Origin of the sequence: Sphingobacterium sp. UT-1RO-CII-1, from assembly GCF_026711005.1 — a bacterium.
Taxonomy (GTDB): domain Bacteria; phylum Bacteroidota; class Bacteroidia; order Sphingobacteriales; family Sphingobacteriaceae; genus Sphingobacterium.
On record NZ_JAPPVJ010000009.1, the window covers coordinates 57,672 to 146,274 of the forward strand.

An 88,603-nucleotide genomic window follows, 5' to 3' on the forward strand; every position below is an offset into this window, starting at 1 on the left:
TGTTAGCATTGACCAATGCATAGATTGTCCAAGTTTCAGCATCATTTTTAGTTTTGTCATGCTCAATAGCTAGGTCAATAGCCTCCTTTGCACTTTCTAGGTTGTTTTTCCCTAGGGCAGCTGATCCTGCACCTTTCAACTCTTCGAATTTTTGTAAGCTGCTTTTTGCTTTTCTTAAGTTACTGGTTTGACCATAGCTTGATGCTCCTGCAGCAATAAATAAAGAAAATAGAATTGCTTGTTTAAAGTTCATTTCTAATTATTTGATAGTTGATTCAATAAAAGTTTAACACGGTCTAATTGTGCTAAATCCTCTGTCTTTTCATAGTACAATGAAAGAGACTTTAAAGTATTAACGTCGTAAGGACGGATTTCGTTTGCTTTTAATAACAAATTTTGCGCATAATACTCGGCTTCGATATCGTCTTCATCGTTTAGGAAGCTCTGTAGATAAAGCAGACCTAAAGCTAAGTTAGCTTCGTAATTATTCTGATTTAACTTTAATACTTGTTGATAATATGTTCTTGCAACTGCTGTATTACCAACGGCTTCGTGCGCATAGCCAGCTAAATAATTTAACTCAATATTTTCAGGTTCAAATTTAATAGCTTCATCAATAATTGGAGCTATTGCTGCATAATTTTGATCCTGAGCATATACCTGTATTAAATGCATCAAAATAGTTTTGTTCGTAGGAAATTTACTTCGCGCATTATTCAATGTATTAAGAACTTCTTGCGGATTATCTGTTTTCTTATAAACTTCGGCAAGTTCTAAATACTGATCTGCTGTAGCATTGGGCCTGCTTAAAAGTTGTCTGTAATATTCTATTGCAACACCATATTTTTCAGATTCTACAGCAAGAAGTGCCAAGTTATACACTACGTCATAATTATTTAACGCTAAGTTTTTGACTTTGGTATAATTATCATACGCTATACCATAGTCTTTTTTTTGCAAAGCTTTATTTGCTCGATATAGGTGAGCCGCTGCTAAGTTTTGTTTGACATATTTTACTTCTGCAGCATTGTTGCCTTGTTCTCTTGTGTTAAGTTTTCCTAGCGCTCTATACGTAGCATCTAAAGGTTCGACATCACTTTTAATAGTGTTTGTTGAGTCTGCATAAGCTATCGTACTGTAAATCATGGCGCGGAGTATATTTACTTTGCTGCTTGTAGAGTCACGACGCGTTTTATAAGACGCATCAATAAACTTTTTGGCATTCTCTAGTGACTTAAGATCACCCGTTTTAGAATACAGCGCAAAGTTATTGCTACTCTCTTTATAATTTGATTGCGCAAATGTCAAATGAGTAACAAACAACAGTATTCCTAAAAAAAGTATTCTCATATTGAAACAGATTAAATTTACTCTTCGTCTTTATCACTTTCGCTATCTTCTGAGTTCGAGTCGACAGCTTCTGTATCTATACCTTCTTCTTCCTCTTCCTCACGGTCTACCTTAGTGATGGAGGCTATTTCGTCACTATCATTTAACGTGATTAAGCGAACACCTTGTGTAGCACGACCCATTACTCGAAGTGTGTCGGCACCTATACGAATCACTATCCCTGATTTATTGATTATCATAAGATCATCATTGTCCGTAACTCCTTTGATGGATACTAGCTCGCCGGTTTTATCGGTTACGCTGATTGTTTTTACACCTTTTCCACCTCTATTGGTTACGCGGTAGTCTTCTATATCCGTACGTTTTCCATAACCTTTTTCTGAAACAACAAGAACTGTGGTGTCATTTGAGTCTACAGCAATCATACCTACCACTTCGTCTCGCTCATGTGCTAAAGTAATTCCTCTAACACCTGTTGCTGTTCTTCCCATAGGACGTACAGTAGATTCATTAAAACGAATAGCACGACCGGAACGTAATGCCATAACGATTTCACTACTTCCTGTTGTTAATGTTGCTTCTAATAGTTCATCACCTTCGTTAATGTTGATAGCATTAATACCGTTAGCTCGTGGTCTTGAATAAGCTTCAAGAGAAGTTTTCTTTATAGTACCTTTCTTAGTACACATAATAATGAAGTTGTTCTCTAAGTATTCTTGATCTTTTAGGTTAGTGACTTTAATGAAAGCTTTTATTTTTTCTTCTTTCGGAACATTTATAATATTCTGTAATGCTCGACCTCTAGAAGTGCGACTACCTTCAGGAATTTCAAATGCACGTAACCAGAAACATCTTCCCTTATCTGTAAATAATAATAAATAATTATGGGCAGATGCAGTTATAATATGCTCTGTAAAGTCTTCATCGCGCGTTGTAGAACCAATAGCTCCTTTACCCCCGCGACCTTGGCGTTTATATTCTGTTAACGGAGTGCGTTTAACGTAGCTATTATGAGATATGGTAATAACGATTTCTTCGTCATCGATAAAATCTTCCATGCGCATATCTTCAGCAGAATGGACTATAACTGATCGACGCTCGTCTCCGTATTTCTCTTTTACTTCTCCAAGCTCTGTTTTGATGATTTCCATTCGAAGGTTCTCATCTGCAAGAACTTGTTGTAAGTATTCGATGGTTTTCATTAGTTCGTCATACTCCTCTTTGATTTTATCACGTTCAAGACCTGTTAGACGACGAAGTGTCATGTCTAGAATGGCACGGGCCTGTAGGTCAGATAGTGCAAAACGTTCCATTAAGCCAATACGTGCATCTTCCGGAGTCTCTGAAGCCCTGATAAGTTTTATGACTTCATCTAAATGATCAAGAGCAATTAGATAGCCTTCAAGAATATGTGCTCTTTTTTCAGCTTCTGCTAATTCAAATTTAGTACGGCGAATAACTACATCGTGTCTGTGTTCAACAAACTCATGGATCATATCCTTTAAGTTCATGAGCATTGGGCGACCTTTGACGAGTGCAATGTTATTAACAGAGAATGAGGTTTGTAGCGCTGTGTATTTATAAAGGTTGTTTAAGACAACATTGGCATTTGCTTCTCTTTTAATATCGTATACAATCCTGAATCCATCACGGTCAGATTCGTCACGGATAGATGATATGCCTTCGATTTTTTTCTCATTGACTAATTCAGCCGTACGCTCAATCATGTTAGCTTTGTTTACCTGGTAAGGAATTTCGGTAACGATAATACATTCTCTACCATTTTTCAAGCTCTCAATTTCTGCTTTAGCACGCATGACAATTCGACCTCTACCTGTTTCAAAAGCGTCTTTTACGCCATTATACCCGTAGATAATAGCTCCTGTTGGGAAATCCGGTCCTTTTACATGTTGCATAAGTTCCGATATTTCGATATCACGGTTATCAATATAGGCGACTATTCCATCAACTACTTCAGATAGGTTATGTGGCGCCATGTTTGTCGCCATACCAACAGCAATCCCTGACGCTCCGTTTACCAATAGATTTGGTATGCGAGTTGGGAGTACAGTCGGCTCTTGCATAGAGTCATCAAAGTTGTTTTGAAAATCAACTGTGTCTTTATTGATATCTATTAATATGTCTTCTGCTATTTTTTTTAAGCGAGCTTCTGTATAACGCATCGCTGCTGGTGGGTCTCCGTCAATAGAACCGTAGTTACCTTGACCATCCACCAGAGGGTAACGCATGCTCCAATCTTGAGCTAAACGAACCATTGCATCGTAAACCGAGGTGTCACCGTGTGGGTGGTATTTACCTAATACGTCCCCCACAATACGAGCAGACTTCTTGTAAGGCTTTCCACTCGTAACTCCTAGGTCTAGCATACCATAAAGAACTCGTCTATGAACCGGCTTCATTCCGTCCCTAGCATCGGGAAGAGCTCGAGATACAATCACCGACATTGAATAATCAATGTACGCTGACTTCATTTGGTCCTCAATGTTAATAGGAATTATCCTGTCGTTAGCAGGTACTAGATTGTTTTCGTTTTCTGTTTCTTCAGCCATATTAAGTTGGTTTCGATAAAACTATCTTATACAGACATTCATCTGTATGTGTATAGCATGCGAAGTTACGATTTTTTTTGGTCAAATTTGTATTTTAAGCCAGTTAAAATTGTGCGAATTGACGACGTGTGTCTTTTCGTTTGCTGAGAATTGTAATAGTGTTTTTTTATTTTAATTCAATTGCCTATTTGTGTTTTTCGGAATTATCAGGGGTTTGTGTTGTATTTTATATTTTTATCAGAATAATGTTATGTTTTTATTTTTTGTAATAAAATGATGAATATTGTGATAAATTTGAAAAAAATATTACTTTTGTTTCTCATTTAGCTAGGACACGTTAAATGTTGATTTATACTTAATTTACAGATACTTTATATTATCATGAAACATAATTTTGGGGCAGGACCGTGCATTCTTCCAAAGGAGGTTTTTCAAGAAGCTTCTGAGGCAGTCATAGACTTTAACAACACAGGGTTATCTATTCTTGAAATATCGCACCGTTCCAAAGAATTTGAGGAGGTAGTAACTGAAGCTGAGGCTTTAGTGCGTGAGCTCTTAAATGTTCCCGAGGATTATTCAGTGTTGTTTTTACAAGGAGGAGCAAGTCAGCAGTTTGCAATGATTCCAATGAATCTTATGCCAGAGGGGGGGAAGGCTGCGTATCTTGATACCGGCGTATGGGCATCAAAAGCAGCGAAAGAAGCTGCTGTTTTAGGTCAGGTGGATATTGTGGCTTCATCTAAAGATAAAAATTACACATATATTCCAAAGAATTATAGGGTTCCTGAAGATGCTGCATATTTACACTATACTTCCAATAATACAATTTATGGAACGGAAGTGTTTGATACACCAAAAACAAATTTGCCTTTGGTAGTGGATATGTCTTCTGATATTTTTAGCCGAGTTATTAATGTCAGTGATTATGATTTGATTTATGCTGGTGCACAGAAGAATTTAGGGCCTGCAGGTCTAACGTTAGTGATAATTAAAAATTCCTTGTTAGGGAAGTCAGGGAGGGTTTTGCCTAGTATTTTTGATTTTGGTCAACATGCAAAAGCCGGATCTATGTATAACACTCCTCCAGTATATTCTATTTTTGTATCTATGCTTAATTTACGTTGGTTAAAAGCTAAGGGAGGAGTAGGTGTCATAGAACAAGAGAATATTATAAAAGCTAGGGCGTTGTATGATGAGATTGATAGGAATTCATTTTTCAGGGGAACTGCTGAATTAGAGGATCGTTCGCGCATGAACGTTACGTTTGTAATGGATACACCAGAGAAGGAAGCAGAGTTTTTGCAATTAGCTAAAGAGCGCGGTTTAATTGGCATAAAAGGGCATAGATCTGTTGGCGGGTTTAGAGCTTCTGTTTACAATGCCTTAACGATGATATCTATCAATGCGTTGATAGACGCTATGAAAGAGTTTGAAGAGAATAATAAGTAAATTTTGATGACGTATGTATATCCATGGTAATGAAATCATGCGGATTGTGAGTGGATATGGATCAAGAATTTAAAGGATAAATTTAGAGCTTGTAAGCTCGATAAATAATGATCGGATTGCGTATACAGTACTTATGTATAGCGAAGCACAATCGCTTATAAGTATTCTATATTCTAGATAAAATAGATTATATACATATGAAAATATTAGCGAATGACGGTATAGATGCAGTTGGAAAGAGAATGCTCGAAGAAGCGGGATTTGTAGTGGATACGGTTCACATACCGCAAGAAGATTTAGAACAAAAGTTGAAAGAATATGATGCGATAACAGTGCGTAGTGCAACAAAAGTTAGGCAGGCTTTAATAGATAGCTGTCCTAATTTGAAAGCTATAGGTAGGGGGGGAGTAGGAATGGATAATATCGATGTTGATTACGCAAGATCTAAAGGTGTAGCTGTTATTAATACACCTGCTGCCTCCTCACTTTCGGTAGCGGAACTGGTTTTCTCTCATCTTTTAAATGCTGTGCGTTTTGTTTATGATTCGAATCGAAAAATGCCAGTAGAAGGAGCATCTAACTTTGGAGGATTAAAGAAAAGTTATGCTAAGGGTATAGAGTTAAGAGGTAAAACTCTCGGTGTTATTGGTTTTGGAAGGATCGGTAGAGCCACTGCACAAGTCGCATTGGGTTTAGGCATGGACGTGATTTATACAGATCTGTTTGAAGGGCCTAAAACTTTAGAGGTGAGTTTTAGTGGAGGTGTTGTTGCTGAGTTGCCTGTCAAGCAACTTAGTTTTGAGGATGTTTTAAAGCAATCTGACTTTATTTCCTTGCATGTGCCATTTTTAGATAAACCAGCAATTGGTAAACGTGAGTTTGAGCTTTTAAAGGATGGTGTTGGGCTTGTTAATGCTTCTAGAGGTGGGGTTATTGATGAGCTGGAGTTGATAAAAGCTTTGGATAGTGGTAAAGTTGCTTTTGCGGGTCTAGATGTATTCGAAAATGAACCTACTCCACGACAAGAAATTCTACAGCATCCAAAGATATCATTGACACCTCATATCGGTGCTGCAACAGATGAGGCTCAGGAACGTATCGGTATTGAACTAGCCACTTTATTAATTGAAACGTTGAAGAAATAAATCTTCCGCATGATATAAATATGCGGCACAAAAGCTAGGAAAAGCTATTGTGCCGCATTTTTTATATAAAAGACCAATGTTTAAGGTGTGTTTTTTTTAGAATGACTAAGCAAATAATTACTTTTACAACATTCGACAGAGTTAGGTTACTTGTGTAATAAAATTTTGTACGAAACCTTTATCAACATTATTCATAGTATGAAAATTTTAAAATTTGGTGGCACTTCTGTTGGTAGTGCCCCACGTATCAAAGGACTACTGGATATAGTAGATCCAAAAGAACGTCAGATTGTTGTTTTATCTGCAGTGGCAGGAACGACAAATGTATTGGTGGAAATTGGTCAGGCGTTTACAGCAGGACTGAAAGATGAAGCTATTAAGTTGATAAAGGAGCATAAGGAAAAGTATGAGGGATTGATAGCAGAATTGTTTAGTACAGCTGATGGTCTGCAAAAGGGAAAAAATCTGATTGATTATCATTTTAATTACATCACATCATTAGGAAATGAGCTGTTTACTACGACGGAAGAACGAGCTGTTCTAGCACAAGGAGAATTGCTCTCTACAGCTTTATTTCATTATCATCTTGAAGAAATAGGTGTGCCTTCCGTGCTATTGCCGGCTTTGGACTTTATGAAAATCGATGAAGATAATGAACCTATCGTGAGTTATATAAAGGAGATGTTGTCGGAGCTGTTGGATGAATATCCAAATAATATGCTATTTATTACTCAAGGGTATATTTGTAGAAATTCTTTCGGAGAAATCGATAATTTGCGTCGGGGTGGATCTGATTACACGGCATCGTTAGTAGGTGCAGCTATTCAAGCTGAAGAGGTGCAAATATGGACTGATATTGATGGTATGCATAATAATGATCCGAGGATAGTTAATAATACAACGCCTATTGCAAATTTAAGTTTTGATGAAGCTGCCGAATTGGCTTATTTCGGAGCGAAAATATTACATCCTCAAAGCGTTTTTCCTGCTCAAAAATATAATGTGCCTGTACGCTTATTAAATACGCTAGACCCAAATGCGCATGGTACGTTAATCAGTAAAGAGGGAGGGGATAAGGGACAAATAAGAGCTATCGCTGCCAAAGATGGTATTACTGCTATACACATTCATTCTTCTAGAATGTTATTAGCTTATGGTTTCTTGAGAAAAATATTCGAAATCTTTGAGCGCTACAAAACGCCTATTGATATGATTACTACTTCTGAAGTAGCTGTATCGTTGACCGTAGATGATACTAAGCATTTAGAAGACATTATTAAAGAGGTGGAAGATTTTGGGAGAGTCAGTATAGATTATAATCAAACGATAGTTTGTGTAGTAGGGGATTTCAGTGCTAATATGCATGGTTATGCCGCACGTGTACTAGATGCTGTTAAACACTTGCCTTTACGCATGATTTCTTATGGAGGTTCTGATTATAACGTGTCCATCTTGGTTGATACAGATCATAAAGTAGAAGCTTTACGTTCTATACACAATAGATTATTTTAATTATATATTAGATGTTGTTTGATAATCAACAAATAAATAGCATAAAGGGGTTAGAGACACCTTTTTATTATTATGATATGGCTTTATTGGAAAAAACATTGGATAAAGCTAAAAATGCAGCAGATAAACATGGCTTTCATGTTCATTATGCTTTGAAAGCGAATTTTAATAAAAGAATACTCTCATTAATACAGAGCAAAGGTTTTGGTGCGGATTGTGTTAGCGGGAATGAGGTTTCAGAAGCAATTGCCACAGGGTTTCCAGCCTCTACCATTACTTTCGCTGGGGTGGGCAAGACAGATAAGGAAATAACAACAGCATTAGAATATCAAATTTTTGCTTTTAATGTAGAGTCTATCCAAGAGATGGAGGTTATTGATGAGCTTGCGGGGAGGCTTGGCCATACTGCACGGGTGTCATTAAGGATAAATCCAAATGTGGATGCGCAGACTCATCATTATATTACTACTGGTTTGGATGAGAATAAGTTTGGTGTTCCGACATCTGAATTGGAGAAGGCAGCTACAGCAATACGGGAGCTGAAAAACATTGAACTTGTTGGCTTGCATTTTCATATCGGTTCGCAGATTACAGATTTAAATGTGTTCAAGAGTTTGTGCGTTAAGGTGAACGAATGGAAAAACTGGTTTGAAGAACGTGGTACTGTTATTAAAGTATTGAATGTAGGAGGTGGTTTAGGGGTTGATTATCACAATCCAGATGTAAACTCAATACCTGATTTTGAGGCATATTTTGATGTTTTCGATCGCTTTTTAGAACGGACTCCAAGGCAAGAGGTGCATTTTGAATTGGGTAGATCCTTAGTCGCACAGTGTGGTAATTTAGTTAGTCGTGTTTTGTATACAAAAAGTGGTGTAAAGAAACATTTTCTAATTTTGGATGCTGGTATGACTGAATTAATGCGACCTGCTTTGTATCAAGCTTATCATAAGATAGAGCGTGTATCGGATGAGAATGAAGAAGGGGTGAAACTTAATTATGATGTTGTAGGACCTATTTGTGAGAGCTCGGATAGTTTTGGAAAAGAAGTTTCTTTACCTATTTCAAAACGTGGAGATTTAATAGCAATTCGTACTGCTGGAGCTTATGGTGAAGTGATGGCTTCTCGTTATAATTTACGGGAAGAGATTAGACACGTATATAGTGACTCTATATAGGATGTTGCTTTAGTATATTATCACTATTTTAATAAAGGGCGAGGACTATAAAATCCTCACCCTTTATTGTTTGTTATTAAAGCTTATTTCATATTTACTACTTGGTCAACAATATAGCGTGTATTTCCTCGCCAAGGTAAAGCCCCGTGGTATTCTTTGTAATGCAGGTCGAAAAACTTTCCACTATTTAGTTCTAACAATCTAAAGATAGAATCATTTTCTACAGAAAATTCAAACTGATTGCTAGAAAGTCCAGTCCCGATTTTTGTACTTCCGAATCCCTCCTGTATTAATTTGCCTTCATATGTTTTAAAAATATTTCCTTTTTTTACAGCGTAGTTAAGGTAGCCCGACTTTACACCTTCCCCAAATACAAAGTAATATTGATAATATACGTAACCAGTAGTTACTACGAGCAAAACAAGTACTAACCATGCAATTACTTTTTTTAGCTTTCCTTTTCTCGCTATCGTGTTTGCTGTTTTGTGTGTAGAAGTCATTTTATTTACGAAATTATAGTCAAAGTTATCCTCTTTTTATGAAAACAAAAAATAAGCCAAAGTTTAAATGTTATCTGCGAGTACTTTTTTGAAATTAATTTTTGTATTTAAACCATTTTATTAGCTCTTTTAAACTAGCTTTTTTTCCATACATTAATATGCCTACTCGGTATATTCTTGATGCTGCCCATGTGGTTAATAAGAAGCCTGCAATCAATAATACAACGGATATGACAATTTGCCAAGTTGGGACACCAAAAGGAATGCGAACAAGCATAGCAATGGGAGAGGTCAGTGGAATAAAGCTCAGCCATGTTGCAACAGCGCCATGTGGATCATTAACCAATACACCAAAAGAAAGTATATAGGCTAGGAGGAGGGGCATAGTGATGGGCATGGTGAATTGAGAGGCCTCGGTCTCACTATCTACCGCTGAACCTACAGCTGCAAATAATGCGCTGTAAAGAAAATATCCACCAAGGAAAAATATAAAAAAGCAGACAAGTAGTTTGGTGATCTCTATCGACTCTAAAAATTTTGTTGGGTTAATATCTGATGTAGAAGCTTTAATAGTTTCATCACCTAATGATTGTGAGTTTTGTGCTAGTTGAGAAGTGATCTCTTGCTGATCTACTAAAAAAGTTGTGGCAGCCGTAGTTAACACTAATGTTAGTGTTATCCAAAGTAGAAATTGCGTTAACCCAACTAACCCTATTCCAAGTATTTTACCCATCATTAACTGGAAAGGTTTTACAGATGAAATAATCACTTCGACAATTCTGCTTACTTTTTCTTCAATGATGCCACGCATAACTTGAGCGCCATATAAAAATAAAGATAGGTATATAAGTACAGCTAAGGCCATAGAAATGCCCATAGCAATTTCGGTGTGACTCTCTTTAGCCTCTCCTGTCTCTGATATCTCTTTTGCTGAGATATTTATTTTGTCATCAATTTCGCGAATGCTTTCAGCATTTAAACCAAGTCGTTCATATGCTTGGTTACGAATGAGTTCTGCCAATTGGTTTTTTATTTCTGATTGTGTGCTAATATTTGGTTTGCCGGCAGATAGTATTTCAATATCTTTAGAACTGTAAAAATCAGATGGAATAATTAATAGATAGCTGTTTTTTTCTCTTTTTTGTAAAGATTCTTTTTCTTTATCTAAAGAGCCTGTAGCCTGTTCGTAGGTGATGTTTTTATTACTGACTAGTTGTGAAATTATGCTACCTTCCTGATCAATGACATAAACGTGTGCAAAAGTGTCTTCAAAACTTTTTTTTGTTAAAAAAAAGACACCTGCATACATACCTATAAAGAATAGAGGGACAAGAAATGTGGTTAGAATAAACGATCTTTTTCGTACACGACTAAGATATTCTCGCTGGATAATTAGAAATATTTTGTTCATATATCTTAGTTTTTTTCGTTTTTAATTTGCGTTACTTTTTCAATGAAAATATCATGCATTGAAGGTATTATTTCAGAAACATGTGTAATTTTCGCTTGAGGAATAATTTCTAGTAATGCTTGATTTAATGTGCTGTCTTCTTTTAGCTTTATGATCAGTTCATAATCGTCCGTGAAGTTTGTGAATGAGCTAATGTCAAACTTTGAATTAGTTAGAATGGGGCTGGAAGACTTGTCAACTTGAGCAAGTTTTATTTTGTAGGATTGTGATTTGTAGGCGTTTTTAATTTCTCTTACTGATCCATCTAATATTTTTTTAGATTTATTTAATAGAGCAATGTGGTCGCACAGGGTTTCTACTGATTCCATACGGTGTGTTGAGTAAATAATTGTAGCTCCTTTTTTATTGAGCTCTAAAATTTCTTCCTGTATTATTTGTGCATTTACGGGGTCAAATCCTGAAAAAGGCTCGTCAAGTATAATCAGTTCAGGTTCATGTATAACTGTAGCTATGAACTGAACTTTCTGTTGCATTCCTTTGCTAAGGTCTTCTATTTTTTTATCCCACCAACTTTCAATCTGTAATTTTATAAACCAAGCTTTTATTTTCTGCAATGCATCTTGTTTTCTTAGCCCTTTCAATTGGGCTAAATACAGCATTTGTTCGCCTATCTTCATTTTCTTATAAAGACCACGTTCTTCGGGTAGGTATCCAATGTTTTCAATATGGTTGGAACGTAACGGTTCGCCCCCAAGGTAAATAACTCCGGTATCAGGAGCTGTTATTTGATTAATAATACGGATCAGGGAAGTCTTTCCTGCTCCATTTGGACCCAGTAATCCAAAAATACTGCCTCTAGGTATATGAAGTGATACATCATTTAGAGCGTAGTATTGTCCGTATTGTTTTGAAATATTTCGAATATCAAGCATGCAATAAGTTGGTATTAACGTTTTTAAAGTGTTGCTATATTAAATGTCAGTCTGTCGTTACTTGTGGTTTCTCATAAAATAAGTAAAACTCACACAAAGTTACTTTTTTAACCTTAAATCAATTACATTAGTATGCTCAAAATGTTTTTCGTTACATTATTTATTTTTTGTGTTGATACATAGATCTTAAGTTGCAAAAAAAACTAATGAAAAAGTTAATGGATTGGGTTGTTTGAGTAGAGAATAGTAAAGATGCTTGAGTAAAAAGAATTGCTTTAAGCTGACAGAATTATTTACCTTTGCGTATGATTATAAAATCAGCAGAATTTGTATGCAGTAATACTAAAGTAGATTTGCTTCCGGCAGCTACTCTTCCTGAATACGCTTTTATAGGACGTTCTAATGTCGGTAAATCATCGTTGATTAATGCAATGACGAATAAAAAGGGGCTAGCGAAAACTTCTCAAAAGCCAGGGAAAACACAGCTTATAAACCATTTTATAATTAATGATAATTGGTATTTGGTAGATTTGCCCGGTTATGGTTATGCGCAAACATCTAAGAAAAATAGGGGAGACTGGGCAAAATTTATTAAACAATATTTAACGAAACGTCATAATCTGCAATGTATCTTTGTTCTGATTGACAGTAGGCATGAACCTCAGAAAATAGATGTAGATTTTTGCTGTTGGTTAGGAGAACAGGGATTACCTTTCATATTGATTTTTACCAAATCAGATAAGCAATCGATAGTTAAGTCTGATCAAAATATGGCTAAATTTAGGAAAGCATTACTTAAATGGTTTGAAGAGGTTCCTCCAATGTATTTAACTTCTTCTGAACTTAAATCAGGGACAGATATGATTTTAGAAACTATTCATGAGATCAATACTGGTTTTGTTCGTCCAGTTTTAGAAAATTAGTAATGAAAAAATATATGTCTTTAGTGCTTTTTGCGCATAGCGTGTTTGCACTTCCTTTTGCATTTATTGGTTTTTTTCTAGCAGTTCAAACGACAGATCATACATTTTCTCTGACTAAGTTTTTACTGATGTTAGTTTGTATGGTAGCGGCAAGAAATGCGGCTATGGCTTTTAATAGGTACTTGGATAGGGATATTGATGCATTGAATCCTCGGACTGCTATTCGTGACATACCTGCAGGTAAAATATCTGCAAGACACGCTCTTTTATTTACAGTAGTCAATTGCTTTATATTTATACTGGCAACGTTCTTTATCAATAATTTGTGTTTCTATCTATCTCCTGTAGCACTTTTTGTGGTTCTTTTTTACAGTTATACAAAAAGATTTACACCTTTATGCCATTTGGTATTGGGTGTAGGATTGGGGCTAGCTCCTATAGGAGCTTATTTAGTGGTGACAAATAGTTTTCATATTGTCCCTGTGTTTTACGGTATAGCCGTAATGTGTTGGTCAGGTGGATTTGACATTATTTACGCTCTGCAAGATATGGACTTTGACCGGGAGCACGGGTTAAGTTCAATCCCTGCTTTTTTTGGAGGTAAGACAGCATTACATATATCGGAAGGTTTGCATGTCCTTTCTTTCCTGTTTATTTTGCTACCTGCCTTCTACATGACAGTTGGTTGGCTTTATTATATAGGTGTTATATTTTACGGTTTTTTACTTATCTATCAACACCGTATAGTTTCCCCTACAGATTTAAGTCGTGTTGATAGAGCTTTTATGACAACTAACGGTGTTGCATCGGTTATTTTCGCAGTATTCTATTTGTTGGATATTGCGTTTATTGTATAATATTTGAATAATTTTAGCTTTTTTTAAGGAGAAGTAATGATTTTAATTGCCATTCCATTTATAAATAGCTTTATTTGCAGAAATCAATCATTTTTAAATGGCGAAAAATTTACTAATAGTGGAGTCTCCTGCGAAGGCAAAGACGATAGAGGGTTATTTAGGTAAAGATTTTTTGGTTAAATCTAGTTATGGCCACATTCGAGACTTGGTCAAAACTGACGATGCTATTGATACTGAAAATAATTTTGAACAAAAATATGAAGTGCCTTCAGATAAGAAGGCAGTGGTGAGTGAATTGAAAAAATTAGCTAAAAATGCCGAGATGGTTTGGTTAGCTTCCGATGAGGATCGTGAAGGAGAAGCTATTTCGTGGCATTTGTATGAAACGTTGGGGTTAAAAGAGGATAAGACAAAACGTATTGTTTTTCACGAAATTACAAAGCCAGCTATATTAAAGGCTATTGAGGAACCTAGGAAAATAAATTATAACTTGGTAAATGCACAACAAGCTCGTCGTGTATTAGATAGATTGGTCGGCTTTGAATTATCTCCGGTTTTATGGCGCAAAGTTAAACCCTCGTTATCAGCAGGTAGGGTACAGTCAGTTGCTGTACGATTAATTGTTGAACGCGAGCGTGAATATAATAGGTTTGAGGCGGACGCTGCATTTAAAGTGGTGGCGCAGTTTATAACAGGTAAAGCTAAAGAGCAGTTTAAGGCGGAGCTTCCTCAAAGATTTGACAAAAAGGAAGACGCTGAGCAGTTTCTTAAAGATTGTATTGAAGCTGCATATCAGGTTAATTCATTAGAAAAACGACCTGCAAAGCGTACTCCAGCGGCACCATTTACAACATCAACTTTACAGCAAGAGGCAAGTCGTAAATTAGGTTTTTCTGTTGCTCGAACGATGCAGGTAGCGCAACGTTTATATGAAGCGGGGCTAATAACGTATATGCGTACAGACTCCGTGAACTTGAGTGACACCGCAATATTTGCTGCCCAAGAAGAAATAGAAAAAGCATATGGGGAAAAGTACCATAAACAAAGACGTTATAAAACAAAAGCTGCCGGAGCGCAAGAAGCACACGAAGCGATTAGACCAACATATTTCTCAGCACATAGTGTAGATGGAGATAACTCCGAAAGAAGACTATATGAACTGATATGGAAAAGAGCTATCGCTTCACAAATGAGCGAAGCTGAGTTTGAAAAAACAACTGCTAAGATAGGTATATCGACACGTGAAGAGCATTTAGTAGCGACAGGTGAAGTGATGAAGTTTGACGGCTTTTTGAAAGTTTATATGGAGTCTACAGATGAGGACGCAGATAGTAAGATTGACGATGATAGTGATAATGCCTTGTTACCCGCTTTAGAAAAAGAGCAAGCACTACAACTTAAATCAATGTCTGCAACAGAGCGTTTTTCACGACCTCCAGCCCGTTTCACTGAGGCATCTTTGGTTAAAAAGCTTGAGGAGTTGGGGATCGGACGGCCATCAACCTACGCTCCAACTATTTCAACAATACAAAATAGAGGCTACGTTGTTAAGGAGGATAGAGATGGAAAAGAGAGATTATATCGTGTGCTTCAAATTGAAAATGGACAGGTCATCGAGGGTCAAAAGACGGAAATAACAGGAGCTGAACGTTCAAAGATATTTCCTACAGACATTGGAGTATTGGTGAATGATTTTTTAGTTGAACATTTTAAAGATGTAATCGATTATCATTTTACGGCTAAAGTAGAAAAAGAATTTGACGATATCGCGCAAGGCGGCAAAGAGTGGACAACTATGTTGAAAGACTTTTATGGACCTTTTCATGATGTCATTCAAGATACTTTAGAAAATGCAGAACGTGCGACAAATGAACGTCAGTTGGGGACAGATCCTGTAACAGGAAAACCTGTAAGTGTACGTGTAGGTAGATTTGGTCCTCTGGTACAAATAGGCACTGCTGACGACGAAGAAAAACCTAGGTTTGCCTCTCTAAGGAAAGGGCAGATGATCGAAACTATTACATTTGAAGAAGCTATGGAGCTGTTTAAATTGCCAAAAAAAGTTGGTGATTTTGAAGAGAAAGAGATGACTGTAGCTATAGGACGTTTCGGACCATATATTCGCCACGCTAGTTCGTTTTATTCTATTCCAAAAGGGATGGACCCAATGGATGTGACTGAAGAACAGGCAATAGAGATTATAAAAGAAAAACGACAAAAAGATATAGAAAAGATCATCCGTGTATTTGAAGAAAATGAGGAAGCTCGGATTGAAAATGGACGTTGGGGACCTTTTGTACGCTTTGGTAAACAAAATCTGAAAATACCTAAAGGTACGGATATAGATTCAATAACATACGAAGATGTTTTAAAATGGGCTGAAGCAGATCCGAAGGCTAAACCTAAAGCTGCAACTAAAAAAGTAACTGTTAAAAAAAACGCAACTAAAAAAAGTTCCACAAAAGCAAAGAAATAACATGATTAAAGATTTGCCAGATAATACGGTTGAGGATGTGTCTATAGCTGTAGTTTTACAAGACGAAACCCCAGAGAGTAAATTATGGCATGTGTACTTAGTTAACGAGAAGGACTCTCCTTTAAAAACTGTCTTTATTTCATCAAAAGGATATGGTTATAAAGACGGTATAGAGGTGAAAACAACAACACTTAGACACTTTATAGGTGATGTGGACGCAAAAAAAGCTATTAAAATAGAAGCAATTGATACTGCGGTATTTGGTTTGACAAACGAATATTTGCTTAGTTATTATATTGAGGACGTTATTTATGATAAAAAATATATTTTTTTACCCGAAAGTATTGTTGATGATAATTTTGTAAAAGTTCCTTTGGTTGATAAACCTGGAGTTATTATTGGAGGTAATAAATAGTGAAAGAGTCTAATTATATAATTGCTATTGATGGTTTTTCCTCTTGTGGAAAAAGCACTGTTGCAAAGGCGCTGGCTAAAGAGTTAAACTTTGCATTTATAGATACAGGCGCAATGTATAGGGCCGTGACTTTGTACTTTTTGAGAAATAAGGTTGATTTTTTTGATGAGTCTGCCGTGAGAGAGGCTTTAACGCATATTAAAATTGATTTTGTCCCTAATGGAGAAACTACACATATCTTATTAAATGGAGAAGATGTATCTTTAGAAATTAGGAAAATGTATGTTTCTGATAAAGTTAGTGAGGTGAGTGCAATTAAGCAAGTCCGTGAGGTTATGGTTGCGCAACAACAGGAGCTTGGTAGGAGAAGGAATGTTGTTTTAGATGGGCGTGATGTCGGGACAACCGTTTTTCCTCATGCAGATCTGAAAATATTTATGACAGCGAGCCCTGAAGTTCGGGCTAAACGTAGGTTTAAAGAACTTCAATCTAAGGGTGATATAAGTACGATAGAGGAGATTAGAGCTAATCTTGCACATAGAGACCATATAGATACGACGAGAGAAGAAAGTCCTTTAAGGCAAGCCGCAGATGCTATTGTATTAGATAATACAAATCTGACACCGACAGAGCAGTTAAAGTTTATTCTAGATAGGTATAATAAAATATAATAAAAGGTTTCCAGTTGGAAACCTTTTATTTATTAAAATAAGCTCTTATTTCAGCTTCATCTAATTTTATTTGTTGTTGCATTGTTTCCAATGACTCAAACCACTGGTCATGTCTGATGAATTTTAGGAATTTTACTCGTAAAATTTTTCCGTATATATCGTCATCAAAATCAAATAAATTAATTTCTATTTTTCTATTCATTCCGTCTACAGTTGGTCTTGTCCCTATATAAGCCATGCCTCTAGCAGTCCTTTCTGGTAGAGGTGGGGTATAGTTTGATTTTTCGATCTGTGGGACACTGGAATGAATATCCGCTTCTATTGCATATATACCATAAGCGGGTATTAATTTATGAGATTCATGGACATTTAGATTTGCCGTTGGAAAACCTATCTCTCGTCCAATTTGGTCGCCTTTAACCACGGTACCTGTTAACTCAAAGGGATAGCCCAAGTATTTATTGGCTGTGTCAATATCTCCTTTTATTAGCGATTCTCTTATGCGGGTTGAGGAAACGGCTACATCTTCAATATCTTGTTCGGCAATTTCATTGACTGCATATTCGTAAATATTGGCATAGTGCAATAAATCTTTAATAGTTCCTTTCCTATCTTTTCCGAAGTGGTGATCGTAGCCTATTACTATCTGTTTGGTACCTAGTTTTCCCACCAAAACATTGCTTATATATTCTTCGGGTGTTTGGTTTGAAAAATCTCTCGTAAACGGTGTAATGATTAAATGATCTATACCCGACAGAGCGAGTTGACATGCTTTTTCTTCGATGTCGTTTATTAAACGTAAATTATCATCGTTTGGATTGATTATAAGTCTAGGGTGAGGAAAAAATGTCAAAAGTACAGTTTCTCCGTTTTGTTCAGCTGCACATTCTCTTAGTTTTGATAGTATTTTTTGATGACCGATATGAACACCATCAAATGTACCAATAGTAACTATAGCATTTGATAGCGGGGTGAATTCATCTAAGCTTCTATATATTTTCATTCCCTATGGAAGTTAATTATTATTAGCAGTGAGCTTTTGTAATCTTATTACCTCAATTAATTCTTCTAAATTCCAAGCATTATTTACGTGTAGGTCTCCGCTTTTGGTTCGGCGGAGTTTGCTTAAATGGCCGCCTACTCCTAATTCTTTTCCAAAATCATGGGCAATCGAACGGATGTAGGTTCCTTTTGAACAGCTTATTTTAAAATGAACTTCGGGTAAGTCTATTTTTTCTATCTCAAAACTGTTTATTTTTACCTTACGTGCTTTTAACTCTACTTCTTCGCCGCGGCGTGCTTTCTCATATACACGTTCACCTTTTACCTTAATAGCAGAGTGAGCAGGGGGATATTGTTCTATATCACCGACGAATTTATTTGTTGCTGCTTTAATGTCATTTTCTGTTAAATGAGCATAGTCCCAGGTTTCTTCTATAGGTGTTTCCAAGTCATAGGATGCTGTTGTTGCTCCTAAAGTAATAACTCCTGTGTATTCTTTGTCTTCAGCCTGGTAATTATCGATTTGTTTCGTGAATTTGCCGGTGCAAATAATTAGTAAACCTGTAGCCAAAGGGTCTAGAGTTCCGGCATGTCCCACTTTTAGCTTGAGGGGCTTCATACTGTTACGTAATTTACCCACGACATCAAAACTAGTCCACGTTAATGGTTTATCTACTAAAAGAACTTCTCCTTCAGCAAAATGAAATGAAGAGTTCTTTTTTTGTTCTAAATCTGTCATTTATATAATTTGCAGACTATGTCCGCTTAATAATAATCCAATTATAACCACTCCAAGTATGATCCTATACCAACCAAATGCTTTAAAACCATATTTTGAAAGCACGCCAATAAAAGTTTTTATTGCTACTATGGCGACTAAAAAGCCTATTACATTTCCTATAATAAGTAAGTTTATTTCCTCGCTTGAAAAAGTGTGTCCTTCTTTTAAGAATTTGAGTAATTTAACCCCCGAAGCACCTAGCATCATTGGTATTGCTAAAAAGAAAGAAAATTCTGCTGCTGCTTTACGGGTCAGGTTTTGAGTCATTCCTCCAACGATAGTGCTCGCTGATCTGGATGTGCCTGGTATTAAAGCTAGGCATTGATAAAGGCCTATAGTAAATGCTTGTTTATAGGATATTTGATCAGAGTCATCTGTAGTGGGCTTGTTAAACCATTTGTCAACATATAACAAAATTATACCTCCAATTACAAGCATGATTGCTACCATAAGTGGGCTTTCTAACAAGCCATCTATAACATCATTTAATAACAACCCTAGTATGGAAGCAGGTATTGCTGCGACCACCAATTTGTAATAAAAGTCTAGCGACTTAAAAAAACGCTTATAGTATAAAACAAGAACAGATAATATGGTTCCCAACTGAATGACTATTGTAAATAACTTTACAAATGCTGTAGGTTCAACCCCCATCAATGCGGTTCCTAGAATAAGGTGCCCAGTTGATGAAACGGGAAGAAATTCAGTTAAACCTTCAATAATAGCAAGGACGATTGCTTCAATATATGTCATTATTCTTACTGTTGTTTGCTTTTAGGTTTGTACAATATTGAAACAAAGCCTAATCCAAAGCCTAACAAAACCACGATTGGAGCTATTGTTATTTTAGTGAAACTATAGATGTCTTCTGTTCCCATCATTAAAATAAAACCTATGCAAACGATCAGTATGCTCGCTAAAAAAAGTTGATAGTTAATTTTATTAAAAACAAAGGATGTTTTTGAAGTAGAGTTTTGTTTTATTTTAGACATGTTTTTGTGTTAAAATGGTTCTTAATTTCAAGCTGTAAAATTGAATTGAGAACCCTTTATATTTTATTATTAATTATATAAGCTATGGGACTTTGCTTTTAAATACTTCGTCACTGCGAAGTAAGTGCTGAATCCCGATATTAAAATTCCTAAAAGTACCACTATGACAAAAATAGCACCAAACTCATACCAATTTCTTAAGAACACCAATTCGGGTATTTGTTTTTGAGCAAATTGTAAAGTGAAAATCAATAATAAAATTGCAATAAGCGCTCCTAATAAACCATGAAATATACCATAAAGTAGATAAGGCTTTCGTATAAAGTTCTTAGTAGCACCAATTAATTGCATGCTTTTAATAAGAAAACGTTGTGAATAAATAGCGAGTCGTATTGTGTTGTTAATTAAAGCAACGGCTATTATAAGCAATACGATGGTAAATGCTAGAATGACGATACCAATTATTCGTATGTTTTTATTAACCATATCAATCAATGTTTCTTGATATATAATCTCTTTTACCCTACTACTTTTGGCTGTCTTTTGAATAAAAGTCTGAATACTATCGCTATTTGCATATTGTTCTTTTAGATAAACATCAATAGACGGTAATAAGGGGTTATGTCCGAGATATTCTACAAAATCTTCGCCTAAATCTTCCTTTAAACTTTTTGCAGCTAACTCTTTACTTATATATTCTGTCCGTAATACATAACTATCCTTTTCAATGTCTTTTTGCATGGCAAGAACATCACCTTCATTAACATTGTCGTTGACAATAATATTGAGAACAATGTTTTCTTTGACATATTTTGATAGGTTTTTCGCATGAACTAGAATAAGCCCTAATAGCCCTGTCATTAGTAAAACCAACGCTATACTGATAACCGTTGAAATATAAACGGACTTCGTTTTTCTTCTTGGTGAACCTTCTTCGTATACAGACATATGTTTTATTGCTTATTATTTATGCGAAAGTAACTAATTATGCGCATTTAATAAACGTTTTCTGTGAATATATTCATTAAAAAACACATAATATATTACCTAGTATTAAACGTAATATGGGATTTTTATTATTCATATTAAAACTTTTGTGCTTTTATCTAATGTAAAATGGCTATTTTCGCATCTCTTTGAAAGTGATTAAGAGAGAGAATTGTGAAATTAATATTTCTTTAAGCAATAGCTTGTCTTTGTCTAGACTGGGGGGTTGATTCATAGATATAATTAGTCATGTTTTCTCTTTTTTAAAAGTAAGAAACGTTAGAGTATGGAATATAATCATCATTCTTTAGAAAAGAAGTGGCAGAAATTTTGGTCAGAAAATGGTACATTTAAGATAGGTGAGACTTCGGATAAACCTAAGTATTATGTACTGGATATGTTTCCTTATCCATCTGGTGCGGGGTTGCATGTAGGGCACCCGCTGGGCTATATAGCCTCTGATATTTTAGCACGCTATAAACGATTAAAAGGTTACAACGTATTACATCCGATGGGATATGATTCTTTTGGTCTACCAGCAGAGCAGTACGCTATTCAAACAGGGCAGCATCCTGCGATTACAACTGAAGAGAATATCACTCGGTATCGTGAGCAATTGGATAATATCGGTTTTTCATTTGATTGGTCTCGTGAAATACGTACTTCCGAACCTGAATATTATAAATGGACGCAATGGATTTTCATGCTTTCATTTAATGCTTGGTATAATGTTGAAGCTGATAAGGCAGAGCCAATAAAGACCTTAATTGAGCGATTTGAGAAGACCGGAACAGCAGCTGTTAAAGCTGTTTCAGATGATGATATTCGTGTTTTCACTGCTGATGAATGGAGAGGTTTTTCTACGAGCGAACAGCAAAGAGAATTGTTGAAATATAGGCTTGCTTACTTAAAAGAAAGTACAGTAAATTGGTGTGCTGATCTGGGAACAGTGTTAGCAAACGATGAGGTCATTAATGGACTTTCTGAAAGGGGCGGTTTTCCGGTCGAGCAGAAAAAAATGATGCAGTGGTCTATGCGGATCATTGCATATGCAGATCGATTATTGAAAGGATTAGAGCAAATTGATTGGCCTGAACCGTTGGTCGAAATGCAACGGAATTGGATAGGTCGGTCGGTCGGAGCTTCTGTTAAATTTCCGCTTCCTCAGTTAAATGATCATATTGAAGTTTTTACTACACGTCTGGATACTATTTATGGTGTCTCCTTTGTAGTTTTAGCACCTGAACATGATTTAGTTAAAACTTTAACTTCAGAAGCTCAACGAAAAGAGGTTGAAGCTTATATAGCGCGTACAGCCAAGAAGTCAGAGTTAGATAGAATGGCTGATACAAAAACGGTCTCAGGAGCTTTTACAGGATCTTATGCAAAACATCCTTTGACAGGTAAAGATGTTGAAGTTTGGATTGCAGACTATGTGTTAGCTAGTTATGGTACAGGCGCTGTGATGGCAGTACCTTCAGGTGATCAACGGGATTATCTCTTTGCAAAACATTTTGATCTGCCAATTATTGCTATCAGTGATACGCAAGATATTACTGAAGAGGCTGATCCTAATAAAGAAGGTAGATACATTAATTCTGAACTTATCAATGGAATGACATATGAGGATGCTATGTCTACTTTGGTCAAGGAACTTGAAAAACTTCAGCTTGGTAAGGCAAAGGTCAATTACCGTATGCGGGATGCTATTTTTGGTAGGCAGCGTTATTGGGGAGAACCTGTACCTGTTTATTTTAAGGATGGATTGCCTTATTTGATTGAAGAAAGTGAGTTGCCATTGTTGCTCCCCGAAGTTGATAAATATTTGCCAACAGAGACAGGAGAACCACCTTTGGGACGTGCTGAAAATTGGAGGTATCAAGATCAGTACGAATATGAGTTAAGTACAATGCCAGGATGGGCGGGTTCTTCGTGGTATTGGTTTAGATATATGGATCCTCAAAATGCAGAAGCATTTGCCTCTAAAGAATCTATAGATTACTGGAAATCGGTAGACTTGTATATTGGCGGATCAGAGCATGCAACCGGACACTTATTGTATTCTAGGTTCTGGAATAAAATTCTGAAGGACTTGGGTTACCATAATGAAGAAGAGCCGTTCAAAAAGCTGATTAACCAGGGGATGATTCAGGGAAGATCAAGCTTTGTTTACCGTGTATTGGATGTAGATGGTAAAGGTACAAATACTTATGTATCATTCGGCTTGAAAGATGACTACAATACTATGGCGCTACATGTGGATGTAAATATTGTTCATAATGATGTTCTGGACAGAGAAAAGTTTATTGCTTCACGTCCAGAGTATAGCGAGGCTGAATTTATTTTAGAAGATGGTAAGTATATATGTGGGACCGAGGTCGAAAAAATGTCGAAATCTAAGTTCAACGTTGTTAATCCAGATGATATTATTGCTGCATATGGAGCTGATACTTTACGGTTGTATGAAATGTTTTTGGGACCTCTAGAGCAAGCAAAACCCTGGAATACCAATGGTATAGAAGGTGTATATAAGTTCTTGCGTAAAGTGTGGAGGTTATTCCATGATGCCGAAGGGAATGTTGCTCTGTCAGATGAAACGCCTACAAAAGCAGAGTATAAGGCATTACATAAAATTATTAAAAAGGTCGAGGAAGATGTAGAACGTTTCTCTTTTAATACTTCTATATCAGCTTTTATGATTTGTGTAAATGAACTAACAGATTTGAAGTGTAATAAAAGAGAAATTCTTAAGGATTTAATTATTGTATTGAATTCTTATGCTCCTCATATTACCGAAGAGTTATGGATGCTAATGGGCAATGAGGTCGGTGCAATAAGTTATCAAAAGTACCCTGTCTTTAATCCAAGTTACTTAGTAGAGTCTGAGTTTGCTTATCCTGTATCGGTCAATGGAAAGATGAAAATGAACTTATCTTTAGCGCTAGATTTAGGGCAAAAAGAAGTTGAAGAAATTGTATTGAGTAATGCTGATGTGCAACGATATTTAGAAGGCAAAATTGTCAAAAAGATGATTTTTGTAAAGAATAAAATAATTAATCTTGTTGTGTAACATATGGTATTACACTATTATAAAAGGCACTTTGTTATTATAAAGTGCTTTTTTTTGTCTATTTCTATGTTAGTATCATTATATTTGATGATAAGTTGTAATATCACTGTATTTAATGATAAAGTATGGTAGCAGTTTTAACAGGAGATGTTATAGGATCTCGAAAAAAGGATCCTGCTATATGGCTTCCTGTCCTAGAGAAGGCTTTGCAGGTTTATTCCGTAAATTTTGATATTTATAGGGGAGATAGCTTCCAAGCCAAGGTCAATCTTTCCAGTGTTTTTGTAAGTGCTTTTTATATCAAAGCAGCTATGGTTAATATAGGGCTAGATGTGCGTATCGGTATAGGGGTGGGGGAAGAAGAAGTACCCGCATACCATATTAAGAACACCTTTGGTACAGCATTGATAAATTCTGGACAGGCATTTGATGGACTTAAAAAAGACAGTTTAGCAGTTGTCAGTACGAATAAAGATTTTGATGAATTGTGTAATGTAATATTGGGACTTTCAGCTGAATTGTGTTTACGTTGGACAGCTAATATTGCAGGTACGGTTAAAGCTGCACTTTTACATGAAGGTATTAATCAAAAAGAGTTGGCTAATTTGTTGAAAAAAAAGCATCAGAGTCAAGTCAGCACGGAGCTACAAAAAGCAAGCTTCTTTAAACTTAAAAGAGCTATAGACTATTGTACAGATAAACTTCTTGAATTATGATTTTGCTCTTTTTAAAATTATTTCTGGCTCATATATTAGGAGATTTTGTTTTTCAGAATGAAAAACTCAATAAGAAAAAAAATATAAATGCACTTTATCTTTTATTACATATTACGATACATGGTGTGTTGCTTTTCTTATTTTTTGCTAGTGAATGGCGAGAGATGTGGCAAACGATTTTGTTCATTCTTTCGGTTCATCTTTTAGTAGATAGTTTAAAATCATTAGCAAATAATAACTGGCCGAATCATTCTTTTTTGATCTTTTGTGTCGACCAGGCTTTTCACTGTCTTGCTTTATTATTGGTCGTTATTTATTGGCATGGTTTTCCAGAACAATGGTTTAATTTTTTATTATCAGTTGATTTTCTGTTATATGTAATATCTCTCGTTCTTATTGTTTTTGTCTGTCCAGTTACACTGAAAATATTGTTCGGTAGGTGGAATAAAGAACTTGAAATGAAAGCAAAGCTTAATGAATCTCTATTTGATGCAGGTTGGGTTATAGGAATAATAGAACGGATTTTAATTGTTTTATTTATTCAGGTTGGCTTTCTATCAGGCATTGGTTTTCTTTTAGCGGCTAAATCAATATTTAGATTTGGCGATTTGAACAATACTAAAGATACCAAGTTTACGGAGTATGTACTGATTGGTACTTTTTCTAGCTTTTTGTTTGCGATTATTATTGGCTATTTGCTAAAAGTGAGTCTGTTATATCTCATATGATACTGTCTATCTGAAAATATATTCTCAGATAGACAGTATCATATTTAAGGATTAAATAGTAATAAAATAAAAATAACAAATAATGCAAGGTGCATCAAACCTGTCAATGGCACTGTACGCTTACCCAAAAAATTCATCAAACTTAATAACAGTGTAATTACAAATAAAATGGTTTCACTAGAGCTAAGACCAAACATGACTGTTTTTCCTGAAATTAAGCCAATGATTAGGACTGCTGGAACTGTAAGCCCTACTGTTGAAACAAAAGCTCCATGGCATAGATTAATAACACGTTGGAACTCGTTATTCATTGCTGCTTTGACAGCTGTAATCGATTCGGGGGTAAATACAATGATTGCAATTAGCACTCCTCCTAGCGATAGAGGCAAGCCTAATGATTGAATGCCATGATCGACATACGTAGCTAGATTATGTGATAAAAGAACAATAGGTAGAATCATGGCCAGAAGAATTATAGTGCGCAACCAAATTTCTTTTATATTAACTTTCTTTTTGTCATTTCCATCTTTATTATAGCTTGCCTTCTCGGTATACAGTATTTCCATACTTCCAGTTTTTGGCTGTACGTACAGATGACTGTAACTTATCATTTGATAGCGTAGAAAAAATGTGTAAATAATTATAATTAGGGTCGTGATTGTCATTGCCTGTACAGTACTGAAAATGGCATTGCCTGCTCCCGTAATAAAATTAGGTAGTAACATGCTGATACCTGATAATAAAATTATCATTCCGTGATAGGAGATAGAGCCTTGTGCATTATATTCTTGTTCACCATATTTTAGTCCACCAACAAGTATACAGAGACCTATAACTAAATTCATGATAATCATCATAACTGAAAAAATAGAGTCTTTGCCAATGGTAGGGGTTTCTGTAGGCCCAAGCATGACAGCAGAAATTAAAACGACTTCAATAGATACAATAGATAAGGTTAGAATTAATGTTCCGTAGGGCTCTCCTAATTTATGTGCCAGCTCATCAGCTTGTTGAACAACACCAAAAGAGGCTATGATTATAGTGGTTAAGAGCGCTATAAAGGATAATAGTGCTACTGTACTAGAGCCTGATAGAATTTTAGAAGTATCCAGTATGAATAAAAATGCAATAACGACGGTCCAAATAAAGATTAAACGAATACATGTTTGTTTAGAAAAAATACGTTCCATAAAATTAAATTATTAATTCCTCATATTAAACCTACATAAAGGAATTTTGTTACACTAATGCTTTAATAAAGTAGTTTGTGGCAAATATCATAAAAAACCTATTTTTTCTATTTTACATTTGTTAAAAACAGAGTTGAGCATACAACATTGGTTTAAAACATGATGAGAGGGAAGTGTTTGTTTGTGTTAATTTTCTGTAGGTATATATGATATATTGGTATAGCTAAGTTCGTGTATTGTGCGAGTGTAACTCAAAGTGTGATAAGCTGATAAGCGATTACTTCTATGTCCGTGTGGTAGTAGAAGTAATCGCTTATATAATTGGGCTATTTAAGCCATTAGTGGGTCTGTGATACGTGCTTTTCCATTTTCTAAACGTCCAGCATACTGACGCTTAAAACTTAGTCCGCCATTGTTGCTAAATAAAATGTCATACCAGCCGTAATTTTTTCTAGTGGGCACTTTAATTTGTTTCATTTCCCCCTTTTTTACACTGATATTTATAATAGAGTTCTTTGTGGCATATTTGTTTTGCATTTTTAAATCGATTTTCTGTTCGCTTTGATTTAAAATGTTGAAGATAATTTCTTCAGTTTTAGGGTCGTATTTTTGTGCTATTTGTACACCTAATGCCTCTTTGTCTCCTGCATATAGACGGTAAAATCCGTTAGGGCCATGCAGAGCAAGTGTATATTCTGAGCCAGTAAAATTTGTTAAGTCCCAATTGTATACAATTTGCTTTCCTGCCGAAGTAGCAAAAGACCAGTTTGCTTTGTCTTTTTTAAAGCCATATGCATAAACATTAAAGGCTGCACCTAAAGCTCTGGTTTTAAATAAGCTATTTGCAGCTTCAAATTGTAAGAAAATACTGTCTTTTTCTAACTTTTCATGTATGTAAAGTTCGTATTTTAGAGCATTTGAAGGTTTATATCCTTTTTCCTGCTTTGGAAAGAAATCAGGTCTTTCTCCATTTTTAATGGCAGATATATCTGTAGCGGTAAGCTTTTTAAAACCATTTGGTGCTGGATTATTTTTTGTTTTGTTAATATGTGCTATTTGTTCATTTCGTTCTAGGAAAGTTGGTAAATGAAAATCATCTTTTTTGTATGGTCTAAACGCGGAAGTTAAGTCTCCTGTAATTGCTCTGCGCCAGCTACTAATATTTTCTTCAACTATATTTAGTTTATATTTTTTATTTAAGAACTGTTCTACAAATTGTATCGTAGATGTTATGTCGAATACCTCGGAATTAACCCAGCCTCCTTTGCTCCAGGGGGAAGCAATGATTAAAGGAACGCGGTAGCCTAATCCAACAGGACCTTCTGTTGCGCTACTTTCTGAAACTCCGTATGCTATTTCTTGTTCCTTAGTTACATATTCAGTGGTATAATCTAAATCTGGCGACGTTATGCCTGTTGACAGATCTCCAGGTTTTGGGGCAACAAATGGCGGTACATGATCAAAGTAACCATCATTTTCGTCATAATTTAATATGAATATTGTTTTTTTCCAAATATCTGGATTTTTCGTCAGTATATTTAAAACTTCAGAGACATACCATGCTCCATACATAGGTGCGCTTGGATGGTCTGAAAAATTTTGCGGTGCTACTAGCCATGAAATGGTTGGTAGTTTATCTTCGTTGACATCTTTCCTAAATTGGTGAAATATATCACCTTTCGGAACTGTGATCGTGTTTTCGTTGTATTCTATTTGTTCTATATTATGGTAATCTTCATCTCCTTCATTTGTTTGGAAGGCTTTTTCGTGTAGTGCTTTATTAAAGTCATCAAGCTTGGCATATTCAGCAGTATTATATTTATTATATTCTTTTTGAAAGCTAATAAATTGCTCTTTTTTTTGTTGTAGTGTTTGTTTTAACTTTTGATCATTTTTGCTTTCTAACTGTTGTTCTATATTTTTAATTTCCAGTGGAAGTTCTTTTAATCTTTTGCTAAAAAACTGTATATGACTTTTTTTGTAGCGTACTTGGTACTGCTCAAACCATTCCAAATTATTGTCTGTAAAGTTTCCTAAGAAGCTGTCCGCTTCACCGGTTAAGTCATTTTGTAAGCTTATTTCATTTTGATATACTTTCCAGCTGATGTTATTTTCTTCTAGTCGTTCAGGGAAAGTTTTCCAATTTGCCATCTTATTATAATAAACATCCGAATTTCTTACTAGAGGTTTATCACCTTTTTTAGGAACACATTTTCCTGTCCAAAAAAAGTGTCTATTTGTTGTTGTCCCTGTTATTGACGAGCAAAAATGTTGATCACATATTGTAAAGGCATCTGCAAAAGCGTAGTAAAAAGGAATATCATTTCTATTATAATGACCTAATGTTAGAGGCAGATCATGGTATGATTTATTGCCTGATCTTTTCCATTCTAACCAATTGTCAAACTTGCCATTGTTCCAAGAGCCAATCTGATTTTCCCAAGAATGGGGAAGATCTCTTGTCCAGGCAGCATTGGAGTTTTTAATATCTAGCTGAAAGGGTAGGTAGGTATCGCCATTCTTATAAGACTGTAGCCAAACAGGGTTTAAATTAGGAAGGAGAACTGCACGAGGGTCATTAAATCCCCTAACACCTTTTAATGCGCCAAAACTATGGTCAAAAGACCTGTTTTCTTGCATAAGCATGACGATATGTTCAGCATCTAAGTATGTTGAACCCTCTGTCGGATTAATCTTTAAGGCAGCTTGTATAGACTCTGGCAAAGTATTGAACATACCAAATGCACCAGCTAGAAGTCCTGCTTTTTTTATAAATTCTCTTCTGTTTTCCATCGTAGTTTTATTTTATGATGTTTAATATCGTGACACAGTTTTTATTAAGACTATGTGTTGAATTACGGTTTTAATAGATAGTTGATATGCACACTAGTTTTTATATAGGTTCATTTTAACTTTTAGTACCATGAGATGTTTTCTGTTTTTTTACATTAAGGAACTAGGACGTAATTGATTCTTTACTAGTCTTAATTTGTTAAAGCTAAAGGTAAAAATAATTGATAGTTATATGCTCCCGCAACGCTATTATCGCTAAATTATTACTTTAATGTTGCGCATACTATGTTAAAGAAAGTTATATTTGCTGACTTTTGACTATAAAAGTCAAATGTATAGTGGGTACTTAATTATTTATTTATGTTTAAAAAGATACACATTCTGTTATTAGTCCCTTTGCTTTTTCTGCAAGGTTGTATTAAAGATGAGCCATTGGAAATGGAGGCAGACATTGTTGCTGTACACGATGTGGAGGACAGTTTTTTGATGAATCCGGTATTGACTAACAATAAAGTTGTAGTATATGTAAAGCCAGGAGAAAGGGATTTGACAAACTATCAATTAAAATTTGACCTTACTAAAGGTGCTACAATTTCACCTAGTTCAGAATCTATTCAAGATTATAATAATGATGTGATTTTTACGGTCACTTCTGAAGATGGGCGTTTTTCAAAAAAATATACTGTAACGGTTATTGAAACTAATCAAAGTTCAGTTCCTAATGAGTTTTTATTTCAGGATTTTAGAGTTGAAGAGTCAGGAATAGGCACTTCATATTATCAATTTTTTGATGTCGTGTACGGTCAAAATTTTGATAATTGGGGATCAGGTAATTATGGATTTGGATTTAGTTTTCTAGGGCAAGAAGTTAATCCTGAACAGCATCCTACTGGCGTGATAAAAAACTCTATAACTGAAAAGACTAATTTGCTATTGGAGACAAAAAAGACAGGGCCTTGGGGTGTGATGTTTGGGGCTAAAGCACCAATGGCTGCGGGTAATTTATTTCTTGGAAGTTTTAACTTGAAAGATGTAATGAAACCATTAACGGCAACAGAATTTGGTCGTCCATTTAATCGAATGCCTGTTTCTTTAGAAGGTTCATTTAATTATAAAGCAGGAGATGAATTAGTAGAGCGTGATGCCTCAGGAACAGTGCTTATACCTGCGATTGGAGTAGATTCATGTGATATTTATGCTGTTTTTTATAATCGTAAGGAGTTGGTTGCTAGACAAGTTGATGTGAAAAATCCCGTTGATTATTTAGATGGATATACAATTCACAATGATGAAAGTATCGTTGCCGTAGCACGTTTAAATGATGGTAGCTCTACAGCTGGTGAAGGTTTTATAGATTTTAAAGTGCCTTTTGTATTTAGAAAAGAGGTGAATGAGAATGATCTATATGCGATGGATTATAATATTGCTATTGTGATCACTTCAAGCAAATATGGAGACCAGTTTAAAGGAGCTATTGGTAGTAAATTAATTGTAGACCGAATAAAAATCAATACAAAATAATGAGACTGAATTATTATATAATGGTTGCAATTTTTCTTTGCATAAGCACAGCAGGGGAAGCGCAACAGAGACACAATGTAGATGGAGCTTTTTTTGATAGAGTTAGCTATAAGGTGGCAATCGGTTCGAAAATAGGAGGTTCTGCTCCCTTGCCAATTCCTAAGGAAATTAGAAAGGTAAAAGGATATTCTCCTCATTATCCTTTCTTTATTGGAGCAAAAGCAACTCATGCTATAGATAGTAAATGGGGTGTGTCTTTAGGGCTTACGTTTGAAGGTAAAGGTATGAATACCAAAGCAGATGTGAAAAATTACAAAACATCCTTTAACGCTAATGAAGATCCTACAGCTAATGCAAAAGGTTATTTTACTGGACGCATAACAACCAAAGTGCAAAATTTATATCTGTCTATTCCTATACAGGCAACTTATCAAGTTGGTGAGCGTTGGAGTCTACAAGCAGGCCCCTATATTGCATTTGCTCTACAGAAACGTTTCTTTGGAGAGGCTACTGATGGGTATTTGAGAAACATTGAACCAACTGGAGAAAAGCTTAATATTACATTCGCTGAATATGATTTTAGGGAGAGTGTGCGCACAATAGATGTTGGAATGAGTTTAGGCACGAACTATGATTTTGGTCAGCGTTATTTTGCTTTAGCGCAGTTTGACTATGGTTTCAATAATATAATGAAAACTGGCTTTGAGAGTATTAGTTTCGGGTTACATAATATTTTTCTGAATGTTGGTGTCGGCATTAAAATATAATTCCATAGTAATTACGTAGCATAAAGAGTCCTGTTGCTCTATAATAAAATGCTCTTGTTGTGTACATGTTTTGTACTGGCAGGAGCATTTTTATTTGATAAAAGTCCAATTGTCTTCACCGATATTTTAAAATTTTGTGTTAGTAGCGTCTTGCTAAAAAAAGAAGCGCTAATCTTATGAAGAATAGCGCTTCTCTATAGTTATATATAAGTCTAGTCTCCTAAAAAATTATTAAGTACACCTTGCAAAGCACCTCCACCAGGTACTAGGCTCAATGCAGTTTGTGCGCCGATTTTTAATAAACCGCTACCCCAACCTTTTTTCTTCGGTTGGCCATCTACAGCTCCGAGAACAGCATTCATGGTCGCTTCCGCATTTGTTTTGTTTGCTTTATAATTGGAACCAACAAACTCGATACTTGCGGTCATTGTATTTAATTCTTCTTCTATTTCTTCATTAAATTCAAAAACAGAAATGTCAAACTCTATTTTATCTCCTGTTTCATAAGATTTTATATTGCTTAGAATATTATAATTGGTAACAAGTTCGTCATCAACACCTTCAATTGTTTCAAAAAAGCCTGCTAGTTCTCCCGAATATGTATCTCCGCTTATTCTTTTAGGCGGCACAGCTAATTTTAAAACCTTTTCTCCTTTTAGTCTTTCTTCAATAGGGTCCAGGCTATCCCATTTATGTAGCCAAACTAAGTAATCATCACTTTCAAGTTCAAACTCTTTTTTTGTTTGACTTGTGATTTTAAAATACTTTGGAACAAGAAATTTTACACCAGCTTCTTTCCAATAGACTTCTTTGTACTTTTTCGACTGCGCTGTAGCCATATTAGTATAAGCTAATAAGCAAAAAAGGACCACGAATACTTTTGATAAATTTTTCATATTTATAAATTAAAACTAAAATTTTACGATTAATAAAATCAAAGCAAAGGTGGATAAACTTACTATATCGGGCAAGTTATGCAGGTGTAGTTAGCGGGTAGTGGCTGTTTTTACTTATTTTTTTAGTCACTACCCGTCGGGTAGTTTGATGGCCTTATGTTATTTATAATCATCTTGTTATGTTGTTTTCTTCAGGATGGTTGTTTTAAAAAGATATTTTCTTGGAAGATACATTTAAAGTGTCTACGACGAGCCACTCGTTATGAAGCGTGGGCAAGCCAGTTATTATTTTTAAAGCCTCATGCGCCATCAGCGTACCTAATATACCTGGAGTACTAGCCATTACTCCGTGGAGTGAACAGTTAGGAATATCTTCAGGTTCTGGCGGATCTGGAAAAATGTTCCTAAGGTTTTTAGAGCCTCTATAGTTAAATACTGCCAATTGTACTTCAAAATTGAATATACTGCCGTAAACCAACGGTTTATTGAGTTTTACACAGATATCATTGACTAGGTATCGACTTTTGAAATTGTCGCTACCATCAATAACGAGATCATACTGGCTAATATATTGTTCTGCATTTTTGCTGTGTATACTATCAAAAATAGGAGTAAAGCTAATGTCTGCGTTTAGTTTTTCTATTTGAAGTTTTAAACTTGTTACTTTTGGTGTGTCTACACTTTCTTCTGTGTGTGCTATCTGCCGATGTAAATTATGTAATTCCACTTGGTCAAAATCTATGCAGGCTAGTTTGCCTACACCTGCTCCTGCGAGATATAAAAGAATAGGACAGCCAAGACCTCCTGCTCCAATAACTAAAGCTGAAGCATTTTTTAGTTTTTGTTGTCCCTTTATACCTATTTGAGGAACACTTATTTGTCGCTTGTAGCGTAAGGTCTCTTTTTCAGTTAAGCTCATCGTCTAGTACTATAGAATATTATTTAATCTTTTTCTTTTTCGCTGGTATATTCCGGGTGCCAATCTTTCCACACAGGTTGATAGCCCTGAGCTCTTATTTTGTCAACGATGATAGAAACGGGGCGCTCATCACTTATTTCAAACTGCTCTAAAGACTGCGGTTCTACTACGTAGCCCCCTGGGTTTGTCTTAGAGGCTGCACTCATCGAAGTTATGCCAAGATGAATCAAATTATCGCGGAAGAGCTCATGCTCACGAGTTGATAATGATATTTCCAGATCAGGATTCCATATACGATATGCGCATATAAGCTGCAATAAGTCTGCATCTTCCATATGGAAATTAGGTTTTTGCACTCCCTCAGCAGGTCGTAATCGAGGAAAAGAAACAGAGTATTTTGTCTTCCAATACGTTTTTTGTAAATAGTCAATATGAAGTGCATTGAAAAAAGAATCCACCCGCCAATCTTCCAGTCCTAATAAAACGCCAAGGCCTATTTTATGCATTCCTGATCTCCCCACACGGTCTGGCGTTTCTAAGCGATAGTTGAAATTTGACTTTTTACCTTTTGGATGGTAGTTTTTATAAACTTCTTTATGATATGTTTCTTGATAGACGAGTACAGCATTAACTTTTGATTGATGTAGCTGTCTGTAATCTTCTGTTTCTAATGGTTGTACCTCTATGGATATCTGAGGGAATATACTTTCTATTTGACGAACAGCTTCTAGGAAATAAGGAGTGCCTACGGTCTTGTTTGCTTCTCCTGCTACAAGAAGTACGTGTTGGAACCCCATCTTACGTACGGCTTGTGCTTCCAGTATAATTTCGGCTTTTGATAATGTGCGTCTAGGAATTTCATTATCCATACTAAAGCCACAGTATGTGCATATATTTTGACATTCATTACTGAGGTATAATGGTGCATATAGCTGAATGTTCTTACCAAAACGTTGTTGGGTTATCCTTTGTGAACGTTTTGCCATTTTTTCAATAAATGGTTTGGCTGCCTTGCTTATCAGTGTTATAAAATCTTTTATATCAAGTTTTTCTTTAGATAAAGCGCGTTCTACATCATGTTGTGTTACTGCTGCAATTTGTGTTTTTACGCTATCCCAATCGTATCCTTCAAAAATAGCTTTAAAGCTTTTCATTTTTTTAATTATATATCTGTTAAGAATGCTGTTAAAGGACTGCTGGCTTTTGCTGCTAGTTGCTCAGCTGGCAGTCCCGCTTCGTAGGCCATACGGCCCGCTTGAACTGCGATTTTAAAAGCATGCGCTGCTTTTGTTGGATTTGTAGACGTGGCTATGGCGGTATTCACCAGCACAGCGTCAGAACCTATCTCCATAGCTTTTGCCGCGTCAGACGGACTTCCTATCCCTGCATCAATGATAACGGGCACTTGACTTTGCTCAATAATTATTTTTAAAAAATCAATTGTTTTTAGTCCGGAGTTACTCCCTATAGGAGATCCTAGCGGCATAACCGCTGCTGTTCCTACATCTTCAAGGCGCTTACATAAAACCGGGTCTGCATGTATATAGGGTAATATAATAAAGCCTTTTTTTGCAAGTTGCTCGCAGGCTATAAGTGTTTCAATAGGATCTGGCATGAGGTAGCGAGGGTCGGGATGGATTTCTAACTTTAACCAATTTGTTTCCATAGCTTCCCTGGCAAGTTCTGCTGCGAGTACAGCTTCACTTGCTGTGCGTGCTCCTGAGGTATTCGGGAGCAATTGTATATGTGGTTGTCTGAGATGTACCAGTATTTCATCTGTATTTGTTTCTTGGTCTATACGCTTTAAAGCTACGGTGACCAGCTCACTTTCTGAGGCTATAATTGCATTTTTCATTTCTTCCCCTGAACCAAACTTGCCGGTTCCCATAAATAATCTGGAAGTGAAAGTGCGATCTGCTATTTTGAAGTTATTGTTCATTTAAAATGTTTTTTTAAATTATTAATGTGGTTCTTATGTTTGAAATTTTCTTCTATATGCTTGCTTAGTGCAACTCCATAGACCCCCGCTTCGATCAGTTTAGGTATATCATTTTCAACAATGCCTCCAATAGCATATATAGGAATGTTACTCTGTCTTTTTATTTGTTGACAGATATTTTTATACCCTTCATAGCCTAAAGTAGGGCTTATATGTTCTTTGCTAAGCGTAAATCGAAGTGGACCTAAACCTATATAGTTACAACCGTTATTTATATGTTGCACTACTTCATGTAAGGTATTCGCTGTTCCACCGATTATTTTGTTTTTTCCCAATAGAATCCTCGCTTCACTGATAGGCATATCTCCTCGACCTAAGTGTACGCCATCTGCATCCATTTTCTGTGCGATGTGGACTTTGTCATTTATAATTAATTTGAAACAATAAGTCTTCTTGAGTTTCTTAACGTCTTCTGCTAAATTTAAAAATGTGGCATCATCTGTTTTTTTAAAACGTATTTGTATCCACGATGTTCCATTTTTTAAGGCATTTTCTATATTTTCATATTGTTCTGCACTTGTGTTCCCAGATGAAATATATTGCAGTCGTTCATTTATCATGTTATTATACAAGATTAAGTTTTAAAGCTAACTGGTGACAGTCAAGAGCAATTTTTAAGGGGTTTTTGCTTTCCCATACCGCTCCACATACCGCAAAGGTATCGAAGTCGCTTTCAGCTATACTTTTTATGTTGCCACTGTATATCCCTCCTAAAGCGACAGCTTTTATGTTTTTATTGTTTCTTCCCATGAAATCCACTCGGTTACTGAGCCCATATCCTTTTTTTGATATGCTAGGATAGACTGGGCTAACAAAGGCTGTTTGGTATTTTTTTTCTAAACTATTAAATTCATTCCAACTGTGTGTTGATGTGCTTTTTAAGTTGTTAAACATAAATGGATCATTCAAGTGTTGTTCTCGGAGTCGCGTTGGGCTGTGAAAGTTTTTAAAGCCATGTTTTTCAGCAATTCTATAATGTTGATGAATAACGAAACCTTCTTTTGCAATGTTTTTGAATACAGTTATATATTTTATAAAGTCCATATCCGTCATGTTTGGTTTACGGATATGGACGGTTATACCTGTTTCATTCGCAAGATGAAGGAGTATTTTCTCTTCATCAGGGTAGGGTGTTGGCCAGGTAATCAGGTGCATGATTTAGAGGTATATTTCTTTTCCTTTCGCTATAAACTCTTGTGATTTTTCGTATAAGCCATCCTCCACACTATCTCGAATTTCTTGTGTTATTTTCATAGAACAAAACTTAGGACCACACATAGAACAAAAATGAGCTACTTTTGCAGCGTCTGCAGGCAATGTTTCATCATGAAATTCTCGGGCCGTATCTGGGTCTAATGAAAGATTAAATTGATCTTCCCAACGAAATTCAAAACGTGCCTTGCTAAGTACATTGTCTCGGTATTGTGCTCCAGGATGCCCTTTAGCTAAGTCTGCAGCGTGAGCTGCTATTTTGTAGGTAATTACCCCATCTTTTACATCTTTTTTATTAGGTAAACCTAAATGTTCTTTAGGCGTTACGTAGCACAGCATAGCGCAGCCGAACCAGCCTATCATTGCTGCACCGATTGCGGAAGTTATATGGTCATATCCAGGAGCAATATCTGTTGTTAATGGGCCAAGTGTGTAGAAAGGTGCTTCATCACACTCTTTTAGTTGTTTGTCCATATTTTCTTTAATCAGGTGCATCGGTACGTGGCCAGGTCCTTCAACCATTACCTGTACGTCGTGTTTCCAAGCTATTTTTGTAAGTTCCCCCAATGTTTCGAGTTCGGCAAACTGTGCTTCATCATTTGCATCCGCAATAGATCCTGGTCGCAACCCATCTCCTAAAGAAAAGGCGATATCATAACGCTTCATAATTTCACAGATCTCATCGAAGTGGGTGTACAAGAAATTTTCTTTATGATGAAACAAGCACCATTTTGCCATAATTGACCCCCCTCTTGATACAATTCCTGTTACCCTTTTAGCTGTCAGGTGTATGTATCGTAATAATACGCCCGCATGGATAGTAAAGTAAGAAACACCTTGTTCAGCCTGTTCAATTAGGGTGTCTCTGAATATTTCCCAAGTAAGGTCTTCTGCTATTCCATTTACTTTTTCCAAAGCTTGATAGATAGGCACTGTGCCAATTGGTACTGGAGAATTTCGTAAAATCCACTCTCTAGTCTCATGGATGTTTTTACCAGTAGATAAGTCCATGATCGTATCTGCTCCCCAGCGGCACGCCCATACTGCTTTTTCTACTTCTTCCTCAATAGTGGAAGTTACTGCGCTGTTTCCTATGTTCGCATTTATCTTAACCAAGAAATTACGACCTATTATCATTGGTTCGCTTTCCGGGTGATTGATATTGTTTGGTAGGATTGCACGACCTGCAGCGATTTCATCTCGGACAAATTCTGGTGTTATTTTCTTTTTCGGAGTATTTGCACCAAAGCTATGTCCTGCATGTTGATGTTCCATACCTTTTAGAGTTGTTTCTAATTGTTCTATCCGTTGGTTTTCACGTATGGCTACATATTCCATTTCTGCGGTTATGATTCCTTTTCTAGCGTAATGCAGTTGCGTTACATTGTGCCCATCTTTCGCTTGCTTAGGTCTGTGCTGATAATCAAATCGTAAGGCGTCCAGCTTGTTGTCTTTTAGTCGTTCTTGTCCGTAGCTTGAAGTTATGCCTTGTAAGGTATATGTATCATTCCGATCTAGTATCCACTGTTCACGCAAACGTTTTATACCTTTGCGTATATCAATCGTTTGATTAGGATCTGTGTACGGACCGGACGTGTCATAAACTGTTATGGGCGGATTTTCCTCTATATTTCCATTAGATAAACGTGTTGGGCTTAATGTGATTTCTCGCATAGCCACCTGAATAGGGAAAAGTTCACCTTTCACATAAATTTTTTTAGAGTTGGGTAATGCGGTTGTTGATAGCGTGTGTTCTTCTTTTTTCATAATATTTTATAAAAGTTATTTTAAATAAAGCATACTATATTGAGCCTCTTTTATTTACCCGCCTTGGGTTGCTTGAATAATAAGAATGTGGGCTTGGTTTTCTACAGTTGTATCGGGCCACTGCTGACGTGGAATAACTAGGTTGTTCAATGCTACGGCTATACCTTTCGCTTTTAGTTCTGGTATATATAAGTTGAGAATGCCAGCTAAATCTCTTGGGCAAGCATCTGTAAGATGATGAGTTTGATCGTTAATTTTTATTTGCATTTTCCTAAGTATTTACTTGTATGTATATACTTTAGGAATGTCGATAACAGGTCAAGACGATGACCGTGAAAGAAGATGTTATCTTACTTTTCCCTACGCTAGTATGAACTAGATCAGGTTCCGAGGGTAAAATCTCAGCCTGTTAATAACAGACACCCCTAAAGTATGTAGGGCAAGTATAGGAGATATTTTTCGGAAAACAAAATATAATTTGGTTTGCTGTTTTTTTACAGAGTTTGGCAGGAAGTAGTTTTGTTGATTCGGGAGGGAAGTATGCAATAAAAAATAACCCCTTAATATGTTAAGTTATTAAGGGGTTATCTTTTTTAGTTATTTTTTTTGCGGAACTTCTCGGTTCATTTCGATAATATCTACATCTTGATTTTTTGAGTTTCCGATTAAATGCTCGGCAAAATAATCGGCCATTCTCCAAAAGAAGTATTCGGTCATATCTCCAAATCCATGACGCTGTCCCGGAAGTAGCATAAAGTCAAAACGTTTATTAGCTTTAATCAAAGCTTCGACCATTCGTATAGAGTTTGCGGGGTGGACGTTGTTGTCAATATCTCCTGTCACAATCAATAATTTGCCTTTTAAGTTATTTGCTAAGTTGCTGTTTTTATCAATTTGATAAGCAAAAGTAGTATCTCCTTTTGAACTTATCTTTTCAGCAACACCGTGATGGCGTTCACTCCACCAACGGTTGTAAATATTGTTTTCATGGTTTCCTGCGCCAGAAACGGCTACTTTAAAAAAGTCAGGGTACACCAGCATTGCCGCTGTTGACATAAAACCACCTCCTGAGTGACCGGTGATGCCTACGCGGTTAATGTCTATGAAAGAATGTCTATCGGCGAGCTGTTCTGCGGCCACTTTTTTATCTTCAAGTCCATAATCGCGTAAATTTCCATATCCGTATGTGTGGTACCATTTTGAACGAGCCGGGTGTCCTCCACGGTTGCCTATCGTAATTACGATGAAGCCTGTTTGTGCCAAACGATCTATTCGATCCATGCTTCGTCCGAATGATTTATTCACAGCTTCAGTTTGTGGTCCAGGGTATACATACTCAACGATTGGGTATACACGGGTAGAGTCAAAATCAAAAGGTTTATACATCACCCCGTACAAATCCGTAATACCATCACCTGCTTTAACCGTAAAAGGCTCTGGAAATTTGTAGCCCGCAGCAAATAATTGAGATAAATCTGCTTCCTCCAATTTCATTACCAATTTGCCGTTTGCATCATACAAATCAGATGCAGGTATTGTATTTACCCTTGAATAGTTATTTACGAAATATCGTCCGCTTTCGCTAACATGCACTTGGTGGTCAAAATCACCTTTATTTAATAAGGTTGGCTCTCCTCCCGCAGTACTCAGTGTATAATGGTGTAAATAATATGGATCTTCGTTCTTCTCTTTGCCATTTGCAGTGAAAGTAAAGCGTTGGGTAGAGGGGTCGTATCCCGTAATATCTTCCGTATTGTATTCTCCTGAAGTTAATTGACGTAGTAGTTTACCGTCTTTGTTGTAGAGGTAGAAGTGTCCCCATCCATCACGTTGTGACCAATGTATAAATTCGCTGCCATTTTTAACAAAATACGGTTTTTTGACATCTAGGTACAAATTAGAACGTTCTTCTACTAATGTGCGTGTGTTGCCATCAACGGTTACTTCGACTAGGTCAATTCGTTTCAGGTCGCGGCTAGCACGTTGTATATAAAATGTTTCATTGCTTCCTAGCCAGTAGTTAATATAATGTTTGCCTTGGTAGCTTTCTTTACCGTGGTCACGGTTGTAAATCCCAATCGTTTGGTTTTTGAAACTGGTCAACTGTACCTGATTTGAAGCGAATGTCGAAGCATTGAAAATGTACAGTTCAACTTCTGTTGAGTCAGTTTCTCCAGGCATTAGGTATTTGTAGGTCTCTAGGGTCGGCCGTTTTTGTCCTACATTATTGATAACCCACAGTGGGTTTAAGTGTCTATTGTCTTTTCGGGTTAATGCAAAATGTTTACCATCGGGCGACCAACTTAGCCATACCGGTTTACGTTTTTTGCTTTCATCTTCTTCTTTATCAGCACCGGTTGTTGTACTATACTGATCACCTCCCCATGCATAATACTGTATACCATCAGTTGTTATTTGGTGTTCGATAATAGTAGAGTCCTTATCATCTTTACGTGCTTTTTCGTAGTTTTCTCTGTCCATCCAGTATAAATTGAAATCCTTTGCAAAGAATATACGTGTTGTATCTGGTGAAAAACTTGCCCAAGTAGTTCTCGGTTTTTCTTTTAAAGTGTCTGAAACTTCTTTAAGTTGTTTGGAGGTTATATTATACTCTAAGTAATACACCTTCTTCTTTATACTGTCTGCTTTATTCGTTAGTTTGTCACGTTCTTCTTTACTTTTTACAGTGTCTTTTGTGCTACGAATTTCAAAGCGTATGTTTTTCTCATCGTCTGTAAACCGCAGACCCTCTATAGGTAAGTGTTGTGCGTCAAACGGGTTTTGTACAATCTTAGTTACTTTGGCAGCTAAATCGGCGTTATCAAAAAGAAGTTTTTTTGATTTTGCTTGTGGATCAACGAGATACCATTTTTTTCCATTCGATGTACCATATTCATACCAGAATTTATCAGAATGATTAATCCACCTTGGTGTAACTTCTGTGGAGAAGATCATTTTTTGTAGTTTTTTAGGCGAGAATTTACTCGCTAATTGGTAATTCGCTACAGCGGGTTTTTCATTCTCTTGGGCTATGCCAATAAAAGAGCAACTCGTTAATAGAACGATTAAAAGTTTACGCATAATAAAATTTTTATACAATAATGAGGGCTAAAGTACATAAAACTGTAGTATCTTGATGTTTTGTGGGATGTAAAATTTTCAGGACAATGACATCAGTAAATGTGTAAACACTATCGAAAATTCGGTCTACTTGTTAAAGGAGAGAATGACCAAGGTATAGAGCTTAGAATTATTAAATAGATAATAAGGTAGCGCTTCCATAGGTAGGTAAACACCTCTTTTTGGTTTCGTTTTCGATAGGCTAGGATAGTATAAATATTGCTCAATATAATACCCAATGACATCATGCTTACGTGTTCCAGTCCGAAAAATCGCATTTGACGATTCTTTATATTCTGAGAGATGTTTTCCCAAAACCCATGGGCTATAGTGCTTTGTGTGAAAAGTAGCCAACCTATAAGGAGCTGTATGTTAAATATTAACGTAAATAATAGTAGAATTCTAAAATGATAAATCGTAAAAATAGATTTTCTTTTATGTTCGATGAAGATCCAGCCTATTTGGAGCAACATCGCAGATAAAACAATCCATCTGTAGTAAGAATGGTAAACAATAAGTGTAGAGAAATCCATCTTAAGCTTTGTCTTTTGTAGATTCTGTTAAAGCTTTATAGTCTGTAATGAATTGATCGACAGTTTTTTCGTCTGTAGCCCAAGAAGTTATTAAGCGTATAGCTTCTTGGTTTGAGCCCATTTCTCTCCAGGTAAAAAATGAATAATTGGTACTAAGCTTTTTACTTACCTCTTTTGAGATAATCGGGAATAATTGGTTGGTCGAAGAGTCGGCAAGGAATAAGCAGCCCATTTCTTTTAAAGCTTGGGCGATTTTTCCTGCCATTTTGTTAGCATGATCTGCAAGTTGAAGGTAAAGATCATCTGTGAAAAGTTCGAGAAATTGGATACCTAATAAGCGTCCTTTTGCTAAGAGCGCTCCCTTTTGCTTCAGCGAATAATCAAATTCGTAAGCCGTTTTCTTATCTGAAAAAACAATAGCCTCTCCCAGTAACCCTCCATTTTTTGTAGCCCCTATGTAAAATACATCTGTCAGGCTACTAATATCGGCTAAAGTTAAATTGCTGTTTTTTGCACATATTGCATGAGCCAATCGGGCTCCATCTAAAAATAAGTATAATGAGTTTTCTTTGCAAGCTTTACTTAAATCGGCAAGTTCTTTTTGTGTATAGATATTGCCTAATTCGGTAGGGTTTGATATATAAACCATTTTAGGTTTTACAACGTGTGGGCGCATTGCAAATTGTTTTAAAACAGTTGTTACATCTTCTGCATTGAGTTTTCCGTCTGTTTTATCAACGGGTATAATACGGTGTCCGGTAGCTTCAATAGCACCAGCCTCATTTGCATATATATGCCCTGTATTTGCACTAATTACCGCTTCATGTGGGCGGAGAAGGTGGGATATGACCAATAAATTTGCCTGTGTACCTCCCGATACAAAAAATATTGCAGCATTTGGGTTCTGCATTTTTTCCTGCATCACGTTTTTTGCTTTTGCAGTATATGGGTCGTCGCCATATCCATCATGTTGTTCAAAATTTGAACGGTATAGCCTCTCCAAGATATTAGGATGCGCCCCTTCTGCGTAGTCATTTTTAAAGTTATACATATAGGCTATTGAATCATGATAAACTCAAAAATACATGCTTTAACATAAATAACGAAAGAACTACAGCCTTATATTTTAGTGACTTTAAGAAAGTGTTCCTTTATGACATTTCTTTGGTTTTTTATTTCTAAAAACAATAGTTTATATCGAGTTTAACTTAGATTTTGCCCAAGGAATATTTCATTTTTTTGTTCTGCCGAGAGAGATATGAATCTTTCATAATGTTTCAAAACATCACTTATTAATTCATTTTTAGTAAAATATTGCACATCATAGCCTGAGCGGTTGTCTCCAAAGTAAGTCATTGGTATATATGTTGTATTGTCGGCAATTTCTGGTGCATTCTCTTCACTCATGAGGTAGTCCGATACGTTGTGCGATTTGATACGCACACCGTAGAGAAAATCGGCCATTTCTGCATGTTGAATTTTTACTTCAACATAGTTTTTAGCACCTTCCAGCTGTGTCTCCAGTGTAGCTGTAATTCCTTTGCTTTGAAATTCAGCAACTAATTCGCTGAATGCGGGCAGTACCATTTTTTCTAAAAATTGGTTAACATCTTTTTTTTCACTGTATGATACTATTTTTTCCAATCTATCTTTCCAATTCGTCCCTGACCAACTATTGGTTGCATGTGCTAATGGACGTTTATAATAATCTGTATCAATCGCTAAGCCTTTTAATAGACTGTAGCAAAACAAAATCATAATAATAGAGAAGGGTAAAGCTGTAATCAGCGTCATGGTCTGTAACGTTTCTAAACCTCCTGCATTGATAAGTACCAACGAAGTGAAGGCCAATAAGCAACCCCAGAACACGACCTGCCATTTCGGAGAAGTCAGTGCGTTTTTTGAAGAAATATTATTCATAACATAAATGCCCGAATCGGCTGATGTTACAAAAAATATGAAAATAATAATAATTGCGACGACACTCAGTAGATATTGTAAGGGGAAATTTTCTAAAAATTTAAACAACATTAGGTCTGCATTTCCCGTCATACTGCTTAGTGCGCCATGCAATTCATTAGTGTCTATCCATAGTGCACTGCTTCCAAAAACAGTCATCCATAAAAAATTAAAGAGAGTTGGTAGAATAAGTACTGCACCTATAAACTCACGAATGGTACGGCCTTTAGATATTTTAGCAATAAATAAGCCTACATAAGGTGACCAAGAAATCCACCATGCCCAATAGAGTATTGTCCAGTTAAAAAACCATTCTTGCCGGTTTGGCTCATATGCATGTGTATTAAAAGTTAAGCTAAAAAATTCATTAATATAGTAGCCTAGCCCTTCTGAGAAAGTTCCCAGAATAAATGTAGTTGGCCCAAATGCAAGAATAATGAGCATCAATATTATAGCACTAACAATATTTAGTATACTTAAGAATTTTAAGCCTTTGGTTAATCCACTCGTTGCGGACAGAATAGATAAAGTCATCACAAAAATGACGATAAGTACTTGGTAAGTGAAACTTATTTCGGGAATAATGCCTAGGTGTGCCAGGCCCGCAGTAAGCTGCATTACCCCAAAACCTAAAGTAGTTGTAATTCCGAAGAACGTGCTACATAGTGCAAACATATCGACAATGTCTCCAGCACGGCCTTCAATTTTATCTTTAAAAATAGGGTAGAAGCAACTTCTTAATGATAGTGGAAGGCGGTATCTATAGGAGAAATATGCTAACGATAAACCTACAACTGCATAGATAGACCAGGCGTGAATACCCCAGTGAAAAAAAGTATATAGTTGTGCGTCTTTAGCTCTTCTTACTAAAGGCAAGTCTGCGACTGAGTGATCCGTAAAATGTGCTAGAGGTTCAGCTACACTAAAGTACATTAAGCCAATACCCATACCCGCTGCAAACAACATACACACCCATGAGAAGAATGAAAATTCAGGTTTAGAGTCGTTGGCTCCCAATTTGATATTTCCGTATTTACTTAATACTAAGAAAAGCAAGAAAAAAACGAAAACTGTCACCACCATTACATACAGCCAGTTTAAGTTTTCGAAAAGTAGGTTTTTAACGATCGATAGGTAATGATTTGTCCCTTGAGGGAAGAATACAGAGAGTATAGTTGTACCTAGAATAAATATTAAACTGGGAATTATGATACCTGGAGTGAAGGTGCTTTTGGATTTTAGTTGCTTTAAGAATTGCATATATATTGCTTTGGTAACTACATTTTAGTAGTATTAAACATTTCATAAGTGCGCTAGGGAAGATTACTATATGAACCTACTATTTGTATATCCATCAATAAAAACCCAAACAGTTTGGGGGCGCACGACATACAAAAATTAAATATAAAAACTCTAATTTTTGTTTTGAGATCACAAATATACAAAAATATTTCCCTTTGTGAAATAATATTTCATAATAGGGGTGATCATTGCTTCTCTTCAGTGTTTACATTTCTCTTGATCTGTTTACAAATACTTAACAAATGTTTAGCGATTAGGTAATCTTTGAATTTTACTTTTGGATGCATAATTATTGTGCAGTAATACTAGAATTCAAATATATGTTAGTATCAGGTTTTTTAAGTAAGAGAATTTCACACTGGAGTAATAGTCAGATCACTCTTTTGATTGCCATTGCTGCATTTTGTTGTTATACGAGTATGTATGCTTTTAGGAAATCATTTACAGCAGGAGACTATGATGGTGAAATGTTGTTGGGTATGAGTTACAAAGTGTGTATGGTCATTACACAGATGTTTGGCTATTTGTTAAGCAAGTTTTATGGTATCCGTTATATTGCTGAAAGTACAAATAATAAACGTGGGCGTTCTTTATTGCTTTTGGTTGGTTTATCTTGGTTGGGGTTACTTGGTTTTGCTTTAGCTCCGAAACCCTGGAATATTATTTTTTTATTTCTCAATGGTCTGCCTTTAGGTATGATTTGGGGACTTGTTTTTAGCTATCTTGAAGGTCGCCGTCATACCGAAATTATGGGCGCTATTATGGCCGTAAGTTTGGTGTTTGCTTCGGGACTAGTAAAGACTGTAGGACGAATTTTAATGGATACTCTTTCCATCAATGAATATTGGATGCCTTTTTGTACTGGCCTTGTGTTCTTTCTCCCTTTTTTATTAACTGTTTGGCTTTTAGAACAGGTGCCGGCTCCATCTACAGAAGATAAAGCCTGTCGCACAGAACGTGTACCGATGGATAAGAGTATGAGAAGTAAGTTCTTAAAAACTTATTTACCAGGTATTGTTCTTACTGTAATTATTTATACCATGCTCACTATGCTTAGAGATGTTCGTGATAATTTTGAAATAGAAATATGGCATATGCTCGAAGTGAAAGATAATGGTATTTACGCTAAAGTTGACGGACTTATTGCGGTTGTTGTATTGGTCAGTTTAGGGTTACTTATCTTGGTTAAGAACAATTTAAAAGCATTTCAACTTATTCATGGTCAGATATTAATTGGTTTTGCTATCGCTGGGTTATCAACCTATCTCTTTACACAGAAATCTTTAGACGGTACGCTTTGGATGATCTTAGTTGGGCTAGGTCTTTACATGGCTTATATACCTTATAATGTTATCTTTTTCGAACGAATGATAGCTACATTTCGTGAGCGTGGTAATATAGGTTTCGTTATGTATATTGCAGACTCTATCGGATATTTAGGGAGCTTTAGTATTCTTCTCAATAAAGAGTTTATGCCGTCTCCAGTAGGTTGGGGTAGTTACTTTATCCAATTGGTGCTGATAGCATCTGTATTAGGGGTAACTTTGACTATAATTTCTTTTATCTATTTTACGCAAAAGAAAAAACAACATACTCTAGTTAGCTCTGAGGAAGTAAAGGCATGGTCCGTTTCAAATAATAAAGTGGAAATACAAATGAATATTAAATAAAAATAAGAGCTAAATAATGGCAGATAAAAAATATGATTTAATAGTAGTTGGTGCCGGCATTTTAGGTACATTTCAAGCATATCATGCATTGAAAAAGGGGCTTCATGTTTTACATCTTGAGAAAGATATTTATCCGGTAGGGTCTACGGTACAGAATTTTGGTCAGGTTGTTCCTTCGGGCATGGCCGACCGTTGGTTTGATTATGGTGTGCGCGGTTTAGACTTATATAGCTCTATTCAGAGTAAGTGCGACATTTCTATCCGCAATAATGGTAGTTATTATATTGCTTCTGATGCTGATGAGTTGAAAATAATCCATGAATTATCAGATCATTATACTACGAAAGGGTATGCACATGCTATGTATTCTAAAAAGCAGCTTCTAGATAAATTTCCTGATTTAAAGGCTGAATATGTTCAGGGAGCTATCGTATTTGAGCAGGAGCTAAGTGCCGAGCCTGATAAATTGATAACTCGTTTACATAGCTTTATGAAGCAAGAGTTTAAAAATTATGAACTGCATTATGATCATAGTGTAATAGATTGTGAATCTACAGGTGATACGGTAAAGGTACGAACCAATCAAGGAACGGATTTTATTTCTGCAAAGCTTATTATTTGTAACGGTTATGACTTTAAAACCTTATATAAAAAAGATTTTGAGAATAGCGGTTTAAAAATCAGTAAGCTTCAGATGATGCGTACTGTTCCTCTACAGAATATTAAATTGCCAGGCAATATTTTAACGGGGTTAACAATACGCCGTTACGAAAGTTTTGAAGCCTACTGTCCTTCTTTCCATACGGTAGAAGTTCCAGAGCATTATCGTGAGCTTCGGGAGCACGGCATTCATATTCTTTTCAAACAGGCTATAGATGGAAGTATTATTGTTGGGGATTCGCATGAATATGCTGATGTAAATAATTTTGCAGATTTGGGTTATGCCATTAAAGAAAATATTAACACTTTAATGATTAATGAAGCCAATCGTATTTTGCCTATAGATGCTTCGCAAATAACTACATCATGGGCTGGTTTTTACTCGCAGCATAGCGATCATATATTTGAGTTGGATAAAGATTCCAATATACATATAAGGACAGGAATAGGAGGGAAAGGAATGACTGCAAGTGCTGGTTATGCAGAATATTGTATAGATAGCTTGTTTTAAGGCAAGCTATAGTAGTTAAATTTAAAAAGGTCGAATAAACATTCGGCCTTTTTAAGTTTGTTTCGGATTAGAAATGTAGATTAACTTTTGTAAAGCCTAAGCCTTCTAATATAGGTTTGAATACATGTATGGCGTTTGCTTTCGTTTGATCTAGTATATCCGATTTGCGCACTTCGCGCTCTACTTCTTTTTCCGCAGCTTTAAAAGCTTCATCTACTAAAGTAGCTTCTCTAAAGAACGCCATTTTAGTATCATACACTTTCGATGCGCTATGGTCTATTTTTACATAGCAAATTTCGGGTTGTGGTAGTTGTATACTTACCGAATCGTTTTCAACAACAATATCTTCAGCCTTAAGTTTGGTTAAATCAATACAACCTACAGCGTCTGCTTTTACAATTAATAAGACGCTTGCATCAGGTAAAAACTGACTAATATTTTTGTGTTCCAATACATCGCTAAATCTATATTTTACAAGCTCCAGTTTACCCATTGATTCAATCCGTTCCAATAATATTTGATGCTTCGTCTCTGAACTTGGTTTGGCAGGCGTTCTAAAGAAAAGCGCCCACACTGCTACAGCAGTTATAGCTAGAAATAATATTACTTTTAAAAATCTCATCATAAAAATAGTAATTCAAATAATAGACCATTTTTACTAAAGTTATTGATTTTTATAATAAATATATATTATTCTAATTTATAGAATTTATAAAAAGAGTGTAAATAGTAGTTTAAGGTAAGAAAGCTGTTGTGTTTTCATTAAAAAGCAAAGTGCTTCATTATAAAATGAAGCACTTTGCTTTTTGCCAATCTGTCAGTGTTTTATCTGCTCAATTATTTTCTTCCGTACATTACTTCTCTTTGCTCTTGTACAGCTTCCGAGTTAATGTATTCGTCATATGTCATTAATTTATCAATAATGCCATTTGGTGTTAATTCAATGATTCTGTTGGCTACTGTGCCCGTCAATTCGTGGTCACGCGATGTAAATAGCATAGAACCTTTAAAATCGAGCATGCCGTTATTTAATGCCGTAATCGACTCTAGATCTAAGTGGTTGGTCGGTTCGTCAAAAATCAAGAAGTTTGCACCTTGTAACATCATTTTTGAGAACATACAGCGCATTTTTTCTCCTCCAGACAAAACAGATACCTTTTTCATGACCTCTTCACCCGAGAACAACATTTTACCTAAGAATCCTCTAATGAATTGTTCGTCTGCATCTGGCTTGGTAGTATAATTTCTTAACCAGTCGACCAAATTGTCATTATTGCCTTCAAAATATGCTGCGTTTTCAATAGGCATGTCGGTAGGGGTGATGGTTATTCCCCATTTAAACTCTCCACCGAAGTCGGTATCTCTGCCTGTTAAAATATCGTAAAAGGCTGTTGTAACAAGCGAGTTTTCTGAAAGTACAGCTACTTTATCGCCTTTATTTAACATTAGGCTGATATCTTTAAAGTAGACTTCTCCGTTTACTGTTTTACTTAAGCCTTCCAATTGCAAGATCTGGTCTCCAGGTTCACGATCCATTTGATTGAACATGATAGCTGGGTACTTTCTGTTGGATGGCTTAATATCTTCTACATTTAGCTTATCAAGTGCTTTCTTCCGGGAAGTAGCTTGTTTAGACTTGGAAGCGTTTGCAGAGAAACGACGTATAAACTCCTGTAATTCTTTAATTTTATCTTCTGTCTTTTTATTTTGATCACTTCGTTGTTTTAGTGCAAGTTGTGAAGATTCATACCAAAACGAGTAGTTTCCGGAGTAGATATTCATTTTTCCAAAATCAATATCTACGATATGGGTACAAACATGGTCTAAGAAGTGACGGTCGTGAGATACCACCAATACCGTGGCTTCATATCCGGCTAAAAAGTCCTCTAACCAAGCAATCGTGTTAATATCCAGGTCGTTCGTAGGCTCATCCAGAATTAAAATATCTGGATTTCCAAATAAAGCTTGGGCTAATAATACGCGGACTTTCTCATTACCATCTAGCTCGTTTAGAAGCTTAAAGTGTAATTCTTCTTTAATACCCAAGTTGCTCAGTAGGGTAGCTGCATTACTTTCGGCATTCCAGCCGTCCATTTCTGCAAATAAGCTTTCTAGCTCTCCTGCACGTTCTCCATCGGCATCTGAGAAATCTTCCTTCATATAGATGGCATCTTTCTCTTTCATTACCTTATATAGCTCTTGGTCACCCATCATCACTGTTTCGATGACAGAAAACTCATCAAAAGCATAGTGGTTCTGGTTAAGTACCGACATGCGTTCGCCAGGTGTAAAACTTACCGACCCTGTCGAAGGATCTACTTCACCTGATATAATTTTAAGAAATGTAGATTTACCTGCACCATTGGCTCCAATGATACCGTAACAGTTTCCAGAAGTAAACTTTAGGTTTACATCTTCGAATAGGACACGTTTGCCGAAGCGCAGCGATAGGTTGGATACATTTATCATCTATACCTGTTTTTTTTGTGATATTTTTATTTAAAATTATGATTATCAGTGCTCTTAACTTTATATTACTGATGTTTTGTTTTATTTCTTGTCTCAATTAAGCAGCCTTTATTGCTTATCTTTGCTGAAATTAATTTACAAATAATTTACAAGTATGGCTACCATTTCTGCTGTTATCCTGAAGCATCACAAGAAACAAGACGGAACTTATAATGTTAAGATAAGGATCACACATAGGGGCTCAACTGTTTACATCGACACCTCTATATATGCAACCCGTTCCGATTTGGACACAAAGGTACGATTAAAAAAAGTATTTATTGACTCATTTCTTACGAGCACTGTGAATGAATATAGGTCAAAAGTAAATTTGCTGGGAGCTAAGGTCGAATACATGACAGCTTCAGATATAAAAAATATTCTCAACGAGGATATTGGAATTATCGATATTATTAAATTTTGGGAAAAACATATAGAAGATTTGCACTCGGAAAAAAGAACTAATACAGCTGTTGGTAGAAATACTACATTGAATAGATTTAAAGAGTTTTGTGGTAGAAGTGTGTTTCCCATTGAATTGCTTACATCGAAAAAGATACGAGAGTATATAGATCATTTAACGAAAAAGCAGTATGCACCTTTAACTCTTATAAATTCTTTGTCCGATCTTAGGTTGGTATTTAATTTAGCGAAAGATCATTATAATGACGAGGAGCTAGGTTTGATTAGAATACCAACGTCTCCATTTTCAAAAATTAAAATGCCAGTAAAGAATGAGCCGGTAAAGAAAAACTTATCTATAGACACAATCAAAAAGATCAGAGATTTAGAATTGGTCAATGAAGGTGACATTCTTTCTCGTGATTTATTTATGCTATCCTTTTATCTGTGTGGAATTAATGCTAATGATTTACATGAATATCTTAATGATCCACATATCGAAAGGTTGGGCTATACCAGAAATAAAACGAAAGGTAGGCGTGTTGACAAGGCGTTTATCAGCATTAAAATTATTGAAGAGGCCAAGCCATTAGTTGAGAAGTATGCAGGGGTATTAGCTAAAAGATATGCGCGTTGCGCTGGTTTAAATAATAGATTGTACTTATCATACTCAAAAGTTATAGGCCCAGCGGTGGGTGTTCCGGATCTCACATATTATCATGCCCGTCATTCATTTGCTACCTTAGCCAGGAATGAATGTCGTTTTTCAATGGATGACGTGGGGATAGCGTTAAATCATAAGTCTTCAACAATAACAGATATTTACGTAGCTAAGGATTGGGATATCGTTGATGAAGTTCAGGAGGCGGTTGTCAGTTTGTTGCGATAACAAATAGAGCTTATATTTATTTTGCCTTAGCTACAGATTGCCCTGTTAATATGTAGTTGATATCCATATTGTAGTATTTAGCCATATATATTAAGATTTCTGTGCTAGGGAAACGGTGTCCATTCTCAATTCTTGATATTTGTACCGCAGTAGTGGGGATCCCATTTTCTAAATCAGTTTGTAAGATGTTATGTGATTTTCTAAAATCTTTAAATCTGATTCCAATCTCTCTTCTATCTGCTGCTTCTATTGTTTTCTTTTCTTCCATCTTTAATTCTAGTTTTGTTATTGAATACATTGTGTTGGATAACCATAAATATTTTGATGTTTTGAATATTTGATTACCCATTTGCTTAAAAAGATATTCTTCTACAATTGCATCACCCATGATGTCCTTTAAAACTTGATGTCTTGCTTCAACTACATCAAGGTCGTCATGTTGGTAATTTATATTTAATAGACCTAAATCTCCAGATGCTTTCCTGTTTATTAGACCCGGGGTATTAATCTCAATTATGTCAAGTCTTGCACTTTTTGGTTTAGGTTTTAAGTAAATGCCACCTAAAACTTTTGACTCTTTAGGAAGATGCTTTTCAATATGTGCTTTAATGATTTCAAAAACACGTAACTTAATGTTTTTATTCTTACTGAATTTAGAGTTCATTATTTAAGTTCTCTTTTAACAACATTATAGATTTGCATGATGTCATCGATGTGAACATCAAAATCAGGATAAGTTTCCTTATTAGGATTTAAAGAGCGCAATGTAATACAACCAGTTTCTAAACACTGTTTTGCAATCTGCTTTGCAACTATGCCCTCAGTCCTGTGTACGAAGATCCAGTTAGGCCATTGGTGATTATGTAATTTCGCTTGCCATAAATCCCTTTTTACTTCTCTACCGGTCGCAATAGTGCCATCAGGCATTGCTTCTTTTATATCTCCATTATCCATACTATCTCCGGATATTTCAAAAGCTCTGTATTTTCCTCTCACGTAACGATCTACAGTAATATAATGTTTAGGTAATTCATCAACATACTCTTTGTCTGCATAGCCGGTTAAATATCCTGCCTGTGCATAAACTGGGACTAATTCAACTCCCATTCTGTAGCGGCCTGGTGATATCTCTATGAACTTGTTATCACCATCTTCTTCATATATATCGGCAGGGCCAAGTTCTCTTGCATTTTGATTAATCCGTTTTATAGGGGCTGGATCATCACCAGTACCGAACACCTCCTGTTCATTTGTGTCGAATTTTGACAATATGTTGCTTACAGTTTCGCGTTCTAAAGAGTTAGATTTGAAATACTGATATACCGTTTGACGCGAAACACCTAGTATTTCAGCAGCTTTTGAAGCACCAATCTTACGAGAGCTTAAAAAATCTTTAAATTTTTCACCTTGATAATCAATCATTTATAAATAGTAAGTAAAATACTTATTGACAGTGTAAGTATTATGTTTACATTTGTACCATACGAACAAAACAAAGGTAATACAATAGTTTAAAATCAACAATCGCATAATAGTACCAATATGAACAAACAAAGGATATACGGCGGTATGATAGATAAGGGGATTGAGATTTGGGAGGATGAAGACACCAAAATACTATGGTGCTCCCATAATCGAAGACAGCACAGCTGGCCATTCTTTCCTCCAAACGTCGTAAATAAGATTAAGCAAGATATGCTCAATAACCCTGATAAGGTTGATTGTCTAAACAAATGGCCTAACCTAAGAAAAGAGGATAGAATGCATAGATATATGCTATGCAACTTCGGGGGGCTTGACGATAAGCCTGATTTCGATAAACATGGTAAAGTAAATCGTTCAGAATATTACGAGTGTGGATTAAGAGGTAAGTGTCAGTTTGAAGGAAAACTTTGTTCATCTATTAAAGTCGCTAATGGCTTTTTGAGTAGGTCTGAAATTGAAGTTCTAAAATTCATTCGATTGCCAGATAAATTGATAGCTGCGAAGTTAAATAGGAGCCCTGAAACAATTTCTAGTCACCTCCAAAATATTCGAATTAAAACAGGAGAGACAGATAAAGTGAATCTGGCATTATTCGCGCTAAGTATAGGAATAACATTATTTAAACCCGAAAAGTCAATCAAAAATGGAGATTATAAAATTAGATAAGCAGCCAACTATAACGGAGCACATTGATCAGATGAGCCCGAGTGGTGAATCAGTAAAACGTTTTCATTTACAACATATAAAAGCAGTGAGAGAGGCGGCAGGTCGTAAAATGAAACTTGAAAAACCTCAGTATAAGTATGAAACCAAAATTAATGCATCTGAAGGCTACGGTTATATCGAAGTAGTTGTGTCTTTAAAGAAGAAAGGAGCTGCAAATGAACAAGTTCAAAACAATTAATACTGTCGAGCCTGAGTTAGTTTCTTTAATGAATGAGGCAGCAGAGCTAGGGGCCATGAGGGCCTTGATGAATACGGGTAATGTAACTCAGTATATAACGAAGAGTGCTGCTTATAAGAGAATTGGTAGCCGCACAAAGGTTGATAAATGGATCGAAGCGGGGGTATTGAAAGTTTGCGCTGCCGGTATTGATCTGTCTGAATTATTAGCGATTGCCGCCAGTGCAAACTTAGCTACCTATATGCATAATAAAGTCTTGAAGTGATGTCAGTTTTTAAAGAAAAGCACCTGATAAATCTGGGATTTGTAAGGCATGAATGGAATGATGATGAATTTGGAAAGATAGTCGACCATAAGTTTGAGAATGCAGACGTCACTATTGAGATTACCAACCTTAGTACTGTAGAGTTAACGACTAGAGGGCAGTACGTTTCATTAAGTATGATAAATAGCAGCAAGAAGCTAAAACAATTAATAAATCTATTAACAAACTAAATAAATATTAAAATGAATATCCTAATCAAAAAACTTACAATGATTAACTTCAAAGGGGTTAAGAACTTTACAGTTGATTTCAATTTTATCACCAATATTTATGGTGCTAATGCATCTGGCAAAACAACCATTTTCGATGCTTTCACCTGGTTGTTGTTTGGTAAAGACTCTAGTGATCGCAAAGATTTTAATGTTAAGCCTTTAAATAGTTCTGGGTTAACTAAAAATCGAACTGAAAACGAAGTTTCAGCTTTGTTAGAAGTTAATGGTGAAGAAATAAGTATTCGTCACATTCAAAAGGAGAAGTGGACGAAAAAGAGAGGTGAAGAAGTAGCAGAGTTTACAGGAAATGAACACATGTACTTTTGGAATGATGTTCCTGTAAATGCAGGAGAGTTTCAAGCGAAAGTACATAGTATACTCCCTGAGAATGTTTTTAAATTAATTACTAATCCACTTTACTTTAATAGCCAAAAATGGCAAGATCAACGGGCTGTTTTATCTGAAATTGCTGGAGAGATAACCGACAGCTTCTTAATAGGTAAATATCCTGAATTAGCAGAGTTGTTAAATTCATTAGATGGTAAAACACTGAAAGAGTTCAAGGCAAAAGTGGCTTTGGAAAAGAAGAATTTGAAAGATTCTTTAGAGAGTATTCCAGCCCGAATAGACGAGGCTGAACGTGGAAAACCTGAGGCAATTGATGAGGCCACAATCCAGTCTCGCATCAAGGAGTTGGAGCATGAATACGAAACTCTAGAACAAGCAATTTTCGATAAAAACGCCGCGAATGAAAGTGAAAACACCCGTATTCAGGGCGTTCAAAGGGAAATACACCGATTGAAATTGGAAATTCAGAATATTGAAGCAAGCCACCGCTCTACTTATAATGCTGATGTTATTCAGGCAAGTTCAGGTATAAATGAAGATAAAGCAAAAGCATCTAGCCTTGAATATCAATTACGCGTGCAGGAGGGGCAGATTAAACAGTTGCAAACTTCGCATACTGATCAGATAGCTCGAATAGAACGTGATAAACAGGATATCAACGATCGGATGGCAAGTCTTAGAGTCTTGTTTGCTTCGGTAAATGGTCGCGAACTTAACCCTGAAGACAAAGTTTGTAAGGAATGTGGGCGCGAACATGAAGTGCATAATATCATCGAGTTACAAGCTAAGTTTGACGAAATCAAACGTAAAGAGCTTGAAGGGATAAATACACAAGGTGTAGGTCTTAAAAAGGATTTAGCTAATCGTGAAGCTGATATCGTGCAGGCTAAAGAGCAATTTGAAATTACTCAGAAGGCATTAGACAAAACTATCAATGACTTGAAGGTTGCGCTGGATGAGGTGAATGCACGTATAGCTCACGCGTCTACTAATACGGTTGAGGTTAAGTCGTATGAAGAGCGTGTAATGGAGGATGATCTTATCGCCCAAAAAACAGCTGAAATAACTCAGTTACAAGGACAATTGGAGTCTACTGAAATAGACTATGGAGATCTTAAAGTGAAGAAGGCAACTGTAAATGCTGAGTTAGATTCCGAAAAACGAAAACTTAATAATGCTGAGAGTATTGCCAAAGCTGATAGGCGCATCCAGGAATTGAAAGATCAAGAAAAAAACATGTCTCATGAATTGGCAACCTTGGAAAAACAGGAATTTGTGGCTGATAAATATGAGAAAGCTAAATCTGAGGAGCTTGAGAATCGTGTTAATGCAATGTTCAAGTATGCTAAATTCAAATTGTTCAAGCCATTAATAAATGGCGGAGAGGAGCCAACATGTCAAACAACTTATAGTGGGGTGCCGTTCTCAGATTTAAATACTGCAGCTAAAATTCTTGTTGGAATCGATATCATTAATACGTTGTCGGCTCATTATGGTGTAGTAGCCCCAGTATTCTTAGACAATCGAGAGTCTGTATCTGTGATACCTGATACTGCAGCTCAAACTATTAATCTAATTGTATCAGCTCAAGATGAAAAATTAAGGGTGGCGTAATGGCTAAGAAAATTATGACACCGCTTCCAAAAATACAGGCGGTGTCATGTTATAGTTGCAAATATATGCAACCGGGCGATCATCCAGCGATAATGTGGTGTGATAAAATTAAAATGCCGAGACCATCGGCAACACTTAAAAATTGTATTCATAAAACTTTAAAATAAAATCAAAATGTCTCAACAAGTAACAACAACTAATAATCAAGTAACAACAACTCAACTTTCACAGTCAGAAAGATTTACGGTGGCTGTGATGAAAGAATTTACTGCTAACGCAGGAGATGTTCAACTTACTAACTTCCAAAAGAAGCTAATCCAGAATTACTTCATCAAACTGGATATGACTTTGAAGGAAAATGAAGTAAAACGTCTTGCTAAATCGGATCAATATCGCGACCCTCTTGAGTTTATTTGGAAAAACGTAAATATGGCGCAATTGGCCTTGGATGTAGTTGCTTATTCTAGTATTGGCTTAGATCCTCTTCAAGACAATCATATTAATTTGATCCCTTACAAAAATAAGCGTTCTAATCAATTTGATATAGGTTTCATTATTGGTTATGAGGGAATGAAAATTAAAGCGGTGAAGTACGGCTTTGAAGTTCCGGATGATGTAATTGTAGAGCTAGTATACTCTAATGACATCTTTAAGTCCCATAAAAAAAATAAAGATAACCAAGTTGAATCATACGAGTTTGATATTGTGAATGATTTTGACCGAGGGGAAGTTATAGGAGGCTTCTATTATCATGTTTTCAGAAGTAACCCTGAGAAAAATCGTCTTAAAGTTATGACGATGAAAGATATTAATAAGCGTATTCCGAAGAATGCATCGCCTGAATTTTGGGGAGGTGAGAAGAAAAAGTGGAACTCTGAAGAAATGGAGCATATTGACGGCTGGTATGAAGAAATGATTGAGAAGATGCTTAAACGCGCTGCTTATAACTCCATCACTATCGATAGCGAAAAAATTGACGAACATCTTGTTAAGATGATGCAAGCCGAGTCAATTTCATTAGCTGGGAGCGATCAAACATTATTACAAGTAAAGTCTGATATCAGTACTAATGCTAACAAAATTGAATTGCAAGGTTTTGATGATGTACAAATAATTGAAGAGTCTAAAACCAAGTACCCTGAGCCTATGGCGGAAAATGCTCAAGATAGTGCGATGCAGCCAAATGAAAAGGCGTTTGAAGAAGAAAATGCTAATAGTCAAACTCTTGCTTTCTAAAAATGCGTCTTCACATTATAAATAGCAATAGTGATGGTAACTGCTACCTTTTCACCGACAATGAGGGGAATACCCTTATTGTCGAGTGCGGGGTACGTTTTGAGAAGATAAAGCAAGCAATGAACTTTGATTGTTCAAAGGTTGTAGGGTGTCTAGTTACGCATGAGCATGGTGATCATTGTAAAGGTGTCAAAGACGCTGTCAAGGCTGGACTCGATATCTATGCATCAGCCGGAACTATCAAAGGAATGAAAATGGATAGCCATCGATTGAATACGATTGAAAAAGGCGCTAAGTTCTCTCTAGGTCCATTTGATATTATTGGCTTTGATGTCCATCATGACGTTAATGAGCCTTTGGGGTTCTTGATTAGGCATGAGGAGATGGGAACTACATTGTTCCTTACGGATACTATTTACTGTGATTATACCTTTCCTGGTCTAACTAATGTGTTAATCGAAGCAAACTATAGTCAAGATATCATTGATGATAAATTATCTGACAATCGGTTTTTACGTAATCGAGTTATTCAGTCACATATGAGTGTAGAGACAGCTATCAAGACTTTAAAAGCTAATGATCTAAGTAAGGTTAATAATATCGTCCTCATCCATTTATCTGACAGGAACTCGGACGCTAAAGTCTTCAAAAAACGTATCGAAGATGCTACTTTAAAAACTGTCACTGTTGCTACTGCAGGATTGACAATTGACAATTTTAATATTTATCCATTTTAATCTTAAAACTATGTTTTTCCCACAAGACGCAATTATAAAGCATATTTCTGTGCACAGAGTAGGAAATAAGGCAAATGATGAATTTTATGTACTATCTGAAACACCACTAACTCTTAATGAGAAGTTAGAGGATTTATTTTCTAAATATCTCCTTGTACCTTTTATGAAAACAAACGAGGTATATAATTTCTATCACCTTTCATGTGAATTGAATTTAAATGAAGTATTCAATTTTGTGAATCGTTTCTTAGATGGTCCTGAGGAAATTTGTAATGAACCTGAATTTCATGAATTATCAAAAAATATTGCTAAGCATTTGTATGAATGCACTGATCATCCAAAACTAAAAGGGGGCGAACTGTATGTCGCTTATATCGAAGGGGTACAATTTGAGGGTGAGATACGCAATGCTATAGGCGTCTTCAAGTCTGAAAATAAGCAATCATTTTTAAAGGTATCTCCGGTTGTTGATGGGTTTAGCGTTGATTTTGAGTCTGAGGCTATTAATATTGATAAGCTGGATAAAGGTGTCATTATCCTAGATACAGATTCATGTAAAGGATATGATGTTCTTGTAATAGACGGAACATCTATTTCTGAATCTATTATTTGGAAGGATGATTTTTTGAAGGTAGTTGCTCGAAATGATAGCTATCAACAAACTTCAAATGTATTGAAGGTATATAAGAATTTCGTAGTTGATAAAATTGATGAAGTGTTTGACTTGGAGACAGCTGATAAAATCGACTTGTTAAACCGATCAATGCATTATTTTAAGAACAAAGAAACCTTTGATAGTACAGAGTTTGAAGAAGAGGTGATTCAAAGCGACAAGGCGATAGAGCTATTCCAAGAGTACAAAAAGGAGTTTGTGGAGGATTTTGAGGTTTCTATAGATGAAAGCTTCCCAATTTCTAATTCTGCGGTAAAGAAAATGCAAACTACATATAAGTCTGTTATCAAACTTGATAAAAACTTCCTTATCCAAGTTAATGGCAAGCGCGAATATCTAGAGAAAGGATATGACGAAGTAAAGGATATGAATTATTATAAACTTTATTACGATAACGAATCTTAATTTTTTCATTATGAATAGAACAGTTATTCCTAAACCAAGAGCAAAAGTTAAACTGACGAAAGCTCGTGAATATGCGATATTAAAAGATGTACAGTTTATTGGTACAGTTATACAAGTTGTGCAGAATAAATGGAGAGAAAACCTATTTGACACCGAGTTAAGGGGGCAAACATTAAAGAACTTTAGTAATCAAATCTATAAAGGAGCTCATGGGATGGAGCGCGAATTAAGAACTAAGTTTAATTTAAATGATCCAGAAGAATTAGAATATGAATTAGCAACCTCTATGGACCGTGTAATTTCTTTCTTTTGCTTGATGCCATCGGGCTTAATTAATTCTATAATGGACAGACTAGAAGCTGAAAAGAGAGCTATTGAGCTTGAGCACAATGGGGTTGTCCCTATGGAGGTGCAGCCAGATGTCTATGACATTGCACCAGAAAGAGAGGAAGTGCAAATATAGGGGTGAACATCTTGTAAAATAATACTCTTAAAAATAACTAAACCATTTGGTTAAGTTTGGGTTTTATTTTACATTTGACTATTCAATTGTATCGTCTCACATTTATACAATTTTAAAGACATTTTAGCCCTTATTAGGATGAACCGGAAGTGAGACGCTGGGGATTCCTGATAAGGGTTTTTTATTCATAATAGTTATGATAGTAGAACTTAAAAAGGTGAAAATTACCAAATCAATATTTAATCAATTATTGAGCCCTCAACTACATGCATTATGTAGAAATACAGATTATAAAATTCTTGGTTGGATATATGAGAAAGGCAAGAAATATATATTACTCTATAGAACTGATGATAATAGCCTCCACAAGTTACTTCCTATAACGAATATGGTAGTTGATCAACGTAAGCCGAATGTCGTGAACTTTAGTAAAGGTGGATATAGTATGTTGATTGAACTCTCTTCCATGAGTGAGGCAGTGAAGTGGATAGCTAGAATTAATGAAATTCTATATGAAGCACGGACAAAAGGGCAATTATATTTATAGATAGTGATGTTATGGAAAAGACAATAGAACAGATAAAGGAAGAAGTATCTAAAGAGCTTCTACACCCTTACAGAACTTGGACAGAAAATGCCCGTTTTTCAAGTGATGATAATATCAGTGTGCTTGAAGATTCGGGGGCGATTGACGAAGTAATGATCCGATACGCTTCGCAGTTTCAGAAGCAAAACGAGCTGTTAAGAGAGAGGGTAGCGGAGTTGGAGGATGATTTGAAGAAGTGTAAAAAGTTTAATAAAGCATTAAGGGGCAATAGTGATTGGGAATAATTTTTTTTTAATAAAGGTAAATAAAAATAGGGTGCTTGAGATTATTAAAAAACTAGAAAGGATAAATAGATGAAACTATTAAAATTATTAACGTACCTATACATCCCAATTTTCCTGCTAGGTGCCTTTCTTGCGGGGTTGGCAATAGTTATCATGACTATTGGCCAGCTGCTAATGTTAGAGACTGAAAGAGCTAAAAAAGGGTATAAATTTATGATGAGAAGTACATTTAGAGGAAGGTAAAAAATGGCAAAAGAATCATTCTATTTTAGTCACGATTATGGATCGAGAAACGATCCTAAATTAATGAAGGTTCTAATGAAATTAGGGCAAGAAGGTAAAGGTGTTTATTGGGATTTAATAGAAATGCTATACGAGCAAGGTGGTTATCTTATGCTATCGGACTGCGATAGCTATGCGTTCGCATTGCGCACTAGTGAGGAGTGCATTACTAGTCTTATAAATGACTTTGGGCTATTTGAAAATGATGGTGAAAAGTTCTGGTCAAATAGTGTTATGACAAGGCTTAATAAGAGAGAGGCTAAGTCACAAAAGGCAAAGGAGAGTGCGTTTAAAAGGTGGAATAAGACAGATTCTAATGCGAACGCATCAAATAATAATGCGAACGCATTGCAAACGAAAAGCGCACCCAATGCTATAAAGGAAAGTAAAGTAAAGGAAAGTAAAGTAAAGGAAATAGTAGAAGAAGAAGATAAAGAAGAAAATCTCGTCACCGACACCGACTATCCTTCGGATGATGCTATTATTCCTAAACCAAATGCTTGGGGAGCATATTCGTCAATGGATGATTTAGAAAAAGTTTTATTATCTCATTCTGCATGGCAAGCAGACTTTGGAAAGTCATTAGGTATTGAAAGTACGAATGATGTGCCAAAGTGGATAAAGAAGTTTTTCTCTTTTTGCAATGGATCTGGAAAGATTCACGAAAAAGAATCAGATGCAAAGTCTCATTGTCACTCTTGGACAAGGCGCCAAATTGAATTGGGAAAAACATTAGATACTTCAAACCTGGCTATTCCCCAAGAGACAATGAATGGCGATAAACCGAGTATTCCAGGGACTAAATCAGGGGAATTGATTGGTAAATGGATTTGGCTAAACAACGGGTGGAGAAATACAACAACTTTCACAGATCATCAAAAGCGCCGAAACGGATTGGTATGAAAAAAAGAGAATACAACAATTTAGGGAAATTGCCTCCAATGGCTTTGGATTTGGAAGAAGCTGTTTTAGGATCAATTTTGATTGAGTCTACTGCAATGATGTTTGTCGCAGATGTTCTTCGTCCTGAAATGTTTTACAAAGAATCTCATCAGTTGATTTACAAGGCTGCTCAGGAGGTTTCAATGTCAGGAGACCCTTTGGACCTGATGACTGTGATGCAGCAATTGCGCAGAAACGGTGATTTTGAAACGGTAGGGGGAGCTTTTTATTTAACTGGCCTAAGCGATCGGGTTGTTAGTTCTGTAAACATTGAATATCATTCTCGGATTATTGCTCAAAAATTTATGCAAAGAGAGCTAATCAGATTGTCTAGTACTACAATAAATGATTGCTATGATGAGACAAAAGACATTTTTGATATTTTATCAACTTATGAAACTGAACGAGATAATGTCGTCAATAACGTATCGTCTAGAAAGGAAGTGTCTCAGAAGAAAGCTGTTCGAGAAGTTTTAGAAGATATGGCTAGAAAAGCCGAAATGGGGGTTAAAGATGTGACAGGAGTAGACACAGGAGATAGTACTTTGAATTCATTGACAGGTGGTTGGCAACAGTCGGATTTGATTATTCTAGCAGCACGTCCAGCTATGGGTAAAACTGCATTCGCACTTAAAAAAGCGGTTAATGCAGCTAGAGCAGGAAATCCTGTTGCAGTATTTTCTCTTGAAATGTCGTATCAGCAACTTATTCAGCGGGTGCTCTCATTCGAGTCTGGAATTGCATTAGAAAAGATAAAAAAATTAAAACTTCAAGATCATGATTGGCATAAACTAAGCATGATGCAGGGTGAAATTGAAGATTTACCAATCCATTGGGATGATACTCCTGGATTATCACTCATTGAGCTTTCGGCAAAGGCAAAGAGGCTCAAAAGACAGCACGGGGTTAAAATGATTATCATTGATTATCTACAGCTCATAACGACTCAATCTAAGGATCGATATAACGCAGTTAGTGACATATCCCGCGCTTTAAAGGTGTTAGCAAAAGAATTGGATATTCCGGTTATTGCATTATCACAATTGAGTCGTGCTGTTGAATCAAGACCTGGTAATGGTAAGCGCCCAATGTTATCAGATTTGCGTGAGTCTGGTTCTATTGAACAGGATGCCGACATGGTAATGTTTCTATATCGACCAGAGTATTACGGTAATGTTGAAGATGAAGAGGGGCGATCAACTGCCGGTATGGCGGAGGCAATAGTTGCTAAGCACCGTAATGGCTCTACGGACACCGTTTTGTATAATTTCCAAGGAGCAACAACAAACTTCACTTCTTGGGATGACGATGGGTTCATAAGTCCAGAGATGATTACGGATTTTTCATTTATTAAGCAACCAATGGAGTTGCCGTCTAATAACGTGAATAAACATGCTAAATGGAATTTTCCAGAAGATAATGTTTTTTAATAAACCAAAACTTAATCATTTGGTTAAGTTGAGTTAAGTTTATAGCTTTGCTTTATGATGCATAAAAACATTCTAAAGCTAGCTATGAAAGATAATCCAAGTATTGATTTTGATGCTTATAAGGATATGTTGACTGCACTTCCTTTGGATGACAGCCTCATTGATAGGCTTCATAAAGCATCCTTTTCAGATCGGAGTATCAAAGATTCTGATTTAAGATTTGTGGCGGCTATGTTGATACTATTCTCCCCTAAATCAATTTATTTAGAAGAGAAGACAGTTTACGGTGTCGCAAAAGCCATATTAAAGAAACTTGATCTTAGTGATAGATTCAAGGCTATGTATCGGATTAAAGTAGCTCGGGAAGTATATGAGGTTGATTCTGTGTTCAAGGGTCATGTTGATAAAATAGTTGAGGAGGTGAGGGTATGAGTGATGAGATAGTTGAAAAGGCAAGGTTAACAGCTAAGCAGCAGTTGTTTCTCGATGATTATTTAATTCACTTCAATGCTACGAGAGCTGCTAAAAATGCGGGATATTCTGAAAAGACAGCATACTCGCAAGGTCAGCGATTGTTGAAGCATGTTGAAATTTCGTCTCATATCGAGGCTCGTTTGAAAGAATCACGCATGAACTCAGATGAGGTCATGAAGATGATGAAGGACATTGCTGGGTCGAACATGAACGAATACATGACCGTTGTCCAGCGTGAGCGACGGAAGTTCGTCCCAAAATCATTGAACGTTTTGATTGAGAGGAAGAATCTCGAAATCAAAAAACATGTGATGTACATTGAGCGAAAAGGACTCGATGGGGAAGTTTACGACGGATATGTCGAAAAGAATATATTTCCGTTGGAGGATGCGATTCTCCGTGCGGAGATAGATTTGGAACTAGACCCACTAGCTACCTTTGAAGACAGTGAAGTTGAGTCGTATGAATCCATTGAACTTGATCTTGTTAAACTAGCTAAAGACAAAGAGGCTGGAAAGGTGAAATCATTTGAGTTGACAAAATTTGGCCCTAAAGTGGAGCTGTATCCTGTTGATGGTATGCTGGATAAGCTCGCACGAGTAAATGGTATGTATAGCGATACACTCATCGTTGATGACAAAAATAAGATCGACCCAGATAAATTGGATGACGATACATTACGTAAACTTTTAGGGGCGGTTAAACGAGAAGAGTAGTGAATGAGGTAGTAGACATATTGGCAAACTTTGATGTTAGAGAGCTTCAAGGGATATCCTTCAAGAGAGGGATATTTGACTTTATAGTCGAAACACCTAAAGGTACCCATTTAAAGCAAGAGGAGGCTTTACGGATTTTAACTGATAACGTTACAGAAGAATTTCTTTACGGTGGAGCTGCAGGCGGCGCAAAGTCGTGGACTGGGTGTTGCTGGCTAATGTTTCAATGTTGGAATTATCCTGGTACCAGATGGTTTATAGGCCGAGAGGAACTAAAGCGAATTACCGAATCTACTCTGATTACATTCTTTAAAGTTGCTTCTGCTTATGGAATGAGAAATGGAATAGATTTTAAATATAACGGACAAAAGAACTTTATTCAGTTTAAAAATGGAAGCCGAATTGATTTACTTGAATTGAAATTTCTTCCTAGAGATCCAGTGTATGAGCGTTTCGGATCTACTGAATATACTGGTGGTTGGATAGAGGAGGGCGGTGAGATTGATTTTGGAGCATATGATGTTTTAAAAACTCGTATTGGTAGACAGTACAATGAGAAATATAACCTTATTGGAAAACTGTTCATTACATGCAATCCGAAAAAGAATTGGATGTATACGACCTTTTATCTACCTAATAAAAGAGGGGAGCTCCCTGAGATTATGAAGTATCTAGCTGCATTCGTTCAAGATAATCCTCACATAGATAACGGTTATGTTGAAAGACTTCGTAGAACCAAGGATAAGGCAAAAAAAGAACGTCTTTTGAATGGTAATTGGGAGTATGATGATGATCCAAATGCTATGTGCAAATACGATGATATTATGGCAATGTTCTCTAATACACATTTGTGGGATAAGTATAACAACATGGTTGAAAAACCAAAATGGTACATCACTGCGGATATCGCTCGTTTTGGCTCGGATAAAGCTCGTATAGGTGTTTGGTGGGGTTGGATTCTTATGGAGTGTCATTCATTCGATAAGTCATCCACAACAGATATTCAAGCTTGTATAAACGCTATGCGTTCGAAATGGAGCATTCCAGCCCATCACTGCATTGCGGATGAGGATGGTGTTGGCGGAGGTGTAGTTGATATTTGTGGAATACTTGGTTTTGTAAATAACGCTAAAGCAATAATCACAGAAGAATCTAAGGAGAATGATAACCGTTATTATGGCGAGAGTAAAAAGGATTTGCCACATAAAGAGAATTATCAAAATCTCCAAACTCAATGTGCTTATCTATTAGCTGATGAAATTTCAGGTCATAATATCTTGCTGAAATGCATTGAAGCAGACTCCGAGCAACAAGAAATCCAAGAAGAGTTCTCTTGGTTAAAGACTTATAAATCTGACGATGATAACAAGCTTCGAATATTACCCAAAAAGGAGGTTAAAAAAGAAATTGGACGTTCTCCGGATTGGCGTGATTTAATCCTTATGAGAAAGTATTTTGACCTGGTTATTGAAACCGAAGAAATAGACGATTCAATATTTGATATGTTTCACTAAACCCTAACCGCAAATAATAATAAGTAATGGCTAAAAAAGAAGAAAAAAAAGATATTCAGCTACCTACTCCAGCTCTCCCGGCTATTGTACAAGCAGTTGGGGTATCTGTTGCCCCAGTCTATGCAACAGCTCAAAAAGAATATGATGTAACACAACATGACGTTTTTAATCAAGCGGTAGGTTTTAGACCTAAGAAGAAGGTAAGGACATTACGTAAGGATGCGGAAGGAAAACCAATTTTGGATAAAAATGGGAAAAATATATACGACACTAAACGTATTGAAGTAAATCGTATCGGTGTACCGCTCCAAGAGTTAATTGTAAAGCGTCGGGTTTCCTTCATGAATGTATCTAAGATTCAGCTTGAAGCTAATCCTCAAACAGAACATGAGAAAAGGCTTTATCAGATGATAAAGAAAATGCGCGATGATAATAAGATTGCTTTTATCGAAAAGGAAGTTGCACGTCGTATGCTTAGTGAACTTCAGGTTGCCAAATTGTGGTATTCTGAATCTGTTGAACCTGGTTATTGGGGAGATATTTCATCTCAAGGGAAATTCAAAATGCGCTGTAAAGTGCTCTCACCTGAATTAGGAGATACGCTATTGCCAGTATTTGACGACTTTGGCAAGATGATTTATTTCGGAAGGATTTATCAATCATCTAGAAGCTTTGCTGACTTAATTGCAGACCCTAATTTCTCAGGATTGACAGCTGATAAAGAAGATAAATTTGATGTCTATTCAGCTACCCACATTTACAAATTTCGTAAAGCCAAGTCAGGAGAAGATGTATTATCAACAGCCAATAATAATGGTTGGATAGTTGATAGCATAACCACTCATAGCTATGGTAAAATACCAGTAACCTATTATTCAAAGCCTATGCCTCCATGGGCGCCTGTTCAAGCTGCTATTGCTCGTATAGAAACTTTAATATCGAATGTTGGTGATACTAATGACTATCACGCGTCGCCAGTATTCGCAATGTTCGGTAAGGTAGGAGCTAAAGTTCTTGAAAAAGGTGAGCAAGGTAAGTCTTTACAAATTGAAGGGGAAGGTGCTGATGCACGTTATGTTACTTGGGAGCAGGCAATCGATGCAGTAGAGTTTGAATTGAACACTCTTATGAATTACATATTCACTTGTACGCAGACGCCGCAGATGGCTATGGAGGACTTGAAAGGCTTGGGGGCTTTGTCAGGTGTCGCATTTGATCGTGTTTTTCAAGATGCTCATTTAGCTGCTCGTGATGAAATTGACGGTGAATACGGGATGAGTACACAGCGTGATATTAATCTACAGATTGCTTTTTGTGGTGCTATTGATACAACTTTGAAAGCGGCAACTAAAACTTTGAGTATAGGTTTTGATATACCAATCTATCGTATTAATGATGATTCGGAAACCGTTGATCTACTGCAAAAGGCTGCAGGAGGATCAAAGGTGATTTCTCAAAAAACAGCGATCGAATATTCTCCTTTGACCAAAAATGCGGATGAAGAACTTAAGCAGATTCAGAAGGAAGAGGCGTTAATTGTCGAAAAAGAAAAGAAAGAGGAGGTGCCAGATACTCAATAAAAAAGTCCCCCAGCATATTTAAACAGTTTCTCACGCTCATTTAAATAAAACCCACAAGAGGTTCGCTAGAGGACTAAAGTCTTCGTTACCCTGTGAGTTTTAAATAAGCGTGAGAAACGCAAATATCGATAATATGAATAAGTATCACAATATGCTGGGCAAAATAGTTGCCAAAGGAAAATTACAAGAGAATAAGAAAGGATATATTAAATACCTTTTAAATCAAAAGCTAGAATTAAAACCAGGAGATCTTTTAGAAATTTTTGAAGGTCACAGTATAGCTAGGAGAAAGTTAAATGCAGAACTAGATCTGTTTCAAAAGGGGGAACGTCTGACAGAGAAGTATAGGGAAATTGGAGTTACGTGGTGGGACTATTGTGGGCCTATCTTGGTAAACTCTTATCCTACGTACTTTGAACAACTGCCCGATCTAATAAAAAGAATAAATAAAGAAAAAAGGTCATCTAAAAATTATGTCTTATTTCTTGGGAGGACAGATGTTGAAAGTAATCAACAACCATGCTTGAGTTTAATACAATTTCAAATAGATAAGGGGAGGTTGGTGATTTCCGCTTACCAACGGTCTTCCGACGCTTCACTTGGTTTGCCCGCAGATTTGTATCATCTCTATTTAATCAGTACTCAGATACACTGCAAGCTTAAATCAATAACTCTCTTTATAGGGAATGTCCATATCTACGAAAACAACTTAGAAAATACCACTAAGTTGTTAGAGGGAGAGCCTGTAAGATTTCAACTTAATGTTTAAGAATGATTTATGAATTAGAAGTTGTTTACTATGGCCCTGACTTGTACAATCAGTCAGTGATATCTTCGTTGACTGGCTTAAATTTTGATGAAGCCGATCAGGCTGTAAAAAGTGTAAGACGTAAAAGTTGGAGCGGTCAGGCGTATGTTAAATTGTTTCAGAACCTCGGATTTAATACGAATCCGAGGTTTGTTAAATTTGAGCCTAATACTCCTTATCCTTGCATCATGCGTTGTCGTAATGATAAAAAAGGATATTGGTATTTATTTCTTTATCATGATGGGGTTATTTACGACATGCACGGTAACTCATTCCGCTTAGATGATCCTTTTAATATTGTTTTTTGTAATGGCTCTTATTTTCTTAAGCTATACGGTATGAAGGTGACTAGTATGTTGCAGGTATGGATATAAGTTGTTTCATCAAACTGAGCAAAATTTGTTTACATCCTTCGTGATTTTCCCCTCATAATCAAACACCCATTCCTTTATTTTATTAGAATAATAGAATAATGTGTATCATATTGATGTCTCTAATTGTCGTAAACTAAATATAGAATTTCTTTTGCACATGTGGTGTATATGTGCAAATATCATAATCGCAAAGCGTAACCGTTCGGTTAATTTTGTGTTTAAAGTAATTAACTGAGGATAGCACGGATTAGCTACTCCGGATTAGACTCTACAAACACAAAAAAACATGTCACTAAAAGCAAAAATCATTTCTAAACTGAAAGCGAAGGCAACTACATTAGGTGTCAACCTTTCAAACGTTCGGATCAACGGACTAGCGGACAAGTTAGATGCAGTTATCACTAACGAGGACGATATCGACGGTGAAGTAGACAAACTAGACCAAGTATTAGGTTTTAAAGAATTGGCAGCATTGGATGATGCTAAGCGTAATGCTGATAAAAAGGCGGCAGAGGAGGAGGATAAAAAAGATCCTGAAAAGAAAGATACTGTTGACCCAGAAAAGAAAGATCCGGAGGGGAAGGATGAAGCACCTTCTTGGTTTAAAGCGCATGTTGAGAGCCAAAATAAGGTGATCGAAACCTTAGCTGCTACAGTTACCAACCTTCAGAAAGGCAATACGGCGCAGTCAAGACGCCAACAACTTGAAGCTAAATTAGAAAACGCTCCTGAAAAATTCAAAGCAAGAACTCTTCGTGATTTTGATCGATTAAAGATAGATAGTGATGATGACTTCACTAACTACTTAGCCGATGTTGAACAAGATGTTGCGGATGAAATACAGGCGCAAAGTGATGCTGGCTTAGGAAATGATTCTCCTCCAAGAGGCGGAGGTGGTGGTAGATTGAAGGATGACGAGGTGTCTCCTGAAATGAAAGCAATTGTTGAACAGCGTAAGGCCGATGCAGTAGCTAAGGCAGGCGCTTAACATTTTATTAAATGGGATTAATAGGAATTAAAAGAACAGGTACACAAGGTTTTCAAAAAGTAGTTTTTGAGAATGTTGTTGATACCCTTCCAGGGGGATTGATCCTCGATGTGAAGAAAGCGGATTATCCCGATGGGTATGTGCCTGCTGGCACTTTAGTTGGTCGTGATGCGAACGGAGTGGGGAAAGTTGTAAAAACTATCCCTGGTGATAGTGAGGCAGAACCACCTACAAAAGCTACTACAGACATTAAGCCGATCGGTAGAACTTACCGTGATTCGGAAGTATGTGAGGGTGGTAACACCTATGCTAATGGCGTGGTGATTAGTGGTACAGCTCGAATAAAAGCATTGCCTGATTCCGCTACTGCAGCGGAAATCGAGGGATTGACCCCACGTATCACATTGGTTTAATTAACAGAATAGAAAACAAAACATAATCATAGATAATGATAAATGTACAAGAATTAGTGCCTGAATTCCGTAGAGCAGATGCACAAGTGTATGTGGAGACGTACCCATTCGATACGCTTCAATATCAAAGTGCGTTCCCTCTGCAGTATCAGCCTACTTTAAAATGGTCAGCAATTGAGGCTCAATTTGGCGCTAAAGTAATGGCGTCGGTTGTTGATTTCAATAGCCGTGCACCAAGATTTGGACGTAACCTTCCAACCAAACTCGAGGGTGATATTCCTAAGTTGGAAATTGCACGTGACAAAGTTGAAACAGACTTTATCACTTTGATGGACCTGCAAGATGCAGTTCGAAGATTACCTGCTGGCAATACTCGAAGAGAAGCTGCTGAGCGTGTATTGGACTGGCATTATGAGGATCAAGTATTTGCTCGTAATGGTGTAGAAGCTCGTTTGGAGTGGTTGTCGAAGCGTATTGCCTCAACTGGGGGGTACAAATTGACTCAAATTAATAATGAGCAAGGTATTAAATCGATAGTGGATATTGACTTTGCCATCCCTTCTGCAAACAAAGTAAATGCTGAAAAGAATTGGAGTGAACCTAATGCTGACATCATTGGTGATATCAAAAAAATCAGACGCATGGCGAAACTTGCTAATCTACCTGAACCAAAAATCATGTGGTGTGAGCAAGAGACTATTGAGCAGGTGGCTCAAAACGCAGGTGTTCAGAAATTCGCTGCTACTTACGTAGCTAATGCTTTAGGTTTGCAACAAGAACCGGGCTTGGAAGAAATCAATAGAGCATTGCGTTCTAAAGGGTATCCTGTTTTCAAAGTTTGGGAATCGGCTATGATTCAAGAATCAAAAAGCGGTGACCAAACTGTTGTAAGTGGTTGGGAGCCTGGAGTTGTTACTTTCTCAGTTACTGAACAATTGGGTAATACACAGCATACAACGTCTGCAGATGAATTTGTAACCGCTGGTGTAGCTCAAAAAACTAAATCGGGTATTGTATTAATCAAAACTTGGGGAGTAGAAGATCCTATCACTGTAGTGACCAAAGGAACTGCATACACTACTCCAGTATTGAATAATGCAAAATCAATTTTCATCTTAAAAACAATCTTACCTGGAGGATAATCAATGTCTACAGAAACAAATAAAGAGAAGGCTGGGGCTAAAGCCCCTGCAACTTCTTCTAAAGTAGAAGAAACTCAAAATGACAATCAAGGCGCGTTGGACTTATCATCTAAAGGTGATGCTCCTAATGTTGATTCGCTAACTGCACAAGTTTCTACACTTACAGCAGAATTAGATTCCAAAAATTCGGAAATCGAGAACCTTAAAAAAGAGCACGAAGCTTTTAAAGCTAAGCTTAAGCCTGAGATTGAGAAGATTCAGGCAGAGAATAATTCTCTTAAAGATCAAGTTGCTTCATTGCAAGCTGAGGGATCTAAGTCAACAGGAAAGTCAAAGGGGCAGAAGTCAGCGCCAAAATTCATTGTTGTAAGTGCTTTTCGAGGTATACAAGAGAATGATAAGGTATTTGATGTAGATGCTGATGTTTCTCATTTTGACTCAGAGCGATTAGCGACTTTGATCGCAAAAGGCCTTGTAAAGGAGGTGAAGTAATATGACGAATAGGGGAGCTCTACAAGCTAAAATAGGTCAGCGTATCAAGGCCGCAAGTATTGATTTGGTATTGTTAGAAAATGGTCTTGATCCAGCAACAGAATATTGCCCTACAAAAGAGGAAAATCGCAGGTCTATTGAACTAGCTCAGGCAGAGCTTCTCTTTTTGTTGTGTACCAACCCTAAGTCAGTAAAAGAATTGGATTACCAAATCACACAGCATGAGATTGATCAATTGTTAAAGTTGAGAGGGATTATTCTCGCCAAATGGGGTGTGGACGATGGCTCTGATGATGATGGTCCTAGAATAACAAGCGTATCAGACTTATGGTAGATCAATATCCTGATAAATTGGTTTATGAAAACCCAGAAGGGGTTAAAGTTGAATTAGAATGTCGTTTCCGACCAACTAAAGGTGCAACTTTTCGAAAAAATCAAGATGGTACAGATGTTCAGGTCTCCTTTGATATAGCGTTTCCTGATGGTACGCCATCTATATTATTGGGGACTGTTTTCGATGCGGTAAATGAGCGAGGAGAGATTTTTATTTATCAACAGGAGTTGTTGACATTTCATGTCGGTGCACTTCATTGCTTAGGGAGCTGTTAGTATGAAAATTGCACTTACTATTACTACTGATATGAAAGCTCTTTCTAAAGAGATTGAAAAAAACATAGAGTTAGAAACGATAAAACATTTGTCAAAAGTTTTGAATCGTGCGGTTGAACTGGTAAGAACAAAGATGCTTAATGAGGCTTATCAGGATCATACAGGTAATTTAAATAGCTCTACAGGTTTTTTGATTTATAAGGATGGCAAAGTTGTTCATGAGGACTTTCGATTAAGTGATAAAGGGACAGATAGGGAGTCAGGGTTAAAAAAAGGCAGATCTGTCGCTTTTTCTGTGTTAAGGGAAAATAGCGGTTGGGGAGTGGTATTGGTATCAGGGGAGGAGTATGCAAGTTGGGTTCAAAGTAGAGGTTACGAGGTCGTATTAGGGGCCACAACAGGGTTAGATAGCAAGCTTAAACAGGCTTTTAATGAAATTGGTGTTATAAAGTAAGTATGGTATTGAAAACAGCATTACAGGCGCTGAATGATGTAGTTGAAGTAATGGAATTAGCTGATTTGAAAAGTAATGTAGGGCTTACTGGTTCGTATCATGTCGTATCTAGAGGTCTTTCAACTAAAGAGGATATTGTTGTGAATTCAGTTAAGTCCGGTGCTGATCAGGTATCAGAAACTATAATTAACATCAATATCCATGTTCCAAATCTTAAATCTCAATCGGCCGAAAACCCTAGTGCCATAGATAATACAAAGCCAAATACTCAGCGAATGGAAGAGATTGGTAAGATGGTTATGGAGGTGTTTAAGGACTATAGAGGCTATGATTTCTTTACAAGATTATTTAACAGTGGTGAGGTGATCCCTAATGGTTCGGGATTCTATTACAACATTGTGGTTTGGTATACATATCTACAAAAGGATTATTAATAAAAAGTATAACAGTCATTTGACTAAAGAAATTAAAATATTATGGCAGCAGTAACAGGTGTAGAGAGCATTGAGCTTGCTCTCGTTGCAGCAAATGGTGGAATGCCAACAACTGGTTGGATAACTATTAAGGATATTGAAATGGGGAGTGTTAATTTAGCAGTTCCACCATTGGAGAAAATCAGAATACGAGTTGAAGATAAAGCAGGGGTTCGTTGGGTATTACCCGGAGAAACAGATCCTGCATCTTTGGTTTTAAACTCATTGGATCTTAACATAGATGCGGCAAACTTACTTTTTAAGGGAAAAGTTACAACCGGAGCTACTGAGTTTGATGCACCTGCAGACAATGAGCAGATTTATTATTTGGCTTGTCGATTGACTTCTAAGCCTATTGAAGGAAAGAAGATGGTTTGGTCTGCGCCAGCTCTTGCTGGGAGCGCAGGTTTTGCAAACGCTTTGACCAAGGGTGGTTTTATGGCAATAAGTTTTTCGGGTGATACTACAACCCCAGTTGACGCAGATGGTAAAGCCGTTTCTCCTTGGGGGTATAAATTTATCGATACCACTTTACCCGAAGGATAGTTTATTTAGATATAGCCCGAAAGCCGAGGTTAGGCGGTGAGTAGGGCTTTTTTACTCCTAGCCCAATGAATACTAAAACAAATCAAGTAGCAAAAGAATTAGCGGAGGTGATCTCCGACAAAACAACCTTCTTCAAAAAGGTTAAAATTATATATCCTCACAAATGGCAACGTGTGTTATCATTTTTAAGAATCATCCCGAGAACAAATGATATTATTCTTACAGAATTATATCCAGGTACTGTTTTCCTCTTACTTTCTATATTGATCGATTTGAGGGTAAAGGGTGATGAGGGAGATACAGAGGAATTGTCATTCTATAAAATTATTAAGTCCAATATCCCGTTGATAAATAAGTTTATAGCTGTGGCAATAAATAATAAGGTCACAGAGCCGCCAAAATGGCTTTATGATGCGATAAATTATCAATTGACTAAAAATGATTTAGAATTTCTTGTTAATGACATCTACCGGAGGTTAGATGTAGAGATTTTTTTCGGCATCATGGCATCACTTCGAAAAATACAGGAAATAGGAGTTACCCTGGATCCAGAGGACCACACGCATTCATAGGTAATACATGTAAATATTATGGTTGGGAAGAACCAATCGTGAAATGGAAGATATCGTGGAGGAATCTGCTAATGTATAGTGCAGTAATTCCTGATATAGATTCGGATGACTCAAGTAGCGGAACAGGCTCATCAATAGGGAAAGGATCTGTTACTGGGGCAATTTCATTATTTGATATAGGAAAGCGTTTATCTGAAGGAAAAGGGGTATAGTTTTAAAAGTATATAATATGTCACAAATTAATGAATTGGCTATTAGCCACGCAAAAAGTGTTCTAGGGGAAGAACAGTATAAAGAGAATAAGTCAGCTACCAGATCTATAAAAGAAGATTTTACGGCTGGATTTAATGCTGCAAAAGGAATCTATGAGCCTTTGTTTGATGATACTCGTAAAAAGTACGAAGGTGTTTTGGATGAGTTTTCTGGTGTTTATTCTAAGTGGGAGACCCCTTTAGATATTGCTAAAACGGCTATACGAGAGCAACAATCTGAATCTTATTATTCTATAGTAAAGGATGATGTTAATGATATTATCAAAAGTGGTGATGGCCTTGATGAAGTTATGAAATATATCAATGGTTTAGTTAAAGAGTAAATGAAAGGTTGGGGTACAGCATTGATTAAAGATGTCCGTTTGCGCGGTTACGTGGAGGTTGAGGGAGTGCTGTATCCACCTAATTCCATTCAGGCCATATCTGTTAGCGCTAAACCTAAGAAACGAACTAAAGTTATAAAAACTGGCGATATCTATGATACTCGTAACATTCGAAACAAAGAAAAGTATAATGATCCCTTTATCAGGTTTATTAAACAAGAATTAGGGATAGATTTGTGGCCCGAATTTTACTTTTGTGTAGAGCGTCAGTTTAGAATAGACTACGCTATCCCAGATCTTAAAATAGCAATCGAACAAGAGGGAGGGATTTGGATGAAAGGAAATAGTGGGCATTCTTCTGGTACTGGAATTTCCCGTGATATGGAAAAGAATAATTTATTAGTTCAGAAAGGGTGGAGGTTGATTAGAAAGCAACCATCTGAGATGTTGACCTTGGAAACTTTAAAGTTGATTAAAGAGATGTTGTAATAGTAAAATAGTCAAAGGCTCTTACTTTGACTATTTTCATGCTATAGATCTTCAGTTGCTCTTTTCGATTCACTATCTCTGAAATCACTTTCTTCATTAACTACTTCTTTTGACGAAAATATCATTGAACCTTTGTCTGACCTGTTATCGTAATCTAATGTCAACCTTACCTTAGGTGATGACCACTCGAATTTATCCATGAATCGATTTGGCTTGTCAGTATATAACCCATAAGCTTTGTTAAGGATGTCTTTTATTTTATACCCATCAGCGGGATCAAAGAATACAATAATTCGGCTTATGCGTTCTCGGAATGTAGCAATAGCAATAGATTTGAGAGAGACATCCCCTATATTAAGGCCGACGGAGCTCCCTTCATAGAATTCTGAATCCTGTTCTCCTGGTCCAATAAGTTTAAAATCTTTATAATTTGAAACGGAATCTCCAAGTACTATTGTTTTGAATCCATTTTTTATATCAAGTTCACTTATTTTTCCGTAGTCCTGACCGAAAGAGCAGAGACTTGTAATCGTAATAATTATTATTGTTAAAATGTTTTTTCTCATTATGAATGATCTTGCTTATCCTTTCCATCTTCCAAAGCTTCTAGTCTCCTTAAAATAGCTTTTTGAACCTGCGTTTGTTCTTCAATGTTTTTGGCAATTATATCAAGTTTGTAGTACCAAAGAACAATGTTTCTAAATACTATAAATAATAGAACGATAAACCCGATCATTAGCAGAGTTCCAATGAGGTCTCCGAAAGATCCTTCGGATGCTGCGGACTGTAGTAATACTTTTCCCATTTTTAGATTATTTTTAAGTTATGATACCGTGAATATACAACAAAGTACCATATAAAGACTAAAAAGAAAAATGCCTAATTCGGTATAAACAAACGCACAGTCCTCGTTTATTTGTTACTTTTTATTACAATTGATGATATATTATTAATATTATGACTAAATTATGACACTTTGGCTGATCGGCTAAATTTTTGTTTTAAAGAATTATTTGTTTGTGACGTACAAACTTATGATGTAGGCGCTAAAGATCCGTTTAACGGTCTAAAAGATGCGTCTATTGCTGTTGGAGGTAGCGGTATTAGAGGAATGGTCAGCGATATTGGTGGTATTACCGGTAATACTGTTAATCTTGTTTATATTATTAATACTGTTTATAATTGTACTAGTATATCAGGGAACGTTGAGTAAACGTTGTGTGTTTGGCGGGATAGTTGGGAAGGTATACAGTTGTCTTTGAATTGTTTTTTTTAAGATTAAAATATACTAATTAAAATAGAAACGCACTTAAATCAACGTAAAATGATGCAGTCAGTGAAAAGCAAGAAACGAACCTCCAAAGGAGATCGTCTTAATTGGACTTCAATATCTGAGTTGAAAGAAATTACAATCAAAAAATTAGATGTAAAAGGAGCTAAAGTTTTTTCATCTAAAATGAATGAAACAAGAATTAATGGAAATTGCAATAGCAACTTACTTGTTCCTTAAAATTGAACTTTGATTACGAAGGATATGAACTGGAGTTCATACAAAAACAAAACATAAAAGATGATTCTGATCATCTTTTTTCATATATATATAGATTCACTTCGCCAATTACTAAGTTACATTATGTTTTAAAGGCGGACTTCCATAACAATTGTTTTTTATCAGTAAAGTTTTATCCGAAGCGCTACAGGAAGTCAGATATGAAATATTCGTTGATAACGAATAGGGGAGATATTGGCAATATATTAATAACATGCCTTAATATTATACCTATTTTGTTAAACATCCACCCGACTGCGTCTTTCGGGTTTGCAGCAGCTAGAACTTTTGACAAGAAGTCTAAGAAAGTGGAGCCTCTGAGAAAAAACCAAAGGTTTAAGGTTTACGCATATATAGCCCAAAGAAAAATTGGAGATCGTACTTTTCAGCATTTCGAATATCCAGAGGTTAGTGGTTATCTGTTAATTAATAGGTCTGCCAATCATAATGTAGAGTCTACTGAAATCATGATTAAATCTATGCTTAGCGAAACTTATAATGATTTGCCAATGCCTTAATTAAATATTTCCTACTCTTAACGATTGTGGTTTCATATCTCAAATATAGCTAATCTCTTTCACGCCAAATCACATGTCGAACCAAAAGATTTTCCATTGTTACTTTAAGCTTCCTGGATATTAAATAAATAGTCTCAATGCTCGGGATTGCTCTTTCCTCTTCATACGCACCTATTGAGCAGCGTTTTAACCCTAATAGCTCCGCAAGTTGCACCTGTGTGAGTTTTTTTGCTTTACGATAGCCTTTTAGATTGTCTGCAAATGTTTTCTTTATGTTTGGTTTGTTATCCATGGTTATTAGCTACTGATTTATAGTTGAACATTTATTTTTAATTCCCCTGATTCAGTTAACAAAAAAAACCGTGAGTGAAACGGGGAGGATCACCCACGGCGAATAAACCAATTATTAACCTAAATTATGAATTATGAGCATGTTAAAGTTAGCAGCTTACCTGCCAGCATAGAGTTTACCTGCTGACGCTAATCTATTCTCTCAAGTCGATTAGCACCCTTTAGTTGTGGAGAAGAAAGGATTCGAACCTTTGTTTGCTACCCGTTGTGAGCCTTTATAGCTTTTATCTCACCGCTTCTACGTAAGTGCCCAGCACTAACACTTCCCCAGTTATCGGTCTTTCCCGATTGTCACGATTGTATTTGCATCCTCCTGAGAATATTGTTTATTCCCGCGATAACCTCGAGATGTTTAGGGGTTGCTCTATCCGCTTACAACAACCATCACAAATTGCGGAGTGATATATTTTTAAGCAAGGGCAGGGCTTGATACCTGCACTAGATTATACCAAGTGTTAGCCAGCACCTTCAAAAGGGACACACGTTATGATTTTCACTTAGCTTATTGGACAGTCCTGTCTTCATAGCTGTTTACCTGACTTCGATTCCAACACAGGGTTTTGCACGATCCATCTATTTTACGTAATTATTGCGTCTCTATTCCGCCACCTTGCTTATATTTTTAAACAACAACGCAACCACTTTATGCAACAGGTGTCGGGTGTCATTCTTCATTCCCTCATGAATTACGCAAACTATCGCTAAGACTTTAAAGCTACCTTATGGTTTCAAGTTCTCGTTGTTGTTTATGTTTTTAAAGCAATACACCAGTCTCCTGCGCACGGTACTTGAAATGAACTAGTATATACGGATGCGTCCTTACTATACTATTATTGCTTTATGTTTTCAAAGAACTATTTTAGTTTATTTAACATTTTAACAAATGGTCTTTCAATCTCAAGTTGCAACCTTATAAGCGCCACTCTTAATGTTTTCCTTTTAAAGTAAAATGTGTTTTTAATATTAAACTTCATACCTAATCTTTCTGTACACTATACGAGAATCGAACTCGTGTTTCTAGGCTGAAAACCTAGCGTCCTAACCTCTAGACGAATAGTGTGTGTGCATTTACGTTTCAAATGCTAAGCAGGTTTCGTTAAGAACTTTCCTTTCAGGTAGGACATATAGTTTTTGCAAGTAACTACGGTGCGCTCTCCGCTTGCGTGGCCGACTAACTACCTCTTTCCATGAAATGCCAAATCATGTTGCCTTTGTTGCGTGGGGCTGGACTCGAACCAGCGATCTCTAGCTTATGAGACTAGCGAGCTAACCAACTGCTCCACCCCGCAAAATTTGGCATACAATTACAGATTTCAAAGCCGAATACCTCAAGGGAATTATTTCGGAACATTCTTCACGTTGTGGTATGCCAGCACTTTAGTTTTACCAACCGACTACGTGTCGTTAATCTTCTCGAAAATTGGGTGTTTTTTTTTATTTCAATGAACTATTGTACTGCAAGTATATAAATAATTCGAAACTTAACCAAATGGTTTTGTTTTTATTTTACATATGGCTGATATGTAGATTCTTGTATTTTATGAGGAATCTGACTCAAAGTACCTTTGAACCTATATGGCAGAGGTTAAATTTAAGTTCATTGGTGATGATAGTGACTTGCGTAAAAGGCTTGCAAACCTTGCTCGCCTGCAGGCTGAAATGACTGAAAAGTTCAATGTCAACTTAAATAAAAGTGTAAGTAATGGTATTGCTAAATCAATGCGTGACACTGCCAAAGAAGCTGTAAATGCTGCGAGAGAGGTTGATATACTGAATAAGACCGCTTCTGATAAGGCTATTACAGCTGCGAAGTTAGATCAAATGGAAGCTTTTAAACAGGCCAGACTTGCGATTGAAGCTGAAAGAAGAGAGAGTCAACGTTTAAAGAATGAATATGATGCTGGGAGGATATCCCTACAGAAGTTCAAAGAAGAACAGTATAAATTAAATGCTGAGCGCAAGGAGCAGGCAAGAATTGAGCGAGAGCTTAAGAAATATTTAGCCGAAAATAGCGAGTACGGCAAATTAGCTAAAGCCCTTAACACGGTGAGGAAAGAAGCTAAAGAGGTCCTTGCTGAAATGTTTCGTCTTGAACGTGCTGGATACAAGAATAGTGTGGGATATGCTGCTTTAGAGCAGAAATCAAAAGATCTTGTTAAGCAAACAAATATCCTCGATACAGGAATTAAGAAGATCGATGCCTCTCTAGGTCAGCATCAAAGAAATGTCGGTAATTACTCAGATGCTCTTGAGCTTATTAGCCCTCAGATTAGCCAAATAAATCAACGGTTAGCAATTTTTGGAACGTCGCTAGATCAACTATCTAGTAAGTCCGGTGGTATAAAGGAGCTAGGTTCTGCGTTTTTATCAGTAGGTAAGAATATTGTAAGCTTCGCTCTTTCTCCGATTGGGCTGTTGGTTACTGCCTTGGTTGGCTTGTTTATGCTATTCAAGAACAATAGGCAGACTGTCGCAAATTTCAATAGTGGGCTTCGTGATATATCTAAAACAACAGATATTGTAGGTAAAGACTTGCGCTCATTAGGCGGATCTATAGTGGATTTGTCTATGAAACTTAAAGTTGTTGATGCGACAAAGCTAACCGAATACGCCGCAATCGCTGGTCAATTAGGTGTGAAAGGCCGGGCTGATATATTAGCCTTCACAGAAGCTTTAGCGATGCTTGAAACTGCTTCTGATATCCGTGGGGAGGATGGGGGAAAAGAAATTGCTCGTATGCTTACCCTTGTTGATGGTGGCGTTCAGAACGTAAAGGCTTTTGGCGATGAGATCGTTAACCTAGGAAATAACTTCGCTGCATCTGAAAAAGAAATACTTGGTAATGCTGAGGCTATATCGCAAAACGTTGGACTGTATAGAATCGGTAGGCAAGAGGTTCTTGGATACGCTACTGCTACGAAATCTCTAGGTATAGAGGCCGAGGTTGTAGGTTCTACATTTCAAAAAACGTTAGGGCTCTTTGAAAAGTCAATTCGCTCTGGTAAAGGTGTTGCGGATATTCTTAAAGTTGTTGGTGGCTCGGCTGCTGATTTACAGGCTAGGTTTAAAACTGACGCTAGTGGAGTTTTCCAAGATTATATTAAAGGGCTGAATGATATACATAAGGCTGGCGGTAGTGTTCAAGCTCAGATGGAGCGTAACGGCATTATGGATATTCGTCAACGACGGGTTATTGGTACACTTGCGGCAGGATATGACACGCTATCTCGTGCTATGGACACTGTTAAAAATGCGAACGGTGCGATGCAGGAAGAGTTTGAAAATGGGGCGGGTAAGCTTGTAGAGCAGTCTAAGCGAATGGGTATTGCGTGGGATAATTTTGTTTTAAGTATAGAGGATGGGGAGGGCGTAATTGGACGTTCTGTAGTAGCTATAATAGGCTTCTTCGCTGATTTACTTGATCAAATAAATAAAACATTTAACCCTACATCTTCTCAAGAGTTTTGGACAAGAATGAATCCTTTTGGAAATCAAACTGCAGATAAAATTCGTGAGATCAACAAAGCCATGACGGAGGCTGAAAGTGTTGTTAAACGTGTGTCTGATTTTGATTTTAATAATTCTTCTCAACATGAACTAAACGACGTTTTTAGTGAGACAACATCTATAATCGAGAACTTATCAGAAACTTACAAGCGGTACAAAAAAGATGTAAATGAGGGTGTTTTAACCGATGCAGGGAAGAATAATTTAAAAGATTTTGAAGATACTTTAAATTTTCTACGAATTAAGCAGGCTAACTTTTTAAGATTTGGAGCTAAAGCAGTAGGTGGTAATACTATTACGAATGTAAAAACAGAGGAAGACGAAGAGCTAGACGAAAAAGCAAAAAGAGCAGCTGAAAGAGCCGCAGAACAAGCAAGGCAAGCTGTTGAGCGTCAAAGAGCTTTGCAGCTATCTATAGATCAAATAAATGAACAGGTTACTCGTAGCAACTTAAGTCGTGATGAACAGGAATTAGTTAGCGTAAAAGATAAGTATAAGAAAATTCGTGAAGAGGTGCGGAAGTTTTATGCTGACCCTAAAAACAAAGGCCTAAGAGTTGATGAGGGAGGGTTGTCTGCAAGTGAGAAGTTTGAGACTTCAGAAGCTGAGCGGAGAATATTAAATAAGGCGATACTCGCAGATATAGAAGAAAAAAGAAGCCTTTATGCGCAATTTGAGCAATATAAGTTAGAGTTAGGTTTAGCAAAAGCGGAAGAACTTATGCGGGGCCAACTAGATATAACAAAGAGCTATCTACAAGTGATTGAGGAAGAGTTCGGGAAATCAATTGTTGTTGACCCTACTGAAATGACAGCTGCTCAAAGAGAGCTATATGAAGCGGTAGCTAAGTTGGATTTAGAAGCAAAACAAGACGCAAAGAAGAAAGAGGAACGGCAATACGCTGATATATTAAAACTAATGGAGACTTATGCTGATAAGCGTTTAAGACTCATTAGTGATTTTGAAGAAAAGCGTAATAAAATTGTCGATTCTGCTACTGCCGAACAATTAAAAGCATTTGATGAAAAACATGTAGAAGAGCTTAATGCTCTTGATGATGCGAATATCCAAAAGCTTCAAGTTTATAAAAACTTATTTGAGGGTATTGAAAAGCTTTCAGACGCATCTTCTCGAAAGGTTATTGCTGACGCTAAAGCAAGACTACTGTCTGAAAAAGATATGTCTCCTGAGCTTCGCAAACAAATCATAGAAGCATTACGGAGTGCTGAAGAATCCCTGGATAATAGACTTTACGATAGAACTTCTAAAGTAGCGGAAGAGTTCAGCAGGATGGCCGGTTACATTAATAATGTTAATCAGGAGCTTGGGGATATGTTGAGTTTAGTTTCCAACGTATTAAAAGCTAGTGTTGACGTGGGAACAGGCTTTAAGGAGCTAACCAAGAACTTGAACAATTACCAAAAGAACAAAACGGATGGCGGAGGTGGTATACTTGGAGAAATATCCGCTATTGCTGGCGTGGCAGGATCTGCAGGGAAAATAGTCAGTGCAGTAACTTCTGTTGTTAGTGGGGTTCTTACAATAGGTAAGCGCACAAAAGAAATGAACCGTCAAGCTAGAGCTGAGGTACAGAAGTTTTACGATGAAGCGATTCGCGGAGAAATGGAATACCAAGCATTACTTCGTCAGCGTGAAATTGATACAGTAGCACGTGGTAAATCTTCTTACAATGCAATTATAGCGCAGCTTGATGCTCTTAAAAAACAGTCTCCTGAAATTGAAAAATCTTACAACAAGATATTTTCTGCATTGCAGAGTGAGGAGTATATCGATGATAAAGGGTATAAGCACGGGACGTGGTTTAGAAAAGCCAAGACGTGGGATATCATGGCATCTCTTCAAGGTGCTGATTACGATAGACTCGAAAAGCTATACAGTGAAGGTAGACTGAAAGATAAGGCTAAGGCAGATTTTGAAGCGTTGCGGGCATTGCGTGATGAGCTTGAAAAGCTTGGATTATCCTTAGAAGACTTGCAAGCGGATATGAACCGTTTGTTGACGGGCACGGATGCCGCTGCTTTAGCTTCGGGGTTACACGATCTATTAGAAAATGGTGTGACAAACGCCGCTCTTAATGCGGGGAAAAGCTTTCAAGATATTATGCGCAACGCTATTAAAGCAACCTTTCAAGCGAAATATTTACAAGACGCTATGACGCCTTTCTATAACGAACTCGCCGCTATGATGGAGGCGGGCACTCCTACTGAAAAGCAAATTGACGCACTACGTGAAAAATATGAATCAATTGCTGAAAAAGCTGCTAAAGAGTGGGAGAACATCGAAAAGATCACAGGGCAAGACTTATCTGATAAAACGAGCAAACAAGGAGAGTTGGCAAAAGGGATTGCAGGGATAACCGAATCGGCACCTGGTCGAATTGAAGCTGAATTTGGAGGATTACGCTTGGCACAGTTGGAACTACTGCAAGTTAGCAAAATTAATCATGCTGACTATCTGCGAATCTCTAGCGACAAATTAGGGCAATTAATAGCTATCCAAAACAACACATTCAGGACAGCTAACAATACCGATAGACTGGAAAATATTGAAACTGCTATCGTGCAATTAAACAATAAGATTACTAATACAGATGCTATAAGGAGGGGCGCAGGGTTTTAAATGAGCGCATATAGAATAAATGGGATAGATCCTGAATTACAATACGGATTGATTGTTGAAAAAGGCGTTGATGCCGAAATTTTGGCGATGCCTGCACTAAAAGACAGTGGCTTAGATATCGATTTTGTTGAGGAAAACGGAACAGACCGCTACCATGGTTCACGAAAATTTGAAAGTAAGAGGTATCAGGTGCAATGTTGTATAAAAGCAGAAAGTGCAGCTGCGTTGATGGTTAAATACAATGCGCTGGAGCAGTTTTTACTAAATACAGCTGTATTCAATTTTGATGATGTGATAAAGAACAGGCGATGGAAAGTCTTTTACAAGCGTATGGAGATTATTGATAAGGGAATTTCGTGGATTCGTTTTCGATTAGAATTGATTGATGACTATCCAACCGATTTATTCACAATTAGCTAGGAGGCCAAAGGGATGATATACGAGATTAAAAGAGGTAATACAGTTGTATGGAGGGGTAAGGCGATTGGTGCACAGTATAGAAAGATAATGCAAGAAGATCGTGTTGAAGTAGAAATTAATTCACCCTCAACACTTGCCTTTAAAAAAGGGGACTCTATTGTCGTTTATGGCCGTACTTATAAAATAAACAGGCCTACTAATATTACAAGGAAGAATACTCAGGTTGGATATGCTTATAATATCGAATTTGAAGCTTTGTATTACGATCTAGGTAAATGGGGCTTATTCACTTTAGACAAAAATAATAACCTCACTGAACGCAATGTGTACTTAATGAGCGACGCTAAGACTTTACTTGGTCTTGCTTTACAGAATGCAAACAGGGCTTCCAGCGGCTGGAGTCTAGGAGTAATTGACGATACAGAAGTATTTCAATGGTCTTTTAGTTCTGCGAAAATTCTTAGTGCATTGCAAGAGGTCGCAGACAAGACAGGACTTGAATTATGGTTTGATGACAAAACCATAAATCTTACCCGTAGGCAGCCGAATACAGGATTAAAGCTTGAATACGGCAAAGGTAATGAGCTTTATGAGTTGTATCGCACACGTCGTGAAAATCCTGTAGTAACACATCTTTACATTACTGGTGGTTCTAGAAATATTCCTAATAATTATGGATATTCTAACATACAGCCAACAGGCGGCAACCCTCTTGTAAATCCTAATTATTCTAATGGGGATGATATAGTAGAAGATTTTCATGTTTATGATAATATCTACCCTCGTCTGCACGCTTCAGTAACATCTGTTGTTTCGGAGAATGTTATTCGATCGTCCGATATTGATTTTGATTTAAATGATCATTTGCTTGATAATGGCCTTCCTGCTCAAATTGTTTTCACAAGCGGACAGCTTGTAGGCTTCACTTTTACCATCTCTGAAAACGGTTATAATCACGCCACAAGGCAAGTGACATTTAATAAAATAGTCGATGATCCCGCTTATCCTGACGGTGTACCTTCGAATTTATTAAAGCCTGCTGTTGGCGATAGTTTTGTTTTCTTACAAATTGATATGCCTCAGGTATATGTTACAGGGTCTGAAAATAAAGTGCTTGATATTGGTAATTCTTACTTTGCTGATAATGGAATAGAGCAATATAACTGGTCATGCAAGCCAATTCCTAGATTCTTGTTAGAACAGGAGGTTGAACTTATACTGGGTGGTATTGTCAACTTAAAAGCTACCGATATTGGCTATAACGGTAACATCCGGATCGATAGTTATGTTCGAGACCTACAAAAGGCACATCGTTATGAGTTCACCCTAAGCAATATTATCGGAATATCAGAATTTGCAAGAGAGCGCAACAAAAGCGATAAACTTGCTGATACGGTTACTAGAAATTTAGGCGACGGTGGTCTTCAAATAAATACAACATACGCCGAAAAAGCAGGTTATGCCGAAAGAGCCGGCCGTGCTGATATCGCTACTCATGCTGCAACAGCTGATACGGCTGGACATGCGAATACTGCAGACTTAGCTACTCACTCCCTTACAGCAAATCACGCAAATACTTCTGACTTAGCGACACGTGCTTTAAGAGCAGATCTATCGGATAATTCTATTTTGTGGAACGGGTTAGCGCAACCTAATTATTTAACGCAGCCTGTCCGTCCTTTGGATAGCCCAAAATTTGAAGGCATAGGTTCACAAAGTTATGTGAGCGGATGGGCAGGTCATGGGTATGCTCTAAAAAAGGATGCTAATGGAAACTATGTATTAGAAATTGACGATCTCTTTGTAAGAGGTGAAGCGAACTTTTACTCTTTAGTTGTTAATGAATTAAAGGGGACAAACGGTGCTGTAGTTGTTTCGGACGGTATTAAAATAACAGGGGCTACAAAAACTGGCGCTAATTACAATTGCACTATTGATACTGATGGAGGTAAGATAGTAGTGCCTTTCAAAGTTGGCGATGTTTTAAAGTGTCAAGTTTGGAATGGTAAAGGTGTTAAATATTTGGTCGCTAGGGTATTGACTGTTGTTACAGGGAGTTTTACGATTTCTATTTTAGACGGGTCTAGCATTCCTGCTGAGGGTGACGAATTAGTGCGCATAGATAGCTTTACAGATAATAATCGTAAAGGGGTGATTTACATTACTGCAAGTGATTCAGGTGCGCCTTTTATCGATACAGTTTATGGCATGTGGACGGACAGAGCGAACAGCGTACGCACCCGTATGGGTAATCTTGCAGGGATTGTAAGCCCTATTTTCGGTACACTAGCAGATTTCGGTTTTTATGGAAAACGAGCATACTTAGAAGAAGCGCATGTACACGGTACTCTTATAGCAACATCGGGTAGCAATGTCTATAACAAATCCGAAACACAAGCAGAAATTAGCAACGCTGAGGGGCGTATTAACCTACAGGTAACTAATAAGATAGATGCTATTCAGATTGGGGGGAGGAATTTATTGTTAAACTCTGAGCTATTAAAACGACCATTAGGATGGAGTAGTGGACAGCAAACGGATATTGAACATGGAGTTGTAACTATACGAAATAATGCAAGTGTCAGAGCGTCCGTTTTTTTTATAGTAGCAGACCGTGAATTCACTCTTAAATCAGGAGATGTATATATTATAGGATTTTGGTATTCCTTATCCAGTGCTGCTACATCATATGTAGCATTAAACACAGCATCATCTTCAGCAAGTAATCAGCAGGTCATTTCCTACAGCGCTAACTATTTTATCGGAGATAATACTTGGAGGTATGTAGAAATATCCTTTACTAAAGATTCATTTGCAAACCACACTGGGTTATCTATAGGTTTTCAAGCAAATGCACCCGATGGCTCTGTGAGTATGAGTATAAAAGAGCCTAAGCTTATTCAGGGTACTAAAATGGATGGGTTTTCCGTTGCCCCCGAAGACGTTGCTGCGGACATAAACGCCGTTCAATCATCTGTCACGAACCTTGCTGTTACAGTAGATTCTAACACACAGTCCATCACATCTAAAGCAGAGCGTACAGAAGTTAATGCGTTAGGAAATAGAGTAAGTACTGCTGAGGAAAAGATTACACCTGATGCAATTAACTTCACTGTTAAAGCTCAGGTCGACAGTAAGAGTACAGGTCGAATGATTTATCGAGACCCGAGTTTCGAAAGTGGACTAAACAGCGTCAAGGTATATAATAA

At 36.6% G+C, this 88,603-nt stretch carries 88 protein-coding genes, 3 tRNA genes and 1 riboswitch (1 of these 92 running past the window's edge); of the genes, 56 read left to right on the plus strand and 35 right to left on the minus strand.

The annotated features are described in order from the left end of the window. The 3 genes in view from ORI89_RS17045 to gyrA are tightly spaced (at most 17 nt apart) and all read right to left on the minus strand, a layout consistent with a single transcriptional unit that may run on beyond the window. Positions 1 to 253: the 5' portion of a tetratricopeptide repeat protein gene (locus tag ORI89_RS17045; protein WP_268231725.1), read on the minus strand. It extends 914 nt beyond the left edge of the window; only the first 253 of its 1,167 coding nucleotides appear in the window; its start codon is at positions 251 to 253; the stop codon falls past the left edge of the window. A 2-nt stretch (positions 254 to 255) separates the two neighbouring features. Beyond that, entirely contained in the window at positions 256 to 1,350 is a 1,095-nt protein-coding gene (locus ORI89_RS17050) for a tetratricopeptide repeat protein (protein WP_268231726.1), read from the minus strand. Between the two features lie 17 nt (positions 1,351 to 1,367). Then, entirely contained in the window at positions 1,368 to 3,920 is a 2,553-nt protein-coding gene (gyrA, locus tag ORI89_RS17055) for a DNA gyrase subunit A (protein WP_268231727.1), read from the minus strand. Positions 3,921 to 4,301: 381 nt separating this feature from the next. Between gyrA and serC the strand changes: the two genes are divergently transcribed. The 4 genes from serC to lysA all read left to right on the plus strand — a co-directional run bounded on the left by serC (position 4,302) and on the right by lysA (position 9,204). Further along, positions 4,302 to 5,369 carry a 3-phosphoserine/phosphohydroxythreonine transaminase gene (gene serC / locus ORI89_RS17060; RefSeq protein ID WP_268231728.1) on the plus strand — a complete coding sequence of 356 codons (1,068 nt, stop codon included), beginning with the start codon at positions 4,302 to 4,304 and terminating at the stop codon, positions 5,367 to 5,369. 197 nt (positions 5,370 to 5,566) lie between these two features. Beyond that, positions 5,567 to 6,514: a D-2-hydroxyacid dehydrogenase gene (locus ORI89_RS17065; RefSeq protein WP_268231729.1), complete on the plus strand. Its 948-nt coding sequence runs from the start codon at positions 5,567 to 5,569 to the stop codon at positions 6,512 to 6,514. A 198-nt stretch (positions 6,515 to 6,712) separates the two neighbouring features. Further along, the gene (locus ORI89_RS17070; RefSeq protein WP_268231730.1) at positions 6,713 to 8,026 is read left to right on the plus strand and encodes an aspartate kinase; all 1,314 of its coding nucleotides are present in this window, start codon (positions 6,713 to 6,715) and stop codon (positions 8,024 to 8,026) included. Positions 8,027 to 8,040: 14 nt separating this feature from the next. After that, positions 8,041 to 9,204 (plus strand): diaminopimelate decarboxylase, encoded by a 1,164-nt coding sequence (gene lysA / locus ORI89_RS17075; RefSeq protein WP_268231811.1) that lies wholly within the window; start codon positions 8,041 to 8,043, stop codon positions 9,202 to 9,204. A gap of 83 nt (positions 9,205 to 9,287) precedes the next feature. On the opposite strand, the gene ORI89_RS17080 is transcribed toward lysA, so the two are convergent. The 3 genes from ORI89_RS17080 to ORI89_RS17090 all read right to left on the minus strand — a co-directional run bounded on the left by ORI89_RS17080 (position 9,288) and on the right by ORI89_RS17090 (position 12,047). Further along, a complete protein-coding gene (locus ORI89_RS17080; protein WP_268231731.1) occupies positions 9,288 to 9,704 on the minus strand; it encodes a hypothetical protein in 417 nt (138 codons plus the stop codon). A gap of 94 nt (positions 9,705 to 9,798) precedes the next feature. Continuing rightward, positions 9,799 to 11,115: an ABC transporter permease gene (locus tag ORI89_RS17085; protein WP_268231732.1), complete on the minus strand. Its 1,317-nt coding sequence runs from the start codon at positions 11,113 to 11,115 to the stop codon at positions 9,799 to 9,801. Positions 11,116 to 11,120: 5 nt separating this feature from the next. After that, positions 11,121 to 12,047 (minus strand): ABC transporter ATP-binding protein, encoded by a 927-nt coding sequence (locus tag ORI89_RS17090; RefSeq protein ID WP_268231733.1) that lies wholly within the window; start codon positions 12,045 to 12,047, stop codon positions 11,121 to 11,123. A gap of 305 nt (positions 12,048 to 12,352) precedes the next feature. On the opposite strand from ORI89_RS17090, the gene yihA reads away from it, so the two are divergent. From yihA to cmk, 5 genes are all read left to right on the plus strand, one after another. Beyond that, positions 12,353 to 12,970 carry a ribosome biogenesis GTP-binding protein YihA/YsxC gene (yihA, locus tag ORI89_RS17095; RefSeq protein ID WP_268231812.1) on the plus strand — a complete coding sequence of 206 codons (618 nt, stop codon included), beginning with the start codon at positions 12,353 to 12,355 and terminating at the stop codon, positions 12,968 to 12,970. 2 nt (positions 12,971 to 12,972) lie between these two features. Further along, positions 12,973 to 13,827, plus strand: a complete 855-nt coding sequence (locus tag ORI89_RS17100; protein WP_268231734.1) for a UbiA-like polyprenyltransferase — start codon at positions 12,973 to 12,975, stop codon at positions 13,825 to 13,827. Between the two features lie 97 nt (positions 13,828 to 13,924). Then, the gene (gene topA / locus ORI89_RS17105; protein WP_268231735.1) at positions 13,925 to 16,303 is read left to right on the plus strand and encodes a type I DNA topoisomerase; all 2,379 of its coding nucleotides are present in this window, start codon (positions 13,925 to 13,927) and stop codon (positions 16,301 to 16,303) included. Position 16,304: 1 nt separating this feature from the next. Continuing rightward, a complete protein-coding gene (locus ORI89_RS17110) occupies positions 16,305 to 16,718 on the plus strand; it encodes a hypothetical protein (protein WP_268231736.1) in 414 nt (137 codons plus the stop codon). Next, positions 16,715 to 17,389: a (d)CMP kinase gene (gene cmk, locus ORI89_RS17115; RefSeq protein ID WP_442800896.1), complete on the plus strand. Its 675-nt coding sequence runs from the start codon at positions 16,715 to 16,717 to the stop codon at positions 17,387 to 17,389. Before ORI89_RS17110 ends, cmk begins: the two co-directional genes overlap by 4 nt. A 25-nt stretch (positions 17,390 to 17,414) precedes the next feature. Here the strand turns inward: cmk and ORI89_RS17120 are convergent, their stop codons facing one another. From ORI89_RS17120 to ORI89_RS17140, 5 genes are all read right to left on the minus strand, one after another. After that, positions 17,415 to 18,392: a bifunctional riboflavin kinase/FAD synthetase gene (locus ORI89_RS17120; protein ID WP_268231738.1), complete on the minus strand. Its 978-nt coding sequence runs from the start codon at positions 18,390 to 18,392 to the stop codon at positions 17,415 to 17,417. Positions 18,393 to 18,404: 12 nt separating this feature from the next. Beyond that, the gene (truB, locus tag ORI89_RS17125; protein WP_268231739.1) at positions 18,405 to 19,130 is read right to left on the minus strand and encodes a tRNA pseudouridine(55) synthase TruB; all 726 of its coding nucleotides are present in this window, start codon (positions 19,128 to 19,130) and stop codon (positions 18,405 to 18,407) included. Beyond that, the gene (locus ORI89_RS17130) at positions 19,131 to 19,925 is read right to left on the minus strand and encodes an undecaprenyl-diphosphate phosphatase (protein ID WP_268231740.1); all 795 of its coding nucleotides are present in this window, start codon (positions 19,923 to 19,925) and stop codon (positions 19,131 to 19,133) included. 5 nt (positions 19,926 to 19,930) lie between these two features. Next, a complete protein-coding gene (locus ORI89_RS17135) occupies positions 19,931 to 20,164 on the minus strand; it encodes a DUF3098 domain-containing protein (RefSeq protein ID WP_268231741.1) in 234 nt (77 codons plus the stop codon). Positions 20,165 to 20,233: 69 nt separating this feature from the next. After that, entirely contained in the window at positions 20,234 to 21,112 is an 879-nt protein-coding gene (locus tag ORI89_RS17140) for a cell division protein FtsX (RefSeq protein WP_268231742.1), read from the minus strand. 325 nt (positions 21,113 to 21,437) lie between these two features. Between ORI89_RS17140 and leuS the strand changes: the two genes are divergently transcribed. The 3 genes from leuS to ORI89_RS17155 all read left to right on the plus strand — a co-directional run bounded on the left by leuS (position 21,438) and on the right by ORI89_RS17155 (position 25,665). Next, entirely contained in the window at positions 21,438 to 24,221 is a 2,784-nt protein-coding gene (leuS, locus tag ORI89_RS17145) for a leucine--tRNA ligase (protein WP_268231743.1), read from the plus strand. Positions 24,222 to 24,346: 125 nt separating this feature from the next. Then, positions 24,347 to 24,937, plus strand: coding sequence for a hypothetical protein (locus ORI89_RS17150; RefSeq protein ID WP_268231744.1), 591 nt, complete (start codon positions 24,347 to 24,349; stop codon positions 24,935 to 24,937). Next, on the plus strand, positions 24,934 to 25,665 hold the full coding sequence (locus ORI89_RS17155) for a DUF3307 domain-containing protein (RefSeq protein WP_268231745.1): 732 nt from the start codon (positions 24,934 to 24,936) through the stop codon (positions 25,663 to 25,665). The genes ORI89_RS17150 and ORI89_RS17155 overlap by 4 nt, the downstream gene beginning before the upstream one ends. A 44-nt stretch (positions 25,666 to 25,709) precedes the next feature. Here the strand turns inward: ORI89_RS17155 and ORI89_RS17160 are convergent, their stop codons facing one another. Continuing rightward, on the minus strand, positions 25,710 to 26,855 hold the full coding sequence (locus ORI89_RS17160) for a calcium:proton antiporter (protein WP_268231746.1): 1,146 nt from the start codon (positions 26,853 to 26,855) through the stop codon (positions 25,710 to 25,712). 330 nt (positions 26,856 to 27,185) lie between these two features. Continuing rightward, the gene (locus ORI89_RS17165) at positions 27,186 to 29,648 is read right to left on the minus strand and encodes a phosphocholine-specific phospholipase C (RefSeq protein ID WP_268231747.1); all 2,463 of its coding nucleotides are present in this window, start codon (positions 29,646 to 29,648) and stop codon (positions 27,186 to 27,188) included. A gap of 438 nt (positions 29,649 to 30,086) precedes the next feature. Here ORI89_RS17165 and ORI89_RS17170 point away from each other — a divergent pair, with 438 nt between their 5' ends. Both ORI89_RS17170 and ORI89_RS17175 read left to right on the plus strand, forming a co-directional pair. After that, entirely contained in the window at positions 30,087 to 31,169 is a 1,083-nt protein-coding gene (locus ORI89_RS17170) for a PCMD domain-containing protein (protein ID WP_268231748.1), read from the plus strand. After that, on the plus strand, positions 31,169 to 31,936 hold the full coding sequence (locus ORI89_RS17175; protein ID WP_268231749.1) for a porin family protein: 768 nt from the start codon (positions 31,169 to 31,171) through the stop codon (positions 31,934 to 31,936). Before ORI89_RS17170 ends, ORI89_RS17175 begins: the two co-directional genes overlap by 1 nt. A 212-nt stretch (positions 31,937 to 32,148) precedes the next feature. Here ORI89_RS17175 and ORI89_RS17180 read toward each other — a convergent pair whose 3' ends face one another. The 12 genes from ORI89_RS17180 to ORI89_RS17235 all read right to left on the minus strand — a co-directional run bounded on the left by ORI89_RS17180 (position 32,149) and on the right by ORI89_RS17235 (position 45,601). Beyond that, on the minus strand, positions 32,149 to 32,832 hold the full coding sequence (locus tag ORI89_RS17180) for a hypothetical protein (protein WP_268231750.1): 684 nt from the start codon (positions 32,830 to 32,832) through the stop codon (positions 32,149 to 32,151). Positions 32,833 to 33,037: 205 nt separating this feature from the next. Further along, positions 33,038 to 33,751 (minus strand): HesA/MoeB/ThiF family protein, encoded by a 714-nt coding sequence (locus tag ORI89_RS17185; RefSeq protein WP_268231751.1) that lies wholly within the window; start codon positions 33,749 to 33,751, stop codon positions 33,038 to 33,040. A 23-nt stretch (positions 33,752 to 33,774) separates the two neighbouring features. Beyond that, positions 33,775 to 34,905: a 2-iminoacetate synthase ThiH gene (gene thiH / locus ORI89_RS17190; RefSeq protein ID WP_268231752.1), complete on the minus strand. Its 1,131-nt coding sequence runs from the start codon at positions 34,903 to 34,905 to the stop codon at positions 33,775 to 33,777. Between the two features lie 8 nt (positions 34,906 to 34,913). Then, positions 34,914 to 35,690 carry a thiazole synthase gene (locus ORI89_RS17195; protein WP_268231753.1) on the minus strand — a complete coding sequence of 259 codons (777 nt, stop codon included), beginning with the start codon at positions 35,688 to 35,690 and terminating at the stop codon, positions 34,914 to 34,916. Beyond that, entirely contained in the window at positions 35,687 to 36,310 is a 624-nt protein-coding gene (thiE, locus tag ORI89_RS17200; protein ID WP_268231754.1) for a thiamine phosphate synthase, read from the minus strand. Before thiE ends, ORI89_RS17195 begins: the two co-directional genes overlap by 4 nt. Before the next feature lie 4 nt (positions 36,311 to 36,314). After that, complete coding sequence (locus ORI89_RS17205) at positions 36,315 to 36,905, minus strand: thiamine phosphate synthase (protein ID WP_268231755.1); 591 nt, start codon at positions 36,903 to 36,905, stop codon at positions 36,315 to 36,317. Positions 36,906 to 36,908: 3 nt separating this feature from the next. Then, entirely contained in the window at positions 36,909 to 38,729 is a 1,821-nt protein-coding gene (gene thiC, locus ORI89_RS17210) for a phosphomethylpyrimidine synthase ThiC (RefSeq protein ID WP_268231756.1), read from the minus strand. 54 nt (positions 38,730 to 38,783) lie between these two features. Next, on the minus strand, positions 38,784 to 38,996 hold the full coding sequence (gene thiS, locus ORI89_RS17215) for a sulfur carrier protein ThiS (RefSeq protein ID WP_268231757.1): 213 nt from the start codon (positions 38,994 to 38,996) through the stop codon (positions 38,784 to 38,786). A 73-nt stretch (positions 38,997 to 39,069) separates the two neighbouring features. Then, positions 39,070 to 39,166, minus strand: a riboswitch (TPP riboswitch). Positions 39,167 to 39,326: 160 nt separating this feature from the next. Then, positions 39,327 to 41,810, minus strand: a complete 2,484-nt coding sequence (locus tag ORI89_RS17220; protein WP_268231758.1) for a S9 family peptidase — start codon at positions 41,808 to 41,810, stop codon at positions 39,327 to 39,329. Positions 41,811 to 41,920: 110 nt separating this feature from the next. After that, a complete protein-coding gene (locus ORI89_RS17225) occupies positions 41,921 to 42,382 on the minus strand; it encodes a hypothetical protein (RefSeq protein ID WP_268231759.1) in 462 nt (153 codons plus the stop codon). Between the two features lies 1 nt (position 42,383). After that, positions 42,384 to 43,433 carry a threonine aldolase family protein gene (locus ORI89_RS17230; protein ID WP_268231760.1) on the minus strand — a complete coding sequence of 350 codons (1,050 nt, stop codon included), beginning with the start codon at positions 43,431 to 43,433 and terminating at the stop codon, positions 42,384 to 42,386. 152 nt (positions 43,434 to 43,585) lie between these two features. Next, positions 43,586 to 45,601: a BCCT family transporter gene (locus ORI89_RS17235; protein WP_268231761.1), complete on the minus strand. Its 2,016-nt coding sequence runs from the start codon at positions 45,599 to 45,601 to the stop codon at positions 43,586 to 43,588. Positions 45,602 to 45,963: 362 nt separating this feature from the next. Between ORI89_RS17235 and ORI89_RS17240 the strand changes: the two genes are divergently transcribed. Both ORI89_RS17240 and ORI89_RS17245 read left to right on the plus strand, forming a co-directional pair. Then, on the plus strand, positions 45,964 to 47,313 hold the full coding sequence (locus ORI89_RS17240) for a DUF5690 family protein (RefSeq protein WP_268231762.1): 1,350 nt from the start codon (positions 45,964 to 45,966) through the stop codon (positions 47,311 to 47,313). 16 nt (positions 47,314 to 47,329) lie between these two features. Then, positions 47,330 to 48,484 (plus strand): TIGR03364 family FAD-dependent oxidoreductase, encoded by a 1,155-nt coding sequence (locus ORI89_RS17245; protein WP_268231763.1) that lies wholly within the window; start codon positions 47,330 to 47,332, stop codon positions 48,482 to 48,484. A 67-nt stretch (positions 48,485 to 48,551) separates the two neighbouring features. Here ORI89_RS17245 and ORI89_RS17250 read toward each other — a convergent pair whose 3' ends face one another. Both ORI89_RS17250 and ORI89_RS17255 read right to left on the minus strand, forming a co-directional pair. Then, the gene (locus ORI89_RS17250; RefSeq protein WP_268231764.1) at positions 48,552 to 49,109 is read right to left on the minus strand and encodes a DUF4230 domain-containing protein; all 558 of its coding nucleotides are present in this window, start codon (positions 49,107 to 49,109) and stop codon (positions 48,552 to 48,554) included. Between the two features lie 212 nt (positions 49,110 to 49,321). Next, complete coding sequence (locus ORI89_RS17255; RefSeq protein WP_268231765.1) at positions 49,322 to 50,953, minus strand: ABC-F family ATP-binding cassette domain-containing protein; 1,632 nt, start codon at positions 50,951 to 50,953, stop codon at positions 49,322 to 49,324. A gap of 154 nt (positions 50,954 to 51,107) precedes the next feature. On the opposite strand from ORI89_RS17255, the gene ORI89_RS17260 reads away from it, so the two are divergent. Further along, positions 51,108 to 52,283, plus strand: coding sequence for a tyrosine-type recombinase/integrase (locus ORI89_RS17260; RefSeq protein WP_268231766.1), 1,176 nt, complete (start codon positions 51,108 to 51,110; stop codon positions 52,281 to 52,283). Positions 52,284 to 52,299: 16 nt separating this feature from the next. Here the strand turns inward: ORI89_RS17260 and ORI89_RS17265 are convergent, their stop codons facing one another. Continuing rightward, positions 52,300 to 52,947, minus strand: a complete 648-nt coding sequence (locus ORI89_RS17265; protein WP_268231767.1) for a helix-turn-helix domain-containing protein — start codon at positions 52,945 to 52,947, stop codon at positions 52,300 to 52,302. Further along, a complete protein-coding gene (locus ORI89_RS17270) occupies positions 52,947 to 53,705 on the minus strand; it encodes a hypothetical protein (protein WP_268231768.1) in 759 nt (252 codons plus the stop codon). Before ORI89_RS17270 ends, ORI89_RS17265 begins: the two co-directional genes overlap by 1 nt. Before the next feature lie 120 nt (positions 53,706 to 53,825). On the opposite strand from ORI89_RS17270, the gene ORI89_RS17275 reads away from it, so the two are divergent. The 33 genes from ORI89_RS17275 to ORI89_RS17435 all read left to right on the plus strand — a co-directional run bounded on the left by ORI89_RS17275 (position 53,826) and on the right by ORI89_RS17435 (position 76,409). Further along, positions 53,826 to 54,434 (plus strand): helix-turn-helix transcriptional regulator, encoded by a 609-nt coding sequence (locus tag ORI89_RS17275; RefSeq protein WP_268231769.1) that lies wholly within the window; start codon positions 53,826 to 53,828, stop codon positions 54,432 to 54,434. Beyond that, positions 54,412 to 54,672 carry a hypothetical protein gene (locus tag ORI89_RS17280; protein WP_268231770.1) on the plus strand — a complete coding sequence of 87 codons (261 nt, stop codon included), beginning with the start codon at positions 54,412 to 54,414 and terminating at the stop codon, positions 54,670 to 54,672. The genes ORI89_RS17275 and ORI89_RS17280 overlap by 23 nt, the downstream gene beginning before the upstream one ends. Beyond that, entirely contained in the window at positions 54,650 to 54,937 is a 288-nt protein-coding gene (locus ORI89_RS17285) for a hypothetical protein (protein ID WP_268231771.1), read from the plus strand. Before ORI89_RS17280 ends, ORI89_RS17285 begins: the two co-directional genes overlap by 23 nt. Continuing rightward, positions 54,937 to 55,167, plus strand: coding sequence for a hypothetical protein (locus ORI89_RS17290; protein ID WP_268231772.1), 231 nt, complete (start codon positions 54,937 to 54,939; stop codon positions 55,165 to 55,167). Before ORI89_RS17285 ends, ORI89_RS17290 begins: the two co-directional genes overlap by 1 nt. 12 nt (positions 55,168 to 55,179) lie before the next feature. Beyond that, the gene (locus ORI89_RS17295) at positions 55,180 to 57,171 is read left to right on the plus strand and encodes an AAA family ATPase (RefSeq protein WP_268231773.1); all 1,992 of its coding nucleotides are present in this window, start codon (positions 55,180 to 55,182) and stop codon (positions 57,169 to 57,171) included. A 174-nt stretch (positions 57,172 to 57,345) separates the two neighbouring features. After that, positions 57,346 to 58,407, plus strand: coding sequence for a recombinase RecT (locus ORI89_RS17300; RefSeq protein WP_268231774.1), 1,062 nt, complete (start codon positions 57,346 to 57,348; stop codon positions 58,405 to 58,407). Between the two features lie 2 nt (positions 58,408 to 58,409). Beyond that, positions 58,410 to 59,144 carry an MBL fold metallo-hydrolase gene (locus ORI89_RS17305; protein WP_268231775.1) on the plus strand — a complete coding sequence of 245 codons (735 nt, stop codon included), beginning with the start codon at positions 58,410 to 58,412 and terminating at the stop codon, positions 59,142 to 59,144. Between the two features lie 49 nt (positions 59,145 to 59,193). Next, positions 59,194 to 60,222 carry a nucleoid-associated protein gene (locus ORI89_RS17310; RefSeq protein WP_326494326.1) on the plus strand — a complete coding sequence of 343 codons (1,029 nt, stop codon included), beginning with the start codon at positions 59,194 to 59,196 and terminating at the stop codon, positions 60,220 to 60,222. Positions 60,223 to 60,232: 10 nt separating this feature from the next. Beyond that, positions 60,233 to 60,685: a hypothetical protein gene (locus ORI89_RS17315; protein WP_268231777.1), complete on the plus strand. Its 453-nt coding sequence runs from the start codon at positions 60,233 to 60,235 to the stop codon at positions 60,683 to 60,685. Between the two features lie 196 nt (positions 60,686 to 60,881). Beyond that, positions 60,882 to 61,232 carry a hypothetical protein gene (locus ORI89_RS17320; RefSeq protein ID WP_268231778.1) on the plus strand — a complete coding sequence of 117 codons (351 nt, stop codon included), beginning with the start codon at positions 60,882 to 60,884 and terminating at the stop codon, positions 61,230 to 61,232. 11 nt (positions 61,233 to 61,243) lie between these two features. Then, positions 61,244 to 61,516 carry a hypothetical protein gene (locus ORI89_RS17325; protein ID WP_268231779.1) on the plus strand — a complete coding sequence of 91 codons (273 nt, stop codon included), beginning with the start codon at positions 61,244 to 61,246 and terminating at the stop codon, positions 61,514 to 61,516. A gap of 69 nt (positions 61,517 to 61,585) precedes the next feature. Beyond that, complete coding sequence (locus ORI89_RS17330) at positions 61,586 to 61,759, plus strand: hypothetical protein (RefSeq protein ID WP_268231780.1); 174 nt, start codon at positions 61,586 to 61,588, stop codon at positions 61,757 to 61,759. Positions 61,760 to 61,762: 3 nt separating this feature from the next. Continuing rightward, complete coding sequence (locus tag ORI89_RS17335; protein ID WP_268231781.1) at positions 61,763 to 62,701, plus strand: DUF4373 domain-containing protein; 939 nt, start codon at positions 61,763 to 61,765, stop codon at positions 62,699 to 62,701. Then, positions 62,698 to 64,170: a replicative DNA helicase gene (gene dnaB / locus ORI89_RS17340; protein ID WP_268231782.1), complete on the plus strand. Its 1,473-nt coding sequence runs from the start codon at positions 62,698 to 62,700 to the stop codon at positions 64,168 to 64,170. Before ORI89_RS17335 ends, dnaB begins: the two co-directional genes overlap by 4 nt. 54 nt (positions 64,171 to 64,224) lie before the next feature. Further along, positions 64,225 to 64,602 carry a hypothetical protein gene (locus ORI89_RS17345; RefSeq protein ID WP_268231783.1) on the plus strand — a complete coding sequence of 126 codons (378 nt, stop codon included), beginning with the start codon at positions 64,225 to 64,227 and terminating at the stop codon, positions 64,600 to 64,602. Next, positions 64,599 to 65,360 (plus strand): terminase small subunit, encoded by a 762-nt coding sequence (locus ORI89_RS17350; protein ID WP_268231784.1) that lies wholly within the window; start codon positions 64,599 to 64,601, stop codon positions 65,358 to 65,360. The genes ORI89_RS17345 and ORI89_RS17350 overlap by 4 nt, the downstream gene beginning before the upstream one ends. Further along, on the plus strand, positions 65,360 to 66,874 hold the full coding sequence (locus ORI89_RS17355) for a terminase large subunit domain-containing protein (protein WP_268231785.1): 1,515 nt from the start codon (positions 65,360 to 65,362) through the stop codon (positions 66,872 to 66,874). Before ORI89_RS17350 ends, ORI89_RS17355 begins: the two co-directional genes overlap by 1 nt. 26 nt (positions 66,875 to 66,900) lie before the next feature. Next, a complete protein-coding gene (locus ORI89_RS17360; RefSeq protein WP_268231786.1) occupies positions 66,901 to 68,454 on the plus strand; it encodes a phage portal protein in 1,554 nt (517 codons plus the stop codon). 133 nt (positions 68,455 to 68,587) lie between these two features. Further along, a complete protein-coding gene (locus tag ORI89_RS17365; RefSeq protein ID WP_268231787.1) occupies positions 68,588 to 69,223 on the plus strand; it encodes a thymidylate synthase in 636 nt (211 codons plus the stop codon). Positions 69,224 to 69,225: 2 nt separating this feature from the next. Then, a complete protein-coding gene (locus tag ORI89_RS17370) occupies positions 69,226 to 69,636 on the plus strand; it encodes a hypothetical protein (RefSeq protein WP_268231788.1) in 411 nt (136 codons plus the stop codon). Between the two features lie 286 nt (positions 69,637 to 69,922). Further along, positions 69,923 to 70,624: a hypothetical protein gene (locus ORI89_RS17375; RefSeq protein ID WP_268231789.1), complete on the plus strand. Its 702-nt coding sequence runs from the start codon at positions 69,923 to 69,925 to the stop codon at positions 70,622 to 70,624. Positions 70,625 to 70,635: 11 nt separating this feature from the next. Continuing rightward, on the plus strand, positions 70,636 to 71,037 hold the full coding sequence (locus ORI89_RS17380; RefSeq protein WP_268231790.1) for a hypothetical protein: 402 nt from the start codon (positions 70,636 to 70,638) through the stop codon (positions 71,035 to 71,037). A 35-nt stretch (positions 71,038 to 71,072) separates the two neighbouring features. Beyond that, positions 71,073 to 72,179, plus strand: coding sequence for a major capsid protein (locus ORI89_RS17385; RefSeq protein ID WP_268231791.1), 1,107 nt, complete (start codon positions 71,073 to 71,075; stop codon positions 72,177 to 72,179). Positions 72,180 to 72,182: 3 nt separating this feature from the next. Then, positions 72,183 to 72,671: a hypothetical protein gene (locus ORI89_RS17390; RefSeq protein WP_268231792.1), complete on the plus strand. Its 489-nt coding sequence runs from the start codon at positions 72,183 to 72,185 to the stop codon at positions 72,669 to 72,671. 1 nt (position 72,672) lies between these two features. After that, on the plus strand, positions 72,673 to 73,005 hold the full coding sequence (locus ORI89_RS17395) for a DUF6706 family protein (RefSeq protein WP_268231793.1): 333 nt from the start codon (positions 72,673 to 72,675) through the stop codon (positions 73,003 to 73,005). After that, complete coding sequence (locus ORI89_RS17400; RefSeq protein WP_268231794.1) at positions 72,999 to 73,280, plus strand: hypothetical protein; 282 nt, start codon at positions 72,999 to 73,001, stop codon at positions 73,278 to 73,280. The genes ORI89_RS17395 and ORI89_RS17400 overlap by 7 nt, the downstream gene beginning before the upstream one ends. 1 nt (position 73,281) lies before the next feature. Further along, positions 73,282 to 73,734, plus strand: a complete 453-nt coding sequence (locus ORI89_RS17405; protein ID WP_268231795.1) for a hypothetical protein — start codon at positions 73,282 to 73,284, stop codon at positions 73,732 to 73,734. 2 nt (positions 73,735 to 73,736) lie between these two features. Next, the gene (locus tag ORI89_RS17410) at positions 73,737 to 74,168 is read left to right on the plus strand and encodes a hypothetical protein (protein WP_268231796.1); all 432 of its coding nucleotides are present in this window, start codon (positions 73,737 to 73,739) and stop codon (positions 74,166 to 74,168) included. Between the two features lie 42 nt (positions 74,169 to 74,210). Then, positions 74,211 to 74,753 carry a hypothetical protein gene (locus tag ORI89_RS17415; protein ID WP_268231797.1) on the plus strand — a complete coding sequence of 181 codons (543 nt, stop codon included), beginning with the start codon at positions 74,211 to 74,213 and terminating at the stop codon, positions 74,751 to 74,753. Positions 74,754 to 74,818: 65 nt separating this feature from the next. Continuing rightward, entirely contained in the window at positions 74,819 to 75,325 is a 507-nt protein-coding gene (locus ORI89_RS17420; protein WP_268231798.1) for a hypothetical protein, read from the plus strand. A gap of 38 nt (positions 75,326 to 75,363) precedes the next feature. Then, complete coding sequence (locus ORI89_RS17425) at positions 75,364 to 75,537, plus strand: hypothetical protein (RefSeq protein WP_268231799.1); 174 nt, start codon at positions 75,364 to 75,366, stop codon at positions 75,535 to 75,537. Between the two features lie 17 nt (positions 75,538 to 75,554). Then, positions 75,555 to 75,920, plus strand: coding sequence for a hypothetical protein (locus ORI89_RS17430; RefSeq protein ID WP_268231800.1), 366 nt, complete (start codon positions 75,555 to 75,557; stop codon positions 75,918 to 75,920). Further along, the gene (locus ORI89_RS17435; protein ID WP_268231801.1) at positions 75,921 to 76,409 is read left to right on the plus strand and encodes a hypothetical protein; all 489 of its coding nucleotides are present in this window, start codon (positions 75,921 to 75,923) and stop codon (positions 76,407 to 76,409) included. Between the two features lie 41 nt (positions 76,410 to 76,450). On the opposite strand, the gene ORI89_RS17440 is transcribed toward ORI89_RS17435, so the two are convergent. Together ORI89_RS17440 and ORI89_RS17445 are read right to left on the minus strand one after the other, a co-directional pair. Then, a complete protein-coding gene (locus ORI89_RS17440) occupies positions 76,451 to 76,975 on the minus strand; it encodes a hypothetical protein (protein ID WP_268231802.1) in 525 nt (174 codons plus the stop codon). Further along, positions 76,975 to 77,214 (minus strand): hypothetical protein, encoded by a 240-nt coding sequence (locus ORI89_RS17445; RefSeq protein ID WP_268231803.1) that lies wholly within the window; start codon positions 77,212 to 77,214, stop codon positions 76,975 to 76,977. Before ORI89_RS17445 ends, ORI89_RS17440 begins: the two co-directional genes overlap by 1 nt. A 171-nt stretch (positions 77,215 to 77,385) precedes the next feature. Here ORI89_RS17445 and ORI89_RS17450 point away from each other — a divergent pair, with 171 nt between their 5' ends. The 3 genes from ORI89_RS17450 to ORI89_RS17460 all read left to right on the plus strand — a co-directional run bounded on the left by ORI89_RS17450 (position 77,386) and on the right by ORI89_RS17460 (position 78,476). Continuing rightward, positions 77,386 to 77,622: a hypothetical protein gene (locus ORI89_RS17450; protein ID WP_268231804.1), complete on the plus strand. Its 237-nt coding sequence runs from the start codon at positions 77,386 to 77,388 to the stop codon at positions 77,620 to 77,622. Positions 77,623 to 77,733: 111 nt separating this feature from the next. Then, on the plus strand, positions 77,734 to 77,919 hold the full coding sequence (locus tag ORI89_RS17455; RefSeq protein WP_268231805.1) for a hypothetical protein: 186 nt from the start codon (positions 77,734 to 77,736) through the stop codon (positions 77,917 to 77,919). Positions 77,920 to 78,119: 200 nt separating this feature from the next. Further along, entirely contained in the window at positions 78,120 to 78,476 is a 357-nt protein-coding gene (locus ORI89_RS17460; protein ID WP_268231806.1) for a hypothetical protein, read from the plus strand. A 49-nt stretch (positions 78,477 to 78,525) separates the two neighbouring features. Here ORI89_RS17460 and ORI89_RS17465 read toward each other — a convergent pair whose 3' ends face one another. The 4 genes from ORI89_RS17465 to ORI89_RS17480 form a co-directional block, all read right to left on the minus strand. After that, positions 78,526 to 78,768 (minus strand): helix-turn-helix domain-containing protein, encoded by a 243-nt coding sequence (locus ORI89_RS17465; RefSeq protein WP_268231807.1) that lies wholly within the window; start codon positions 78,766 to 78,768, stop codon positions 78,526 to 78,528. 227 nt (positions 78,769 to 78,995) lie between these two features. Then, positions 78,996 to 79,096: transfer RNA gene (locus ORI89_RS17470), tRNA-Val, on the minus strand. Between the two features lie 719 nt (positions 79,097 to 79,815). Then, a tRNA-Glu gene (locus ORI89_RS17475) sits at positions 79,816 to 79,887 on the minus strand. Positions 79,888 to 80,041: 154 nt separating this feature from the next. Then, a tRNA-Met gene (locus ORI89_RS17480) sits at positions 80,042 to 80,116 on the minus strand. 286 nt (positions 80,117 to 80,402) lie between these two features. On the opposite strand from ORI89_RS17480, the gene ORI89_RS17485 reads away from it, so the two are divergent. From ORI89_RS17485 to ORI89_RS17495, 3 genes are all read left to right on the plus strand, one after another. Beyond that, positions 80,403 to 84,974, plus strand: a complete 4,572-nt coding sequence (locus tag ORI89_RS17485) for a phage tail tape measure protein (protein ID WP_268231808.1) — start codon at positions 80,403 to 80,405, stop codon at positions 84,972 to 84,974. Beyond that, a complete protein-coding gene (locus ORI89_RS17490) occupies positions 84,975 to 85,394 on the plus strand; it encodes a hypothetical protein (RefSeq protein ID WP_268231809.1) in 420 nt (139 codons plus the stop codon). Positions 85,395 to 85,406: 12 nt separating this feature from the next. After that, a partial coding sequence (locus ORI89_RS17495) for a hypothetical protein (RefSeq protein WP_268231810.1) occupies positions 85,407 to 88,603 on the plus strand: 3,197 nt, incomplete at its 3' end.

Coding starts and splice junctions, on each gene's coding strand:
- ORI89_RS17050 (WP_268231726.1), bottom strand. CDS start 1,350: ATGAGAATACTTTTTTTAGGAATACTGTTGTTTGTTACTCATTTGACA.
- gyrA (WP_268231727.1), bottom strand. CDS start 3,920: ATGGCTGAAGAAACAGAAAACGAAAACAATCTAGTACCTGCTAACGAC.
- serC (WP_268231728.1), top strand. CDS start 4,302: ATGAAACATAATTTTGGGGCAGGACCGTGCATTCTTCCAAAGGAGGTT.
- ORI89_RS17065 (WP_268231729.1), top strand. CDS start 5,567: ATGAAAATATTAGCGAATGACGGTATAGATGCAGTTGGAAAGAGAATG.
- ORI89_RS17070 (WP_268231730.1), top strand. CDS start 6,713: ATGAAAATTTTAAAATTTGGTGGCACTTCTGTTGGTAGTGCCCCACGT.
- ORI89_RS17080 (WP_268231731.1), bottom strand. CDS start 9,704: ATGACTTCTACACACAAAACAGCAAACACGATAGCGAGAAAAGGAAAG.
- ORI89_RS17085 (WP_268231732.1), bottom strand. CDS start 11,115: ATGAACAAAATATTTCTAATTATCCAGCGAGAATATCTTAGTCGTGTA.
- ORI89_RS17090 (WP_268231733.1), bottom strand. CDS start 12,047: ATGCTTGATATTCGAAATATTTCAAAACAATACGGACAATACTACGCT.
- yihA (WP_268231812.1), top strand. CDS start 12,353: ATGATTATAAAATCAGCAGAATTTGTATGCAGTAATACTAAAGTAGAT.
- ORI89_RS17100 (WP_268231734.1), top strand. CDS start 12,973: ATGAAAAAATATATGTCTTTAGTGCTTTTTGCGCATAGCGTGTTTGCA.
- topA (WP_268231735.1), top strand. CDS start 13,925: ATGGCGAAAAATTTACTAATAGTGGAGTCTCCTGCGAAGGCAAAGACG.
- ORI89_RS17110 (WP_268231736.1), top strand. CDS start 16,305: ATGATTAAAGATTTGCCAGATAATACGGTTGAGGATGTGTCTATAGCT.
- ORI89_RS17120 (WP_268231738.1), bottom strand. CDS start 18,392: ATGAAAATATATAGAAGCTTAGATGAATTCACCCCGCTATCAAATGCT.
- truB (WP_268231739.1), bottom strand. CDS start 19,130: ATGACAGATTTAGAACAAAAAAAGAACTCTTCATTTCATTTTGCTGAA.
- ORI89_RS17130 (WP_268231740.1), bottom strand. CDS start 19,925: ATGACATATATTGAAGCAATCGTCCTTGCTATTATTGAAGGTTTAACT.
- ORI89_RS17135 (WP_268231741.1), bottom strand. CDS start 20,164: ATGTCTAAAATAAAACAAAACTCTACTTCAAAAACATCCTTTGTTTTT.
- ORI89_RS17140 (WP_268231742.1), bottom strand. CDS start 21,112: ATGTCTGTATACGAAGAAGGTTCACCAAGAAGAAAAACGAAGTCCGTT.
- leuS (WP_268231743.1), top strand. CDS start 21,438: ATGGAATATAATCATCATTCTTTAGAAAAGAAGTGGCAGAAATTTTGG.
- ORI89_RS17150 (WP_268231744.1), top strand. CDS start 24,347: ATGGTAGCAGTTTTAACAGGAGATGTTATAGGATCTCGAAAAAAGGAT.
- ORI89_RS17155 (WP_268231745.1), top strand. CDS start 24,934: ATGATTTTGCTCTTTTTAAAATTATTTCTGGCTCATATATTAGGAGAT.
- ORI89_RS17160 (WP_268231746.1), bottom strand. CDS start 26,855: ATGGAACGTATTTTTTCTAAACAAACATGTATTCGTTTAATCTTTATT.
- ORI89_RS17165 (WP_268231747.1), bottom strand. CDS start 29,648: ATGGAAAACAGAAGAGAATTTATAAAAAAAGCAGGACTTCTAGCTGGT.
- ORI89_RS17170 (WP_268231748.1), top strand. CDS start 30,087: ATGGAGGCAGACATTGTTGCTGTACACGATGTGGAGGACAGTTTTTTG.
- ORI89_RS17175 (WP_268231749.1), top strand. CDS start 31,169: ATGAGACTGAATTATTATATAATGGTTGCAATTTTTCTTTGCATAAGC.
- ORI89_RS17180 (WP_268231750.1), bottom strand. CDS start 32,832: ATGAAAAATTTATCAAAAGTATTCGTGGTCCTTTTTTGCTTATTAGCT.
- ORI89_RS17185 (WP_268231751.1), bottom strand. CDS start 33,751: ATGAGCTTAACTGAAAAAGAGACCTTACGCTACAAGCGACAAATAAGT.
- thiH (WP_268231752.1), bottom strand. CDS start 34,905: ATGAAAAGCTTTAAAGCTATTTTTGAAGGATACGATTGGGATAGCGTA.
- ORI89_RS17195 (WP_268231753.1), bottom strand. CDS start 35,690: ATGAACAATAACTTCAAAATAGCAGATCGCACTTTCACTTCCAGATTA.
- thiE (WP_268231754.1), bottom strand. CDS start 36,310: ATGATAAATGAACGACTGCAATATATTTCATCTGGGAACACAAGTGCA.
- ORI89_RS17205 (WP_268231755.1), bottom strand. CDS start 36,905: ATGCACCTGATTACCTGGCCAACACCCTACCCTGATGAAGAGAAAATA.
- thiC (WP_268231756.1), bottom strand. CDS start 38,729: ATGAAAAAAGAAGAACACACGCTATCAACAACCGCATTACCCAACTCT.
- thiS (WP_268231757.1), bottom strand. CDS start 38,996: ATGCAAATAAAAATTAACGATCAAACTCATCATCTTACAGATGCTTGC.
- ORI89_RS17220 (WP_268231758.1), bottom strand. CDS start 41,810: ATGCGTAAACTTTTAATCGTTCTATTAACGAGTTGCTCTTTTATTGGC.
- ORI89_RS17225 (WP_268231759.1), bottom strand. CDS start 42,382: ATGGATTTCTCTACACTTATTGTTTACCATTCTTACTACAGATGGATT.
- ORI89_RS17230 (WP_268231760.1), bottom strand. CDS start 43,433: ATGTATAACTTTAAAAATGACTACGCAGAAGGGGCGCATCCTAATATC.
- ORI89_RS17235 (WP_268231761.1), bottom strand. CDS start 45,601: ATGCAATTCTTAAAGCAACTAAAATCCAAAAGCACCTTCACTCCAGGT.
- ORI89_RS17240 (WP_268231762.1), top strand. CDS start 45,964: ATGTTAGTATCAGGTTTTTTAAGTAAGAGAATTTCACACTGGAGTAAT.
- ORI89_RS17245 (WP_268231763.1), top strand. CDS start 47,330: ATGGCAGATAAAAAATATGATTTAATAGTAGTTGGTGCCGGCATTTTA.
- ORI89_RS17250 (WP_268231764.1), bottom strand. CDS start 49,109: ATGATGAGATTTTTAAAAGTAATATTATTTCTAGCTATAACTGCTGTA.
- ORI89_RS17255 (WP_268231765.1), bottom strand. CDS start 50,953: ATGATAAATGTATCCAACCTATCGCTGCGCTTCGGCAAACGTGTCCTA.
- ORI89_RS17260 (WP_268231766.1), top strand. CDS start 51,108: ATGGCTACCATTTCTGCTGTTATCCTGAAGCATCACAAGAAACAAGAC.
- ORI89_RS17265 (WP_268231767.1), bottom strand. CDS start 52,947: ATGAACTCTAAATTCAGTAAGAATAAAAACATTAAGTTACGTGTTTTT.
- ORI89_RS17270 (WP_268231768.1), bottom strand. CDS start 53,705: ATGATTGATTATCAAGGTGAAAAATTTAAAGATTTTTTAAGCTCTCGT.
- ORI89_RS17275 (WP_268231769.1), top strand. CDS start 53,826: ATGAACAAACAAAGGATATACGGCGGTATGATAGATAAGGGGATTGAG.
- ORI89_RS17280 (WP_268231770.1), top strand. CDS start 54,412: ATGGAGATTATAAAATTAGATAAGCAGCCAACTATAACGGAGCACATT.
- ORI89_RS17285 (WP_268231771.1), top strand. CDS start 54,650: ATGAACAAGTTCAAAACAATTAATACTGTCGAGCCTGAGTTAGTTTCT.
- ORI89_RS17290 (WP_268231772.1), top strand. CDS start 54,937: ATGTCAGTTTTTAAAGAAAAGCACCTGATAAATCTGGGATTTGTAAGG.
- ORI89_RS17295 (WP_268231773.1), top strand. CDS start 55,180: ATGAATATCCTAATCAAAAAACTTACAATGATTAACTTCAAAGGGGTT.
- ORI89_RS17300 (WP_268231774.1), top strand. CDS start 57,346: ATGTCTCAACAAGTAACAACAACTAATAATCAAGTAACAACAACTCAA.
- ORI89_RS17305 (WP_268231775.1), top strand. CDS start 58,410: ATGCGTCTTCACATTATAAATAGCAATAGTGATGGTAACTGCTACCTT.
- ORI89_RS17315 (WP_268231777.1), top strand. CDS start 60,233: ATGAATAGAACAGTTATTCCTAAACCAAGAGCAAAAGTTAAACTGACG.
- ORI89_RS17320 (WP_268231778.1), top strand. CDS start 60,882: ATGATAGTAGAACTTAAAAAGGTGAAAATTACCAAATCAATATTTAAT.
- ORI89_RS17325 (WP_268231779.1), top strand. CDS start 61,244: ATGGAAAAGACAATAGAACAGATAAAGGAAGAAGTATCTAAAGAGCTT.
- ORI89_RS17330 (WP_268231780.1), top strand. CDS start 61,586: ATGAAACTATTAAAATTATTAACGTACCTATACATCCCAATTTTCCTG.
- ORI89_RS17335 (WP_268231781.1), top strand. CDS start 61,763: ATGGCAAAAGAATCATTCTATTTTAGTCACGATTATGGATCGAGAAAC.
- dnaB (WP_268231782.1), top strand. CDS start 62,698: ATGAAAAAAAGAGAATACAACAATTTAGGGAAATTGCCTCCAATGGCT.
- ORI89_RS17345 (WP_268231783.1), top strand. CDS start 64,225: ATGATGCATAAAAACATTCTAAAGCTAGCTATGAAAGATAATCCAAGT.
- ORI89_RS17350 (WP_268231784.1), top strand. CDS start 64,599: ATGAGTGATGAGATAGTTGAAAAGGCAAGGTTAACAGCTAAGCAGCAG.
- ORI89_RS17360 (WP_268231786.1), top strand. CDS start 66,901: ATGGCTAAAAAAGAAGAAAAAAAAGATATTCAGCTACCTACTCCAGCT.
- ORI89_RS17365 (WP_268231787.1), top strand. CDS start 68,588: ATGAATAAGTATCACAATATGCTGGGCAAAATAGTTGCCAAAGGAAAA.
- ORI89_RS17370 (WP_268231788.1), top strand. CDS start 69,226: ATGATTTATGAATTAGAAGTTGTTTACTATGGCCCTGACTTGTACAAT.
- ORI89_RS17375 (WP_268231789.1), top strand. CDS start 69,923: ATGTCACTAAAAGCAAAAATCATTTCTAAACTGAAAGCGAAGGCAACT.
- ORI89_RS17380 (WP_268231790.1), top strand. CDS start 70,636: ATGGGATTAATAGGAATTAAAAGAACAGGTACACAAGGTTTTCAAAAA.
- ORI89_RS17385 (WP_268231791.1), top strand. CDS start 71,073: ATGATAAATGTACAAGAATTAGTGCCTGAATTCCGTAGAGCAGATGCA.
- ORI89_RS17390 (WP_268231792.1), top strand. CDS start 72,183: ATGTCTACAGAAACAAATAAAGAGAAGGCTGGGGCTAAAGCCCCTGCA.
- ORI89_RS17395 (WP_268231793.1), top strand. CDS start 72,673: ATGACGAATAGGGGAGCTCTACAAGCTAAAATAGGTCAGCGTATCAAG.
- ORI89_RS17400 (WP_268231794.1), top strand. CDS start 72,999: ATGGTAGATCAATATCCTGATAAATTGGTTTATGAAAACCCAGAAGGG.
- ORI89_RS17405 (WP_268231795.1), top strand. CDS start 73,282: ATGAAAATTGCACTTACTATTACTACTGATATGAAAGCTCTTTCTAAA.
- ORI89_RS17410 (WP_268231796.1), top strand. CDS start 73,737: ATGGTATTGAAAACAGCATTACAGGCGCTGAATGATGTAGTTGAAGTA.
- ORI89_RS17415 (WP_268231797.1), top strand. CDS start 74,211: ATGGCAGCAGTAACAGGTGTAGAGAGCATTGAGCTTGCTCTCGTTGCA.
- ORI89_RS17420 (WP_268231798.1), top strand. CDS start 74,819: ATGAATACTAAAACAAATCAAGTAGCAAAAGAATTAGCGGAGGTGATC.
- ORI89_RS17430 (WP_268231800.1), top strand. CDS start 75,555: ATGTCACAAATTAATGAATTGGCTATTAGCCACGCAAAAAGTGTTCTA.
- ORI89_RS17435 (WP_268231801.1), top strand. CDS start 75,921: ATGAAAGGTTGGGGTACAGCATTGATTAAAGATGTCCGTTTGCGCGGT.
- ORI89_RS17440 (WP_268231802.1), bottom strand. CDS start 76,975: ATGAGAAAAAACATTTTAACAATAATAATTATTACGATTACAAGTCTC.
- ORI89_RS17445 (WP_268231803.1), bottom strand. CDS start 77,214: ATGGGAAAAGTATTACTACAGTCCGCAGCATCCGAAGGATCTTTCGGA.
- ORI89_RS17455 (WP_268231805.1), top strand. CDS start 77,734: ATGATGCAGTCAGTGAAAAGCAAGAAACGAACCTCCAAAGGAGATCGT.
- ORI89_RS17460 (WP_268231806.1), top strand. CDS start 78,120: ATGAAATATTCGTTGATAACGAATAGGGGAGATATTGGCAATATATTA.
- ORI89_RS17465 (WP_268231807.1), bottom strand. CDS start 78,768: ATGGATAACAAACCAAACATAAAGAAAACATTTGCAGACAATCTAAAA.
- ORI89_RS17485 (WP_268231808.1), top strand. CDS start 80,403: ATGGCAGAGGTTAAATTTAAGTTCATTGGTGATGATAGTGACTTGCGT.
- ORI89_RS17490 (WP_268231809.1), top strand. CDS start 84,975: ATGAGCGCATATAGAATAAATGGGATAGATCCTGAATTACAATACGGA.